Source organism: Streptomyces sp. CNT372 (assembly GCF_000377145.1).
Genome location: NZ_KB897778.1, coordinates 462139 through 577481 on the forward strand (window position 1 = coordinate 462139; position 115343 = coordinate 577481).

The 115343-nt window shown below is 73.3% G+C and carries 95 protein-coding genes and 2 tRNA genes; 70 read left to right on the forward strand and 27 right to left on the reverse strand.

The genetic code is table 11. From position 1 onward, the window contains the following. The first annotated feature begins 103 nt into the window (after positions 1–103). From C593_RS0107325 to rfbC, 14 genes are all read left to right on the forward strand, one after another. Complete coding sequence (locus C593_RS0107325) at positions 104–4201, forward strand: Rne/Rng family ribonuclease (RefSeq protein ID WP_018846646.1); 4098 nt, start codon at positions 104–106, stop codon at positions 4199–4201. Between the two features lie 345 nt (positions 4202–4546). Further along, complete coding sequence (rplU, locus tag C593_RS0107330) at positions 4547–4867, forward strand: 50S ribosomal protein L21 (protein WP_018846647.1); 321 nt, start codon at positions 4547–4549, stop codon at positions 4865–4867. 14 nt (positions 4868–4881) lie between these two features. Further along, complete coding sequence (gene rpmA / locus C593_RS0107335; RefSeq protein WP_018846648.1) at positions 4882–5136, forward strand: 50S ribosomal protein L27; 255 nt, start codon at positions 4882–4884, stop codon at positions 5134–5136. A gap of 163 nt (positions 5137–5299) precedes the next feature. Continuing rightward, complete coding sequence (gene obgE, locus C593_RS0107340) at positions 5300–6736, forward strand: GTPase ObgE (protein WP_018846649.1); 1437 nt, start codon at positions 5300–5302, stop codon at positions 6734–6736. Positions 6737–7093: 357 nt separating this feature from the next. Beyond that, positions 7094–9115, forward strand: coding sequence for a glycosyltransferase family 4 protein (locus C593_RS0107345; protein WP_018846650.1), 2022 nt, complete (start codon positions 7094–7096; stop codon positions 9113–9115). Positions 9116–9407: 292 nt separating this feature from the next. Next, on the forward strand, positions 9408–10907 hold the full coding sequence (locus C593_RS0107350) for a bifunctional cytidylyltransferase/SDR family oxidoreductase (RefSeq protein ID WP_026277445.1): 1500 nt from the start codon (positions 9408–9410) through the stop codon (positions 10905–10907). A 170-nt stretch (positions 10908–11077) separates the two neighbouring features. Then, positions 11078–13129, forward strand: coding sequence for a hypothetical protein (locus C593_RS0107355; RefSeq protein ID WP_486591085.1), 2052 nt, complete (start codon positions 11078–11080; stop codon positions 13127–13129). A gap of 243 nt (positions 13130–13372) precedes the next feature. Continuing rightward, the gene (locus C593_RS0107360) at positions 13373–14614 is read left to right on the forward strand and encodes a glycosyltransferase family 2 protein (RefSeq protein WP_018846653.1); all 1242 of its coding nucleotides are present in this window, start codon (positions 13373–13375) and stop codon (positions 14612–14614) included. A gap of 62 nt (positions 14615–14676) precedes the next feature. Further along, on the forward strand, positions 14677–15744 hold the full coding sequence (locus C593_RS0107365) for a glucose-1-phosphate thymidylyltransferase (RefSeq protein WP_018846654.1): 1068 nt from the start codon (positions 14677–14679) through the stop codon (positions 15742–15744). Continuing rightward, positions 15741–16727, forward strand: coding sequence for a dTDP-glucose 4,6-dehydratase (gene rfbB, locus C593_RS0107370; protein ID WP_018846655.1), 987 nt, complete (start codon positions 15741–15743; stop codon positions 16725–16727). Before C593_RS0107365 ends, rfbB begins: the two co-directional genes overlap by 4 nt. Then, the gene (gene rfbD / locus C593_RS0107375) at positions 16724–17635 is read left to right on the forward strand and encodes a dTDP-4-dehydrorhamnose reductase (RefSeq protein ID WP_018846656.1); all 912 of its coding nucleotides are present in this window, start codon (positions 16724–16726) and stop codon (positions 17633–17635) included. Before rfbB ends, rfbD begins: the two co-directional genes overlap by 4 nt. Positions 17636–17713: 78 nt before the next feature. Next, positions 17714–18505 carry a methyltransferase type 11 gene (locus tag C593_RS0107380; protein WP_026277447.1) on the forward strand — a complete coding sequence of 264 codons (792 nt, stop codon included), beginning with the start codon at positions 17714–17716 and terminating at the stop codon, positions 18503–18505. 175 nt (positions 18506–18680) lie between these two features. Then, the gene (locus C593_RS0107385; RefSeq protein WP_018846658.1) at positions 18681–20678 is read left to right on the forward strand and encodes a glycosyltransferase; all 1998 of its coding nucleotides are present in this window, start codon (positions 18681–18683) and stop codon (positions 20676–20678) included. Between the two features lie 50 nt (positions 20679–20728). Continuing rightward, complete coding sequence (gene rfbC / locus C593_RS0107390) at positions 20729–21325, forward strand: dTDP-4-dehydrorhamnose 3,5-epimerase (RefSeq protein ID WP_018846659.1); 597 nt, start codon at positions 20729–20731, stop codon at positions 21323–21325. Positions 21326–21418: 93 nt separating this feature from the next. Here rfbC and C593_RS0107395 read toward each other — a convergent pair whose 3' ends face one another. Next, positions 21419–23527, reverse strand: a complete 2109-nt coding sequence (locus tag C593_RS0107395) for a glycosyltransferase (RefSeq protein ID WP_026277448.1) — start codon at positions 23525–23527, stop codon at positions 21419–21421. A gap of 262 nt (positions 23528–23789) precedes the next feature. On the opposite strand from C593_RS0107395, the gene proB reads away from it, so the two are divergent. The 5 genes from proB to C593_RS0107420 all read left to right on the forward strand — a co-directional run bounded on the left by proB (position 23790) and on the right by C593_RS0107420 (position 29351). Then, positions 23790–24917, forward strand: coding sequence for a glutamate 5-kinase (gene proB / locus C593_RS0107400; protein ID WP_199790002.1), 1128 nt, complete (start codon positions 23790–23792; stop codon positions 24915–24917). Positions 24918–25361: 444 nt separating this feature from the next. Continuing rightward, complete coding sequence (locus C593_RS33635) at positions 25362–25790, forward strand: hypothetical protein (protein WP_486591086.1); 429 nt, start codon at positions 25362–25364, stop codon at positions 25788–25790. Positions 25791–26097: 307 nt separating this feature from the next. After that, a complete protein-coding gene (locus C593_RS0107410) occupies positions 26098–27390 on the forward strand; it encodes a glutamate-5-semialdehyde dehydrogenase (RefSeq protein WP_018846663.1) in 1293 nt (430 codons plus the stop codon). Between the two features lie 159 nt (positions 27391–27549). Then, complete coding sequence (locus tag C593_RS0107415; protein ID WP_018846664.1) at positions 27550–28155, forward strand: SCO2584 family spore wall biosynthesis protein; 606 nt, start codon at positions 27550–27552, stop codon at positions 28153–28155. A gap of 116 nt (positions 28156–28271) precedes the next feature. Beyond that, entirely contained in the window at positions 28272–29351 is a 1080-nt protein-coding gene (locus tag C593_RS0107420; protein WP_018846665.1) for an SCO2583 family membrane protein, read from the forward strand. A 33-nt stretch (positions 29352–29384) separates the two neighbouring features. On the opposite strand, the gene C593_RS0107425 is transcribed toward C593_RS0107420, so the two are convergent. Beyond that, positions 29385–30518: a M48 family metallopeptidase gene (locus tag C593_RS0107425; protein ID WP_018846666.1), complete on the reverse strand. Its 1134-nt coding sequence runs from the start codon at positions 30516–30518 to the stop codon at positions 29385–29387. 188 nt (positions 30519–30706) lie between these two features. Here C593_RS0107425 and C593_RS33275 point away from each other — a divergent pair, with 188 nt between their 5' ends. From C593_RS33275 to C593_RS0107470, 9 genes are all read left to right on the forward strand, one after another. Continuing rightward, positions 30707–30868, forward strand: a complete 162-nt coding sequence (locus C593_RS33275) for a hypothetical protein (protein ID WP_018846667.1) — start codon at positions 30707–30709, stop codon at positions 30866–30868. Positions 30869–30924: 56 nt separating this feature from the next. Then, positions 30925–31548, forward strand: coding sequence for a nicotinate-nucleotide adenylyltransferase (gene nadD / locus C593_RS0107435; RefSeq protein WP_018846668.1), 624 nt, complete (start codon positions 30925–30927; stop codon positions 31546–31548). A gap of 19 nt (positions 31549–31567) precedes the next feature. Then, positions 31568–33316, forward strand: a complete 1749-nt coding sequence (locus C593_RS0107440) for an LCP family protein (RefSeq protein WP_018846669.1) — start codon at positions 31568–31570, stop codon at positions 33314–33316. 125 nt (positions 33317–33441) lie between these two features. Continuing rightward, positions 33442–33876 carry a ribosome silencing factor gene (gene rsfS / locus C593_RS0107445; RefSeq protein ID WP_018846670.1) on the forward strand — a complete coding sequence of 145 codons (435 nt, stop codon included), beginning with the start codon at positions 33442–33444 and terminating at the stop codon, positions 33874–33876. Between the two features lie 92 nt (positions 33877–33968). Further along, entirely contained in the window at positions 33969–34589 is a 621-nt protein-coding gene (locus C593_RS0107450; protein ID WP_026277449.1) for a histidine phosphatase family protein, read from the forward strand. A gap of 150 nt (positions 34590–34739) precedes the next feature. Next, a tRNA-Ala gene (locus C593_RS0107455) sits at positions 34740–34812 on the forward strand. A 252-nt stretch (positions 34813–35064) separates the two neighbouring features. Continuing rightward, positions 35065–35238 (forward strand): hypothetical protein, encoded by a 174-nt coding sequence (locus tag C593_RS33280; protein ID WP_018846672.1) that lies wholly within the window; start codon positions 35065–35067, stop codon positions 35236–35238. A gap of 3 nt (positions 35239–35241) precedes the next feature. Then, positions 35242–35475, forward strand: coding sequence for a hypothetical protein (locus C593_RS0107465; protein WP_026277450.1), 234 nt, complete (start codon positions 35242–35244; stop codon positions 35473–35475). Between the two features lie 318 nt (positions 35476–35793). Then, positions 35794–35866 (forward strand) — tRNA-Ala (locus C593_RS0107470). A gap of 86 nt (positions 35867–35952) precedes the next feature. On the opposite strand, the gene C593_RS0107475 is transcribed toward C593_RS0107470, so the two are convergent. Further along, positions 35953–37548 carry an NADH-quinone oxidoreductase subunit NuoF family protein gene (locus C593_RS0107475; RefSeq protein WP_018846674.1) on the reverse strand — a complete coding sequence of 532 codons (1596 nt, stop codon included), beginning with the start codon at positions 37546–37548 and terminating at the stop codon, positions 35953–35955. Beyond that, complete coding sequence (locus tag C593_RS0107480; protein ID WP_018846675.1) at positions 37545–39107, reverse strand: hypothetical protein; 1563 nt, start codon at positions 39105–39107, stop codon at positions 37545–37547. Before C593_RS0107480 ends, C593_RS0107475 begins: the two co-directional genes overlap by 4 nt. Before the next feature lie 439 nt (positions 39108–39546). Here C593_RS0107480 and leuS point away from each other — a divergent pair, with 439 nt between their 5' ends. From leuS to C593_RS0107505, 5 genes are all read left to right on the forward strand, one after another. Next, on the forward strand, positions 39547–42399 hold the full coding sequence (leuS, locus tag C593_RS0107485) for a leucine--tRNA ligase (protein ID WP_026277452.1): 2853 nt from the start codon (positions 39547–39549) through the stop codon (positions 42397–42399). A 217-nt stretch (positions 42400–42616) separates the two neighbouring features. Continuing rightward, a complete protein-coding gene (locus C593_RS0107490; protein ID WP_018846677.1) occupies positions 42617–43381 on the forward strand; it encodes a hypothetical protein in 765 nt (254 codons plus the stop codon). A 230-nt stretch (positions 43382–43611) separates the two neighbouring features. Beyond that, positions 43612–44457 carry a DegV family protein gene (locus C593_RS0107495; RefSeq protein WP_018846678.1) on the forward strand — a complete coding sequence of 282 codons (846 nt, stop codon included), beginning with the start codon at positions 43612–43614 and terminating at the stop codon, positions 44455–44457. Positions 44458–45286: 829 nt separating this feature from the next. Then, the gene (locus C593_RS0107500) at positions 45287–45979 is read left to right on the forward strand and encodes a helix-hairpin-helix domain-containing protein (RefSeq protein WP_018846679.1); all 693 of its coding nucleotides are present in this window, start codon (positions 45287–45289) and stop codon (positions 45977–45979) included. Next, on the forward strand, positions 45976–48555 hold the full coding sequence (locus tag C593_RS0107505; protein ID WP_018846680.1) for a ComEC/Rec2 family competence protein: 2580 nt from the start codon (positions 45976–45978) through the stop codon (positions 48553–48555). The genes C593_RS0107500 and C593_RS0107505 overlap by 4 nt, the downstream gene beginning before the upstream one ends. A 78-nt stretch (positions 48556–48633) precedes the next feature. Here the strand turns inward: C593_RS0107505 and C593_RS0107510 are convergent, their stop codons facing one another. Next, positions 48634–49101, reverse strand: coding sequence for a pyridoxamine 5'-phosphate oxidase family protein (locus tag C593_RS0107510; protein WP_026277453.1), 468 nt, complete (start codon positions 49099–49101; stop codon positions 48634–48636). 125 nt (positions 49102–49226) lie between these two features. Here C593_RS0107510 and C593_RS0107515 point away from each other — a divergent pair, with 125 nt between their 5' ends. The 3 genes from C593_RS0107515 to holA all read left to right on the forward strand — a co-directional run bounded on the left by C593_RS0107515 (position 49227) and on the right by holA (position 51430). After that, the gene (locus tag C593_RS0107515) at positions 49227–50075 is read left to right on the forward strand and encodes an arylamine N-acetyltransferase (protein ID WP_018846682.1); all 849 of its coding nucleotides are present in this window, start codon (positions 49227–49229) and stop codon (positions 50073–50075) included. Positions 50076–50097: 22 nt separating this feature from the next. Beyond that, positions 50098–50343, forward strand: a complete 246-nt coding sequence (locus tag C593_RS0107520; RefSeq protein WP_078521245.1) for a hypothetical protein — start codon at positions 50098–50100, stop codon at positions 50341–50343. A gap of 100 nt (positions 50344–50443) precedes the next feature. Further along, the gene (gene holA / locus C593_RS0107525; RefSeq protein ID WP_020610257.1) at positions 50444–51430 is read left to right on the forward strand and encodes a DNA polymerase III subunit delta; all 987 of its coding nucleotides are present in this window, start codon (positions 50444–50446) and stop codon (positions 51428–51430) included. 308 nt (positions 51431–51738) lie between these two features. Here holA and rpsT read toward each other — a convergent pair whose 3' ends face one another. Continuing rightward, positions 51739–52005, reverse strand: coding sequence for a 30S ribosomal protein S20 (rpsT, locus tag C593_RS0107530; protein ID WP_018846685.1), 267 nt, complete (start codon positions 52003–52005; stop codon positions 51739–51741). A 222-nt stretch (positions 52006–52227) separates the two neighbouring features. Between rpsT and lepA the strand changes: the two genes are divergently transcribed. From lepA to hemW, 4 genes are all read left to right on the forward strand, one after another. Beyond that, on the forward strand, positions 52228–54093 hold the full coding sequence (lepA, locus tag C593_RS0107535; protein ID WP_026277456.1) for a translation elongation factor 4: 1866 nt from the start codon (positions 52228–52230) through the stop codon (positions 54091–54093). 369 nt (positions 54094–54462) lie between these two features. Further along, positions 54463–56352 (forward strand): AMP-dependent synthetase/ligase, encoded by a 1890-nt coding sequence (locus C593_RS0107540; RefSeq protein WP_018846687.1) that lies wholly within the window; start codon positions 54463–54465, stop codon positions 56350–56352. Between the two features lie 203 nt (positions 56353–56555). Next, positions 56556–58703 carry a SpoIIE family protein phosphatase gene (locus C593_RS0107545; protein ID WP_026277457.1) on the forward strand — a complete coding sequence of 716 codons (2148 nt, stop codon included), beginning with the start codon at positions 56556–56558 and terminating at the stop codon, positions 58701–58703. Positions 58704–58842: 139 nt separating this feature from the next. Continuing rightward, the gene (gene hemW, locus C593_RS0107550; RefSeq protein WP_018846689.1) at positions 58843–60075 is read left to right on the forward strand and encodes a radical SAM family heme chaperone HemW; all 1233 of its coding nucleotides are present in this window, start codon (positions 58843–58845) and stop codon (positions 60073–60075) included. Between the two features lie 25 nt (positions 60076–60100). Here the strand turns inward: hemW and C593_RS0107555 are convergent, their stop codons facing one another. The 3 genes from C593_RS0107555 to C593_RS0107565 form a co-directional block, all read right to left on the reverse strand. Continuing rightward, a complete protein-coding gene (locus C593_RS0107555) occupies positions 60101–60706 on the reverse strand; it encodes a hypothetical protein (RefSeq protein ID WP_018846690.1) in 606 nt (201 codons plus the stop codon). A gap of 148 nt (positions 60707–60854) precedes the next feature. Beyond that, positions 60855–61670: a DUF3097 domain-containing protein gene (locus C593_RS0107560; protein ID WP_018846691.1), complete on the reverse strand. Its 816-nt coding sequence runs from the start codon at positions 61668–61670 to the stop codon at positions 60855–60857. A 25-nt stretch (positions 61671–61695) separates the two neighbouring features. Beyond that, positions 61696–62466 (reverse strand): MBL fold metallo-hydrolase, encoded by a 771-nt coding sequence (locus tag C593_RS0107565; RefSeq protein ID WP_018846692.1) that lies wholly within the window; start codon positions 62464–62466, stop codon positions 61696–61698. Positions 62467–62718: 252 nt separating this feature from the next. Between C593_RS0107565 and hrcA the strand changes: the two genes are divergently transcribed. The 4 genes from hrcA to C593_RS0107585 all read left to right on the forward strand — a co-directional run bounded on the left by hrcA (position 62719) and on the right by C593_RS0107585 (position 67123). Next, positions 62719–63735: a heat-inducible transcriptional repressor HrcA gene (hrcA, locus tag C593_RS0107570; protein ID WP_018846693.1), complete on the forward strand. Its 1017-nt coding sequence runs from the start codon at positions 62719–62721 to the stop codon at positions 63733–63735. After that, the gene (gene dnaJ, locus C593_RS0107575; RefSeq protein WP_018846694.1) at positions 63736–64872 is read left to right on the forward strand and encodes a molecular chaperone DnaJ; all 1137 of its coding nucleotides are present in this window, start codon (positions 63736–63738) and stop codon (positions 64870–64872) included. 437 nt (positions 64873–65309) lie between these two features. After that, positions 65310–66383, forward strand: a complete 1074-nt coding sequence (locus tag C593_RS0107580) for a nitronate monooxygenase (protein ID WP_018846695.1) — start codon at positions 65310–65312, stop codon at positions 66381–66383. Then, positions 66380–67123, forward strand: coding sequence for a 16S rRNA (uracil(1498)-N(3))-methyltransferase (locus C593_RS0107585; protein WP_018846696.1), 744 nt, complete (start codon positions 66380–66382; stop codon positions 67121–67123). The genes C593_RS0107580 and C593_RS0107585 overlap by 4 nt, the downstream gene beginning before the upstream one ends. A 38-nt stretch (positions 67124–67161) precedes the next feature. Here the strand turns inward: C593_RS0107585 and C593_RS0107590 are convergent, their stop codons facing one another. After that, positions 67162–67614 carry a lamin tail domain-containing protein gene (locus C593_RS0107590; protein ID WP_018846697.1) on the reverse strand — a complete coding sequence of 151 codons (453 nt, stop codon included), beginning with the start codon at positions 67612–67614 and terminating at the stop codon, positions 67162–67164. A 261-nt stretch (positions 67615–67875) separates the two neighbouring features. Between C593_RS0107590 and C593_RS0107595 the strand changes: the two genes are divergently transcribed. The 5 genes from C593_RS0107595 to C593_RS0107615 all read left to right on the forward strand — a co-directional run bounded on the left by C593_RS0107595 (position 67876) and on the right by C593_RS0107615 (position 74200). Beyond that, positions 67876–68418 carry a hypothetical protein gene (locus C593_RS0107595; protein ID WP_020610258.1) on the forward strand — a complete coding sequence of 181 codons (543 nt, stop codon included), beginning with the start codon at positions 67876–67878 and terminating at the stop codon, positions 68416–68418. A 46-nt stretch (positions 68419–68464) separates the two neighbouring features. Beyond that, positions 68465–71668, forward strand: a complete 3204-nt coding sequence (locus C593_RS0107600; protein ID WP_018846699.1) for a S41 family peptidase — start codon at positions 68465–68467, stop codon at positions 71666–71668. A 94-nt stretch (positions 71669–71762) separates the two neighbouring features. Then, positions 71763–72122 (forward strand): histidine triad nucleotide-binding protein, encoded by a 360-nt coding sequence (locus C593_RS0107605; RefSeq protein ID WP_018846700.1) that lies wholly within the window; start codon positions 71763–71765, stop codon positions 72120–72122. Positions 72123–72128: 6 nt separating this feature from the next. Next, positions 72129–73061, forward strand: a complete 933-nt coding sequence (locus tag C593_RS0107610) for a ribonuclease Z (RefSeq protein WP_018846701.1) — start codon at positions 72129–72131, stop codon at positions 73059–73061. Positions 73062–73087: 26 nt separating this feature from the next. Next, positions 73088–74200 carry a PfkB family carbohydrate kinase gene (locus C593_RS0107615; protein WP_018846702.1) on the forward strand — a complete coding sequence of 371 codons (1113 nt, stop codon included), beginning with the start codon at positions 73088–73090 and terminating at the stop codon, positions 74198–74200. Positions 74201–74300: 100 nt separating this feature from the next. Here C593_RS0107615 and C593_RS0107620 read toward each other — a convergent pair whose 3' ends face one another. Together C593_RS0107620 and C593_RS0107625 are read right to left on the reverse strand one after the other, a co-directional pair. Next, the gene (locus C593_RS0107620; RefSeq protein WP_018846703.1) at positions 74301–75782 is read right to left on the reverse strand and encodes a cation:proton antiporter domain-containing protein; all 1482 of its coding nucleotides are present in this window, start codon (positions 75780–75782) and stop codon (positions 74301–74303) included. Positions 75783–75791: 9 nt separating this feature from the next. Next, positions 75792–76019 (reverse strand): cation:proton antiporter regulatory subunit, encoded by a 228-nt coding sequence (locus C593_RS0107625; protein ID WP_018846704.1) that lies wholly within the window; start codon positions 76017–76019, stop codon positions 75792–75794. Between the two features lie 225 nt (positions 76020–76244). Between C593_RS0107625 and C593_RS0107630 the strand changes: the two genes are divergently transcribed. From C593_RS0107630 to era, 7 genes are all read left to right on the forward strand, one after another. Then, positions 76245–77255: a PhoH family protein gene (locus C593_RS0107630; RefSeq protein ID WP_078521251.1), complete on the forward strand. Its 1011-nt coding sequence runs from the start codon at positions 76245–76247 to the stop codon at positions 77253–77255. Between the two features lie 12 nt (positions 77256–77267). Then, positions 77268–77765 carry an rRNA maturation RNase YbeY gene (ybeY, locus tag C593_RS0107635; protein WP_018846706.1) on the forward strand — a complete coding sequence of 166 codons (498 nt, stop codon included), beginning with the start codon at positions 77268–77270 and terminating at the stop codon, positions 77763–77765. After that, positions 77762–79066 (forward strand): hemolysin family protein, encoded by a 1305-nt coding sequence (locus C593_RS0107640; RefSeq protein ID WP_018846707.1) that lies wholly within the window; start codon positions 77762–77764, stop codon positions 79064–79066. The genes ybeY and C593_RS0107640 overlap by 4 nt, the downstream gene beginning before the upstream one ends. Then, complete coding sequence (locus C593_RS0107645) at positions 79063–79419, forward strand: MmcQ/YjbR family DNA-binding protein (protein ID WP_018846708.1); 357 nt, start codon at positions 79063–79065, stop codon at positions 79417–79419. Before C593_RS0107640 ends, C593_RS0107645 begins: the two co-directional genes overlap by 4 nt. 125 nt (positions 79420–79544) lie before the next feature. After that, positions 79545–80279 carry a hypothetical protein gene (locus tag C593_RS0107650; RefSeq protein WP_026277459.1) on the forward strand — a complete coding sequence of 245 codons (735 nt, stop codon included), beginning with the start codon at positions 79545–79547 and terminating at the stop codon, positions 80277–80279. 80 nt (positions 80280–80359) lie between these two features. Beyond that, positions 80360–80713 (forward strand): cytidine deaminase, encoded by a 354-nt coding sequence (locus C593_RS0107655; RefSeq protein WP_026277460.1) that lies wholly within the window; start codon positions 80360–80362, stop codon positions 80711–80713. A 91-nt stretch (positions 80714–80804) separates the two neighbouring features. Continuing rightward, a complete protein-coding gene (gene era, locus C593_RS0107660) occupies positions 80805–81746 on the forward strand; it encodes a GTPase Era (RefSeq protein ID WP_018846711.1) in 942 nt (313 codons plus the stop codon). A gap of 40 nt (positions 81747–81786) precedes the next feature. Here era and C593_RS0107665 read toward each other — a convergent pair whose 3' ends face one another. Together C593_RS0107665 and C593_RS0107670 are read right to left on the reverse strand one after the other, a co-directional pair. After that, a complete protein-coding gene (locus C593_RS0107665) occupies positions 81787–82053 on the reverse strand; it encodes a protealysin inhibitor emfourin (protein ID WP_018846712.1) in 267 nt (88 codons plus the stop codon). A gap of 62 nt (positions 82054–82115) precedes the next feature. After that, complete coding sequence (locus C593_RS0107670) at positions 82116–83198, reverse strand: M4 family metallopeptidase (protein ID WP_018846713.1); 1083 nt, start codon at positions 83196–83198, stop codon at positions 82116–82118. Positions 83199–83494: 296 nt separating this feature from the next. Between C593_RS0107670 and leuA the strand changes: the two genes are divergently transcribed. Further along, positions 83495–85267: a 2-isopropylmalate synthase gene (leuA, locus tag C593_RS0107675; protein ID WP_018846714.1), complete on the forward strand. Its 1773-nt coding sequence runs from the start codon at positions 83495–83497 to the stop codon at positions 85265–85267. Positions 85268–85521: 254 nt separating this feature from the next. After that, positions 85522–86217 carry a TerB family tellurite resistance protein gene (locus C593_RS0107680; protein WP_018846715.1) on the forward strand — a complete coding sequence of 232 codons (696 nt, stop codon included), beginning with the start codon at positions 85522–85524 and terminating at the stop codon, positions 86215–86217. Positions 86218–86669: 452 nt separating this feature from the next. Here the strand turns inward: C593_RS0107680 and C593_RS0107685 are convergent, their stop codons facing one another. Then, positions 86670–88034: an FAD-dependent oxidoreductase gene (locus tag C593_RS0107685; RefSeq protein ID WP_018846716.1), complete on the reverse strand. Its 1365-nt coding sequence runs from the start codon at positions 88032–88034 to the stop codon at positions 86670–86672. Positions 88035–88365: 331 nt separating this feature from the next. On the opposite strand from C593_RS0107685, the gene C593_RS0107690 reads away from it, so the two are divergent. From C593_RS0107690 to C593_RS0107700, 3 genes are all read left to right on the forward strand, one after another. Further along, positions 88366–88581, forward strand: a complete 216-nt coding sequence (locus C593_RS0107690) for a hypothetical protein (RefSeq protein ID WP_018846717.1) — start codon at positions 88366–88368, stop codon at positions 88579–88581. A 113-nt stretch (positions 88582–88694) separates the two neighbouring features. After that, entirely contained in the window at positions 88695–89444 is a 750-nt protein-coding gene (recO, locus tag C593_RS0107695; RefSeq protein WP_018846718.1) for a DNA repair protein RecO, read from the forward strand. 28 nt (positions 89445–89472) lie between these two features. Then, positions 89473–90327, forward strand: a complete 855-nt coding sequence (locus C593_RS0107700; protein WP_018846719.1) for an isoprenyl transferase — start codon at positions 89473–89475, stop codon at positions 90325–90327. Positions 90328–90477: 150 nt separating this feature from the next. Here C593_RS0107700 and C593_RS0107705 read toward each other — a convergent pair whose 3' ends face one another. The 4 genes from C593_RS0107705 to C593_RS0107720 all read right to left on the reverse strand — a co-directional run bounded on the left by C593_RS0107705 (position 90478) and on the right by C593_RS0107720 (position 93978). Continuing rightward, positions 90478–90909 carry a Fur family transcriptional regulator gene (locus C593_RS0107705; protein ID WP_018846720.1) on the reverse strand — a complete coding sequence of 144 codons (432 nt, stop codon included), beginning with the start codon at positions 90907–90909 and terminating at the stop codon, positions 90478–90480. A 167-nt stretch (positions 90910–91076) separates the two neighbouring features. Continuing rightward, entirely contained in the window at positions 91077–91982 is a 906-nt protein-coding gene (locus C593_RS0107710; RefSeq protein WP_018846721.1) for a metal ABC transporter permease, read from the reverse strand. Between the two features lie 2 nt (positions 91983–91984). Further along, entirely contained in the window at positions 91985–92800 is an 816-nt protein-coding gene (locus C593_RS0107715; protein WP_018846722.1) for a metal ABC transporter ATP-binding protein, read from the reverse strand. A 68-nt stretch (positions 92801–92868) separates the two neighbouring features. Further along, positions 92869–93978 carry a metal ABC transporter substrate-binding protein gene (locus tag C593_RS0107720; RefSeq protein ID WP_018846723.1) on the reverse strand — a complete coding sequence of 370 codons (1110 nt, stop codon included), beginning with the start codon at positions 93976–93978 and terminating at the stop codon, positions 92869–92871. Between the two features lie 164 nt (positions 93979–94142). Between C593_RS0107720 and C593_RS0107725 the strand changes: the two genes are divergently transcribed. Then, positions 94143–95525 (forward strand): glycine--tRNA ligase, encoded by a 1383-nt coding sequence (locus tag C593_RS0107725; protein ID WP_018846724.1) that lies wholly within the window; start codon positions 94143–94145, stop codon positions 95523–95525. Between the two features lie 148 nt (positions 95526–95673). Here the strand turns inward: C593_RS0107725 and C593_RS0107730 are convergent, their stop codons facing one another. Together C593_RS0107730 and C593_RS0107735 are read right to left on the reverse strand one after the other, a co-directional pair. Next, a complete protein-coding gene (locus C593_RS0107730) occupies positions 95674–96255 on the reverse strand; it encodes a TetR family transcriptional regulator (RefSeq protein WP_018846725.1) in 582 nt (193 codons plus the stop codon). A 30-nt stretch (positions 96256–96285) separates the two neighbouring features. Continuing rightward, the gene (locus tag C593_RS0107735; protein ID WP_018846726.1) at positions 96286–97362 is read right to left on the reverse strand and encodes an aldo/keto reductase; all 1077 of its coding nucleotides are present in this window, start codon (positions 97360–97362) and stop codon (positions 96286–96288) included. Between the two features lie 311 nt (positions 97363–97673). On the opposite strand from C593_RS0107735, the gene C593_RS0107740 reads away from it, so the two are divergent. The 4 genes from C593_RS0107740 (at position 97674) to C593_RS0107755 (ending at position 105061) form a co-directional block, all read left to right on the forward strand. Continuing rightward, entirely contained in the window at positions 97674–97928 is a 255-nt protein-coding gene (locus C593_RS0107740; protein WP_018846727.1) for a DUF6243 family protein, read from the forward strand. A gap of 570 nt (positions 97929–98498) precedes the next feature. Then, positions 98499–99647, forward strand: coding sequence for a tRNA dihydrouridine synthase DusB (gene dusB, locus C593_RS0107745; protein WP_018846728.1), 1149 nt, complete (start codon positions 98499–98501; stop codon positions 99645–99647). Between the two features lie 526 nt (positions 99648–100173). Next, positions 100174–102882 carry a pyruvate, phosphate dikinase gene (gene ppdK, locus C593_RS0107750; RefSeq protein WP_018846729.1) on the forward strand — a complete coding sequence of 903 codons (2709 nt, stop codon included), beginning with the start codon at positions 100174–100176 and terminating at the stop codon, positions 102880–102882. A 1156-nt stretch (positions 102883–104038) separates the two neighbouring features. Beyond that, a complete protein-coding gene (locus C593_RS0107755) occupies positions 104039–105061 on the forward strand; it encodes a winged helix-turn-helix domain-containing protein (protein ID WP_026277463.1) in 1023 nt (340 codons plus the stop codon). Here the strand turns inward: C593_RS0107755 and C593_RS0107760 are convergent. Beyond that, positions 105031–106191, reverse strand: a complete 1161-nt coding sequence (locus tag C593_RS0107760) for an alkaline phosphatase PhoX (RefSeq protein ID WP_018846731.1) — start codon at positions 106189–106191, stop codon at positions 105031–105033. The genes C593_RS0107755 and C593_RS0107760 overlap by 31 nt on opposite strands. A gap of 233 nt (positions 106192–106424) precedes the next feature. Between C593_RS0107760 and C593_RS0107765 the strand changes: the two genes are divergently transcribed. Further along, positions 106425–106850 carry a VOC family protein gene (locus C593_RS0107765; RefSeq protein WP_018846732.1) on the forward strand — a complete coding sequence of 142 codons (426 nt, stop codon included), beginning with the start codon at positions 106425–106427 and terminating at the stop codon, positions 106848–106850. Positions 106851–107020: 170 nt separating this feature from the next. Here the strand turns inward: C593_RS0107765 and nirD are convergent, their stop codons facing one another. The 3 genes from nirD to C593_RS0107780 form a co-directional block, all read right to left on the reverse strand. Then, positions 107021–107401 (reverse strand): nitrite reductase small subunit NirD, encoded by a 381-nt coding sequence (gene nirD, locus C593_RS0107770; protein ID WP_018846733.1) that lies wholly within the window; start codon positions 107399–107401, stop codon positions 107021–107023. Continuing rightward, positions 107398–109971, reverse strand: a complete 2574-nt coding sequence (gene nirB / locus C593_RS0107775) for a nitrite reductase large subunit NirB (RefSeq protein ID WP_486591088.1) — start codon at positions 109969–109971, stop codon at positions 107398–107400. The genes nirD and nirB overlap by 4 nt, the downstream gene beginning before the upstream one ends. 133 nt (positions 109972–110104) lie before the next feature. Continuing rightward, on the reverse strand, positions 110105–111589 hold the full coding sequence (locus C593_RS0107780; RefSeq protein WP_018846735.1) for an FAD-dependent oxidoreductase: 1485 nt from the start codon (positions 111587–111589) through the stop codon (positions 110105–110107). A 279-nt stretch (positions 111590–111868) separates the two neighbouring features. Here C593_RS0107780 and C593_RS33285 point away from each other — a divergent pair, with 279 nt between their 5' ends. Both C593_RS33285 and C593_RS29065 read left to right on the forward strand, forming a co-directional pair. After that, positions 111869–112327 carry a hypothetical protein gene (locus C593_RS33285; protein WP_037744943.1) on the forward strand — a complete coding sequence of 153 codons (459 nt, stop codon included), beginning with the start codon at positions 111869–111871 and terminating at the stop codon, positions 112325–112327. Between the two features lie 221 nt (positions 112328–112548). Continuing rightward, complete coding sequence (locus C593_RS29065) at positions 112549–113295, forward strand: alpha/beta hydrolase (RefSeq protein WP_051093629.1); 747 nt, start codon at positions 112549–112551, stop codon at positions 113293–113295. 57 nt (positions 113296–113352) lie between these two features. Here C593_RS29065 and C593_RS0107795 read toward each other — a convergent pair whose 3' ends face one another. Together C593_RS0107795 and C593_RS0107800 are read right to left on the reverse strand one after the other, a co-directional pair. After that, the gene (locus C593_RS0107795; protein WP_018846736.1) at positions 113353–113847 is read right to left on the reverse strand and encodes a winged helix DNA-binding protein; all 495 of its coding nucleotides are present in this window, start codon (positions 113845–113847) and stop codon (positions 113353–113355) included. Further along, a complete protein-coding gene (locus C593_RS0107800) occupies positions 113844–114353 on the reverse strand; it encodes a MarR family transcriptional regulator (RefSeq protein WP_051093630.1) in 510 nt (169 codons plus the stop codon). The genes C593_RS0107795 and C593_RS0107800 overlap by 4 nt, the downstream gene beginning before the upstream one ends. A gap of 187 nt (positions 114354–114540) precedes the next feature. Between C593_RS0107800 and C593_RS0107805 the strand changes: the two genes are divergently transcribed. Continuing rightward, positions 114541–115326, forward strand: coding sequence for a TSUP family transporter (locus tag C593_RS0107805; RefSeq protein ID WP_018846738.1), 786 nt, complete (start codon positions 114541–114543; stop codon positions 115324–115326). Positions 115327–115343 lie beyond the last annotated feature (17 nt).

A 115343-nucleotide genomic window follows, 5' to 3' on the forward strand; every position in this document is an offset into this window, starting at 1 on the left:
CGTGCGGCGCCCGCGCCCCGGACGGCGGCATCGCGCTCATCACGCGGCCGCACCGGACCGGATCAGGCGCGGCGCCCGGGAGCGCGACGGGAGAAACGCCCGCATGCTCGAACAGCCGAACGAGTCCGGCACCGCCGGATCGCAGAACGAAGATCACAACAGCCCCAGCGACACGCTGCCGCCGCGCCGCAGGCGCCGGGCGGCCTCGCGTCCCGCGGGCCCGCCGGCCGGGGGCGAGACCGCGGCTCCCGCGGCGGCGACCGCGACGGAGGCGGCCGAGACCGCCGAGCGCGTCGCCGCGGCGGAGGCCACGGCGGACCGCTCCGGTACCGCCGAGGTCGTCGAGGCGTCCGCGCCCCCTGCACGCCGCCGGGCCACCCGTAGGGCGACGGCTCCGGCCGGCGCGCCCGAGGGGGAGGCGGTCGTGGAGACCCCCGTCGCTCCGGCGGAGGCCGAGGCCGTGACCACGGAGGAGGCCCCGGCGCCGCGTACCCGCCGCCGGGCCACCCGTAAGGCGACCGCGCCCGCCGGCGCGCCCGAGGCCGCTGCCCCAGTGGAGGCCGCGGAGGCGGCTGCTCCCGCGCAGGCCGCAGCCGAGACCGAGGCCGCCGAGGAGCCCGCGCCGCGTACACGTCGCCGGGCGACCCGCAAGGCGACGGCTCCGGCCGGCGCGCCGCAGGTCGAGGAGGTCCCCGGGGCGGAGACAGCCGAGGAGGCGCCCGCTGAGGAGGCGCCCGCGCCGCGTACGCGTCGCCGGGCGACCCGTAAGGCGACGGCTCCGGCCGGCGCGCCCGAGGCCGCTGCCCCGGTGGAGGCCGCGGAGGCGGCTGCTCCCGCGCAGGCCGCAGCCGAGGCCGAGGCCGCCGAGGAGCCCGCGCCGCGTACACGTCGCCGGGCGACCCGTCGGGCGACCGCGCCCGCCGGCGCGCCCGAGGTGGCCGCCGAGGAGACCGCCGAGGAGGCGCCCGCTGAGGAGGAGCCCGCGCCGCGTACACGTCGCCGGGCCACCCGCAAGGCGACCGCCCCCGCCGTCGCCGAGGTCAACGTGACGGACGAGGACGTGGACGAGGAGGCCGTCGAGGCGGGCGAGAGCCTGCCCGAGGACGCCGTCGAGCAGATCGCCGCCGAGGAGGCGGAGGTCGCCGCCGCGGAGAAGGCCGCCACCCGGGGCCGCACCCGCCGGCGCGCCGCCTCGCCCGAGTTCACCGCGCCGCCCGCCGAGGAGGCGCCCGCCCGTGGCCGCCGCGCCTCCCGGGCCCCCGTGCCCACCTTCCAGGCCCCGGTCTTCGCCGAGCCCATGTTCCAGACGCCGGAGACGGCCGCCGCGGCTGCCGCCGCCGCGGTCGAGCCCGACGACGCCGAGGACACCGAGGCCGTCGAGGCCCCGGTGCAGGAGCAGTCCGGCCGCCGTCGCCGCCGTCGCCGTGGTGAGGCCGCCGAGCCCGCCGAGGCCCCGGCCGCCGCCGCCCCCGCCTCCGACGAGAGCGCCGGGACCGACGAGGACACCGAGCCGGAGCAGACCGACGCCGAGGCCGGCGAGGACTCCGACGAGCACGAGGACCGCCCGTCGCGCCGCCGCCGCCGGGGTGGCCGCCGCCGTCGCCGGGGCGAGGCCGCCGAGAGCGACGAGTCCGCCGACGAGCAGGGCACCGGTGGCGCCGAGGCGTCCGAGGACGCTGACGACGAGGACGAGGACGAGTCGGAGGGCGGCACCCCGTCCTCCGCCGGGACCTCCAGCAGCCGGCGCCGCCGTCGCCGTCGCCGCCGCAGCGGGGACGGCCCCGCGGACGGCGAGTCCGGCACCGGTGCCGACGACCCGGAGCGCACCGTCGTCAAGGTCCGCGAGCCGCGCAAGAAGGAGGAGCCCTCCGACGAGGTCCAGTCCATCAAGGGCTCGACCCGTCTTGAGGCGAAGAAGCAGCGCCGCCGCGAGGGCCGCGAGCAGGGCCGCCGCCGGGTGCCGATCATCACCGAGGCGGAGTTCCTGGCGCGCCGTGAGGCCGTCGAGCGCGTCATGGTGGTCCGCCAGAGCGGCGAGCGCACCCAGATCGGCGTCCTCGAGGACGACGTGCTCGTGGAGCACTACGTCAACAAGGAGCAGGCCACCAGCTACGTCGGCAACGTCTACCTGGGCAAGGTGCAGAACGTCCTGCCGTCCATGGAGGCCGCCTTCGTCGACATCGGCAAGGGCCGCAACGCCGTCCTGTACGCCGGTGAGGTCAACTTCGAGGCGCTCGGCATGGCCAACGGGCCGCGCCGGATCGAGGCCGCCCTCAAGTCCGGCCAGTCCGTCCTCGTCCAGGTGACCAAGGACCCGATCGGCCACAAGGGCGCCCGTCTCACCAGCCAGGTCTCGCTGCCCGGCCGGTACCTGGTCTATGTGCCCGAGGGCTCGATGACGGGCATCAGCCGCAAGCTGCCGGACACCGAGCGCGCCCGGCTGAAGAGCATCCTCAAGAAGGTCGTCCCCGAGGACGCGGGCGTCATCGTGCGCACCGCGGCCGAGGGCGCGAGCGAGGACGAGCTGCGCCGTGACGTCGAGCGTCTGCAGGCGCAGTGGGAGGACATCAAGAAGAAGGCGAAGAGCGGCAACGCCCCGACCCTTCTCTACGGGGAGCCGGACATGACCGTCCGGGTCGTCCGCGACATCTTCAACGAGGACTTCACCAAGGTCGTGGTCAGCGGCGACGAGGCGTGGGAGACGATCCACGGCTATGTCTCGCACGTGGCGCCCGACCTGGTCGACCGCCTCCAGCGGTGGACCAGCGAGGTGGACGTCTTCGCGGTCCACCGGATCGACGAGCAGCTGATGAAGGCGCTGGACCGCAAGGTCTGGCTGCCGAGCGGCGGTTCGCTGGTGATCGACAAGACCGAGGCGATGGTCGTGGTCGACGTCAACACCGGCAAGTTCACCGGCCAGGGCGGCAACCTGGAGGAGACCGTCACCAGGAACAACCTGGAGGCGGCCGAGGAGATCGTGCGCCAGCTCCGGCTGCGCGACCTGGGCGGCATCGTCGTCGTCGACTTCATCGACATGGTCCTGGAGTCCAACCGGGACCTGGTGATGCGCAGGCTGCTGGAGTGCCTGGGCCGGGACCGGACCAAGCACCAGGTCGCCGAGGTGACCTCGCTGGGTCTGGTGCAGATGACCCGCAAGCGGGTCGGCCAGGGGCTGCTGGAGTCCTTCTCCGAGACCTGCGTCCACTGCAACGGCCGCGGTGTCATCGTCCACATGGAGCAGCCCTCGGGCACCGGGGGCGGAGGCGGCGGCAAGCGCTCCAAGAAGCGCGGCCGCGGCGGTTCCGGTGAGCACACCCACGAGCAGCACACCCATGAGCACGAGGCCCCCGCCCAGGCCGCCCCGGCCGAGGAGCGGGCGGAGACCGAGGCGGAGGTGGCGGCCGAGGCCGCGGCCCCGGCGGCCCTGCCGGAGCCGGAGTTCACCCCGGACGAGGAGCTGTACAGCAGCGCGGCCGAGGCGGAGGCGGCGGCCACGCGCGGCCGGGGCCGCCGGCGGGCGTCCCGCAGGGCGGGCGCGCCCGCGGGCGCGCCGAGGGCGGCGGAGTCCGCGGCGGCCGCCGAGGCCGTCGTGACCGCGCAGCCCGCGCCCGTGGAGCCCGAGGTCGCCGAGCCCGCGCCCGTCGCTGCCCCGGCCGAGCCGGCGCCCGCGGAGGAGCAGGCCCCCAAGGGCCGTACCCGCCGCCGGGCGACCCGCGCGGCCTCGGCCCCGGCCGGACCCCCGGCGGCCGCCGAGCCGACCGTCGTGGAGACGACGGTCGTCGAGTCCGCGCCCGCCGAGGCGCCGGCCGCCCCCGCGGCGCCCGAGCCGGAGCCGGTCGCCGAGGAGACCCCGGTCGCGCCGCCGCGCGCCCGCCGCCGGGTGACCCGCAAGGTCACCGCCCCGGCGGGATCGCCCTCGGGCGCGGAGGAGGCCGCGGTCGTCGTGGTCGCCGCCGCGCAGCCGTCCACCGAGGCGCAGCCGGAGACGGCCGGGGCGGACGAGGGCGACGGGGCGCCCGCGGCCAAGAAGGCGGTCCGCAAGACCGCGAAGAAGGCCGCAGCCAAGAAGACGACGGCCAAGAAGACCGCCGCGAAGAAGACGACGGCCAAGAAGACGACCGCGAAGAAGACGGCCAAGAAGACCTCGGCCGCCGAGCAGTCGCCGGCACCGGAGGTCACGGCGAGCACCTCCGACGCGTAGCACCGTCACGCGTGTGCGGCCCGCCCCCGGTCACCGGGCGTGGGCCGCACACGCGTGTGGCCGGCGTGCCAGGGGGCCGCACGCGCGTGTGGCCGCCGTGCCGGAGGACCGCACGCGTCCGCCCGCCGGCCGGGGTCGCGGGGTCGTGAGGACCCCGGTTTGACCCCCTGAGCAGCGGCCCGTAACCTTGACCCTCGGCGTGTTTCCCTATGCGCGCCCACTCCTGAGCAACTCCCTCCCGGGTTCCCGGGAGAGGCCGCTCGTCCGTTTCCGGATCATCCCGGGCTCCGGCCCGTGTGAGCGGCTGGCATCAGGGGTTCCGTATCGAGCGAGAGAGAGATCCGCGTGTACGCCATCGTGCGCAGCGGTGGTCGCCAGCACAAGGTTGCTGTCGGCGACATCGTCGAAGTTGACAAGATTTCCACCGCCAAGGTCGGCGACACGGTCGAGCTCTCGACCCTGCTCGTTGTCGACGGGGACGCCGTCACCAGCGACCCGTGGGTGCTGGACGGCATCAAGGTCACGGCCGAGGTCGTCGACCACCACAAGGGCGCGAAGATCGACATCCTTCGCTACAAGAACAAGACCGGCTACCGCCGCCGCCAGGGTCACCGTCAGCAGTACACGGCGATCAAGGTCACCGGCATCCCCACGGCTGCGAAGTAAGGGACTGAGGAGACATGGCACACAAGAAGGGCGCATCGTCCACCCGGAACGGTCGCGACTCCAACGCTCAGCGGCTCGGCGTGAAGCGCTTCGGCGGTCAGGTCGTCAACGCCGGTGAGATCCTGGTCCGCCAGCGTGGCACCCACTTCCACCCCGGCGCGGGCGTCGGCCGTGGCGGCGACGACACGCTGTTCGCACTGCAGCCGGGCGCCGTGGAGTTCGGCACCCACCGCGGCCGCAAGGTCGTGAACGTCGTTCCGGTCGCCTGACCGGTTCTTCTCGAGGGGCGGACCTCACTTCCCGGACGGGAAGCGGGTCCGCCCTTCGCGTGTTGAGAGACAGACAGTTCCCCCTGTCGTCCCGTATTCGGCAGTCCCGTCGTCAGCCCCGTAGTCGTTCCGCACCACCCCACCCTTCACTGGAGGCACCCCCATGACCACCTTCGTGGACCGCGTCGAGCTGCATGTCGCCGCGGGTAACGGAGGCCACGGCTGTGCCTCCGTGCACCGGGAGAAGTTCAAGCCGCTCGGCGGACCGGACGGCGGCAACGGCGGGCGGGGCGGCGATGTGATCCTCGTCGTCGACCAGTCCGTGACCACGCTGCTGGACTACCACCACAGCCCGCACCGCAAGGCCACCAACGGCCGGCCCGGCGAGGGCGGCAACCGTTCCGGCAAGGACGGCCAGGACCTGGTCCTGCCGGTGCCGGACGGCACCGTGGTCCTCGACGGCAAGGGCAACGTCCTCGCCGACCTGGTCGGCCACGGCACCACCTACATCGCCGCCGAGGGCGGCCGTGGCGGGCTCGGCAACGCGGCCCTCGCCTCCGCCCGCCGCAAGGCCCCCGGCTTCGCCCTGCTCGGCGAGCCCGGCCGCTCCGGCGACATCGTGCTGGAGCTGAAGACCGTCGCCGACGTCGCGCTGGTCGGCTACCCGAGCGCCGGGAAGTCCTCCCTGATCTCGGTCCTCAGCGCCGCCAAGCCGAAGATCGCGGACTACCCGTTCACCACCCTGGTGCCCAACCTCGGTGTGGTGACCGCCGGCTCCACCGTCTACACGATCGCCGACGTCCCCGGCCTGATCCCCGGCGCAAGCCAGGGCCGCGGGCTGGGCCTGGAGTTCCTGCGCCACGTGGAGCGCTGCTCGGTGCTGGTGCACGTCCTGGACACCGCGACGCCGGAGTCCGAGCGGGACCCGGTCTCCGACCTCGACGTCATCGAGGAGGAGCTGCGGCAGTACGGCGGTCTGGAGGACCGGCCGCGGATCGTGGTCCTCAACAAGATCGACGTCCCCGACGGCCAGGACCTCGCCGATCTGATCCGCCCGGACCTGGAGGCCCGCGGCCACCGCGTCTTCGAGGTCTCCGCGGTCGCCCACAAGGGGCTGAAGGAACTGTCCTTCGCCCTCGCCGAGATCGTGGCCGAGGCCCGTGCCGCGAAGCCGGTCGAGGAGGCGACCCGGATCGTCATCCGTCCCAAGGCGGTGGACGACGCCGGGTTCACCGTCACCCCGGAGGAGGACGGCCTGTACCGCGTTCGGGGGGAGAAGCCGGAGCGCTGGGTGCGTCAGACGGACTTCAACAACGACGAGGCCGTCGGGTACCTCGCGGACCGGCTGGCCCGGCTCGGCGTCGAGGAGGAGCTGATGAAGGCGGGCGCCCGGGCCGGGGACGGCGTCGCCATCGGGCCCGAGGACGACGCCGTGGTCTTCGACTGGGAGCCGACGGTGATGGCGGGCGCCGAGATGCTCGGCCGCCGTGGCGAGGACCACCGCTTCGAGGCCCCGCGACCTGCGGCGCAGCGCCGCCGCGACCGTGAGGCGGAGCGCGACGACGCCCAGCGCGAGTTCGACGGCTTCGAGCCCTTCTGACCGCCGCCCGGCAGCCCGCCGGGCCTGTCCGACGCGCAGCCCGGGGCCCTCGGCCCCGGCCCGCCGTACCCGCCACGGCACCCCCTCCGCACCGGGGGACCGGCCGGATCCGGCCTCCGCGAAGGGGGCGGATCCGGCCGTTTTCCGTACCGGTGGGCAACCGTGGGCCCGGTGCGCCCGTCTCAACCGGATGAAGGCGGGAAGTTCACCTGGTATGCATGCAATCGAGGCCGATCCCTCATGGTCGGCCATATCGTGCCCTGGCGTGCCGACGTCCCGCCTCGTCACGAGTACCAGTGCCGGCGGGTGACGGGTCGCCCGTCCGGTTCCTGGAGCAGCATCGAGCCGGGAGCACCGATGAAGATCTCCTTCCTCATCCACACCGTCTACGGGATCGGGGGGACCATCCGTACGACGCTGAACCTCGCGGAGGAGCTGGCCAACCGCCACGAGGTGGAGATCGTGTCGGTCTTCCGGCACCGCGACGACTTCGCGTTCGCGCTGGACCCGCGGCTGACCGTGGTCCCGCTGGTGGACACCCGCCCGGGCAGCGCCGACCGCCAGGAGCCCCGCTTCTCCGAGCCGGCCACGGCCTTCCCCCGGGCGGAGGCCCGCTACAAGGAGTACAGCCGCCTCGTCGACGACCGCGTCCGGGCGCACTACGCGGAGTCCGACGCGGACGTGGTCATCGGCACCCGGCCCGGCCTCGTCGCGTACGTCGCGCAGTTCGCCCCGGCCACCGCGGTGCGCATCGGCCAGGAGCACATGACGCACAACCACCACAAGGCGGCGCTGCGCGAGCAGATGTACGAGCACCTCGACGCCGTCGACGCGTTCGTGACCGTCTCGGAGGGCGACGCGCGGGTCTGGCGGGAGAAGACGCCCCTGCCCACGACCCGGGTCCTGTCGATCCCCAACAGCGTCCCGGAGCCTTCCGTGCCGCCCTCCGACGGCACCGGGAAGACCGTGGTCGCGGCCGGACGGCTGGCGTCGGAGAAGCAGTACGAGGTGCTGATCGAGGCCTTCGCCAAGGTCGTCGCCGTGCACCCGGACTGGTCGCTGCGCATCTACGGCTCCGGGGACCAGCGCGACCGGCTGCGGTCCCGGATCGAGGCGCTGGGCCTCTACAACGAGATCCATCTGATGGGCCCGCACGCGCCGATCGAGCCCGAGTGGGCCAAGGGCACGATCGCGGCCTCCACCTCCCGCCACGAGTCCTTCGGTATGACCCTGGTCGAGGCGATGCGCTGCGGGGTGCCGATGGTGAGCACCGACTGCGACTACGGGCCCCGGGAGATCATCGAGAACGGCGTCGACGGCCTGCTCGTCCCGGTCGGGGACGCCGACGCGGTCGCCGGGGCACTGCTGCGGCTCATCGAGGACGAGGACCTGCGCCGCTCGATGGCCGCCGCCGCGGTCCGCAGCTCCCGCCGCTTCGACCCGGGCGTGGTCACCAAGCAGTACGAGGCCCTCTTCGACGAGCTGGCCGCGGACGCCGCCCAGCGGGCGCACGTCCCCGGGGTGTCCCCGGTCGCGGACTGCGCGGTCGCCGCGGACGGCTCGGTGTCGGTGACCCTGGTCGCCCCGCTGCCCGCCGGGGTGGAGCGCGGCGCCCGCCTGGTGTGCACCCGCACCGGAGCCCGGACCGAGGTGCGGACGTACGAGGTGGACGAGGCGGGTACCGCCCTGATCCCGGCCGGCGAGTCGCTGCCCGAGGGGGTGTGGAACGTCTTCGTGGAGCTGGCCGCTTCGGGGGTCCGGGGCCGGGTCGCGGCCCGGGTGGTCGACCAGCGCGGGGCGCTGCACGCGGCCGGGCGCCGGGCGCCGGGGGACCCGGTGCGCAACCTGGTGCCGTACGAGGACAAGGCGAAGGGCGGCGCGCTGATGCTGCGCGCCTGGAACCGCGAGGTGCACGCGGAGGCCGCGGACGTCCAGGTCGATGGTGCGCGGGTCACTCTTTCGGGCAGCGTTCTCGGCCCGGCGACGGTGTCCGGTGCCCCGGTGCTCGTGCTGCGCAGACGCGGCCGGCCCACCGACGAGATCACCTTCCGCGGCGAGCGGGCGGGGGAGCGGGGGTTCCGCTTCGGCTTCGTGCAGACCGTGCTCGCCGCCTCCCAGACCACCCCCCACGACGTGTGGGACGCCTTCCTGCGGTACGCGCCCGGCGCCGACCCGGTCAGGATCGGCCGGGTCCTGGACGATGTGGTGGCCAAGCAGCGGATCTTCGTCTTCCCCCACTCGGTGACGCCCAAGCGGCGGCAGGGAACTCTCGCCCGCGCCGTGGCCAAGCGCGTGCTGCGGCGGCCGCGGAAGAAGGTGCGCGTCCGCGTCTACTACACGGTCTCCAACGACGTCGCCCTCAATGTGGTGGACCTGTAGGCGGTGTCCGGCCGGGATCCGGCGGACACCTCCCGGGCGTCCGCGCGGGGCGGGCCGCACCGGGCCGTGACGGCAGCGACACGCCCTTGTCCCGCTCATGAGTGGTTCATGCCACTCAGATGTGTGGTGTCGGTCACTCGCGGATTGCCGTGCGGTTTCTCCAACATCCCTGATCACCCGGTGAACAGCAGGTTTCCGCCCCCCGTGAGCAGGGCGTCACCCGCCTTGCGGTGCGGTAACGGAGAGTGCAACCATCGGTTTCGTCCCCCAGCCCTCGCAAGGTAGGTCGTCCGTGTCTGTGCTGCCCATAGCCAAACCCCGAACCACAGCAGTCGTGCTCGCCGGCGGCACCGGCCAGCGCGTGGGCCTGTCGATCCCCAAGCAGCTGCTGAAGATCGCCGGCAAGGCGGTCATCGAGCACACCCTGGCCATCTTCGAGCAGGCGGACTCCATCGACGACGTCATCGTGCTGATGGCGCCGGGCTATGTGCCGGACGTCGAGAAGATCGTCGCCAAGGCGGGGCTGACCAAGGTCGTCAAGATCATCGAGGGCGGCTCCACCCGCAACGAGACCACCGAGCGTGCCATCGCCGCCCTCGGCGAGGGCCTGGCCGAGGGCGAGGACCGCAACGTCCTCTTCCACGACGCCGTGCGCCCGCTGCTCTCCGCGCGCGTGATCCGCGACTGCGTGGACGCCCTGGAGCGCTACCAGGCGGTGGACGTCGCCATCCCGTCCGCGGACACCATCATCGTGACCCGCACCCACGGCGAGGACGGCGAGTTCATCACCGACGTCCCGGACCGCTCGCGGCTGCGCCGCGGCCAGACCCCGCAGGCGTTCAAGCTCTCCACGATCCGGCGGGCCTACGAGATCGCGGCCGGCGACCCGAACTTCCAGGCGACCGACGACTGCTCGGTGGTCCTGAAGTACCTGCCGGACGTGCCGATCTACGTCGTCGCGGGCGACGAGTACAACATGAAGGTCACGCAGCCGGTCGACGTCTTCATCGCCGACAAGCTCTTCCAGCTCGCCTCCACCGCGGCTCCCGGCCCGGGCGACGAGGCGGCCTACCGCGAGCTGCTCGCCGACAAGACCCTGGTCGTCTTCGGCGGCTCCTACGGCATCGGCGCGGACATCGCGCAGCTCGCCGAGTCCTACGGCGCCAGGGTCTACGCGCTGGGCCGGTCCACCACCGGCACCCACGTGGAGAACCCGGAGCACGTCGACGACGCCCTGTCCAAGGCGTACGCCGAGACGGGCCGCATCGACTACGTGATCAACACCGCGGGCGTGCTGCGGATCGGCAAGCTGGCCGAGACGGACAACACGACGATCCAGGAAGCGCTGAACGTCAACTACCTGGCGCCGGTGCAGATCGCGCGTGCCTCGCACAAGTACCTGGCGGAGACCAAGGGCCAGCTGCTGCTCTACACCTCCAGCAGCTACACCCGCGGCCGCGCCGAGTACAGCCTCTACTCCTCCACCAAGGCCGCCATGGTGAATCTCACCCAGGCCCTGGCGGACGAGTGGGCCGGCGACGGCATCCGCGTCAACTGCGTCAACCCGGAGCGCACCGCCACCCCGATGCGCACCAAGGCGTTCGGCACCGAGCCGGCCGGCTCCCTGCTGTCGTCCGAGGCCGTGGCCCGGACCTCGCTCGACGTACTGCTCTCCGAGCTGACCGGTCATGTGATCGACGTCCGGCAGCAGGACCCGACCCGCGGCGCCTCCGAGGCGTCGGGCTTCGAGCAGGCCCTCGCATCCGTCCTGGACCGTCAGGAAGATGTGTAATACTTCTTGACATTCGAACATTCGGGCCTCTGCAGTCGCTGTTCAGCGCACCGCAGAGGCCCGAGTCTGTGGAGCCGGGTCTTCACGCCTCCTCCGCAGAGCACCTCCGCAAGGCACAAACAGTCGGCACCCCCTGAAGCAGGTTCTTCGTGATTTCGAAAGCCATTCGCATGGCTCGCGTGGGCAGCGGACCCGAGCTGGCCGCGGCCGTCCTCCTGGTGCTCGGGTTCCCGTGCGTCATGCTCGCGGCGATAATCCCCAGCGTCTGGTTCTTCGCGGCGGCCGCCGCGGTGACCTATCTCGCCGACACCTACCTGCACCAGAAGTCCAGCTATCTGGTCAACCGGCTGGCCAAGGTCCGCGCGGGGCTGTCGATCCGCTTCCTGGTGCGCCAGCTGCTCCTGGTGCTGCTGCTGGCCCGCATGGGGTACGCGGAGGAGCCGCTCTTCTATGTGACGGTCGCCTGCCTCCTCGGCTTCTACGGACTCCAGGCGCCGCACGGCGCCATCGTCACCCTGCTGCGCCTGCGGCGCCGGCTGCCCGTGGTCACCCGCAATATCGACCTCTCCCACCTGCGGATTCCCGACGCCCCCCGGCGCGGTCTGATCAACCGCAGCGCCGAGAAGATGCTCCACCTCGACCTCTTCGCCTTCGTCGGGGTGCTGATCGCCCTGCTGACCGAGGTGAACCTCTTCGCCTACGCCGGGCTCGCCCTGACCCTGGTCCTCGCGATCGGGTACCTCGCCGTGCTGCTCCCGAAGCTGCGCCCGGCCGCGCTGCCCGTCCCGCAGCAGAAGGTCCTCGACGGCGTCGACACCTGGCTGCGCGAGTACCGGCCGACCGTGCTGCTGTACTTCTCCGGCTCCAAGGACTCGGCCTACCAGGTCAACATGTGGCTGGACACCATGGCGCAGCTCGGCGGCAGGCCGCTGATCCTGCTGCGCGAGCGCAACATCGTGCCCCAGCTCGGCACCACCTCGGTCCCGGTGCTCTGCGTCCCCGGCGGTGTGCACCTGATGAACCTGGACCTGTCGTCCGTGCGGGTCGCCCTGTACGCGGCGAACGTCGGCAAGAACATCCACCTGCTGCGGGTGCCGACCATGAAGCACGTCTTCATCGGCCACGGCGACAGCGACAAGCTCGCCAGCGTCAACCCGTTCAGCAAGGCGTACGACGAGGTGTGGACCGCCGGCCGGGCGGGCCGGGACCGGTACGCGCTGGCCGACGTCGGCGTGCGCGGCGAGGACATCGTCGAGGTGGGACGCCCGCAGCTCGCCCCCATCAAGACCTGGACCGGCCGCCCGCTGCACCCGGTCCCGACCGTGCTCTACGCCCCCACGTGGGAGGGCTGGGACGACAATCCCGGCAACACCTCCCTGCTGCTGGCCGGCGAGAACATCGTCCGCCGGCTGCTCAACGCCGCCGACCCGGTGCGGGTGATCTACAAGCCGCACCCCTTCACCGGCACCCGCGACCCGCGCGCCAAGGCCGTCCACCTGCGGATCACCGCCATGCTCGAGCAGGCCGCCGCCGAGCGCGCCCGTGAGCCGCGCTGGGTCCGGGAGGCCGCCGCGCACGCCGCGGACCAGGCCGCCGCGCGCGCCGAGCTCCAGCGGATCGAGGCCCGCCTCGCCGAGCTGTCCGGCAGCACCCGCACCGGCCGGGACGAGGCCGAGGAGTCCCGCGACTCGATCGCCGACCCGGTGCGCGAGGCGGAGACCGCGAAGCTCAAGGAGGAGTGGAACGCCGCGTACTGGCGCTCCTTCGGCTGGTGGGAGCACAAGACCGTCACCGGTCCCGAGCCCCGGCTGTACGACTGCTTCAACGAGTCGGACGGCATGGTCTCGGACATCTCCAGCGTGGTCTCGGACTTCATCGCCAGCGGCAAGCCGTACGCGGTGACCGACTCCGCGGCCCTGGGCGAGGCCGAGTTCAAGCGGCAGAACACCGCCGTGCGTGCCGCGGTGATCCTCTCCAACAGCGCGGCGGAGCTGGACGAACTGCTCACCGCCGTGACCGACCGGGCCGCCGACCCGCGTGCCGAGGCCCGCGCCGAACTGAAGGAGTACCTGCTCGGTCCCGACGAGCCGACCTCCATCGAGCAGTTCGAGGCGGCGGTGCAGGCGCTCTCGGCCAAGGCGGAGGCCCGCAACGCCGGGGTGCAGCAGCGCCTCGCGGAGCCGGAGCAGGCACCGGGGCTGGACGACTCGGCCGTCGCCTGACGCCCGGAACGCCTGGCGTCCGGAAGCCCTGACGCTCCGGAACCGCTGACTGCCCGGAACCGCTGACGTCCTGAAGCCCCGGGCCGCAGGACGCGGCACGGCCGGTGGCCCGGCCCCCTCGGCGAGATCCGGGGCGGGCCACCGGCCGTTCGTACGCACGCTGTGGGCGATTCGGGTGGGCTGTGGCCCGTCCGACGGAGCGTCGGAGGCACCCTTTCGGCCACCGGATTGTCTTGTAGGCATATGAAGGACGACGCGGTACCCGACGTGAGCGTGGTCGTCGGCGCCTACGAGGCCATGCCCTATCTGATCCGCTGCCTGGAATCGGTGGAGTCGCAGACCCTGGGCGCCGACCGCATCGAGCTCGTCGCCGTCGACGACGGCGCGACCGACGGCACGGCCGAGTACCTGGACGAGTTCGCCGCCCGGACGAAGGTGCCCACCACCGTCGTCCACCAGCCCAACTCCGGCGGCCCCAGCGGCCCCCGCAACACCGGCCTCGCCCGCGCCCGCGGCCGCTACGTCTTCTTCCTGGACGCGGACGACTACCTCGGCGACGAGGCCCTGGAGCGCATGGTGGCGATGGCCGACCGCGCCGGGACCGATGTCGTCCTCGGCAGGATGGCCGGGCGCGGGCGCGGGGTGCCCCGCTCGATGTTCACCCGGACCCAGGAGCGCGTGGACGTCTTCACCTCGCGGGTCATCTTCTCGCTCAGCGCCCAGAAGCTCTTCCGCCGCGAACTCCTGGTGCGCACCGGCCTCACCTTCGACGAGAGGCTTGCCACCGGGGAGGACTCCCTCTTCACCATGGAGGCGTACCTGCGGGGCGCTGGCGTCTCCGTGGTCGCGGACTACGACTGCTACTACCTGGTGGGGCGGGAGGACGGCAAGCACGCGACCCGGCGGGGCGACCACCGGGACCGCTTCGCCGCGCTGACCGCCCTCACCGATCTGATCGCCCGTCTGGTGCCGCCGGGCCCGCGCCGGGACCAGCTGATGGTGCGTCCGTTCACGGTCGGCCTGCTCCAGCAGTTCGGGCCCGCGCTGCTGGGCCGCCCGGAGGCCGAGCAGCGGGAGAGACTGCGCCTCGCCCGGGCGATGACCGGCCCGCACTGGAACCGCGGCGTCGCCAGGCGCATCAAGGTGGGTGAGCGGCTGGTGCTGGAGTGCGTGGCGCGCGGGCGGCTGGATCTCCTGCGCGACATGCTGGAGTTCACCGCCGCGGGCTCGGTGCCCGAGGTGGTGCGCGGGCGGCTCACCGGCCGTATGCGGCTCGCGTATCCGCACTTCGGCGACCGGGCCTCGGGCCTGCCGCGCTCGGTGTACGAGGTGACCGTCCCGGACTGGTCGGGTGACCGCCGGGTGACACCGGGCGTCCCCGGCCCGTTTCCCGGAAGAGTCTGGCGACGGGCCCGCCGGGAGGCCGGCCGGCTGCGGCGGCGGGTGGCCCGGCGGCCGGTCGGGCGGACCGGGAAGGATAGGTAACATCGGATGTGCTGGAGCGGTAAGGGCTCTGGAAATACTCTCGAAACTTTGGGGCAGGGGCAGTGAAGGCACTCGTACTTTCCGGGGGGGCGGGCACTCGGCTGCGTCCGATCACGCACACGTCCGCCAAGCAGTTGGTGCCCGTTGCCAACAAGCCCGTGCTCTTCTACGGCCTGGAGGCCATCGCCGAGGCCGGGATCACCGAGGTCGGTGTCATCGTCGGTGACACCGCCGACGAGATCCGCGAAGCCGTCGGCGACGGTTCGCAGTTCGGCGTCAAGGTCACCTACATCCCGCAGGACAAGCCGCTCGGCCTCGCCCACGCGGTCATCATCGCCCGTGAGTTCCTGGCCGACGACGACTTCGTGATGTACCTCGGCGACAACTTCATCGTCGGCGGCATCACCGGTCTCGTCGACGAGTTCCGCGCCGAGCGCCCCGACGCGCAGATCCTGCTGACCCAGGTGCCCAACCCCACCTCCTTCGGTGTCGCCGAACTGGACGCCCAGGGACGGGTCGTGGGCCTGGAGGAGAAGCCGAAGGAGCCCAAGAGCGACCTGGCCCTGGTCGGCGTGTACCTGTTCACCTCGGCCATACACGAGGCGGTCCGGTCCATCGAGCCGTCGTGGCGCGGCGAGCTGGAGATCACCCACGCCATCCAGTGGCTGATCGACCGGCAGCGGGACGTCCGCTCGACCACGATCCACGGCTACTGGAAGGACACCGGCAACGTCACCGACATGCTGGAGGTCAACCGGTCCGTCCTGGAGGGCGTCGAGCCGGTCAACGAGGGCACGGTCGACGGGGACAGCGAGATCATCGGGCGCGTCCGGATCGAGCCCGGCGCGCGGATCACGGGCAGCCGGATCGTCGGCCCCGTGATCATCGGCGCGGACTCCGTGATCAGCGACGCGTACGTGGGCCCGTTCACCTCCGTCTCGGAGGGCTGCCGCATCGAGGACAGCGAGATCGAGTACTCGATCGTCCTGCGCGGCGCCTCCGTCACCGGTGTCCGCCGCGTGGAGGCCTCCCTGATCGGGCGGGACGTCGAGGTCACCCCGGCCCCCCGCAACCCGTCCGCCCACCGACTCGTCCTCGGCGACCACAGCAAGGTGCAGATCTCCTCATGACCACCAAGATCCTCGTGACCGGCGGCGCCGGCTTCATCGGCTCGCACTACGTCCGCACGGTCCTCGGCCCCCAGGGCCCCGGCGACGTGTCCGTCACGGTGCTGGACAAGCTCACCTACGCGGGCAACCCGGCCAACCTGGACGAGGTCCGCGACCACGAGGGCTTCGCCTTCGTGCAGGGCGACATCTGCGACCCGGAGCTGGTCGGCAAGCTGATGGCCGACCACGACCAGGTCGTCCACTTCGCCGCCGAGTCCCATGTGGACCGCTCCATCGACGGCGGCGCGGAGTTCGTGCGCACCAACGTCGTGGGCACCCACACCCTGATCGACGCCGCCCACCGGGCCGGCATAAAGACCTTCGTGCACATCTCCACCGACGAGGTCTACGGCTCGATCGACGAGGGCTCCTGGCCCGAGACCCACCCGCTGCAGCCCAACTCGCCGTACTCCTCGGCCAAGGCGTCCAGCGACCTGATCGCGCTGTCGTACCACCGCACGCACGGCCTCGACGTCCGGGTCACCCGGTGCTCCAACAACTACGGGCACCACCACTTCCCGGAGAAGGTCATCCCGCTGTTCATCACCAACCTGCTGGACGGCAAGAAGGTCCCGCTGTACGGCGACGGCGGCAACGTCCGCGACTGGCTGCACATCGACGACCACGTCCAGGGCATCGAGCTGGTGCGCACCAGGGGCCGCGCCGGCGAGGTCTACAACATCGGCGGCGGCACCGAGCTGTCCAACAAGGAGCTCACCGGCCTGCTGCTCAAGGCGTGCGGCGCCGACTGGGACACCAGCGTCGAGTACGTCACCGACCGCAAGGGCCACGACCGCCGCTACTCCGTGGACTGCACCAAGATCCGCGAGGAGCTGGGCTACGAGCCCCGCAAGGACTTTGCGACCGGCCTCGCCGAGACGGTCCAGTGGTACCGCGAGAACCGTGCCTGGTGGGAGCCCCTGAAGGAGCGTGCCGCCCTGTGACCACCTGGCTGGTGACCGGCGGGGACGGCATGCTCGCCCGCGACGTGCGCGCCCGGCTGGCGGCCGACGGGACCGAGGCCGTCGCCCCGGCCCGTGCCGCGCTCGACATCACCGACCCCGAGTCGGTGCGCGCCGCCCTCGCGGAGCACCGCCCGGCCGTGGTGGTCAACTGCGCGGCCTGGACGGACGTGGACGGCGCGGAGACGGCGGAGGAGGCCGCCCACGCGGTCAACGCGGCCGGCCCCCGCCTCCTCGCCGAGGCGTGCAAGGAGGCCGGCGCCGTCCTGGTGCACGTCTCCACCGACTACGTCTTCGCCGGCGACGCGGAGACGCCCTACGCGGAGGACGCGCCGACCGCCCCCCGGAGCGCCTACGGGCGCACCAAGGAGGCGGGGGAGCGGGCGGTGCTGGAGCTGCTGCCCGAGTCCGGTTACGTCGTCCGCACCGCCTGGCTCTACGGCGAGGGCGGCGGCAACTTCGTCCGCACCATGATCCGCCTGGAGTCGCAGCGCGAGACCCTGGACGTGGTGGACGACCAGCGCGGCCAGCCGACCTGGAGCGCGGACCTGGCCGATCTGCTGGTGCGGATCGGCCGGGGCGGCCTCGACGGTTCGGTGCCGCCGGGCGTGCACCACGGCACCAGCTCCGGCGAGACCACCTGGTTCGAGCTGACCCGGGAGATCTTCCGTCTGCTGGGCGCCGACCCGGAGCGGGTCCGTCCGACGACGAGCGAGGCGTTCGTGCGTCCGGCCCCCCGCCCGGCGTACAGCGTCCTCGGGCACGACGGGCTCCGGAGCGCCGGGATCGAACCCCTTCGCGACTGGCGGCAGGCGCTCGCCGAGGCGTTCCCGAAGCTGCTCGCCGCGGAGCGTCCGGCGGGCGACACGCCCGACGCTACCCGCCGGTAGATGTTTACCGACGGGTTGCCGACCCGCTAACTTCGCTGGGAATCAATAAAGTTGATTCCCAGCGAAGGGCCCCACAAGGTGGACCGTCACAGTTTTCTGCGTCACCTGCACAGTGTGTACAAGCCCCGGAACTACCTGGAGATCGGGGTCAACGACGGGCGCAGCCTGACGCTGTCCCGCGTTCCTTCGGTGGCGGTCGATCCCGCCTTCCGGGTCGTGACGGAACTGAGCTGCGACGTACACCTCGTCAGAGCGACCAGTGACGACTTCTTCGCGCGCAAGGATCCACTGCTGCACCTTCGCAACGGACGTAATCCATTCCGGGCGCTCGCCCGCAAGGATCCGATGAATCTGTTCGGATCCGACCCCAAACTCGAACTCGCATTCATCGACGGGATGCATCTCTTCGAGTTCGCGCTGCGCGACTTCATGAATGTCGAGAAGCATTCCCGCTGGTCCAGCGTGATCGTCCTGGACGACATGCTGCCGCGGAACATCGACGAGGCCGCCCGCGACCGTCACACCGACGCCTGGACCGGTGACGTCTACAAGGTCGCCACCGTGCTGCGCCGTCACCGCCCCGACCTCGTCGTGGTCGAGGTGGACACCCAGCCCACCGGTGTGGTGCTGGTCTTCGGCGCCGACCCGCTGAGCACGGTCCTCAAGCGCTCCTACGACGCGATCACCGAGGAATACGTCGTTCCCGATCCGCAGGACGTCCCCGAGGAAGTGCTGGTGCGCAAGAACGCCGTCCAGCCGGAGGCGCTGCTGGGCGCGGACTTCTGGCCCGATCTCGTCCGGGCCCGCAACCTGCGGCGGCCGCGGTCCGCATTCGAGGGTCTGCGCGGCAGAATTCCCCGTTCCGCATAAGCGCTCAGGCGGGATCGCCCGACCGTACGACGCCTCTCGCCGAAGCGGCGGCCACCCGGCACCCGGGGCCGCCGCTCCGGCGAGAAGGCTGCCCGGGGCAACAGGATATTCTTGGGCTCCCGTGCTCCCGCACTCCAGATTGCCGGAGCTGCCTGCGGACATTGGGAGTTGCTGGATGCCGGTCAAGGTGAGCGTCGTCATACCCGTCTACAACCCGGGCGAGTACATAGAGGACTGCATAGCCTCGCTGCTGCGCCAGAGCCTGCCGGACGACGAGTACGAGGCGATCTTCGTCAACGACGGCTCGACCGACGAGACGCCCGCCCGGCTGGACCGGCTGGCGGCCGAGCACCCCCACATGCGCGTGATCCACCAGGAGGCCTCCGGCTGGTCCGGAAAGCCGCGCAACGCGGGTATCGCCGCCGCCCGCGGCGAGTACGTGATGTTCGTCGACAACGACGACTGGCTGGGCGACGAGGCGCTTGAGCGCATGTACGAGTACGGCGTCGCCCACCAGGCCGACATGGTCATCGGGAAGATGGCGGGCAAGGGCCGCCCGGTGCCGCTGGAGCTGTTCCGGGTGAACCGCCCCCGGGCCTCCGTCGAGAACGCGCCGCTGATCGACAGCCTCACCCCGCACAAGATGCTCCGCAAGGAGTTCCTCGACCGGCACGAGCTGCGCTTCATGGAGGGCCGGCGCCGTCTGGAGGACCACGTCTTCGTCGCGGAGGCGTACCTGCTCGCTGAGAACATATCCGTCCTCAGCGACTACCTCTGCTACTACCACGTCAAGCGCGAGGACGCCTCCAACGCCGGCTTCCAGCGCTTCGACCCGGTCGGCTACTTCAAGAACCTGCGCGAGGCCCTGGACGTCGTCGAGCGGCACACCGAGCCCGGCGCCCTGCGCGACAAGCTGTTCCGCCGCTGGCTGCGCAACGAGATGGTGGAGCGGCTGCGCGGCAAGCGCCTGCTCGCCCTCCCCGAGGACTACCGCAAGGAGCTGTTCGCCGAGATCCGGGGCGTCGTCACCGAGCGCTTCGGCCCCGGTGTCGCCGCCGGGATGCAGCCGATCCAGCAGATCGTCGCCGCCCTGATCGTCGCCGACCGCCTCTCCGACGTCGAGGAACTGGCCCGCTGGGAGGCCGGCATCCGGCCCACCGGTGTGCTGGAGAGCCTGGGCTGGGAGGACGGGCGGCTGGAGGTCGCCTTCACCGCCGAGTACGAGGTCGACGGCGAGCCCCTGCGCTACCGGGACGTCAACGGCAAGGACCTGCTGGACTTCCGCCTCGCCGACGCCACCCGCGAGGCGATCGCCGAGACGGGCGTCGAGCCGCTGGCCGCGCTGGAGCGTGCCAAGGTCGACCTCGTGGTCCGCGAGCGCGCCACGGCCGCCGAGTTCTTCCAGACCGTCGAGTTCACCCGCGAGCGCCTGCCCGAGGGCGAGGGCTTCCGCTCGCTCCTCCTCGCCAGGAGCGGTATCGACAGCGAGACCGCCGCCAACGGCGCCCCGCTGGGCAAGGGCATCTGGGACGTCCTCATCCGCATCAGCGCCTCCGGCTGGACCAAGGAGACCCGCCTCGGCGCCGTGCGCGCCGCCGACGCCGAGACCGGCCGCAAGGGCTCCCTGGCCGGTTCGCCGCGACGCCTGGTCCTGCCCTACTGGACCGAGCCGCACAGCAACCTCTCGCTCGACGTCGACCACGCCACCAGCAAGCTCGACCGCGATGTGGCCTCCCTCACAGTCGCGGAAACGGTTCTGTCGGACGGCCGGATCAGCTTCCCGCTGCCTCTCGCGGTGACCGGCGAGGAGCCGGTCGCCCTGCGCTTCAAGCGGCCCGGCGCCGACCGCCCCACCGAGGTCGGGGCCACCCTGACGCCCGGCGACGACGGCCGCGCCGTCCTCTCCGCGGCCCTGCCCGCCGACCCGGCGGCGCCCGCCGAGGGCCGTGTCGAGCTGGGCCTGCCGTCCGCGGACCGGGGCAAGCCGCGCTGGACGGCCCTGCCTCTCGTGCTCACCCCGTCCGCCGACGGTACGGTGCGGGTCCGGCACGCCGCGGAGGTCGCGGCCGAGGCCAAGGCGGCACGGGACCGGGCCGCGGCCGCCCGCACGGCGCCCCGGCCCTCGCTGCTGCGCCGCACGGTGCGCCGCGTCCGCCGCGCCCTGTCGAAGTAGCCACCGCGCCGACGGCGCGTCACCACCGCAAGAACGAGAACGGAAACCGTATGCGACCTCTGTCCATCGAAGGCGCCTGGGTGCACGAGCCCAAGGTGTTCACCGACGATCGCGGCAGCTTCCACGAGTGGTTCCGGGGCAACGACTTCCTGGAGGCCACCGGCCAGCACCTCGCCCTGGCGCAGGCCAACTGCTCCGTCTCCCGCCGGGGCACCCTGCGGGGCATCCACTTCGCGGACGTGCCGCCGAGCCAGGCCAAGTACGTCAAGTGCGTGCGGGGCTCGGTCCTGGACGTCGTCGTGGACATCCGCGTCGGCTCTCCCACGTACCGGCAGTGGGAGATCGTCCGGCTGGACGACGAGTCGCACCACGCGGTCTACCTCTCGGAGGGCCTCGGACACGCCTTCTTCGCGCTGACCGACGACGCCACCGTCGTCTACCTGTGCTCGGAGGGGTACGCGCCCGAGCGGGAGCACGGGATCCACCCGCTCGACCCGGAGCTGGGCATCGAGTGGCCGGCGGACATCCTGCCCCTGCTGTCCGCCAAGGACGAGGAGGCGCCCACCCTGGCGGAGGCGGAGGCGCGGGGCCTGCTGCCCCGGTACGCCGACTGCGTCTCGTTCCGCGAGGAGCTGCGGGGACGCTGAGCGTCGCGCGGCCCGGGGGGCCGGGGCTTCGAGCCCGGGCCCCGGGCCGCCCGCGACCCGGCCCCTGCGACCGGGGGCGGTCGTGGTTCGTCGTCAGCCGAGGAGGCGCGCCGCCAAGCGGCGCGCCTTCTTGCGCCGGCGGGGCGGCAGCCGGCGCACGACGGGGCCCGCGATCGCCTTCGCGGCCCGCCGTACCGCCGCCTTCCGCCGCTGCCGGGTGATACTCCGCAGCGAGGCCGGGTCCGGGACGGGCAGGGCCGGGTCGATCCGGAGGAGCCCGCCGGGGGCGACCTCCGCCGCGCACAGGTCGAGCGGGGCCGCCCGGTCGCCGTCCAGCCGTACGCCGAGCCGCCAGGCGCCGGGCGGGGCCCCCGCGACCCTGCGTTCCACGGTCAGCTGGGCCCGGCCCTGAGCCGGGCGCAGCACACCCGGCCAGGTGTGCACCACCGAGGGCTGCGGGCCGTCCGGCTCTCCCGCCCCCTCCACCGGCTTGCTGAGGACCAGCTCCACCGGGACGGGCCCGGTCGCCGGGGCGGTGACGATGCCGAGCCGCAGCTCGGTGGTGCGTCCCGGCATCCGCAGCACCGTGCGGTCGCGCAGATGCGGCCCGAGGGTCTTGCCCCGGCGGTCGACGTCCAGGGTGAGATTGCTGTGCGGGTGGGTGAAGTAGGGGATCACCGGACGGGCCCCGGAGGTCAGCAGTGCGGGCTCCGGGAGGTCGGGGATGTGCTCCGCCCGGTCGGCACCCAGCCGTGCCTTGCGCACCAGCCCGAAGCCCCGGACGGGGACCCAGGCGTCCCAGAAGCCGCGCCGGAGCCTGCCGTACACCGCGCCGTTGCCGCCCGCCACGCCCTTCCCGCCGGCGGGTGCGAGGCGGGCCGTGCCGCGCACGACGAGCTCGCAGGTCTCCTCGCCCTCCGCGTCGCCCTCGTCCAGGGCCTCCAGCCGGCGTTCCGTCTCGGCCGGGCAGGGCCACTCGACGGCCTTCTCCCGGTCCCGCAGGGAGAGTTCCGCGGTGAAGCCGTCGAGGTCGTCGGTCACGTCGAGGAGGCGGCCCGGGGGGAGGAAGCCCGCGGTGATGTCCGGGTGCACACAGAGCCGGCCGTCGCGGCGCACCAGCTTCAGCGGCCGCTTCTCCTCGCCGTGCACCAGGCGGGCCGTGAAGCGGAGCGAGAGCCGGTCGCTCCCGGCGTCCCAGCTCAGGTCGTCCAGGCGGGCCGCGCCCTTGACGGTGGCGGCGAACCGGGCGAGGCGCACCAGCCCTTCGGCGTCGTCCTCGCGCAGCAGGGCGGCGCGCAGGCGGAGCAGGGGGCCCATGCCGTCCTGCACGGAGTCGCCCATGAAGTCCTCGGCGAGCGGCCGGACCGCGTCCACCATCTCCCGCAGATAGGCGTCGTCGTACTTCAGCACGGCGGGTTCGCTGAGGCGGCCGAGCATCTCGACGCGGTAGAAGCGGCGCAGCACCTTGTCCCGGAAGGGGCCGGGCTCGGTGTTGGCGACCACGACGTCGAGGACCTCGCGGAGGTTGGCGTAGTACCCGGCGGGCACGACCCGGGCCGACCCGGCGTTCTTGCCGTCGTCCCGCTTCGAGTAGTAGTAGCAGGTGTACGAGCCGACGATGGACACGTTCTCGGCGGGGAAGTACGCCCGCATCATGTAGAGCTGGTCCTCCAGCCGGCGCTTCCCCTCGGGGTAGGCGATGCCGTGCTCACGCAGGAAGGCGACCCGGAACATCTTGTGCGGGGTCAGGCTGTCGAACAGCGGCGCGGTGCGCAGGGTGCACTTCTCGCGGTCCCGGCGGAAGACGCCGTGCGGCACCCCGCGGAAGTCGCTGGCGACCTTGCCGAGGACGATGTCCGAGCCGTTGCGGTGCCCCATGTCGTAGAGGCGGCGCAGCGCGTCCGGGCCCAGGTGGTCGTCCTGGTCGAGGAACTGGACGTACTCGCCGCGCGCCTCGGCGACCCCGATGTTGCGCGGCTTGCCCGGCCAGCCGGAGTTCGGGATGCGGACGATCCGGAAGTTCGGGTGCCTCCGGGCCAGTTCGGCGAGCCGCTGCGGGGTGTCGTCCGTGGAGCCGTCGTCGATGAAGACGGCCTCGAACTCCTCCGCCGGGAGGGTCTGCCGGATCAGGGAGTCGATGCAGGGATCGATGTACCGGCCGGGGTTGTAGACCGGGATGACGACGCTCACTTTGACCGACACAGCAGTGTCCCCGTCTCGTGTAGGCAGCGGACGCGAAGGCGTGTCCGCGCTCCTGCCGCGTGTCCGCTTTCGCCTCCTTCGCACCCTAACCACGGTCGGTGCGGGTTTTCCGGGACCGGGACGCATCCGGCACGGGATGTCGCCTCGAAGGGAGCCGCGACCGTCCGTCCGGCGGCGGAACGCGTACCACCGGGGCCGTCCCCGCTGTCCAGCGGCCGGAACACGTGCGCGCCCGCGCCCGGTCCTGGCATAGATTCCTCGTGTGACAGAGGCGAGACAGCAGGTGACAGAGGCCCGGAGGATCGTCGTCAAGGTGGGCTCCTCCTCCTTGACGACCGCCGCGGGCGGGCTCGACGCCGACCGCGTGGACGCGCTGGTCGACGTCCTGGCCAAGGTGCGCAGCGGCGGCGAGAAGGAGATAGTCCTGGTCTCCTCCGGCGCCATCGCGGCCGGCCTCGCCCCGCTCGGCCTCGCCCGCCGCCCCAAGGACCTCGCCCGCCAGCAGGCCGCCGCCAGTGTCGGGCAGGGGCTGCTGGTCGCCCGCTACACCGCCTCCTTCGCCCGGTACGGGGTCCGCGTCGGCCAGGTCCTGCTGACCAGCGACGACACCAGCCGCCGGGCCCACTACCGCAACGCCTACCGCACCCTGGACCAGTTGCTGGAGATGGGCGCGGTGCCGGTCGTCAACGAGAACGACACCGTCGCCACCGACGAGATCCGCTTCGGCGACAACGACCGCCTCGCCGCCCTGGTCGCCCACCTCGTCCGCGCGGACCTGCTGGTCCTCCTCTCCGACGTGGACGGCCTCTACGACGGCGACCCGTCCCGCCCCGGCACGGCCAGGATCGAGGAGGTCCGGGGGCCCGGCGACATCGCGCATGTGCAGATCGGCAGCGCGGGCAAGGCGGGCGTCGGGACCGGCGGCATGGTCACCAAGGTGGAGGCCGCGCGGATCGCCGCCGCTGCCGGGGTGCCCGTCGTCCTCACCTCCGCGAGCCGGGCCGCCGACGCCCTCGCGGGCCGGGACACCGGCACCTTCTTCCACGCGACCGGGCGTCGCTCGGCGGACCGGCTGCTGTGGCTCGCCCACGCCTCCACACCCCAGGGGTCGCTGACCCTCGACGAGGGTGCCGTGCGGGCCGTGGTGCACGGGCGCAAATCACTGCTGCCGGCCGGAATCGCCTCCGTGGACGGGGAGTTCACCGCGGGCGACCCGGTGGAGCTGCGCGACACCGAGGGCCGCCCGGTCGCCCGCGGGCTGGTCAACTTCGACGCCCGGGAGATCCCGCAGCTCCTCGGCCGCTCCACCCGGGAACTGGCGCGCGAGCTCGGCCCGGCGTACGAACGCGAAGTCGTACACCGCGACGATCTCGTCGTCCTGGAGGGCTGACCGGCCCCGAACCGGCCCCGAAAGGGCGGAAAGTCCTGCCCTGGGGCCGAGACCTTTACCAAAACGGCCCCACGCCCTGCCGTGGGCTGGTCAACTTTGTTGCGGACCCGCGGGATCCACGGGTCGCGACGACGCAGCAACAGGAGGCGGCCGGTGAGACGAGCGCGCCCTGGGGACATGCCCCGAGCCAACGGGAGGCCCACCCAGGCCCGCCGGGCGGCGGGCGACGAGCGGACCCTGACGAGTGTCGGCGGAGCGGCCGACGCGGGGGCCGACGCGGGGGAACGGCCGGCCGAGGCACCGGGGCCGGCGGGCGCGCCGGGTTCGCCCGCCGGGGCGGTCGACACCCCTGCCCCTGGGCCTGAGGCCGTGCCGCACGGTCCCGCACGGGTCCACGGACCGGTGGCGTCGGCCCCGGTGGCGCCGGTGAAGGCGGTGGGTCCGTTGGGCCCTGCGGACGCCGCGGACGCCGCGAGCACCGCAGAGGCGCCGACGACGGGCGAGGCGGGCGGCGGTGCGCCGGAGCAGCCGCTGTCCCGGCTGTGGCACATCACCCTCAGCGTCTCGGGCGCGGCGGCGCCGCTCCAGGAGGTGCGGCGCGGCCTCGAACAGCTCGCCCACGACCACCCCTTCCTGCTGACCAGCCGCTACGCCACCGACCACGCGGAGATCCGCTACTGGGAGGAGGCCCGCGACCTCCACGACGCGGCGGCCGTCGCCCTGCGCCTGTGGGGCGAGCACCGCTCCACGGCGAAGCTGCCGCCGTGGGAGATCGTCGGTCTGGAGGTCATCGACCGGCAGACCTACCACCTCCGCGTGGCCGAGGGCTACGGGCCGCCACCGGCCTCCCGGGTGGGCGTCCACCCGTACTGACGCCGACCGGGGCCGGCCCGGTCCGGCCCCGGTCGGCGTCAGTGGCCGGCGGGCCCGGTCCGGGCTTGGCGGACCGGGCCGGCTGAGGGTGCCGCTCCGGGGCGGCTTCACCGGCCCTGCCCCGGCCGGCCCTGCGCCCCGGCCGGGGCCCGCGCGTGCCGGGCCGGGATCGGGGCCGCGCGGGCCGGTCCGGGAGCCGGCCGGTGGCCCGGTCCGGGACGGGTGCTTCCTTCGGTTCTGTCTCGCTTTCGTCTCGTAGTGCGGGATACCCGCCGGTCACGCGCTCGCGGCGCACTACCCTGCCCGTATGACGTCGCTCTCCTCGGTCACGCCCTACGACAACCTCTCGCCGGTCGCCCAGGCCGCCTACCGGGCGCGGGCCGCCTCGGCCGATCTCGCCCCGCTGCCGCGCGCGGCCAAGGACGACGCGCTGCTCGCCATCGCCGACGCGCTCGAAGTCCGCACCAGCGAGATCGTCGAGGCCAACGCCGAGGACGTCGCCCGCGCCCGGGAGGCCGGGACCAGCGAGTCGATCATCGACCGGCTGACCCTCACCCCGGAGCGCGTGCGCGCCATCGCCGCCGATGTGCGGCAGGTGGCGCAGCTCCCCGACCCGGTGGGCGAGGTGGTGCGCGGGTCCACGCTGCCCAACGGCATCGACCTGCGCCAGGTCCGGGTCCCGCTCGGCGTCGTCGGCATCGTCTACGAGGCCCGGCCCAATGTCACCGTCGACGGCGCGGCGCTCTGTCTGAAGTCCGGCAACGCCGTCCTGCTGCGCGGATCGTCCTCCGCGTACTCCTCGAACACGGCCCTGGTGAAGGTCATCCGTGACGCCGTCGGCGGCGCGGGCCTCCCGGCCGACGCGGTGCAGCTCGTCCCGGGTGAGAGCCGCGAGTCCGTGCAGGAGCTGATGCGCGCCCGCGGCATGGTGGACGTCCTCATCCCGCGCGGTGGCGCCTCGCTGATCCGCGCGGTCGTCGAGGGCTCCACCGTCCCCGTCATCGAGACCGGCACGGGCAACTGCCATGTCTACATCGACGCCGAGACCGACATCGACATGGCCGTGGAAATCCTGGTCAACTCCAAGGCGCAGCGCCCCAGCGTCTGCAACGCCGCCGAGACCCTCCTGGTGCACCAGGACGTGGCCGACGCCTTCCTGCCCCGCGCCCTCGACGCCCTCGCCGAGGCCGGGGTCACGGTCCACGCCGACGAGCGGGTCCTCGGGTACGCGGAGGCCACCAAGGCCACCCTGGTGCCGGCGACGACCGACGACTGGGAGACGGAGTACCTCTCCTACGACATCGCCGCTGCCGTGGTCGACTCCCTGGACGCGGCCGTGGCCCACATCCGGCTGTGGTCCTCCGGCCACACCGAGGCCATCGTCACCACCTCCCAGGCGGCGGCGCGCCGCTTCACCCAGCTGGTCGACTCCACCACCGTCGCCGTGAACGCCTCCACCCGGTTCACCGACGGCGGCCAGTTCGGCTTCGGGGCGGAGATCGGCATCTCCACGCAGAAGCTGCACGCCCGGGGCCCGATGGGACTGCCGGAGCTGACGTCCACGAAGTACATCGTGACCGGCGACGGCCACACCAGGTGACCGCGCCCCGCCGCCCCCGCTGACGCCCGCCACGGCAAGCCGAGCCCCGCCCCCCGCGCTGCCCGGAGCCGTCAGCCCGGGCGTGCGGGGCGTCACCCGGGCGGGGAGAGTTCGCGCTCCCGCTGCCGAAACCGGCGCCCCGGCACTACGCTGAAGAGCGTGCCGGACGACGTGGGGGGCAGGCCGTTCCCGGACGGCTGGGAGCCCGACGACGACCGCGGGGGCGCGAACTGGGACTTCGCCTCCGTGGTGTTCGACGAGGACTTCGTCCGGGCCGCCGAGATCCATGAACCGACCGCAGTCGAGCGGCTGCTCGCCGCCGCCGAGGCACGCGCGGAGGCCGACGCCGCCCGCTACGGCCACGGCGGCGCCCCCGGTGACGAGGACCACTACGACGGCTTCCCCGCCCGCCGCCCCGTACGACCGGTGGACGACGACGGCGAGTGCGCCGAGGACGAGCACCGGCCCGGCGGACCCTACGGCCGGCACGGCGGAGCACTGCGCCCCTACCGCGGCACCGGGCGCTGGCACCGGCCCGTCGCCTGGGTCCTCGCCCTGGTGATGGGCATGGGCATGGTCGCCCTGGCCTTCAGCGCGGTCTACCGGGGGGCCTCGGGCAACCGCGAGGAGCAGGTGCCGCAGCCCGCCCGCACCGGAGTGGACGCCCCGCCGACCGGGGCGACCGTCAGCGGCAGCGGCAGCGCCTCCACCGCCGAGGCGGACCGGCCGCCGTCCCGCGTCCCCGCCCTGCCGCATGGCCCCTGAGCAGCCCTGCTGACCCCTGTGGCCGCTGATCCAGGTGGCCGTACGCGGGCGCCCGCGTCGCAACGTGTGGAGCAGCTCCGCGTTTACCTGGCTCGCGACGGACCTAACCTGAACGTATGACCCGGCGCGGAGACCCGCCTGAGGGCACGCCCGACGGACTACCGGGCGACGAGGACGAGTACCGGTCCGTCGTCTTCGACGAATCGTTCGTGCAGGCTGCCCGCGTGCAGGAGTTCTCCGCCGTGGAACGCCTGGAGGACCACGCGCCCGCCGTCCGCAGCCTGCCCTCCCGCCGGCGGGGCGGGGGCCGTCTTCTCGTCCTCCTCGTCCTCGTCGCGGTCACCTTCGGGACCGTCGCCTATCTCGGTGTCCGCCAGCCGCACCGGCCCGTGCCCCCACGGGCCGCCGAGGCCCTGCGCATGACCCTGGTCTCCCTCTCGCCCCGCGGCCCCGTGCCCGGCGGCTCTCCCGCGCAGATCCTCGGCGCAGGACCGGCGGGCACCTATCGGGAGGGCGCCGCCGGAGTGACCATGCCCGCCGTCCGCCGGACCGCCCGCTTCACCGAGGACCAGGTGACGACGGCCCTCGCCACGGTGAAGGACTACCTCGTGGCCTCCGCGCTGGACCCGGCCGTGCTCACCGGCGGCGAGGTGCGCTCCGTGCGGGCGCTTCTGCGGCCCGAGCAGCTTCCCCAGTTCGACCGCAGCGTGGCCGCCCCCGAGGCCGACGGCCGGCACGCCACCACCGGCTGGCTGGTGCGCTTCGATCCGGAGGAGGTGGCCCTGGCCGACACCACGGCCCGGGTCCGGGGCACCCTGCTCGTCACCGAGGGGGAGACCGACGCACTGGAGGTCACCGCCGACCACACCTACGCCTACGCGCTCCGGCCCGCCACCGTGTCCGGGCCCTCCGCGGCCCGGGCCGCGTCGCTGTTCACCGTGCGGCGGGAGCTGCACTTCCGGATGGACCGCGACGATCTGCGCCACCACCGGCTGGAGGTGCTCGTCAGCCACACCCAGGCCGGACCGCAGGACTGCGCCGCCGACGCCTCAGGGACGCTGCGCCCGCTGCTCGCGGGGGAGCGGGCGGGGCCGAGCGGACCGGCGGGCACCGATCCCTACGCGCACGGCCCCGCCACGGCCACCCTGTGCGGCGCCCTCGCGCCGAAGGCGCTGCCGCGGCCGGCCCCGTCCTGACCGGCGCCCCGGCCGGTCAGGACCGAGTACGCCTCAGCCCTCCCCGCGTCCGCCGCCGCTGCCGTTGTTCCCCGCGGAGCCCGAACCCGGCCCCGTGCCCGAATCCGGCCCCGAGCCCGTGCCCGATCCGGACCCCGTCCCCGATCCGGACGCGCCGGTGAACCTGTCGCGCAGCTTGCCGCCCAGGTCGCCCGCGCCGCCGGCTATGTCGCCGACGAGCTTCATCAGCGGATCCTTGCTGCTGCGCACCGAGTCCGCGTAGTGCGAGGCCGAGTCGCGGAAGGAGTCGGTCACCGAGGCGTCCTTGTCCTCCGTGCGCCGCGGGTAGTGGCCGTCCATGATCCGCTGGTAGTCCCGGCTGGACGCCCATTTCTTCAGCTCCGCAGCGCGCACCGTGGTGAACGGGTGGGAGCGTGGCAGGACGTTGAGGATCTTCAGGACGGAGTCGCGCAGATCGCCGCCCGCCTCGTACTCCTCGGCCTGGGCCAGGAAGGCGTCCACGTTCATCTCGTGCAGGTGGTTGCCGCCCGCGATCTTCATCAGACCGCGCATGGACGCCTGGAGGTCCTGGCCGACCAGCAGGCCCGCGCGGTCCGCCGACAGCTCCGACTTGCGGAACCACTCCCGCAGGGAGGTCACGATCGCCATGATCGCCATGTTGCCCAGCGGGATCCAGGCCACCTTGACGGCCAGGCTGGTGAGGAAGAGGAGGATCGTGCGGTAGACCGAGTGGCCGGAGAGGGCGTGGCCCACCTCGTGGCCCACGACGGCCCGCATCTCCTCTTCGTCGAGCAGCTCCACCAGGCCGGTGGTGACCACGATGATCGGCTCGTCGAGGCCGATGCACATGGCGTTCGGCTTCGGGTCCTGCGCCACGTACATCGCGGGGACCTTCTCCAGGTCCAGGATGTAACAGGCGTCCCGCAGCATCGTGTGCAGGTGTGCGAACTGGGCGTCCGAGACCCGCACCGAGTCGGAGAGGAAGAGCAGGCGCAGACTCCGCTCCGGAAGCAGCCCGCTGAGCGCCCGGAACACGGTGTCGAAACCGCTGAGCTTGCGCAGTGCCACCAGCGCCGAGCGGTCCGCCGGATGCTCGTACGCCCGGGAGGAGATCTCCGGGAAGCGGCGGCGCTGCCTGCTCGGTACGTGCTCCTGGCTTTCGGTCATGGTGCCCCCTGTGATGCGAGTCGTGCTCGTCCCCCTGACAGGACCCCAGCGTAGGCGCTGGGGCCGCGACCTGACGGGACCTGTGGATAACCTCAACGACCGAGTCGGCGTGAGCGTGCCCGAGCGGCCCGCATACGATGTGCGCGAAGTCTCCGAGCCCTGATCCCGATCGATAGGTCCTGCTGAAGATGAGCCTCACGAGCGCCGCCGCCAACCTGGTCACTCTCGCCGAGGGCGCCGAGCACGGCGGCAACCACCAGAGCCTCAACCCGTACCTCACCGGCATCGGCGCCTTCGTGGTCCTGATGCTGCTGCTGTGGATCACCACGCGCTTCAACCGCGACCGCTGAGCCGGACGCGTCCGCCGGGGACTGGCCGGACGACCGTGCCAGTAGGCTCTGCACGCATGGGAGAGCAGAACGCGGCCGCGGGGTCCGGTTCCGGCAAGCGCCGACTGGGCGTGATGGGCGGGACCTTCGACCCGATCCACCACGGACACCTGGTGGCCGCCAGCGAGGTGGCGGCCCTGTTCCACCTCGACGAGGTGGTGTTCGTGCCGACCGGACAGCCGTGGCAGAAGAGCCACAAGGCCGTGTCACCGGCCGAGGACCGCTATCTGATGACGGTCATCGCCACGGCGTCCAACCCGCAGTTCTCGGTCAGCCGCATCGACATCGACCGCGGCGGACCGACGTACACCATCGACACCCTGCGCGACCTGCGCGAGCTGAACGACGACGCCGACCTGTTCTTCATCACCGGCGCGGACGCCCTCTCCCAGATCCTCGGCTGGCGCGACGCCGGGGAGCTGTTCTCCCTCGCGCATTTCATCGGTGTGACCAGGCCGGGTCATGACCTGACCGACGACGGGCTTCCCGAGGGCGGTGTCTCCCTGGTGGAGGTCCCCGCGCTCGCCATCTCGTCGACCGACTGCCGGGAGAGGGTCGCCCAGGGCGACCCGGTCTGGTACCTGGTGCCGGACGGTGTGGTGCGCTACATCGACAAGCGCCAGTTGTACCGCGGCGACTGAGCCACGGAGAGGGGCACCGGTGAACGACCAGCAGTATCCGTACGACCCGTACGCTCGCCAGCCGCAGATCATCGGCTACGACGAATACGGGCAGCCGGTCTACCAGCAGCCCCAGCAGTACGACCCTTACGCTCAGCAGCAGCCCCCCTACCCTGAGCAGTACCGGGACGCCGGCTACGCGGGCCAGGGTGAGGCGTACCCCCAGGACCAGGACCCGTACCGGCAGCAGGGCGCGCAGGGGGAGCAGGGCGGGTACGCCCCGTACGACCCCTACGGCACGGGCGGGGGCGGCGGCTACGGCGGCTACTCCTACGACACCGGCACCGAGCCCGCCGCCGTCGACACCGCGCAGCAGTGGAACCTCCCCCAGCAGGGGCAGTACCAGCAGCAGCCCGCCCCCGCGCCCCCGCCGGTCGACGAGCCCGCCGTCCCGGAGCAGCGCAGGGCCGAGGCCGGCCGGGCCGAAGCGGGCGGCGACCGGGGCGGGGCCGCTCCCGGACAGCGGGGCGACGACCGCGACTACCGCACCGAGCAGTTCGCCTTCATCGAGGAGCCCGACGAGGACTCCGAGGACGTCATCGACTGGCTCAAGTTCACCGAGAGCCGCTCCGAGCGCCGTGAGGAGGCCAAGCGCCGCGGCCGGAACCGGATCGTTGCCCTGGCCGTCACCTTCGCCCTCGTCCTGGCCGGTGGCGTCGGCTACCTCTGGTACGCGGGCAAGCTGCCGGGCATGTCCGACGGGAAGAGCGCGGAGACGGCCTCCGGCGGCGCGCAGAAGCGCGATGTGATCGTGGTCCATCTGCACAGCACCAAGAGCGACCGCACCTCCACGGCGCTGCTGGTCGACAACGTCACCACCAAGCACGGCACCACCGTCCTGCTGCCCAACACCCTCTCGGTGGCCAACGACGACGGCACCGCCACCACCCTCGGCAAGTCCGTCGAGGACGACGGGTCGACCGGCACCCGCGAGGCGATCGGCACCCTCCTCGGGGCGGAGGTCTCCGGGACCTGGCGGCTGGACACCCCGTACCTGGAGAACCTCGTCGAACTCGTCGGCACCATCGACCTGACGACGGACACCGGCGTCCCGGGCGCCAAGAAGGGGGAGGAGCCCCTGGTGCGCGAGGGGGAGAACCAGACCCTCGACGGGCGTGCGGCTGTCGCCTACGCCACCCACCTGAACAGCGGCGAGCCCGAGCAGAAGCAGCTCCAGCGCTTCGGCCAGGTGATGCAGGCCGTACTGAAGAAGCTGCCCGACGACCCCGGCTCGGCGACCGTGATCGTCGAGACCCTGGGCCAGATCCTGGAACCGCCCCTCGACGAGCGGGCCCTCGGCACCTCGCTGGCGAAGCTCGCGGAGCACGCCAAGGGCGGCGACTACACGACGGCCGTCCTGCCGGTCCAGCAGGACGGGACGCTCACCGAGCAGGCCGCGAGCAGCGTGGTCAAGGACGTCCTCGGCGGCTCGGTGACCGCGCCCGAGCCCGGTTCGGCGGTGCGCGTCGGCATCCGGAACGCGACCGGCGAGGCCGGGGCGACGGAGCAGGCCCGGATCTCCCTCGTCAACGGCGGCTACACCGTCATCGACGGCGGGAAGGCCTCGTCGGCGGGGACCTCGCAGGTCACCTACGCGGACGAGGCGCAGAAGCCGCAGGCCGAGGAGGTCGCCAAGACGCTGGGCCTGCCGGCGGGTGCCGTGCAGAAGGGGAAGCCCGCGACGAACGCGGATGTCTCCGTGGTCCTTGGCTCCGACTACGAGGGCTGACGCCGGTACGCGTCACCGGCCCGTGCCCGCACCGGGCCGGTGACGCGTACCGAACAATGAAGGCGTGCCCTGTCGGCGGCCCATGAGACCCTTGGAGGGACCCGACCGCCGACGAAAGCCTGCTAGTGACCGCTACGGACCGTTCCATCGAGCTCGTCAACGCCGCCGCCCAGGCGGCCGCCGACCGGCTCGCGCACGACATCATCGCGTACGACGTCAGCGACGTGCTGTCGATCACCGACGCCTTCGTGCTCGCCTCCGCGCCCAACGACCGCCAGGTCAAGTCGATCGTCGACGAGATCGAGGAGCGGCTGAACAAGGATCTCGGCGCCAAGCCCGTACGTCGCGAGGGCGACCGCGACGCCCGCTGGATCCTCCTCGACTACGTCGACATCGTGGTCCACGTCCAGCACAGCGAGGAGCGCGTCTTCTACGCGCTGGAGCGCCTGTGGAAGGACTGCCCCGAACTGCCGCTGCCGGAGGACGCGCGGAAGACGCGCGGCAAGGCCGACGAGCACGCGCGGACGACCGGCAAGGACGCGGAAGGTGAGCTGAGCTGAGCGGCACGAACGAAGGGGCCCCGGCGGCGACGGCCGTCACCGCCGACGCGCCCGTACCCGTACCCGTACCGGAGCGGAAGCCCGGGCGCCGGATCGTTCTGTGGCGGCACGGTCAGACCGCGTGGAACCTGGAGCGCCGTTTCCAGGGCAGCACCGACATCGAGCTGACCGCGGCCGGCCTGGCCCAGGCCCGCCGCGCGGCGCGGCTGCTCGCCTCCCTGCGGCCCGACGCCATCGTGGCCTCGGACCTCAAGCGGGCGGCGGCCACCGCCGCCGAGCTGGGCGCGCTCACCGGTGTCGGCATCGCCTACGACTCGGCGCTGCGCGAGACGTACGCGGGGGTCTGGCAGGGCCTCACCCACGACGAGATCGTCGCCCGGTACGGCGAGGAGTACGCCGCGTGGAAGCGCGGCGAGCCCGTGCGGCGCGGCGGTGGCGAGCTGGAGACCGAGGTCGCGGACCGGGCGGCGCCCGTCGTCCTGCACCACGCCGAGAAGCTGCCGGAGGACGGCACCCTCGTGGTCGTCAGCCACGGCGGCACCATCCGGACGACCATCGGCCGGCTCCTCGGTCTGGAGGCGCGCCACTGGGAGGGCCTGGGCGGACTGTCGAACTGCTGCTGGTCGGTGCTGGGCGAGGGTGCCCGGGGCTGGCGGCTGCTGGAGCACAACGCCGGCACGCTGCCCGAGCCGGTCCTCGGCGACGACACCTGAGGGTCCGCCCGGGGCGCCGGCGGCCTCCGGGGCGGCCGGCGCGTGCCCCGGCGTCCGCGTGCCGGGGCGGCCTCGGAACCGGATTTCACTTTCCGGCAGGTCGCAGGCTAAAGTTCTTCTTGTTCGCAGCGCGGAGCGCGAAGAACACGCGGGGCTATAGCTCAGTTGGTAGAGCGCCTGCATGGCATGCAGGAGGTCAGGAGTTCAATTCTCCTTAGCTCCACAATCGGATCCCGTCCCTCCTCAGGGGCGGGATCCTTTGTGCTGTCCCCGCGCCCGGCTGCTGCGCCCGCTCCCTCCGGGAACGGAGGGCCCCGGTGAGACGTCCCCACTTCTCCCTATTCTCCCGGTGGTTCGCCCCGGACCCGGTGATCAGGGGCCCTTCTCCTTCGGGAACGCCGCTGACCTCCCCGCGCCGCCGTGGCAGAATCGGACGGCCGGAGGGGGACACCGGCGGTACCGGAGGGAGCGCGTGATGTCCGCCAGCGGCGAGGAGGCCGAGAGGGCTGCCGACGAGCTGCTCGTCACGGCGGAGACGCGGGCGAATCTCAGCTGTCCGTCCTGCGGCTCGTCCCATGTCGCACAGGTCCTCGGTGACAACGGAGGCGTTTCCTACGTGTGCACGGCCTGCGGACACTGCTGGAGCTGACTGATGGGTGCACACAGGCGGAAATGCGACTGGTGCGGCAGCGGTACGCCCATCGTCAGGGACATGGATCCCGTCAACCCCGAGTACCAGTACTGGTGCGAGGAGTGCGCGCGGGCGCTGATCATAAAAGGCGACCCGATCGAGACCTACCGCGAGCTGGAGGGCGAGCCGATCTACGGCCGTCTGCTGGACGAGCACTGCACCCTCAAGCGCTTCTACTCCTTCGCCACGGCGTGAACACGGCCGGTTCCGGGCCACGGCGTGAACACGGCCGGTTCCGGGCCACGGCGTGAACACGGCCGGTTCCGGGCCACGGCGTGAACACGGCCGGTCCCGGGCCACGGCGTGAACACGGCCGGTCCCGGGCCTCGGCCACGGCCTGAACGGCCGGTTCCGGGTCTCCCCGCGGGCCCGGCGGAGGCCCTTCGCGGACCGGGCTGGGGCCGGGTGGAGGCCGGGCGGAGGCCCGGCGGGCAAAGGATTTGGAGAAGCGCGGACGGGGGCGTTAGTGTTCTCTACGTCGCCGCGGGGAACATCGGCGGAGGACACAGGCAAGGGGCTATAGCTCAGTTGGTAGAGCGCCTGCATGGCATGCAGGAGGTCAGGAGTTCAATTCTCCTTAGCTCCACAGTACGAGGAAGCGGGCCACCCGGTGAGGGTGGCCCGCTTCCTCGTGTCCGGGGTGCCCGCCGCCCCGGGGCGGCGGGCACGCGCTCAACTCCGGCCGCTGCCCAGGGCCTTGCGGTTGCTGCTCGGCAGCGCCGGACGGGACGACGGCTCCGGCGCCCCCGCGGTCGCCACCTGCTCGATCCGCATCGCCAGCGCCGGGCAGCGGCGCACGGCCCGCTGCGCCCGCCCGCGCATGTGCGTCGGAACCACCGCGTCCGCGACCGACGGGAAGCCGTCCGGGTTCAGCCGGATCAGCTCCGGGACGATGTCCGCGCAGAGACCGTGGCCCTGGCAGAGGGTCCAGTCGATGAAGACCTTCTCCCCGCTGGGGATGGACTCCTCGGCCTCCTCGTAGCCCGGCAGGGGAAGCGGCAGCACACCGGTCGTGGGGCGTCCGCAGCCGCCGTGCAGGACATGCGCGGCGAGGTCGTCCGTGAAGGCCGAGAGGGTCGAGGAGAAGAAGCGGGCGCTGCCGTCCGGGTGCTTGCACGCGCCCCGGCCCTTCACCGCCTGCGTCACCTCCCGCAGGGCCTCCAGGGCCGCGGGACCGCCGCCGTTGATGACGTCGGCCAGCCCGCCCGCGGCGGCCGGCAGGCCCAGTTTGCAGGGGCCGCACTGGCCGGCGGTCTCCGCCGCCAGCCAGTTCGCCACCCGCAGGGACTCGCCGAGCGGACAGGTCTCCGGGCCGATCGGCAGGATCGCCCCGGCCCCCAGGGCGCCCCCCACGGACGCCAGGGACGCCTTGGAAACCACCGCCTCGTGGACGGCCGCGGCGTCGATCCAGTTGCCGTGGTAGCCGCCGGTCAGCACCCCTTGGGGGAGCGGCGGCGCGCCCGCGAGCTGGAGGACGTAGCGCAGTGGGACACCGGTCGGGACCTCGACGACCATCGGCCGCGCGACCGCCCCGGAGATCGTCAGCATCACCGTGCCGGGCTCGGAGTCCAGGCCGGTGTGGGCGTAGCGCCGGGAGCCGACCCGGGCGGCGACCGCGAGCTGGGCGAAGGTCTCGGCGTTCGACAGCAGGGTCGGCGCGCCGCCGACCCCGGACTCGGCGGCGCGCACCCGGCGGCCGGGCGGCAGCGCGGGCCCGCCGTTGACCGCGCGGATCACGGAGGACGCCTCGCCGGAGACCATCCTTTCCGGGGTGCGCACCACACGCGCCCGCAGCTGCTGGCCGCGCCGGTCGGAGAGGCCGCGCTCGGCGAGGGCCGCGCGCATGGAGATCTCCGTGGAGTTCCGCGTCACCGCGACCACCAGGGTGCGCGCGCCGAGGGCCTCGGCGGCCAGCAGCGCGCCGTCCAGGATCAGGTGCGGCGCCCGGTTGAGAAGGACGGTGTCCTTGCGGCAGGCGGGTTCCCCCTCGCTGCCGTTCACCACGACGACCGGCCGGATGCCGCGGCGGATCGCCGACTTGGCGACCGCGCGCAGTTTCTTGCCGAACGGGAAGCCCGCCCCGCCCCGGCCGGTCAGGGATATCTCCTCGGCGAGCTGGGCGAGCCGCTCGCCGCTGACCGGCTCCAGCGGCCCGTGGACCTTCAGATGCATCTGGAGGTCGAGCCGTTCGACCAGGTCGAAACCCTGCGTCAGTTGCGGGAGGCCGACGACGCGGACCTCGGGGACGTCAGGGAGGGGGGCGTTCACGGTCGTTCTCCTGCGGGTGCGTTCCAGGGCTCCCCGGCCGGCGGCTGGTAGAGCGGTCCCGGCATGGCCGCCGTGTCGTCGGCGGCCCCGGCCGTCGGGGCGGCGGGGTACGGGGAGTTCGGGTCGTAGGCGGGGCCGCCGCCGGGCTGGTACGGGGATCCGGGCGGGTACGGGGACGGGGCGCCGGCGGCGGGGTCGTGGGGCGGGTAGCCGCCCGTGTCGCCGAGGTCGCCGGGCGTGCCGTAGGCGGGCTGCGCGTCGTAGGACGGGGGAGGGTCGAACAGCGGCGGGGGCGGGGTGTCGTACAGCGGGGCCTCGGTCCGCTGGGCCTGCGCGGGGGGCGGCGGGGAAGGGGTGGGCCAGGAGCCGGGCGCCGGGCCGGACTCCGTGACCACGGGTATCTCCTCGGTCATCGGAACCCGCTCCGCGAGCGGGGCGGACGGGTCCCCGGCCAGGGACACCGCGCGGTACGCGGCCGCCATCCCCGGCGCGCGGCCGCCGCCGGGCAGCACGGAGGGGTCGGCCTCCGATGGCGGGGGCACCTCGTAGAGCTGCGGCGAGGGCGCGGCGAGCCGTGGGGCCTGCGTGCGGCCGCCGCCCAGCGGAGGGGCATCGTCCGCGTAGGGGCGCTGCTGGGGGATGCCGCCGCCCGGCGGTTCCCCGGCCGGCCGGTCCATACGGTCCATACGGTCCATGCCAGCGGGTACGCGCCCGCGGCGCCCAGCGTTCATTCCGGCAGCGGCGTTCATGCCGGCCGCGGTGTTCATGCCGGCCGCCGTGCCCATGCCGGAGGTGCCGGGGAGCGGGGAGCGGGTCATGTCGCGCTGTGCCTGCTCCTCCGCGGACGGCGGCCGGACGGCGCCGCCGCCGGTCAGGGCGAGGATCCGGCCGGCGATCTGGCGCTGCATCGGCCGGGGCAGCAGCCGTACCGCCACGGCGGCGGCGACACCGGCGAGGGCCAGGCAGTACATGGCGACGACCCAGCCGGCGGCGGGGCGACCCGCGTAGAGTCCGTGCATCAGGGCGAAGCACCAGGCCGGATAGGCCAGCATATGGAGCGGCCGCCAGCGGCCGGCGACCTTGCTGTTGCCGGCGAGCGCGCTGCGCAGGGCGCCCGTCGTGGCCGCGACGACCATCAGCAGGCCGGCCAGCGAGCCGAAGCCGATCAGCGCCGAGGCGCCGGTGACGCCCAGGCTGAAGGGGATCAGCGCGCCGACCAGCGCGACGTGCCCGAGCGAGACCTTCACGGTGGCGTGCAGCAGCAGGAAGCCGAGCGAGGCCACCGCCGTGGTCCGGTGGATGCCCTGGGCGAGCAGCCGGTGCCGCGGGGCGAGCAGCACCCGGTCGGTGGCGAGCAGCCCCCAGGCGACGGAGGCGGTCAGCGACACCAGGGACAGGACCCCGGTGGTGAAGTCGAGCGCGGCGCGGAAGTCGTCGCTGCCGAGGACGGCCAGTAGCGGGATGAGGACGAGTGCGGCCGCGTAGAGGCCGCCCTGGACGGGGCGGCTGAGTCCTGGCCCGGGGCCCGGCGACAGTCGCTGTTTGAGACGAGGGTTCATGGGGCGACTCCGAATGGTGCGGGAAAGCGGTCCCGTTGACGCACTCTAGGTCGACCCATACCGCGTGGTAGCGGGTTTCGGCGTTATCTGAGGTGAAGGAGCGCCAAGTGACCCGGGGGTTGCCCTGGATCCGGCCGATACGCGGAGTAATGCCCTCCGCAGGGTTGGGCCGGGGGCGGGACGGGTGGGGCGCGGCCCCGGCCACCGGGCGCATGCGGCCCGTTCCCCGGCTGCGGTACCCTGACGCCATGCGTGCCGTACGCCTTCTGCTTAGCGAGCCGCGCTGACCACTCCCGACGGATGACGGAAAACGTCGGAACCAGCGCGGCGTCCCCTCCTGTGCGAGGGGATTTTTCATTTCACCGGATCACCGGACGACCGGCCGGAGCGGATGAATCGCGGCAGCCGGCAGAGACGATCGATGGAGCTTTCAAGGATCATGAGCGAGACGAACTCTGCTGCCGAGGCGGCAGCCCCGCATCGTTACACGGCTGCCATGGCGGCCGACATCGAGGCACGCTGGCAGGACTTCTGGGACGCGGACGGCACCTACGAGGCGCCCAACCCGAGCGGTGACCTGGCCGGGGACCCGGCCGTCGCGGCCCGGCCCGCGAAGTTCATCATGGACATGTTCCCGTACCCCTCGGGCGCGGGTCTGCACGTAGGCCATCCCCTGGGCTACATCGCCACCGACGTCTTCGCGCGCCACCAGCGGATGACCGGCCACAACGTCCTGCACACCCTGGGCTTCGACGCCTTCGGCCTGCCCGCCGAGCAGTACGCGGTGCAGACCGGCACCCACCCCCGGGTCTCCACCGAGGCCAACATCGTCAACATGAAGGCGCAGCTGCGCCGGCTGGGCCTGGGCCACGACAAGCGCCGCTCCTTCGCCACGATCGACCCGGACTACTACCGCTGGACCCAGTGGATCTTCCTGCAGATCTTCAACTCCTGGTACGACACGGAGGCGAAGAAGGCCCGCCCGATCGCCGAGCTGGTCGAGCAGTTCGAGAACGGCTCCCGCGAGCTGCCCGGCGGGCGCGCCTGGGCCGAGCTGACCTCCGGTGAGCGCGCCGACGTCCTGGGCGAGTACCGCCTGGCGTACGCCTCCGACGCGCCCGTCAACTGGTGCCCGGGCCTGGGCACCGTGCTGGCGAACGAGGAGGTCACCTCCGACGGCCGCTCCGAGCGCGGCAACTTCCCCGTCTTCAAGGCGAAGCTGCGCCAGTGGAACATGCGCATCACCGCCTACGCGGACCGCCTGCTGGACGATCTGGACGCGCTGGACTGGCCCGAGGCCATCAAGCTGCAGCAGCGCAACTGGATCGGGCGCTCCGAGGGCGCCCGCGTCGACTTCGCCGTCGACGGCCGCCCCGACGCGGCGATCACCGTCTTCACCACCCGCCCCGACACCCTGTTCGGCGCCACCTACATGGTGCTGGCCCCCGAGCACGGCCTGATCGACTCGATCCTGCCCGCCGCGTGGCCCGAGGGCGTCCCCGAGGCGTGGACCGGCGGTGCCGCGACCCCGGCCGAGGCCGTCGCCGCGTACCGCAAGCAGGCGCAGACCAAGTCCGACGTCGAGCGGCAGACCGAGCACAAGGACAAGACCGGCGTCTTCTCCGGCGCCCACGCGGTCAACCCGGTCACCGGCGAGCGCGTGCCCGTCTTCGTCGCCGACTACGTGCTGATGGGCTACGGCACCGGCGCGATCATGGCCGTCCCCGGACAGGACGAGCGGGACTGGGAGTTCGCCGAGGCCTTCGGCCTGCCCGTGGTCCGCACCGTGCAGCCGCCCGAGGGCTGGGAGGGCGAGGCGTACACCGGCCAGGGCCCGGCGATCAACTCCGCCAACGACGAGATCTCGCTGAACGGCCTGGACGTGGCCGAGGCCAAGAGCCGCATCATCGAGTGGCTGGTCGCCCGGGGCGTCGGCGAGGGCACCATCAACTTCCGCCTGCGCGACTGGCTGTTCAGCCGCCAGCGCTACTGGGGCGAGCCCTTCCCGATCGTCTACGACGAGGACGGCATCGCCCACGCGCTGCCCGAGTCCATGCTGCCGCTGGAGCTGCCGGAGGTCGACGACTACTCGCCGCGCACCTTCGAGCCGGACGACGCGGACACCCAGCCGGAGACGCCCCTGTCCCGCAACGAGGACTGGGTCAACGTCACCCTGGACCTGGGCGACGGGCCGAAGAAGTACCGCCGCGAGACCAACACCATGCCCAACTGGGCCGGTTCCTGCTGGTACGAGCTGCGCTACCTGGACCCGCACAACAGCGACAAGCTGGTCGGCCCCGAGATCGAGCACTACTGGATGGGCCCGCGGGACGGCAAGCCGCACGGCGGTGTCGACCTGTACGTCGGCGGCGCCGAGCACGCCGTGCTGCACCTGCTGTACGCGCGCTTCTGGTCCAAGGTCCTGTTCGACCTGGGACATGTCTCCTCCGCCGAGCCGTTCCACAAGCTGTACAACCAGGGCATGATCCAGGCGTACGTGTACCGGGACAGCCGCGGGTTCCCGGTGGCGGCGGCCGAGGTCGAGGAGCGGGACGGCGCGTTCTTCTTCGAGGGCGAGCCGGTCAAGCGCGAGCTGGGCAAGATGGGCAAGTCCCTGAAGAACGCGGTCACGCCCGACGAGATCTGCGCCGAGTACGGCGCCGACACCCTGCGCCTGTACGAGATGGCGATGGGCCCGCTGGACGTCTCCCGCCCGTGGGACACCCGCGCGGTCGTCGGCCAGTACCGGCTGCTGCAGCGGCTGTGGCGCAACATCGTCGACGAGTCGACCGGCGAGGTCACCGTCGTCGACACCGAGCCGGACGAGGACACCCTGCGCGCCCTGCACAAGGCGATCGACGGGGCCGGCCAGGACCTTGCCGCGATGCGGTTCAACACGGCGATCGCGAAGATCACCGAGCTGAACAACCACCTGACCAAGGGCGGTGCCCCGCTGTCCCGGTCGGTCGCCGAGCGCCTGGTGCTGCTGATCGCGCCGCTGGCCCCGCACATCGCGGAGGAGCTGTGGCACCGGCTGGGTCACACCGGCTCCGTGGTGCACGCGGACTTCCCGGTGGCCGACCCGGCGTACGTGGTCGACGAGACCGTGACCTGCGTCGTCCAGATCAAGGGCAAGATCAAGGCCCGCCTGGAGGTGCCGCCGTCGATCACGGACGAGGAGCTGGAGAAGCTGGCACTGGGTGACGAGGCGGTCGTGGCGGCGCTGGGCGGCGCCGGGATCCGCAAGGTGATCGTCAGGGCGCCGAAGCTGGTCAACATCGTGCCGGCGTAGGTTCCGCCGGGGGTTCGAGGCCGGGGGCGCGGGCGGGGCAGTCAACACGGCGCCCGCGCAACGGGCCAGGAGAGTGCCCCGGGACACCCCTTAAGGGCAGGTTGGGGGTTCCGCTGGAACCCTCGGCCTGCCCTTTCCGTTTACCGTGGGAGAAGAACAGCCGCGGGATTCCGTTGCGGGCGCCGCGGCGGGACCGTAGTCGACGCCGGAGGGGTCCATGGAGAGTTTCGTCGTGATTCTGGCGGTGCTCTTCCTCGCCATGGTGGCCCTCGGGGTCTACGCGGGCGTGAAGGCGGTGGGCGCGGCGAAGCGCGGAGTCGAGCGCACGGTGAACCAGGCCCGTCGCACGGTCGAGGACACCACCCTGCGCGCCCGCACCTACGGGCAGCCCGGCCCGGCGGGCGAGCTGGCCCAGTTGCGGCTGTCCCTGCGCACCTCGATGCGCGCCACCCAGGACGCGCTGGAGGCGGGCGTGGCCGAGGACGCCTCGCTGTCGGAGTCGCTGGACCTCTTCCGCCGCCTCAGCGCGCACGGCCACGAACTGGACGCCGACCTCAAGCGCCTGGAGCGCGAGCCCGACCGTGCGAAGGTCGCCTCGCTCCTGCCCGAGCTGCGTGAGCGCACCGAGCGGGTCACCCATTCCTCGGACGCGCTCCGCTGGGCGGCCCGGGACCGGGCGCAGCGCTTCGCCGCCGACGACCTCGACTCGCTGAGCTCGCAGATCGACATGGAGGCGGGGGCGCTGCGCCACTGGTCGCAGGAGGGGGCTGCGCAGGCGGACGCGTCCTCGGCACAGGGCGCCGGCCGCACGGCGTCCTGGCCCGGGGCCGGGGCGGCCGACGGGGCAGCGGGCGGGCCCGCGCGATCCGCGGAGGGCGGTGGGGGGCCCGCCGAGGGGCAGCCCCAGGCGATCACGGCGCCCGACCCGCGGCTGAACACCTACTCCTGGCAGAAGTCCCCGCGTCCCGAGACCACGAACTGAGCCGGGGCTGCGAACCGGGCCCAGGCCGCGACCGAGCCGTGACTGCGAACCGGGCCCAGACCGCGACCGAGCCGTGACTACGAACTGAGCCGAGGCTCCGAACTTGGCGGGACCGCGGCTGAGCCCAGGCCACGAACCGAGCCGCGACCGCGGGCCGAGCGGAGTGCCCGGCGGGGGCGGGAGGGGCCCTGGGCTGCCGTCCGGCGCGCCCGGAGGGTAACCTCCCGCTCATGTCCCGCCATGTCGCGATCGTCACCGATTCCACGGCCTACCTGCCGGCCCCGGCGATGGAGCGGCACGGCATCACCGCGGTGCCGCTGACCGTCGTCCTCGGTGACCAGGCACTGGAGGAGGGCACCGAGATCTCGGCGCGCTCGCTGGCCGCGGCCCTGCAGAAGCGCCGCCCGGTGACCACCTCACGCCCGAGCCCGGAGACCTTCGCCCGCGCGTACCGAGCGAGGGCCGAGGCCGGGGCGAGCGCGATCGTCTCCCTGCACCTGTCGTCGGAGTTCTCCGGCACCTACGACGCCGCCGTCCTCGCGGCGAAGGACGCGCCCGTGCCGGTCCGTGTCGTGGACACCGGCATGGTCGCCATGGCCCTCGGGTTCTGCGCCCTGGCGGCGGCCGAGGTGGCCGAGGCGGGCGGCTCGCTGGACGAGGCGGTCGCGGCGGCGGAGAAGCGTGCCGAGGGCACCTCCGCCTACTTCTACGTCGACACCCTGGACTTCCTGCGGCGCGGCGGCCGGATCGGGGCGGCGCAGGCCCTCCTGGGGTCGGCGCTCGCGGTCAAGCCGCTGCTGACCCTGGAGGACGGCCGGATCGGGCCGCTGGAACGTGTGCGCACCGCCTCCCGGGCCATCGCGCGGCTGGAGGAGATCGCGGCGGAGCGGGCGGGGACCGCGCCCGTGGACATCGCGGTGCATCACCTGGCGGCCCCGGACCGGGCGGCGGTGCTCGCCGACCGGCTGCGGGACCGGGTCATCGGCCTGGCGGACCTGCACGTCAGCGAGGTGGGAGCGGTGATCGGCGCGCACACCGGTCCGGGACTGCTCGCGGTCGTGGTCTCCTCGCGTTGAAGCGTTGAAGCGTTGAAGAGGAAGAGTCGGTGCGCTGAGGCGCTGAGGGTTGAGGCCACAAGGGGTGGGCGGGCGGTTTTGTTCACTTGTGTGAGTGAGCGGGATATCCACAAGGGCCTGGTTATCCACGGGATTTGACGCAGCTCAGCGGGGTTCGGGGGCGCTCCCTAGCGTTCTCGGCATGACCTTTCGCAGCTCTTTCGCAACCAGTGGTCCCGGTCGTCCGCACGCTTCCGACGGCCGTGCCCGGCACCGTCATGGGCGCCTCGCCCCGCTGCGCAGGCCGACCGGCCGCCATCGCGCGGGCGCGGGCGGCGGCGGACCGGGCCCCGCGCCGGACCCGGGGCTGGGCACGTCGTCCGACGAACTCGGCCCGGGCGGGCCTTTCGCGGGCTGGCCGCGCGGGGCCTCCCTGGGCATCGCCAACGACGACCCGGAGGACGACGGGGACGGGGCGCGTGGGCGCGGTGGGCCTGTGCGGAGCACGTCGCAGGTGTCGGCGGGCCCGCGCCCCGGCCGGGGTGCCGCGCCGCCCGTGACCGCCTCGCGCCGCCGTGCCGAGGCGCTGTTCATGCCCCCGGCGGGCGCGTCGGCGCCGGTCCCGGGCGCAGGGCCCTCCGGCCGGCCGCCGTCCGTTCCTCGCCCTGGCGGGGCACAGAGGGCGGAAGGCCGCGCCCCGGTGGACGAGCCACCACGGCCCGGCCCGCCAGGTACGACGCCGGGCGTGGCCGGCCTGCCAGATGGGCCCCCTGCGCCGGCTCTGCCCGACGCAGCGGGCGCGGGGGCCGGCAGCGGGCGGATGGCCCTGGGCACTGCTGCGGAACCGGGCGTGGGCTCGCGGTGGACCGCGTTGCGGGAGCGGCTGCCGCTCTGGGTGCAGCTCCGCTGCGGGCTCGAACCGCGCACTCTCGCGGCTCTGGCCGTCGTCCTCGTGGCCGCCGGGCTCTTCGCCGTCCAGCACTTCTGGTCCGGCCGCCCGCAACCGGTGGCCGCGCCGGAGGTGGTCCGGCAGGGCGAGGTCCGGGCGGCGGACGACGATCGCCCCGCCGGCCCACCCGGCGGGGCCCTCCCGGGGGCCGTCACCGCCGCGCCCTCGGCCCGGATCGTCGTGGACGTGAGCGGCAAGGTGCGCAAGCCGGGTGTGCTGCGGCTGCCCGCCGGCTCACGGGTCGACGACGCCCTGGAGGCCGCCGGGGGAGTGGAGCGCGGCGCGGATCTGACCGGGCTCAACCGGGCCCGCGTCCTGAACGACGGCGAACAGGTGGTGGTCGGACTGCCGATGGCCGTCGCCGCAGGCCCGGTGGCCGGGGCTGCGGGAGACGGGGGCTCCGCTCCGGTCAGTCTGAACACCGCCACCGCCGAGCAGTTGGAGACACTGCCGGGCGTCGGCCCCGTGCTCGCCCAGCACATCATCGACCACCGCACGCGCAACGGCGGCTTCCGCACGGTCGAGGAACTGCGCGACGTGAACGGGATCGGCGAACGGCGGTTCGCCGATCTGCAGGGCAAGGTGCGGCCATGAACCGGGCCGCACCGGGGGCCGTGCTGCGGCCGCCGTCCGCCGCCACGGGCGCTCGCCGCGCGGACGACGGTCCGCACCCGCCCCGGTGGGGCGGGGAGGGCCCGGCCGACCTCCGGCTCGTACCGCTCGCCCTCGCGGCCTGGGGCGCGGCCGCCCTGGCCCTCGGGGTGCCGGGCCGGGCGACCGCGGTGGGGGTGGTCGTCTCCGTGTCGGCGGCCGGTGCGCTGCTGCTCGCCGGGCACACGGGCGGCGGCCACCGGACCGGGCGGGACGCGTCTGCCCGAGCCCTGCGCGACCCCGGTGCCGGACTCCGGCTCCGGGCCACGGCCGTCGCGGGCGCCCTGCTGTGCGCCGCCGCCGGGGCGACCGTCGCGGGCCTGCATGTGGCGGACCTGCGGCGTGGCCCGCTGCCGGAGCTGGCCCGGCAGGGCGTGGTCGTCACCGCCGAGGTGGCGGTGCGTTCCGACCCGCGCCCGCTGCTGCCCAAGGCCGTCGGCGACCGCACGGCACCGGAGGCGATCGTGTTCGACGCGGAGGCGGTTCATGTCCGGGGGCCGCACGGCGAGAGCACCGACCTCCGCACACCGGTGCTGGTCCTGGTCACGGCCGCGGGGCGGGACAGCGACTGGCGGAGTCTGCTGCCCTCGACCCGCCTGGCGCTGTCCGGGAGCCTCGCGCCCCCGCAGCGTCCGGACGACCGCTTCGCCGCCGTGCTGCGGGTCCGGGCGGGATCGGGCCCACGGGTCACCGGCCCGCCGACCACTGCCCAGCGATTCGCCGGGGACCTGCGCGCCGGCCTGCGCGAGGCGACCGGCGAACTGCCGCCGGACGCCAGGGCTTTGCTCCCCGGTCTGGTCGTCGGCGACACCTCCCGGATGCCCGCCGACCTCCAGGAGGCGTTCGAGGCGACGGACCTGACCCACCTCACCGCCGTCAGCGGAAGCAACCTCACGATCGTGCTCCTGCTGCTCATCGGCCCGCCTGGCCGGGCACTGCTCGCCGAACGAGGGGGTCTGGCACCTCGCCTGGGCATCACCCTGCGGAACACGGCGCTCCTCGGCGGCGGCCTGGTGCTGGCGTTCGTCGTGGTCTGCCGTCCCGAGCCGAGTGTTCTGCGGGCGGCCGCCTGCGGCCTCGTCACCCTGCTCGCCATCGCCACCGGGCGCCGCCGGTCCCTGCTGCCCGCCCTGGCGGCGGCCGTCCTGCTGCTGGTGCTCTACGACCCCTGGCTGGCGCGCAGTTACGGCTTTCTGCTGTCCGTGCTGGCGACCGGCGCCCTCCTGACGCTCGCGCCTCGCTGGAGTGCGGCCCTCCAAGGCAGAGGCGTCCCGCCGCGGATCGCCGAGGCCCTGGCCGCTGCCGCCGCCGCGCAGGCGGTCTGCGGACCCGTGGTCGCGGTGTTCGCGGCCCGGGTCAGCCTGGTGGCCATCCCGTGCAACCTGGCCGCGGAGCTCGCCGTCGCACCCGCCACCGTTCTCGGGTTCGCCGCGCTGGGCGCCGCACCCGTGGCCATGCCCGTCGCGGAGGTGATCGCCTGGTGCGCCGGGTGGCCCGCGGGCTGGATCGCCGTCGTCGCGCGGTGCGGGGCGGAGCTGCCCGGTGCGGGGCTGCACTGGCCCGGTGGCTGGTCCGGAGGGCTGCTGCTCGCCGTGGTCACCCTCACGGTCGTCGTCCTCGCCCGGCGGCTGCCACGGCATCCGCTGGCCGGGGCGGTCTGCGTCCTGCTGCTCCTCCTGGTGGTCGCCCGCCCGGCGCCCCTCACCCGGGTGGTCACGGGCTGGCCGCCGCCCGACTGGGACTACGTGATGTGCGATGTCGGGCAAGGAGACAGCACCGTCGTGTCGGTGGGGGAGGGCAGGGCCGTGGTCGTCGACGCGGGGCCGGACCCCGAGCCGGCCGACCGCTGCCTGCGCGAACTGGGCGTGACCAGCGTGCCCCTGCTGGTCGTGACCCACTTCCACGCCGACCATGTCGCCGGTCTTCCCGGGGTGCTCGGCGGGCGGAGTGTGGGCGCGATCCAGACCACGCACCTGGAGGAACCCGCCGCACAGGCCGAGTTCGTCGACCGGACCGCGGCCCGGGCCGGGGTGGAGGTGATCCGGGCAGCCCCCGGTGAGCGCCGGCGGGCCGGGGGCGTCGAGTGGGAGGTCCTGTGGCCGGATCACCGGCCCGGGGCGGTGGCCGGCGGCGCGAACGACGCCAGTGTGACGCTGCTGGTCCGCGTCGAGGGCGGTCCGACGCTGCTGCTCCTGGGCGACCTGGAGCCGCCCGCCCAGCAGGCACTGCTCCGGGCCCGCCCGATGCTGCCCCGGGTGGATGTGCTCAAGGTGGCCCACCACGGCTCGGCCCACCAGCACGCGGCGCTCGCCGCGGAGGTCCGGCCGAGACTGGCGCTCGTGAGCTGCGGCCGGGACAACCCCTACGGGCACCCCTCACCCCGCACGGTCGGGCTGCTGCGATCGCTGGGTGCGCTGGTCCTGCGGACCGACCGCGACGGCTCGATCGCCGTGAGCGGCACGGGATCCCGGCTGCGGGCGGTCACGAGCCGCGGGCCGCCGCGTGGGGAGGGCCCGTGACCGGCCGCGGGTCCGGGCTCGCGCTCCCGCTGGGGCCGGCCCGGGGGCACGCTTCCCGCGAGGGCCGCCGGTCCGGGTTCACGCCTGCGGTGAGGCGAGCCAGTGGCCGTCGCGCATGATCAGGCGGTCGGCCAGCTCGTTGACCTCCCGCCAGGCGCGGACCTGCCGAGGGGTGATCCGCAGGTACACCCACCGCCTCTGCTCCCTCGGGTCCCAGCCCAGCTTCGCCGCGAAGGCGTCGGCCGAGGCGGCGTCCAGGTCACCGCCCTCCACGGTCTCGGCGTCGCCCTCGACGAGGACCACGTCGCGGGTGTGGCCGAGGCTGACCACGCAGCGGCCGCGCGGCGTCACGTTCCGGGCGGTCGGGTTGGTGCGGCGGGTGGACATCAGCAGTGTGCTCCCGTCCCAGTGGAAGGAGAGAGGCACCGAGCACGGCCGGCCGTCGGGGGATGCGGTCGCCACCCAGGCGTCCTCGTCGTCGGCGAGGCGGCGGAGGGCGTCCCGCACGCGCTGTTCCCGGCTTCGCGCCGGCTCCGGGGTCGTCATGATCCCGACGCTAGGCCGCCGGGCTCGCCCGGCGCCCTCGGACGACCGGCCGAGGCGGTCTCCGCCGCACGGCCTAGGACGGACCCGGTTGGCGTCACCCGGGTCCGCCTCGGAAGACTGTCCGCATGGGAACCATCGAGGAACGGCGGGACCGGGCGGGCGGGTTGTCCGCGGAGGCCGTCGACGCCTATCTGCGGCGCATCGGAGCCGCCCGGCCGGAGCGCGCGGACGGCGCGGCCCTGCGGGAGCTCCAGGTACGGCACCTGCTGTCCGTGCCCTTCGAGAACCTGTCGGTGCACCGGCGTGAGGAGGTGGTGCTGGAGGAGGTACGTCTCGTCGCGAAGATCGTCGAGCGTCACCGGGGCGGCTTCTGCTACGAACTCAACGGTGCCTTCGCCGCGTTGCTGCGGGCGCTGGGCTACGGGGTCACCCTCCACCAGGCCCGGGTGTTCGGCGGGGACGGCACTCTCGGCATCCCGTACGACCATCTGGCGCTCCGGGTGGAGCCGGCCGACGGTACGGGGCCGTGGCTGGCGGATGTGGGGTTCGGCGACCACTCCCGGTGGCCGCTGCTGCTGGACGCGCGGTCGGACCAGGAGGACCCGGCCGGGGTGTTCCGGCTGCTGGACGGCCCGGGGCACGGGGACCTCGATCTGCTCCGCGGCGGGGTGCCGCAGTTCCGGCTGGACACCAGGCCGCGGGCGCTCGCCGAGTTCGAGGTCGGCAGCTGGTACCACCGCACCTGTCCCGCCTCGCACTTCACCGCCTCGCTGGTCTGTTCGCGGTTCACCGAGGAGGGCCGGGTCACCCTGTCGGGGCGGAAACTGGTGACGACCGTGCGCGGCGAGCGCTCGGAACGTCTACTGGGGAGCGACCGGGAGGTGCTGGACGCCTACCGGGAGCACTTCGGGCTGGAACCGGGTGAGGTGCCGGAGGTCGCGGTGTTCGCCCCGACCGGGCCGGTGGCCGTCTGAACGGGCGCGGCACAATGCGGGGGTGAGCGAAGTGAGACATGTGCTGGTGCTGCCCGACCGTGACACGGCCGAGGAGGTCGCGGAGTCCCTCGGTGACCGCTTCGGGGTGGCCGAGGAGCCCCAGTTGGTGCGGGACGCCCTCGCGGGGGAGGACGACGCCGAGGACGCGCAGTGGCTGGTGGTCGTCGAGGACCCGGACGGCCGGCTGGACGCGCTCGCCCTGGACGAGTTCGTCGCGGGCTGGGACGGGTGGCGCGAGGAGTCCTGACCGGGAGGTGCCCGCCGGGGCTCGTGGACCGGAGCGGCCGGACGCTGGCCGACAGCCCTGGCGCCCAAGGCTGTCGGTGGTGCGTGGGATGCTTGCCACGATGGCCAGGAACAGTTCGACCGACGACCCGCTCGCCCCCGTGACCCTCGCCGTGGGCCAGGAGGATCTTCTGCTGGACCGCGCGGTCCAGCAGGTGGTCGCCGCCGCCCGCGCGGCGGACGCCGACACGGACGTGCGCGACCTCACCGCCGACCAGGTGCAGCCCGGCACCCTCGACGAGTTGACCAGCCCCTCGCTCTTCGCCGAGCGCAAGGTCGTGATCGTGCGCAACGCGCAGGACCTCTCCGCCGACACGATCAAGGACGTGAAGGCGTATCTCGGCGCCCCGGCCGAGGAGATCACCCTCGTCCTGCTGCACCCGGGCGGCGCGAAGGGCAAGGGCGTCCTGGACGCGGCCCGCAAGGCCGGAGCGCGTGAGGTCGCCTGCCCGAAGACCACCAAGCCCGCCGAGCGGCTGACCTTCGTGCGCCAGGAGTTCAGGTCCCTCGGCCGGTCCGCGACCCCCGAGGCCTGCCAGGCCCTGGTGGACGCGATCGGCAGCGATCTGCGGGAGCTCGCCTCCGCCGTGTCCCAGCTCACGGCGGACGTGGAGGGCACCGTCGACGAGGCCGTGGTCGCGCGCTACTACACGGGCCGCGCCGAGGCGTCGAGCTTCACCATCGCGGACCGGGCGGTGGAGGGCAGGGCGGCGGAGGCGTTGGAGGCGCTGCGCTGGTCCCTCTCCACGGGCGTGGCCCCGGTCCTGATCACCAGCGCGCTGGCGCAGGGCGTCCGGGCGATCGGGAAGCTGCTGACCGCGCGCGGGGGCCGCCCCGCCGACCTCGCCCGTGAGCTGGGTATGCCGCCCTGGAAGATCGACCGTGTCCGCCGGCAGATGCGCGGCTGGACCGCGGACGGCGTCGCCGTCGCCCTGCGGGCGGTCGCCGAGGCCGACGCGGGCGTGAAGGGAGGGGGCGACGACCCGGAGTACGCCCTGGAGAAGGCGGTCGTCGCCGTCGCCCGCGCCGCCCGCACCCGTCGCGCCTGACCCACCGGCCCGGGCGTGGCCGGGGCCTCCCGCCCGCGCCCGGCCCGCCCGCGCGATGACCGGCCGCGCCCGGCCCGCCGCCGGCGCGCCCGTCCCGCGCCCCGCCCGGACCCCGGCGCACGCGAGCGGCCATGACAAGGGCCCCGGTGGCCGTCCTGGGGAAGGACGGCCACCGGGGCCCCTGTCTCATGCTCGGTGCGCCGCACCCGCGTGGCGAACGCAGGCCGCGTGCGGCGCGGAGGGTGCTGTCCGGGAGCGGAAGAGAGGGCCCGCTGGGTCCCCGACAGCGATCAGTTCAGATGCGGTGCTCAGCCCTGGAGGGAGGCGACCTTGGAAGCCAGCGCCGACTTCTTGTTGGCGGCGGCGTTCTTGTGGATGACACCCTTGGAGACGGCCTTGTCGAGCTGACGGGAAGCGGCACGGGCCGCCACGGTCGCCTTCTCGGCGTCGCCGGCGGCGACGGCCTCGCGGGCCTTGCGGATCGCGGTCTTGAGCGACGACTTGACGGCCTTGTTGCGCAGGCGCGCCTTCTCGTTCGTCTTGTTCCGCTTGATCTGGGACTTGATGTTCGCCACGAAAAGAGCCTTCTCAGGTTCGATGATCTGTGATCTTGCAGGGTGCGTCCCGCACATGAGAGGGCACGAGACACAGCTCGTCAGGCTACCAGCAGGCACTCGGGTGGCCCAAACCGGGCGCAGTCCCGCGCGCATGGGACGATAGGAGCCTGCGTATCGATCCGACACCGTCCCGAGGCGAGCCTCACCGACCCGGCGTCTGCCGAAGAATCAGGACCCTGCGTGCCCGCGACTCCTCCCTCCGTGCCCGAGCCGAGCCGTACCGACCCGGCGCTGATCCGCAACTTCTGCATCATCGCGCACATCGACCACGGCAAGTCCACGCTTGCCGACCGGATGCTCCAGCTCACCGGTGTCGTCGAACAGCGGCAGATGCGCGCGCAGTACCTCGACCGGATGGACATCGAGCGCGAGCGCGGCATCACGATCAAGTCCCAGGCCGTCCGCCTGCCGTGGAGCCCCACCGAGGGTGAGGGGCAGGGCCGGACGCACATCCTCAACATGATCGACACCCCCGGCCACGTGGACTTCACCTATGAGGTGTCCCGGTCCCTGGCCGCCTGCGAGGGCACGATCCTGCTGGTCGACGCCGCCCAGGGCATCGAGGCGCAGACGCTCGCCAACCTCTATCTCGCGATGGAGAACGACCTGGCGATCGTCCCCGTCCTCAACAAGATCGACCTGCCGGCCGCCCAGCCGGAGAAGTTCGCCGAGGAGCTGGCGAACCTGGTCGGCTGCGACCCCGACGACGTGCTGCGGGTCTCCGCGAAGACCGGTGTCGGCGTCGAGGCGCTGCTCGACCGGGTCGTCCGGGAGGTCCCGGCCCCCGTGGGCGTGGCCGACGCCCCGGCCCGCGCCATGATCTTCGACTCGGTCTACGACTCGTACCGCGGTGTCGTGACCTACGTCCGCGTCGTCGACGGCAAGCTCAGCAAGCGCGAGCGCATCCGGATGATGTCGACCGGCGCCACCCACGAACTGCTGGAGATCGGCACCAACTCGCCCGAGATGCTCCCGGCCGACGGCCTGGGCGTCGGCGAGGTGGGCTATCTGATCACGGGTGTGAAGGACGTCCGCCAGTCCAAGGTCGGCGACACGATCACCCAGCTCACCAAGGGCGCCACCGAGGCCCTCGGCGGCTACAAGGACCCGAAGCCCATGGTCTTCTCGGGCCTGTACCCGCTGGACGGCTCGGACTACCCGGAGCTGCGCGACGCCCTGGACAAGCTGCTCCTCAACGACGCGGCCCTGGTCTACGAGCCGGAGACCTCCGCGGCCCTCGGCTTCGGCTTCCGCGTCGGCTTCCTCGGCCTGCTCCACCTGGACGTCATCCGGGAGCGCCTGGAGCGGGAGTTCGGCCTCGACCTGATCGCGACCGCCCCGAACGTGGTCTACCGCGTGGTCATGGAGGACGGCACCGAGCACACCGTCACCAATCCGAGCGAGTTCCCCGAGGGCAAGATCGACGAGGTGTACGAGCCGGTCGTGCGCGCCACGATCCTCGCGCCCAGCGAGTTCATCGGTTCGATCATGGAGCTGTGCCAGAACCGGCGCGGCACCCTGCTCGGCATGGACTACCTCTCCGAGGACCGGGTCGAGATCCGCTACACCCTCCCCCTCGCGGAGATCGTCTTCGACTTCTTCGACCAGCTGAAGTCCAAGACCCGCGGCTACGCCTCGCTCGACTACGAGCCCACCGGCGAGCAGTCCTCCAGCCTGGTCAAGGTCGACATCCTGCTGCACGGCGACAAGGTCGACGCCTTCTCCGCGATCACCCACAAGGACCAGGCGTACGCCTACGGTGTGCGGCTCGTCGCCAAGCTGCGCGAGCTGATCCCGCGGCAGGCGTTCGAGGTGCCCGTCCAGGCGGCCATCGGCTCGCGGGTCATCGCCCGCGAGACCATCCGGGCCATCCGCAAGGACGTCCTCGCCAAGTGCTACGGCGGTGACATCTCCCGTAAGCGGAAGCTGCTGGAGAAGCAGAAGGAGGGCAAGAAGCGGATGAAGATGGTCGGCTCCGTGGAGGTCCCCCAGGAGGCGTTCATCGCGGTGCTCTCCAGCGACGAGAGCGGCAAGCCGAAGAAGTAGCGCCCGCCCCCGGCCCGAAGGGCCCGCGGCCCGGCCCGCGACATCTCGGTCCGGCCCGCAACGCCCCGGCCCGGCACCCAGTGCCCCGGCCGGCCGCCGCCCCCGCCGCCCCCGCAGAAGCGCCCGTCCGTCCCGGACGGGCGCTTCTCGGCCATCCGCGCCCCGCCGCTCTCATCAAAAGTGCGCATGACCATGGCAAAGATTCAGTACTCCGAAGGGCGTAGCCGCGCTCCGTTCGTTATGAAGCGGCGCCCCGCAGACACTTACGCGCCGATCGAACGGGCTCTACCCTGATCACGGCTCGATGGTTACTCGCCAGTTAAACAACCAGCCAGTCGTGCAACGCTGCCCGCAGGCCCGGAGGACGTCGTGAGCGAAACCCAGACCCAGATCGAGAACCGGCCGCCCTCGGTGGCGACCCTCTTCGCCGAGCGGGTGGCGGCGACACCCGACAGCGAGGCGTACCGCTACCCGGTACCGCCCGCCTCCGGAACCGGGCCGGACGACTGGAAGTCGCTGAACTGGGCGCAGGCCGCCGGGCGCGTGTACGGCATCGCGGCCGGACTGATCGACCTCGGGATCAGTGCCGAGGACCGGGTCGCCCTCGCCTCCGCCACCCGGGTCGAGTGGATCCTCGCCGACCTCGGCGTGATGTGCGCGGGCGGCGCGACCACCACGGTCTACCCGTCCACCAACGCCGAGGAGTCGGCCTACATCCTCGCCGACTCCGAGAGCCGGGTGCTCATCGCGGAGGACGCCACCCAGCTCGCCAAGGCCCGTGAGCGCCGCGCCGAGCTGCCCGCCCTCGCGCATGTCGTCGTGATCGACGCGGACGGCGTCGAGGCCGACCCCGCCGACCCCGAGGGCTGGGTGCTGAGCCTCGCCGAGCTGGAGGCCCGCGGCGCCGCGTACCTGGAGAAGCACCCCGAGGCGGTCAAGGAGCGCGTCGCGGCCATCACAGCCGACCAGCTCGCGACCCTCATCTACACCTCCGGCACCACCGGCCGCCCCAAGGGTGTGCGCCTGCCGCACGACAACTGGTCCTACATGGCGAAGGCCATCGCCGCCACCGGCCTGGTCACCCGGGACGACGTGCAGTACCTGTGGCTGCCCCTCGCCCATGTCTTCGGCAAGGTGCTGACCTCCGGCCAGATCGAGGTCGGCCATGTCACGGCCGTCGACGGCCGGGTCGACAAGATCATCGAGAACCTGCCGGTCGTCCGGCCGACCTATATGGCCGCCGTGCCCCGCATCTTCGAGAAGGTCTACAACGGCGTCGCCGCCAAGGCCCGCGCGGGCGGCGGCGCGAAGTACAAGATCTTCCAGTGGGCCGCCGGGGTGGCCCGCGAGTACGCCAAGGTCACCCAGGACAACTTCCAGCGCACCGGCAACGCCACCGCGCCCTTCGGCCTGACCGCCAAGCACAAGGTCGCCGACGCCCTCGTCTACTCCAAGCTCCGCGAGGCCTTCGGCGGCCGGCTGCGCGCCGCCGTCTCCGGCTCGGCCGCGCTCGCCCCCGAGATCGGCTTCTTCTTCGCCGGCGCGGGCATCCACATCCTGGAGGGCTACGGTCTCACCGAGTCCAGCGCCGCCTCCTTCGTCAACCCGGGCGAGGCGTACCGCACCGGCACGGTCGGCAAGCCGGTGCCCGGCTGCGAGGTGCGTATCGCGGACGACGGCGAGATCCTGCTCCGCGGCCCCGGGATCATGGAGGGCTACCACAAGCTGCCCGAGAAGACGGCCGAGGTCCTGGAGCCGGACGGCTGGTTCCACACCGGTGACATCGGCGAGCTGTCCGCCGACGGCTACCTGCGCATCACCGACCGCAAGAAGGACCTGATCAAGACCTCCGGCGGCAAGTACATCGCGCCCGCCGAGGTCGAGGGCCAGTTCAAGGCCGTCTGCCCGTTCGTCTCCAACATCCTGGTACACGGCGCGGACCGGAACTTCTGCACCGCTCTGATCGCCCTGGACGAGGCCGCCATCCTCGGCTGGGCCGGGGAGAACGGCCTCGGCGGCAAGAGCTACGCGGAGGTCGTCGCCGATCCCCGGACCGAGCAGCTCATCGACGGCTATGTGCAGCGTCTCAACGAGGGCCTCCAGCGCTGGCAGACCATCAAGAAGTTCCGCCTGCTGCCGCGCGACCTGGACATCGAGCACGGTGAGCTGACGCCGAGCCTCAAGCTGAAGCGCCCGGTCGTGGAGAAGGAGTACAAGCACCTGATCGACGACATGTACGCGGGGGCCCGCGAGGGCTGACCGCGCCGGGACGCCCCCGGGAAGGCCCGACACGCCGCACGCCCCACGACACGGGGCGTGCGGCGTCGTCGTGCACCCGTCGCGCGACCAGCCACAATACGAAAGACCTCGCCCAGTTCGGTGACTCCGCGCACATGTGCGGGCTCGTTCTGTCACCCTGTCGGTGTCATAGCGGCGCACACAGCACCGACCAGGAGCCGCAGGTGGGGTCCATTCCGTTGCAGCGAGAGACCGGCAACCGCACGGCACCCACGGCGCCGGGATGGTCCGATCCCGGCGCCGACGGGGTGCGCGTCAGCCTGCCCGGCAGCCTGCTGGCCCCCGGCGCCGCCCGCCGTCTGGTGCGCGCCGCCGTGGCCGACTGGGTCGACGTCGGGCTCCTCGACGCCTGCGCCTGCCGGGTCGCCGGGGCGGACGGCTGCCCCGCCGGCGTCCCCTGCCCCGAGCGCCTCGCGGACGACGCGGCGCTCGTCGCGGGCGAACTCGTCACCAACGCGGTCGTGCACGCGGGGACCGCCGCCGAGCTGCGGTGCCGCTACGCCGAGGCCCGGGACGAGGAGTGCGCGGCCCTCGTCGTGGAGGTGTCCGACCACCACCCGGACCGGCCCGTGCACAGCCACCCGCACGGATCCGAGCAGTCCGGCACCCCGGACTACGGGCGCGGTCTGCATCTGGTGGCCGCCCTCGCCGACTGCTGGGGGATCAGCTACCGGGCCGCCGTGAAGACGGTCTGGGCCCGGGTGCCGCTCGACGGGCGCGGTATGCGTCCGAGGCCCGACGCCGACCACCCCGCGCACCAGGCCCTCGCCCTCGCCGGGGCCGTCGTCCCCCGCACCCCGCCCGGCCGGGACGAGTGGGACTGGCTGGCGCGCGGCGGGGCGGCCTCCTTCCTGGCGGAGGCGTCCGACCTGCTGGCCGGACAGCTGGACGAGGACCTGGTCGCGGCGCTGGCCGGGCAGATGCTGGTGCCCCGACTCGCGGACTGGTGCGCCGTGTGGCTGGACGCGGAGACGGGCCACCACGGGCCCGCGTCCGGCGGGCGGGCGGCGCCCGCGCCCCGGCTCTCGGGCGTCTGGCACCGGGACGAGGCGGCGGTCCAGCCGCTGCGGGCGGTGCTGGCGGCGCGGCCGCCCCTCGCCCCGGAACCGGGCGGGGCCGGGCCCCTGCCGTTCCCGTGGCCCGCCCCGGCCCTCGATGCGAGGCCCGCCCCCGCCGGCCCGGACGGCTCCCGTGCGGACGCGGCCCACTCCCTCGGCGCGGACGAGCCCGCCCCCGGGGGCTCCCGCCCGGACGTGGCCGCCGCCGGGGCCGGAGGCCCGGACGGTGCCCACGACTCCGGCGCGCCCGAGCACGGCGCCGCGTTCGCCCCCGCCCCCGGGGCCGCCCTCGCGTACCGGCTGGCCGTCGGGACGCGCGGGCTCGGTGTGCTGGTCGTCGGCCGGGAGGGCGGGAGCCGGCTCCCCGACGCGGTCACCGCCCTCGTCGAGGACTTCACGCGCCGGGTCGCCCTCGCGGTCAGCGCCGCCCGGGAGTACACCAGGCAGGCGACCATCAGCCGGGTCCTCCAGCGCGGCCTGCTGCCCAGCAAGGTAGGCCGCATCCCCGGTGTGGAGACCTGCCTCGTCTACGAGCCGAGCGGGGACGGCGTGGTCGGCGGCGACTTCTACGACGTGTTCCAGGCCGGAACCGGCGGGCGCTGGTGCTTCGTCCTCGGCGACGTCCAGGGCAGCGGCCCGGAGGCCGCCGTCGTCACCGGCCTCGCCCGGCCCTGGCTGCGGCTCCTCGCCCGGGAGGGCTACCAGGTCGGGCAGGTCCTCGACCGGCTCAACGGGCTCCTCCTCGACGACGCCGTGGAGGCCGCCGAGGCCGCCGCGCTCTACGCCACCGGCGGCCACGGCGCGGGGCTGGCCGACGACCGGCACTCCTCCCGCTTCCTCTCCCTGTTGCACGGCGAGGTGGTGCCCGCGCCCGACGGGTCCGGTGTGCGCTGCACCCTCGCCAGCGCCGGGCACCCGCTGCCGCTGCTCCTGCGGCCGGACGGGACGGTGACGCCCGTCGGCGAACCGCAGGTGCTGCTCGGGGTCGTGGAGGACGTCGCCTACGAGAGCTCGACCTTCGACCTGCGGCCCGGCGAGACACTGCTGTGCGTGACGGACGGGGTGACCGAGCGCCGCTCGGGGCCCCTGATGTTCGACGACGGCGACGGCCTCGCGGCGGTCCTCGCCCAGTGCGCGGGCCTGCCGGCGCAGGGTGTCGCGGACCGGATCCGCTCGGCGGTCCACGCGTTCGCGCAGACCCCGCCCGGGGACGACCTGGCCCTGCTGGTTCTCCAGGCGGCCGCCCCGGAGTAGCGGGCCCGGGTGCCGGTCCCGGCCGCCCCGGAGTAGCGGCCCCCGGCGTCCGTCGCGGTCACGGCCCCGGAGCGCGGCGCCCGGGAGCGGCCCCCGGCCTCCGTCCCGGTCACCGTCCCGGGTGACGGACAATGGACCAATGCCTTCCGTACTGCCCGACGGCGAGCCCGTGCCCGACGACGGCCGGCTGCCCGCCTCCGCGCTCCACGGCGCGGACGAGCGGCCGCTCGCCTTCTATCTGCACGTGCCCTACTGCGCGACCCGCTGCGGGTACTGCGACTTCAACACCTACACCGCCACCGAGCTGCGCGGCTCCGGTGGTGTCCTCGCCTCCCGGGACAACTACGCGGAGACCCTCGCCGACGAGATCCGCCTCGCCCGCAAGGTGCTGGGCGACGACCCGCGCGCGGTGCGGACCGTGTTCGTCGGCGGCGGCACCCCGACCCTGCTCGCCGCGGACGACCTCGTGCGGATGCTGGACGTGATCCGCCAGGAGTTCTCCCTCGCCGACGACGCCGAGATCACCACCGAGGCCAACCCCGAGTCCGTCGACCCGGCCTATCTGGCCGCGCTGCGGGCGGGCGGCTTCAACCGGATCTCCTTCGGGATGCAGAGCGCCCGGCAGCACGTCCTCAAGGTCCTCGACCGCACCCACACCCCCGGCCGCCCCGAGGCATGCGTCGCCGAGGCCAGGTCGGCGGGCTTCGAGCACGTCAACCTCGACCTGATCTACGGCACCCCCGGCGAGAGCGACGAGGACTGGCGGGCCACCCTGGACGCGGCGACCGGGGCGGGCCCCGACCATGTCTCGGCGTACGCGCTGATCGTGGAGGAGGGCACCGGGCTCGCCCGCCGCATCCGGCGCGGCGAGGTCCCGATGACCGACGACGATGTGCACGCCGACCGCTACCTCATCGCGGACGAGCTCCTCGGCGCGGCCGGCTACGACTGGTACGAGGTCTCCAACTGGGCCCGCTCCGAGGCCGCCCGCTGCCTCCACAACGAGCTGTACTGGCGCGGTGCCGACTGGTGGGGCGCGGGCCCCGGCGCGCACAGCCATGTCGGCGGTGTGCGCTGGTGGAACGTGAAGCACCCCGGCGCGTACGCCGCCGCTCTGGCCGAGGGCCGCTCGCCGGGCGCGGGCCGCGAACTCCTCTCCGACGAGGACCGCAGGGTGGAGCGCGTCCTGCTGGAACTGCGCCTGCGCGAGGGCGTCCCCGTCGACCTGCTGCGCGAGGCGGGCCGGGCCGCCGCCGCCCGCGCCCTCGCGGACGGCCTCCTCGACCCCGCCCCCTACGCCGACGGCCGGGCCGCCCTCACCCTGCGCGGACGCCTCCTCGCGGACGCGGTGGTCCGCGACCTGGTGGACTGACCCTCCCCGGCCGGGGGAGCGCAGCTCAGGGGCGGAGGCCGGTCCGGGCGAGGGTGGCCGCGCTGAGAGCGGCGATGACCTCCGGGTCGCCCCGGCGCCAGGCACCGGCGAAACCACCGGGCGGGACGGGCAGCCCGGCGAGGGCGCCCGGGGGCCCGGTCAGGGCACGCAGGGCCAGCAGGTCGGCGCCGCCCGGCTGGTCGGCGAGACGGCGGACGAGTGCGCTGCGCCGCATCCAGAGCAGGCGCGGCGGGATCCAGAGCAGCAGGAGCAGCAGCACCGGGGCGGCGATCAGCACCGCGGTCGTCACATCGGCGACCTGGGTGACGGTCTCCTGGAACGACACCCCGGCGTCCGCGAACCCGGCACTCGCCTCGGCGGCCGACCGCAGGGGCCGCTCCAGGATTCCGCCGACGAAGGGGAGGTCCGAGGCGGCTTCCCCGGCGCCGGCGAGTTGCTCGGCGAGGCCGTCGCCGGACTCCTCGACTTTCCGTCCCGGCGCGGCCAGCCGCAGGATCGTGTCGCGGACGTGCAGGGCCGCCCACACCGTGACGGCGATCAGGGCCAGCGCGGTCAGGTCCACCAGCAGCTGGCGGTTCCGGCGGGCTGGGGTCTGGGCGTAGAGGCGCAACGGAGGGCTCCCGTTCGGGTCGGCAGGAGCGGGGTCCGCCGCGGTCGCCGTGCCGGGCCCGGTCCGGCCTCGGGCGCGGACCACCACGTTCCGGTACAGCAGAGTAGAGGGTGTGAATCCCCTTTTCCGGTAGGTGGGTGACGGGGCGTCAGGAAAGGGGCTCCTCCGGGGCCGTCACGAAGTCGATGAGTTCCTCGACGCGGCCCAGGAGTTCCGGTTCCAGATCCTTGTAGCTGCGGACGCGGGAGAGGATGTGCTGCCAGGCCGCGCCCGTGTTCTCCGGCCAGCCGAGGGCGCGGCAGACGCCCGTCTTCCAGTCCTGGCCGCGCGGGACGGCGGGCCAGGCGGGGATGCCGACGGAGGCGGGCTTCACCGCCTCCCAGACGTCGACATAGGGGTGGCCCACCACCAGGACGTGCGGGTCGTTCACCGAGGCCGCGATCCGGGACTCCTTGGAGCCCGCCACCAGGTGGTCCACGAGGACGCCCAGTCGGGCGTCCGGCCCGGGGCCGAACCCGGCGACGATCGCGGGGAGGTCGTCGACGCCCTCCAGGTACTCCACGACCACGCCCTCGATGCGCAGGTCGTCGCCCCAGACGCGTTCCACCAGCTCGGCGTCGTGGCGGCCCTCGACGTAGATCCGGCCCGCGCGGGCGACCCGGGCGCGCGCGCCGGGGACCGCGACGGAGCCCGAGGCGGTACGGGTGGGCCGGGCCGGGCCGGCGGCGGGGCGGACCAGGGTGACGGCCTTCCCCTCCAGCAGGAAGCCGCGCGGCTCCATCGGGAAGACCCGGTGCTTGCCGAACCGGTCCTCCAGGGTGACCGTGCCCGCCTCGCAGCGGATCACCGCCCCGCAGAAGCCCGTGGCCACCTCCTCCACGACCAGGTCGGGCTCCGCGGGGACCTCGGGGGCGGGAGCCGAACGCTTCCAGGGCGGCGTCAGATCAGGGCTGTAGCTGCGCATTCGCCCGACAATACGGCCGGTCGCCCTACGACACGCCGAAGCGCGCGGCCAGCTCCTCGCGCTGCCGGCGCACGAACGCGGCGTCCACCACGGCCCCGTGGCCCGGTACGTACAGCGCGTCCTCGCCGCCGAGGGCGAGCAGCCGGTCGAGGGCGGCGGGCCAGCGCGAGGCGATGGCGTCCGGTCCCGCCTGCGGCTCCCCGGACTCCTCGACCAGGTCGCCGCAGAAGACGACCTCCCGCTCACCGGGCACCAGCAGCGCCAGGTCGTGGCCGCTGTGGCCGGGGCCCACGTTGGCGAGCAGCACCTGCCGGCCGCCCAGGTCGAGGGTGCACTCCCCGGTGACGGTGTGCCCGGGCAGCACCAGGGCGCCGGTGGCCTCGGCCGCCTCCTCGGGCGGGACGCCGTGGCGCACCGCGTCCGCGCGGAGCGCGTCCCGGTCCCGGGCCAGCAGGGTGTCCGCGCCCACCGCCGCGTGCACGGCGGCCCCGGGGAAGGCCGGGGTGCCGAGGACATGATCGAAGTGGGGATGGCTCAGTGCGATGTGCGTCACGTGCGGCACGGGCGCGGCGGGGGAGTGACGGGCCTCGCCGAGGAGGGCCGCCACCTGGGCGCGCAGCTCCGCGCCCTCGCGGAGCGAGGAGCCCGTGTCGTAGAGCAGTACCGCGTCCCGCCCGACGACCAGGCCGGCGGTCGCGTCCCAGACCGGGAGTCTGCGCCGCCCCACCCCGTCCGCCAGCCGTTCCCAGCCCGCCGCTTCCCAGGCGATGTCCCGTGCCGCCGTGTCCGTACCCATGCCCCGACGCTATCCGCCCGCCGCGCCGGCGGGTGCGGGGCGGGCGGTGTGACGAGTCGCGCGCCGCCGCCCTTGCTTGGGGTGTACCCGGCAGCCGTACACTGGCCGGGGCACCGCTGGCACTCGGACGCAACGAGTGCCAGACGACCCGGAGGCGCCCAGGAGCCGACCCGGACGGTACGGGGACGCTCCCGGGAAGCACGACCTACGAAGCTCGGCCACGAGGACACGAACCACCGCTGGAGGTGCGCGATGCTCAGCGAACGCAGGCTGGAGGTGCTGCGCGCCATCGTCCAGGACTACGTGGGCACCGAGGAGCCGGTCGGCTCCAAGGCGCTGACCGAGCGGCACCAGCTCGGCGTCTCCCCGGCCACCGTGCGCAACGACATGGCGGTGCTGGAGGAGGAGGGCTTCATCGCCCAGCCCCACACCAGCGCCGGCCGCATCCCCACGGACAAGGGCTACCGGCTCTTCGTGGACAGGCTCGCCGGGGTGAAGCCGCTGTCCGCGCCCGAGCGCCGGGCCATCCAGAACTTCCTCGACGGCGCGGTCGACCTCGACGACGTCGTCGGCCGCACGGTGCGGCTGCTCGCGCAGCTCACCCGGCAGGTGGCCGTCGTCCAGTACCCCTCGCTGACCCGGTCCACGGTCCGGCACGTGGAGCTGCTGTCCCTGGCACCCGCCCGGCTGATGCTGGTGCTGATCACGGACACCGGCCGGGTCGAGCAGCGGATGGTCGACTGCCCGGCGCCGTTCGGCGAGAGCGCGCTCGCGGACCTGCGCGCCCGGCTCAACAGCCGTGTGGTGGGCCGCCGTTTCGCGGATGTGCCGCAGCTCGTGCAGGATCTGCCGGAGTCCTTCGAGGCGGAGGACCGCGGCACGGTCTCCACGGTGCTGGCGACGCTGCTGGAGACCCTGGTCGAGGAGACCGAGGAGCGGCTGATGATCGGCGGCACCGCCAATCTGACCCGCTTCGGACACGATTTCCCCCTGACGATCAGGCCGGTGCTGGAGGCGCTGGAGGAGCACGTGGTGCTGCTCAAGCTCCTCGGCGAGGCCCCGGAATCGGGCGTGACCGTGAGAATCGGGCATGAGAATGCCCACGAGGGACTGAACTCCACGTCCGTCGTCTCGGTCGGTTACGGTTCGGGCGGCGAAGCAGTCGCCAAACTCGGCGTGGTCGGACCGACCCGCATGGACTACCCCGGAACGATGGGAGCGGTACGCGCAGTGGCACGTTACGTCGGACAGATCCTGGCGGAGTCGTAAGTGGCCACGGACTACTACGCCGTACTCGGCGTACGCCGCGACGCATCGCAGGACGAGATCAAGAAGGCGTTCCGCCGTCTCGCCCGTGAGCTCCACCCGGACGTGAACCCGGACCCGAAGACGCAGGAGCGCTTCAAGGAGATCAACGCCGCGTACGAGGTCCTCTCGGACCCGCAGAAGAAGCAGGTCTACGACCTCGGCGGCGACCCGCTCTCCCAGGCCGGGGGCCCCGGTGCGGGCGGCTTCGGCGCGGGCGGTTTCGGGAACTTCTCCGACATCATGGACGCCTTCTTCGGCACGGCCTCGCAGCGCGGCCCGCGCTCGCGCACCCGCCGGGGCCAGGACGCCATGATCCGCCTGGAGGTCGAGCTCAACGAGGCGGCCTTCGGCACCACCAAGGACATCCAGGTCGACACGGCGGTCGTCTGCAACGGCTGCTCCGGCGAGGGCGCCGCCCCCGGCACCTCGGCGCAGACCTGCGACATGTGCCGCGGGCGCGGCGAGGTCTCGCAGGTCACGCGGTCGTTCCTGGGCCAGGTCATGACCTCCCGGCCCTGCCCGCAGTGCCAGGGCTTCGGCACGGTCGTGCCGACCCCGTGCCCGGAGTGCGCGGGTGACGGGCGGGTCCGCTCCCGCCGCACCCTGACGGTGAAGATCCCGGCGGGCGTCGACAACGGCACCCGTATCCAGCTCGCGGGCGAGGGCGAGGTCGGCCCCGGCGGCGGCCCGGCAGGCGACCTGTACGTGGAGATCCACGAGCTGCCCCACCCCGTCTTCCAGCGGCGCGGCGACGACCTGCACTGCACGGTCACCATCCCGATGACGGCGGCGGCCCTGGGCACCAAGTGCCCGCTGGAGACCCTCGACGGCCTGGAGGAGGTCGACATCCGGCCCGGCACCCAGTCCGGCCAGTCGATCCCGCTGCACGGGCGCGGCATCACTCACCTGCGCGGGGGCGGCCGGGGCGACCTGATCGTGCACGTCGAGGTCACGACCCCGTCCAAGCTGGACCCGGAGCAGGAGCGCCTCCTGCGCGACCTGGCCAAGCTCCGCGGCGAGGAACGCCCCCAGGGCCAGTTCCAGCCGGGGCAGCAGGGCCTCTTCTCCCGCCTCAAGGACGCGTTCAACGGACGCTAGCCCGTCCGCCCCGCCGGGCCCCGGTCCGGCCGGTGCCCGTCCCGACGAGCCGCCCCCGCCAACCGGCGGGGGCGGCTCGTCGCTGTGCGGTGGGATGCGGCGGGGGCTGCGGGACAGGCGTTCGCGGCGGGGCGGGCGCCCGCGCCCGCCTTCCCGGCCGGCGGGGCCCGGCGGGGGCCTGGCCGGGCTGTCGCCGGGGCTCCCGTCCCGGGTGCTGCCGTCGCGCCGGCCTCCGGCGGGCCCCGGCGGCGGCACGGGCATGGCCCGGCATACGGCCGATCGCCGTCCTGGATCAGGAACGCCCGCCTCGGCGGCGGCCGGGGCCCCGGGGCTGCCCGGTCGCGGCGGGGCCCGGGGCCGACCCGGCCCCCGCGGGCCCCGGCCCCGTACGGCCGCCCCGTGCGGGCGCGCGGTGCCCGCATGGGACGATGGCACGCATGTCCTCCGCGCTCACCGAACTCTGCCGGTATCCGATCGTGCAGGCCCCGATGGCGGGCGGGGCGTCCTGCCCCGCTCTCGCCGCCGCCGTGTCCGAGGCCGGGGGGCTCGGGTTTCTCGCTGCCGGGTACAAGAGCGCGGACGGGATGCGCCAGGAGATCGCCGGGCTGCGGGAGCTCACCACCCTGCCCTTCGGGGTGAACCTGTTCCTGCCGCAGGCCGGTGCGGCCGACCAGGCCGCGGTCAGTGTGTACCGGCAGCAGCTCGCCGGGGAGTCCGCCTGGTACGAGACCGCGCTCGGCGACCCGGACGCGGGCCGGGACGACGCCTACGCGGCCAAGCTGGCGCTGCTGCTCGAGGACCCGGTGCCCGTGGTCTCGTTCACCTTCGGCTGCCCGTCCGGCGACGACCTCGCCGCCCTCGCCGGGGTGGGCACCACCACCGTCGTCACCGTGACCACGCCCGAGGAGGCCATGGCCGCCCAGTGGGCGGGCGCCGACGCCGTGTGCGTACAGGGCGTCGAGGCGGGCGGCCACCAGGGCACCCACCGCGACGACCCCGACGCGGACGGGCACGGGCTCGGCCTGCTCTCCCTCGTCCAGCTGGTCCGCGAGGCCGTCGACGTGCCGGTCGTCGCCGCCGGCGGCCTGATGCGCGGGGCCCAGATCGCCGCCGTGCTCGCCGCCGGGGCGAGCGCCGCCCAGCTCGGCACCGCCTTCCTGGTGTGCCCGGAGTCCGGCGCCAACGCCCTCCACAAGGAGGCGATGACCAACCCCCTGTTCCACCGGACCGAGTTGACCCGCGCCTTCTCCGGGCGGCCCGCCCGCGGCCTGGTCAACCGGTTCATGCGCGAGCACGGCCGCTACGCCCCGGCCGCGTACCCCGAGGTGCACCACCTCACCAGCCCGCTGCGCAAGGCCGCCGCGGCGGCCGGGGACCCGCAGGGGATGGCCCTGTGGGCCGGGCAGGGCCACCGGCTCGCCCGGGACCTGCCCGCCGGACGTCTGGTAGAGGTCCTCGCCGCCGAACTCGACGCGGCCGGCGCCGCTCTCGTCCCGGGCGGCGCCCGGTGACCGCGGCCGTCTTCGTCACCGACAGCCTCGACGGCGTCGTCCCGGGCTCCGTCGTCACCCTGGACGGGCCGGAGGGCCGGCACGCCGTGTCGGTGCGGCGGCTCGCGCCCGGCGAGGAGGTCGTCCTCACGGACGGCCTGGGCCGGGGCGCCGCCGGCACCGTGCTGGCCACCGAGGGCAAGGACCGGCTTTCCGTGGAGGTCCGCAACTGCCCCGTCGAGCCCGAACCGACGCCCCGGATCACCGTGGTGCAGGCGCTGCCCAAGGGCGACCGCGGCGAACTCGCCGTGGAGACCATGACGGAGACCGGGGCCGACGCCGTGGTGCCGTGGGCGGCGGCGCGGTGCATCACCCAGTGGAAGGGCGAGCGGGGCGTCAAATCCCTGGCCAAATGGCGCTCCACGGCCCGCGAGGCAGGCAAGCAGGCGCGCCGGCTGCGCTTCTTGGAGGTCGCCGAGGCGGCGACCACCAAGCAGGTCGCCGCCCTGCTGGCGGCGGCCGACTTCGCGGCCGTGCTGCACGAGGAGGGCGCGGAACCCCTGGCGACCGCCGAACTCCCCGCGTCCGGCTCGATCGTGCTGGTCGTCGGGCCCGAAGGGGGCGTCGCCCCGCAGGAGTTGGAGCTTTTCGCCGAGGCCGGCGCCCGCCCCTACCGGCTGGGCCGCACCGTGCTGCGCACCTCGACCGCCGGCACGGCGGCGACGGCCCTGCTGCTGGGGCGCACCGGCCGCTGGTCCTGACCAGCCAACCAGCCAACCGGCCGGCGCGCCCGCGGGGGTCAGCACATCGTGTAGTCGACCCGGGTCGAGTTGTACGAGCAGGTGTCCGCCGTGGACCCGTTCGCCTTCTTCAGCGTCGCCGTGTCCTTGTCGTTGTTCCACACGTACGCGGCGCGGTTCTGGTAGCGCGTGGCCGCGGTGTCCCTGCCCTTGCCGGTGCGCACCGTGACGGTCTTGCCCTTGCCCAGGCTGTAGGTGCCGAAGGTGTACTTGTGGTTCGCCTTGTCCACCAGCACCCAGCCCTTGAGGTTCACCGCCCGGGAGGTGGTGTTGCGGATCTGGACGTACTCGGCGTTGAGACTGGCGTTGGTGCGCCGGTCGGTGCCGGGGCTGTCGTAGTAGATCTTGTAGAGGTGGACCGAGCCGGCGGCGTGGGCCGGGGCGGGCAGGGCGACGAGACCGGCGACGGCCGCCACCGTGGCGGCGGCGGCCGTCGTGCGGATACGGAGCATCAACGTTCCTTTGCGATGAGAGAACACCGGGCGCCCCCCAAGGACTTCGGGCCCGGCGTAGCGCAGATAATAGGCAGATATGGCGGCAGGGAAGGTCGTTTACCGAAAACCCGGAAATCCGAAGAACCGGAGATCCTCAGGTCCTTGCGCGCCCGGACCGGCACCCCGTCCCGCGCCCGCCGGGGCGCCCGGGCGCCCCGGCGCGCAAACTGGCCGCAACCGTCCTTCTCCCGCGCGCCCGCCGGTGGGACCCTGCCCTCCATGAACGTGCTCAGAGGCGCGGCGGGGCTCGCCGTGTGCGCACTGGTGGCCGTCGGCGCGACGGCCTGCGAACCCGCGGCAGGCGGACTCAGCGCCTCCGCCGTGGCGTTCACCACCGACCGCACCGCGACCAGCACCCTGGAGCGGCTGACCTTCGAGGTCGCCTGGCTCACCTGCACCGCGGACCTCGACCGGGAGGCCACCGCGTCCCGCGCCGGTTCCGGGGACGCCACGGCCTCGCCCGGCACCGGCCGGGCCCGCGTCGACTGCGAGGGGGAGACCGAATCCGGCCAGGACATCACCCTGGACGGAACGGTCACCGAGGAGCGCGACGGGACCTGCGTGCGCGGGGACATGACCGCCCGGATCGACCGCGAGGTGGTCTTCGAGGCCACCATGCTCGGCGACTGCTCTGCCGCCGCCTCCCCGAGCGCCCGCCCCACCCGGACCGCCCCCGGCGACGCTTCCCGGCCGGGCCCGGGCCCCACCGTGACGGTGACGGTCACCGAGACCGTCACCGTCACCCCCGTTCCGGCCAAGTGATCCAAAGCCCTCCGCGCGGGAGGGCTCCGCACCTAGGGTGAGCAGGGTGACGCACCCTGCCTACCTCCGGTTTCCGCATCTGCACGGCGAGTTGATCGCCTTCACGGCCGAGGACGACGTCTGGGTCGCCCCGCTCGACGGCGGCCGTGCGTGGCGCGTCAGCGCCGACAACATGCCCGTGAACCACCCCCGCTTCTCGCCCGACGGCACCCGCATCGCCTGGACCTCCACCCGCGACGGCGCTCCCGAGGTCCATGCCGCCCCCGTCGACGGCGGCCCGGCCGACCGGCTGACCCACTGGGGCAGTCACCGCACCTCGGTCCGCGGCTGGACGCCCGACGGGCGGGTCCTCGCGCTGACCACCCACGGCCAGGCGTCGCTGCGCCGCTCCTGGGCCCGTGCCGTCCCGCTGGACGGCGGCCCGGCCGAGACCCTGCCGTACGGGCCCGTCGGCCACGTCGCCCCCGGGCCGCGTACCCTGCTGCTCTCCGCGACGATGGGCCGCGAGGCCACCGCCTGGAAGCGCTACCGCGGCGGCACCGCGGGCAAGCTGTGGATCGAGACGGCCGAGGGCACCGGGGAGTTCGCCCGCGTCCACGAGGACCTGGACGGCAACACCGAGTACCCGCTGTGGGTCGGCGAGCGGATCGCCTTCCTCAGCGACCACGAGGGCACCGGCGCCCTCTACTCCTCCCTGCCCGACGGCTCCGGCCTGCGCCGCCACAGCCCCCTGGACGGCTTCTGGGCCCGGCACGCGGCCACCGACGGCACCCGGGTGATCTGGTCCAGCGCCGGTGAGCTGTGGCTCCTGGACGGCCTCGACGAGGGAACCGAACCCCGCCGGCTCGACGTCCGCCTCGGCGGTCAGCGCACCGACCAGCGCCCCCGGCCCGTCTCCGCCGAGCACTGGCTCGGCTCCGCGGCCCCCGACCACACCGGCCGCGGCAGCGCGGCCGAGATCCGCGGCGCGGTCCACTGGATCACCCACCGGGGCGGCCCCGCCCGCGAACTCGCCGCCGAACCGGGCGTCCGCGCCCGCACCCCCCGCACCTTCCGGGCGGACGGCGAGGAGCACGTCGTCTGGGTGACCGACGCGGAGGGCGACGACGCCCTGGAGTTCGCCCCCGCGACCGGCGCCCCCGCCGGTGCCCCGCCGCGCCGGCTCGCCGCCGGACGCCTCGGCCGCGTCGTGGAACTCGCCGTCGCCCCCGACGGCAGCCGGGCCGCGGTCGCCTCCCACGACGGGCGCGTCCTGCTGGTGGAACGTGAGACCGGCGAGGTCCGCGAGGTCGACCGCAGCCCCCACGGGGACGCCGAGGGGCTCGCCTTCTCGCCCGACTCCGCGTGGCTCGCCTGGTCCCACGCGGGGCCCGACCCGCTGCGGCAGATCAAGCTGGCCAACACCGGGGACCTGACCGTCAGCGAGGCCACCCCTCTGCGGTTCGCCGACTACCAGCCCGTGTTCACCCTCGACGGCAAGCACCTGGCCTTCCTCTCCGAGCGCGCCTTCGACCCGGTCTACGACACCCATGTCTTCGACCTCGCCTTCGTCGGCGGCTGCCGTCCGCACCTGATCACCCTGGCCGCCGCCACGCCCTCCCCGTTCGGCCCGCAGCGCCACGGCCGCCCCTTCGACGCGGACGGCGAGGACTCCGAGTCCGACGCCGAGGCCACCGCGCCGCCGACCACCCGGATCGACCTCGACGGCCTGGCCGACCGGATCGTCCCGTTCCCCGTCGAGGCCGCCCGCTACTCGGCCCTGCGCGCCGCCAAGGACGGGCTGCTGTGGCTGCGCCACCCCCTGCACGGCGTCCTCGGCGCCACCCGGGCCACCCCCGAGGACCCCGCCCCGGACACCTCCCTGGAGCGCTACGACCTGGCCCAGCAGCGGGTCGAGGAACTCGTGGGCGACGCCGCCTGGTTCGAGGTCAGCGGCGACGGCAAGCGGGTCCTGCTGCGCACCGACGGCAAGCTCAAGGTCGTCCCCAGCGACCGGCGCGCCTCCCGCGACGAGGACAGCGACGGCAACATCACCGTCGACCTCTCGCGGGTCCGCCGGACCGTCGACCCGGCCGCCGAGTGGCGCCAGATGTACGCCGAGACCGGCCGCCTGATGCGCGACCACTTCTGGCGCGAGGACATGGGCGGGACCGACTGGGACGGCGTCCTGGAGCGCTACCGCCCGGTCCTGGACCGGGTCGCCACCCATGACGACCTGGTCGACCTGCTCTGGGAGGTGCACGGCGAACTGGGCACCTCGCACGCTTATGTGATGCCGTCGGGCTGGGGCGGAACGCGGTCCACCCGGATGGGACTGCTCGGCGCGGACATCTCCCGCGCGGCGGACGGCTCCTGGCGCATCGACCGCATCCTGCCCTCCGAGACCTCCGACCCGCACGCCCGCTCCCCGCTCGCCGCCCCCGGGGTCGCGCTGCGCGCCGGGGACGCCCTGGTCGCCGTCGACGGCCGCCCGGTCGACCCGGTGCGCGGGCCCTGGCCCCTGCTCGCGGGAACGGCCGGCCAGCCCGTCGAACTGACCGTCTCCCCGGCGGGCGGCGGGGAGCAGCGGCACGCCGTGGTGGTGCCGATCGCCGACGAGGAGCCGCTGCGCTACCACGCCTGGGTCGCCGACCGCCGCCGCCATGTCCACGAGCAGTCCGCGGGGCGGCTCGGCTATCTGCACGTCCCCGACATGCAGGCCCCCGGCTGGGCGCAGATCCACCGGGACCTGCGGATCGAGGTGGCCCGCGAGGGCCTGGTGGTGGACGTCCGGGAGAACCGCGGCGGCCACACCTCGCAGCTCGTTGTCGAGAAGCTGGCCCGCCGGATCGTGGGCTGGGACCTGCCGCGCGGCCGGGAACCGTACAGCTACCCGCTGGACGCGCCGCGCGGCCCGGTGGTCGCCGTCGCCAACGAGTTCTCCGGGTCGGACGGCGACATCGTCAACGCGGCCATCAAGGCCCTGGGCATCGGCCCGGTGGTCGGCACCCGCACCTGGGGCGGGGTCGTCGGCATCGACAGCCGCTACTCGCTGGTCGACGGCACCCTGGTCACCCAGCCCAAGTACGCCTTCTGGTTCGAGGGTTACGGCTGGGACGTGGAGAACCGGGGCGTGGAGCCGGACGTGGAGGTCGTCCCCACCCCGCAGGACCACGCCGCCGGGCGGGACCCGCAGCTCGACGAGGCGATCCGGATGGCCCTCGCGGTCCTCGCGGAGAACCCGGCCAAGACCCCGCCGCCACGCCTCTGAACCGCGCCGCCCCGCCGGACACCACCTGGACCCGCCGGCGGGGCGGCTAGCATGACGTCACCTGTGACCGACACCGCGAGGAGGCGGCCCGCGCATGGCCGGAGAACCGCAGGCGGACTGCCTGTTCTGCAAGATCGTCGCCGGGGACGTGCCCGCCATCGTGGTGCGCGAGTCGCAGACCACGGTCGCCTTCCGTGACATCAACCCCCAGGCGCCCACCCATGTCCTGGTGATCCCCAAGGCCCACTACCCGGACGCCGCCTCGCTGGCCGCCGGTGCGCCGGAACTCGCCGCCGACGTGCTGCGCGAGGCCGGAGCGGTCGCGGAGGACGAGAAGGTGACCGGCTCCGGCTACCGGATCGTCCTCAACACCGGCGCGGGCGCGGGCCAGACCGTCTTCCACGCCCACGCCCATGTGCTCGCCGGCCGCGGGCTCGAATGGCCTCCCGGGTAACGAGACGTGTCCGTACGCGAGTTGGTGGTGCTGGGCACCGCGAGCCAGGTGCCGACCCGGCACCGCAACCACAACGGCTACCTGCTGCGCTGGGACGGCGGGGGCATCCTCTTCGACCCCGGTGAGGGCACCCAGCGGCAGATGCTCCGCGCCGGGGTGTCCGCGCACGACATCGACCGGATCTGCGTCACGCACTTCCACGGCGACCACTCGCTGGGCCTGGCCGGGGTGATCCAGCGGATCAACCTCGACCAGGTCCCGCACCCGGTCACCGCGCACTACCCGGCCAGTGGGCAGCGCTTCTTCGACCGGTTGCGCTACGCCACCGCCTACCGCGAGACCGTCGCCCTGCGCGAGGAGCCCGTCTTGGCCGACGGCCCGCTCGCCGAGGCGGCCACGTACACCCTGCACGCCCACCGGCTCTCCCACCCTGTCGAGTCCTACGGCTACCGGCTGGTGGAGCCGGACGGGCGCCGGATGCTGCCCGAACGCCTCGCCGCGCACGGCATCTCCGGGCCGGACGTGGGCCGCCTCCAGCGGGAGGGCGGACTGCGCGGGGTCACCCTGGAGGAGGTCAGCGAGGTGCGGCGCGGCCGGCGGTTCGCGTTCATCATGGACACCCGGCTCTGCGAGGGCGTGCATGTGCTCGCCGAGGGCTGCGACCTGCTGGTCATCGAGTCCACCTTCCTCGACGAGGACGAGCACCTGGCGAAGGACCACGGCCATCTGACCGCCGGGCAGGCGGGCGCCGCCGCCGCCGGGGCCGGGGTGCGGCACCTCGTGCTCACCCACTTCTCCCAGCGCTACACCGACGCGGAGGAGACCTTCGAGGCGCAGGCCCGTGCGGCCGGGTTCACCGGCGAGATCACCGTCGCGCGGGATCTGCAACGGGTCCCGATGCCCACCGGCGGGGAGCGGGGTTCGGGCAGACTGGCCTGAAACGCACCACCCACGGGAGCGCCACGGTGACGACACACGACGGAGAGCCGCAGCACCACCACACGGCCCGCCTGGACCCGCTGGCGGCTCTGCGGACCCCGGCCGATCCGGCCTGCGACGTCTATCTCACCGGCAGTGTGTTCCTGGACATCGTCTTCACCGGCCTGGACAGCGCCCCGGTGCGCGGCACCGAGTCCTGGGCGCGCGGCATGGGCTCCAGCCCGGGCGGGGTCGCCAACATGGCCACCGCGCTGGCCCGGCTCGGCCTGCGCACCTCCCTCGCCGCCGCCTTCGGCGCCGACCACTACGGCGAGTACTGCTGGGACGCCCTCGAACAGGGCGAGGGCATCGACCTCTCGCTCTCCCGGACCGTGGCCGGCTGGCACTCGCCCGTCACGGTCTCCATGGCCTACGAGGGAGAACGCACCATGGTCTCCCACGGCCACGAGGCACCGGTCCACGAGTCCGCGCCGGACAGCCCGCCGCCCGCCCGGGCCGCCGTCGCCTCCCTCACGCAGGGCGTGCACGCCGACTGGATCGCCCGCGCGGCCCGGTCCGGCACCCGGGTCTTCGCCGACGTCGGATGGGACGAGACCGGCCGCTGGGACCCGGCCGACCTCGCGGACCTGGAGCACTGCGAAGCGTTCCTGCCGAACGCCGGGGAGGCCATGCGCTACACCCGCACCGACTGCCCCCGCGCCGCCGCCCACGCCCTCGCCGAACGCGTCCGCCTCGCGGTCGTCACCCTCGGCGCGGAGGGCGCCTACGCGGTGGACGCGGCGACCGGGGAGAGCGCCCGGGTGCCCGCCATCGCGGTGGAGGCCCTGGACCCGACGGGGGCGGGGGACGTGTTCATGGCCGGATTCGTCACCGGCACCCTCGCCGGCTGGCCGCTCGCCGACCGGCTCGCCTTCGCGGGGCTGACCGCCGCCCTCTCCGTGCAGGAGTTCGGCGGCTCGCTCTCAGCGCCCAGCTGGTGGGAGGTGGCCGCCTGGTGGCAGTCGGTGCAGAGCCTGCCCGGCCAGGACCCGGCCGCCCTGCGGCGCTACGCCTTCCTGGAGCGCCTGCTGCCCGCGCCGGTCCGCCCGTGGCCGCTGCGGCGCGCGGTCCCGACGATCGGGTTCCGCCGCACCGGCTGAGGTGCACCGGCTGAGGTGCGCCGGCCGAGGCACCGGGGGCGCACGCGACCGGGGCCGTGCGCGGGCGCCGGGGCCGCGGCCGCTCGCGGCGCGCACGGCGTCACTTCTTGCGCGGCGCCCCCAGCGGAGCACGGACCAGGGTGTCGTCCACGAAGCAGAACCGCCAGTCCTCGCCCGGCTGCGCGGACTGGACGATCGGGTGGCGGGCCCCGGCGGCGTGGCCGCGGGCGTGCCGGTGCGGGGAGTCGTCGCAGCAGCCGACGTATCCGCAGGTCACGCAGAGCCGAAGCTGTACCCAGTCCGACCCCAGGCGCCGGCACTCGGCGCACTCCCGGGTGTCGGTGCCGGTGACCCGGATCTGGTCCAGGTGCGTGCAGGAGGTGCTGATCGTCTCCTCGCGCACATACGTCCAGTTCGACCGCAGCAGCCGGTCCGGCATGATCCGCGCCAGGTGCCGCGACTGCGCCGCCAGGACCGGACTGACCACCGCCAGCACCAGCACGTACAGAGCGACGAACGGGCCGATCCGCCCGTCCAGACCGGCGTCCAGTGCGAGGGTGGCGAGGATCAGCGAGAACTCGCCCCGGCCCAGCACCGTGAGCCCGATGTTCGCCGCCCCGCGCTGGTTGAAGCCGAACAGCCGGGCGGCCACGATCCCCGCCGCGATGTTCCCCACCAGTGTCACCAGCACCGCGAGCACCACCGGGACGATCACCTCGCCCAGCGCGCCGACCTCGATGTTCAGTCCGAAGGCCACGAAGAACACCGTCGCCAGCACGTCCCGCAGCGGCAGCACCAGCCGTTCCAGCCGCTCCTTGTAGGCGGTCCGCGAGATCACCAGGCCGATCATCAGGGCGCCGATCGCGTCCGAGACGCCGACCTCCTCCGAGAGCCCCGCCACCAGCACGACCAGGCCGATCGTCACCACGATCAGCAGTTCGTCCTCCCGGCTGCCGACCAGCCCGGACACGGCCTTAGCGCCGTACCGGGCGATCGCGAAGAGGAGAACCAGGAAGCCGAAGCTGACCCCGATCTCGCGGACCAGCTCCAGCGGGGAGTCCGCGTCGGAGAGCACCGGCGACAGCAGGGCCAGGTAGAAGGCGAGGAACAGGTCCTCGATCACGATGATCCCGAGGATCACCGGGGTCTCCGCGTTCGCCAGTCTGCGCAGCTCGATCAGGAGCTTGGTGACGATCGCGGACGAGGACACCCCGAGCGCGCCCGCGATCACCAGGGCCTCCGCCACGCCCCAGCCCAGCGAGAAGCCGAAGAGCAGCCCCGCGCTGACGTTGATCAGGATGTAGCAGCCGGCGGCCAGGAAGAGGCGCCGTCCGCCCCCGACCACCTGCTCCAGCGGGAACTCCACGCCGAGGTGGAAGAGCAGCAGGACCAGGCCGAGCGCCGCCAGCAGCGACAGGTCCTCCGGATGCGCGACCACCACCGGGCCGGGCGTCCCCGGCCCCAGCAGGATGCCGACGAGCATGTAGCAGGGCACCGACGGCAGTCCCACCCGGCGGGCGAGCCGCGCGACCAGCCCCGCGACCAGGACGGCCAGCCCCAGCCCGATCAGGTCGGCGTGCACCGCGCGGCCTCAGTCCTCGTAGTACGTGGACGACAGCACCGCGCCCACCTTCCGGGCCTGCTCGTCGCTCAGCTCGATCACCGCCGCCGGGTCCGGGGAGCCCTCGGTGAACACGTACAGATCCCGCACGTTCCCCGACCGCACCACGATCGAGATCCGCTGGTCGGCACGGCCGAGGTCGATGTCGTAGCGCTTGCCCACCCCTGGCAGCTCCTGGACGTGCACTCCGTGGCCCATGACTCCTCCTCGCACCGCCAGTGGCTGGGACCGTTCGTCCCCACCCGGACAGAATGTCAGCATCTGCGGCGATATGCGCCCGCTGACGCCGGGCACTCCGGCGGCGGGACCCCGGGAAAAGCCCTCGGCCTCCGCCGGGAGGGAGTCGTACCCTTGGTGGTCCGGAGGCTGTCGATCGGCGACGCCCCTGCAACGGGAGGTATGCGCAGGCCACAGGGCCGGCCCATGAATCGGACATCCACAGCCCAGAACCCGGCGCCGGGGCAGGCGCGAGCCCAGTTCACCGTCCCCGCGAAGCACCCGATGGTGACCGTCCTGGGTTCGGGTGACGCCCTCCTGCGCGTGATCGAAGAGGCCTTCCCGGCGGCCGACATCCATGTCCGGGGCAACGAGGTGAGCGCGGTCGGCGACCCGGCGGAAGTCGCCCTGGTCCAGCGCCTGTTCGACGAGATGATGCTGGTGCTCCGCACCGGGCAGCCGATGACGGAGGACGCAGTGGAACGCTCGATCGCCATGCTCAAGGCGAGCGAGGCCGGCGACGGCCCCGAGGAGACCCCCGCCGAGGTCCTCACCCAGAACATCCTCTCCAGCCGGGGCCGCACCATCCGCCCCAAGACCCTGAACCAGAAGCGCTACGTCGACGCCATCGACAAGCACACGGTCGTCTTCGGTATCGGCCCCGCGGGCACCGGCAAGACGTACCTGGCCATGGCCAAGGCGGTCCAGGCGCTCCAGTCCAAGCAGGTCAACCGCATCATCCTGACCCGCCCCGCGGTCGAGGCGGGGGAGCGGCTCGGCTTCCTGCCGGGCACCCTCTACGAGAAGATCGACCCCTATCTGCGCCCGCTCTACGACGCCCTGCACGACATGCTCGACCCCGACTCGATCCCCCGCCTGATGGCCGCGGGCACCATCGAGGTCGCGCCCCTCGCGTACATGAGGGGCAGGACCCTGAATGACGCGTTCATCATCCTCGACGAGGCGCAGAACACGAACCCCGAGCAGATGAAGATGTTCCTCACCCGGCTCGGCTTCGAGTCGAAGATCGTGATCACGGGTGACGTGACGCAGGTCGACCTGCCGAACGGCACCAAGAGCGGTCTGCGCCAGGTCCAGGAGATCCTGGACGGGGTGGAGGATGTGCACTTCTCCCGGCTCACGAGCCAGGATGTCGTACGGCACAAGCTCGTCGGCCGTATCGTCGACGCCTACGAGAAGTACGACAACGGGAAGTAGTCACAGCGCGCCATGTCGATCGACGTCAACAACGAGTCCGGAACCGAGGTCGACGAGCAGGCGATCCTCGATGTCGCCCGCTACGCGCTCGCGCGCATGCGCATCCACCCGCTCTCCGAGCTGTCGGTGATCGTGGTGGACGCGGAGGCGATGGAGCAGCTCCACATCCAGTGGATGGACCTCCCCGGACCGACCGATGTCATGTCCTTCCCGATGGACGAGCTGCGCCCGCCGGCGAAGGGCGACGAGGAGCCTCCGCAGGGGCTCCTCGGGGACATCGTGCTCTGCCCCGAGGTCGCCGAGAAGCAGGGCGCGGAGGCGCCGACGCAGCACTCCATGGACGAGGAGCTTCAGCTCCTGACCGTCCACGGGGTGCTGCATCTGCTCGGCTACGACCACGAGGAGCCGGACGAGAAGGCGGAGATGTTCGGCCTCCAGGCGGCGATCGTCGACGGCTGGCGTGGTGAGCGGGGCCTGACCGGTCCGTCGCCGGCGCCGACCCTGTCATGAGCGCCACCCTGGTCGCCGGCGCGGTCGCGCTGGTCGTCGTCGCCTGGCTGGCCGCCTGCGCGGAGGCGGGCCTCGCGCGGGTGTCCGCCTTCCGGGCCGCCGAGGCCGTCCGCTCGGGCCGGCGGGGGGCGGCGAAGCTGGAGCAGGTGGCCGCCGATCCCACCCGCTATCTGAACGTGGCTTTGCTGGTGCGGGTCGCCTGCGAGATGGCCGCGGGCGTTCTGGTCACCTACGCCTGCCTGGAGGAGTTCGAGGAGACCTGGGCGGCGCTGCTGGTCGCGATGGCCGTGATGGTGCTGGTCAGTTATGTCGCCGTCGGGGTCTCCCCGCGCACCATCGGTCGCCAGCACCCGCTGAACACGGCGACGGCGGCCGCCTATGTGCTGGTGCCGCTGGCCCGGGTGATGGGCCCCGTCCCGCAGCTCCTGATCCTCATCGGCAACGCCCTCACGCCCGGAAAGGGCTTCCGCAAGGGCCCGTTCGCCTCCGAGGCGGAGCTGCGGGCCATGGTCGACCTGGCCGAGCGGGAGTCACTGATCGAGGACGACGAGCGGCGCATGGTGCACTCGGTCTTCGAGCTGGGGGACACCCTGGTGCGCGAGGTCATGGTGCCGCGTACCGATCTGGTGAGCATCGAGCGCTTCAAGACGGTCCGTCAGGCCCTCACCCTGGCACTGCGGTCCGGCTTCTCCCGTATCCCCGTCACCGGGGAGAACGAGGACGACGTCGTGGGCGTGGTCTACCTCAAGGACCTGGTCCGCAAGACGCACGTCAACCGCGAGGCCGAGTCCGACCTGGTGTCGACGGCGATGCGGCCCGCGGTCTTCGTCCCCGACACCAAGAACGCGGGCGACCTGCTCCGCGAGATGCAGCAGAAGCGCAACCACGTCGCCGTCGTCATCGACGAGTACGGCGGCACGGCCGGCATCGTCACCATCGAGGACATCCTGGAGGAGATCGTCGGCGAGATCACCGACGAGTACGACCGGGAGCTGCCGCCGGTCGAGGAACTGGGCGAGGGCCGCTTCCGGGTCACCGCCCGCCTCGACATCGGCGACCTCGGCGAGTTGTACGGGCTGGGTGCGGACGAGCTGGACGACGAGGACGTGGAGACCGTCGGCGGGCTGCTCGCCAAGGCGCTCGGCCGGGTGCCGATCGCGGGCGCGGGCGCGGTGGTCGACCTCCCGGACGGGCGGTCGCTGCGGCTGACCGCGGAGTCGCCCGCGGGCCGCCGGAACCGGATCGTCACGGTCCTGACCGAGCCGGTGGAGAAGCCCGCGGACGACGAGGCCGGGGGATGAGGGCGGCCGCGCTGCGGGCGCTCTGCCTGGAGTTCGGCGGGGCCGTCGAGGAGTTCCCGTTCGGGCCGGAGACCTCGGTGTTCAAGGTGGGCGGGAAGATGTTCGCGCTGAGCGCGCTGGGCGCCTCGCCGCTGAAGGCCAACCTCAAGTGCGAGCCGGAGAACGCGATCCGGCTGCGCGCCCAGTACCCGGACGTGGTGGTGCCGGGCTGGCACATGAACAAGCGGCACTGGAACACCGTGACGGTCTCCGAACTGCCCGCCCGGGCCGTCCGCGAGCTGGTGGAGGACTCCTACGACCTGGTGGTGGCGGGCCTGCCGAGGGCGGAGCGGCTGCGGCTGGACCGGCCGTAGCACCGGCCCGTCGCCCCCGGCTTCGGGAGTGAACGGGTGTTCGGGTTTCTGTGTATTCTCTGTGATCACCTGAGGGGAGGGGGGGATCTCTCCCCGCGAATCACCGTGTACCGGGAGAACCCTGAATGTCTGTTCGTATGCGCCGTGCCGCCGCGGCCGTGCTCACCGCCTCCGCGCTCTGTCTCACCGCCGCCTGCGGTGGGGGCGGGGACGAGGACAAGAAGCCGGCGGCCGCCGAGAAGGCCGGCGAGAAGTCCTCGGCCCCGGCCGAGGACAAGCCCGCGTCCACCGAGCCGCTGACGGCCGCCCAGATGAAGGCCGCCACGCTGGAGCTCGGCGACCTGCCGTCCGGCTGGAAGGTCAGCAAGGTTCCGGCCGGCGAGGACGCGGCCCCCAAGGCGGACAAGCCCGAGTGCCAGCCGCTGGCCGACATGATGGGCGACAAGGTCGAGGGAGCCGAGAAGGGCGGCGACGTCGACTACCAGGGCCCCGGCACCGAGGTCGAGCTGAGCCAGCAGGTCTTCACCTTCCCCGGCACCGGAGCCGCGGACTACGTGAAGTCCTTCGACACCGCCCTGAACTCCTGCACCACCGTCCCCTTCGACATGGAGGGCGAGAAGATCCCGGTCAAGATCGCCCGGATCGACGCCCCGAAGGCGGCCGAGTCCTCGCACGCCTTCACCATGGCGATCGAGTTCGCGCCGGGCATGGAGATCAAGGTCAACATGCTCGTCGCCCAGCAGGGCACCGGCGCCACCCGGGTCGCCTACGTCAACGACGGCGGCGCCGAGGCGCAGAAGAACTTCGGCGACCTCGTCACCAAGATCGGCGACAAGCTGGCCAAGGGCGCCCAGAGCTGACACCCGCGCCTCCCGGAGGCGTGACGACCGGCCCCGGGGCGGCTCCGTGCCCGCCCCGGGGCCGCTCTATGCTCACCGGTATGACGCAGAGTGCCGACCTCGGCCCCGAGGACCGCAAGATCATCACGCTGGCGCGCAGCGCCCGGGCCCGCAACGGCGTCCCCGAGGGCGCGGCCGTGCGCGACGAGACCGGCCGCACGTATGTCGCCGGGACCGTCGCCCTCCCGTCGCTGGAGCTCAGCGCCCTGCGGACCGCCGTGGCGATGGCGGTCGCCAGCGGTGCGACCTCCCTGGAGGCCGCGGCCGTGGTCTCCGAGGCGGACGCCGCCTCCGACGCGGACCGGGCCGCTGTGCGCGACCTCGGCGGTGCCGGGACGCCGGTTCTCCTGGCAGGCCCGGACGGCCAGCTCAAGTCCTCGGTCGCGGCGGGCTGAGGAGCCCCCGGGCGGCCCGCCCGCCCGGAGCCCCGCCACCCCGGCCCGGCCGCGTACCGGGGGGCGTCCGGGATCAGGGACAATGGGCGCCATGAGCGCTCGTACCCAGTCCTCCGAAGCCCCCCACCGGGCGGGCTTCGCCTGCTTCGTCGGCCGCCCCAACGCGGGGAAGTCCACCCTCACGAACGCTCTGGTCGGCCAGAAGGTGGCGATCACCTCCAACCGGCCGCAGACCACCCGGCACACGGTGCGCGGCATCGTCCACCGGCCCGACGCGCAGCTGATCCTCGTGGACACCCCCGGGCTCCACAAGCCGCGCACGCTGCTCGGCGAGCGGCTCAACGACGTGGTCCGCACCACCTGGGCCGAGGTCGACGTGATCGGCTTCTGCCTGCCCGCCGACCAGAAGCTCGGCCCCGGCGACCGGTACATCGCCAAGGAGCTGGCGGAGATCCGGAAGACACCCAAGGTCGCGATCGTCACCAAGACCGACCTGGTGGACTCCAAGACCCTCGCCGAGCAGCTCATCGCCGTCGACCGGCTCGGCAAGGAGCTGGGCATGGAGTGGGCGGAGATCGTGCCGGTGTCCGCCGTGGGCGACAGCCAGGTGCAGCTCGTCGCCGATCTGCTGATCCCGCTGCTGCCCGAGAGCCCGCCGCTCTACCCGGAGGGCGACCTCACCGACGAGCCCGAGCAGGTCATGGTCGCGGAGCTGATCCGCGAGGCCGCGCTGGAGGGTGTCCGGGACGAACTCCCGCACTCCATCGCGGTGGTGGTCGAGGAGATGATCCCGCGCGAGGACCGCCCGGCGGACCGGCCCCTCCTCGACATCCACGCGAACGTCTACATCGAGCGGCCCAGCCAGAAGGGCATCATCATCGGCCCGAAGGGCAAGCGGCTCAAGGAGGTCGGGATCAAGTCCCGCAAGCACATCGAGGCGCTGCTCGGCACGCCCGTCTACCTCGATCTGCACGTCAAGGTCGCCAAGGACTGGCAGCGCGACCCCAAGCAGCTCCGCAAGCTCGGCTTCTGACGGCTCCGGTCCGCGCCCCCGCCCCGGCGCCGCGGCCGGGTCAGGCGCCTTCCTTCAGCACCAGCGAGATCAGGTCGCGCTGCGCCTCGGTGAGCCGGGGGTCGGCGCAGTGCACCGTCCGTCCGTCGACGGTGATCTGGTAGCCGAAGCCGTCCGGGACCCCGACCGGCGCGATCTCGTGCGCCTCGGCGACGGCGCGTTCGGCGAGGTCCCGGACCTCCCGCGCGTCGGCCCGGGCGGTGGTGTCGACCTCGGAGACCTTCTCGATCCCGGCGAAGCCGCCGGTACGCCTTACCTGGATTCGCATGGTTCCCGTTCTAGTACGGATGCGGCCGGACCGACACCGGACAGCACGGCCTCGGACACCTTCTATTGGCCGGTCGTGTCCACGCCGACCTGGGACCAGGCCTTCAGTACCGCGTCGTGCTCCTCGCCCTCGCCGTACCGCGCGGCGGCCGCGGCGACCGTGAGGCGGGCGAAGCTCGCGAAGTCCGCGTCCACCGCGAGTTCGCCGCCGGTCAGCACGTCGAACCAGATCTGCCCGGCCCGCTCCCAGGCCGGGCCGCCGAGGCGGACGGCCAGCAGGTGGAAGGCGTGGTTGGGGATGCCGGAGTTGATGTGTACACCGCCGTTGTCACGGCCGGTGTGCACATAGTCCGCCATCGTCGCCGGCTGCGGGTCGCTGCCGAGGACGTCGTCGTCGTACGCCGTGCCCGGGGCCTTCATCGAGCGCAGCGCCGAGCCGGTGACCCGGGGCGCGAGGAGGCCGGCGCCGATCAGCCAGTCCGCCTCGTCCGCGTTCTGCCCGAGGGTGTGCTGCTTGACGAGGGAGCCGAGCACGTCCGAGACGGACTCGTTCAGCGCGCCCGGCTGGCCGAAGTAGCCGAGGTTGGCCGTGTACTGGGTGAGGCCGTGGGCGAGTTCGTGCGCGATCACGTCGACGGCGACCGTGAAGTCGAGGAAGATCTCGCCGTCCCCGTCGCCGAACACCATCTGCTCGCCGTTCCAGAAGGCGTTGTTGTACTTCTCGTCGTAGTGGACGGTCGCCTCCAGCGGGAGGCCCGCGCCGTCGACGGACTCGTGCCCGTACGCCTCGCGCAGCAGGGTGAGGGTGGCGCCGAGGCCCGCGTAGGCGCGGTTCACGGTGGCGTCGGCGACCGGCTCCCCGCCCTCGGCGCGGACCGCGGTGCCGGGCAGGGCGGTGCGGTTCCCCGCGTCGTACACCGTGCGGCGAGAGCGGGCTCCCGCGGCGGACCGGGCGCCGGCGGGGCCGGCCACCGTGGTCAGCCGGCGGGCGGTGCGCTGGGCCGCGTCCGCCTGGAGGGTGCGCCGGGCCGGGCCGGCGAGCGCCGGGTCGCCGGAGCGGGCGAGCCGGTCGAGGAGGTGCGGCGGCACGATGCCGCAGCAGACCGGGGCGGCGGACGGGGCGGGCAGCGGGGTGCGGGAGTCCATACCGGCCAATGTGTCAGCGAGCACCCGCTCCGTCACTCCCCGTCAGGGGTGACGGAAGGAAGGGAGGGATTGACCACATCTGCCCGTTGCCGATCGGTCGTCCCGCATACTGAAACAGGGGCCGCGCTCACGCCGAAGCTCGGTTAGGCTGCTCCGCATCATGCGTTTCGGGCTGCTTCTCCTTAGCCGCCGCGGCGAGGGCCTGTAGTCGTAGGCCGACCCCCTCCCCGCGGAGTCTGGTGCTGCTTCGACCCAGTCGGCCCCCATCCCCGCAGGACCCCGAGGAGCCCTACGCCATGACGCAGTCGCAGTGGATCGGCCGCCCCACCCCGATCACCAACACGACGCACACGCAGAAGCCGTCCGGCATGCCGGTCCACAAGTACGGCCGCTACGAAGCCGTCGCCATCCCGGACCGCACCTGGCCCCAGCAGCGCATCACCAAGGCTCCCCGCTGGCTCTCCACGGACCTGCGCGACGGCAACCAGGCCCTGATCGACCCGATGAGCCCCGCCCGCAAGCGGGAGATGTTCGACCTGCTGGTACGCATGGGCTACAAGGAGATCGAGGTCGGCTTCCCCTCCTCCGGCGACACCGACTTCGCCTTCGTCCGCTCCATCATCGAAGAGGGCGCGATCCCGGACGACGTCACCATCTCCGTGCTGACCCAGGCCCGCGAGGACCTGATCGAGCGGACCGTGGAGTCCCTGGCCGGCGCCAGGCGCGCCACCGTCCACCTGTACAACGCCACCGCCCCCGTCTTCCGCCGGGTCGTCTTCCGCGGCTCCAAGGAGGACATCAAGCAGATCGCCGTCGACGGCACCCGGCTGGTCATGGAGTACGCCGAGAAGCTGCTGGGCGACGAGACGGTCTTCGGCTACCAGTACAGCCCCGAGATCTTCACCGACACCGAGCTGGACTTCGCCCTGGAGGTCTGCGAGGCCGTCTGCGACGTCTGGCAGCCCGGCCCCGGCCGCGAGATCATCCTCAACCTGCCGGCCACGGTGGAGCGTTCGACGCCGTCCACGCACGCGGACCGCTTCGAGTGGATGTCCCGGAACCTGACCCGCCGCGAGCACGTCTGCCTGTCCGTCCACCCGCACAACGACCGCGGTACCGCGGTCGCCGCCGCCGAACTGGCGATCATGGCGGGCGCGGACCGTATCGAGGGCTGCCTGTTCGGTCAGGGCGAGCGCACCGGCAACGTCGACCTGGTCACCCTGGGGATGAACCTGTTCTCGCAGGGCGTCGACCCGCAGATCGACTTCTCGCAGATCGACGACATCCGCCGCACCAGCGAGTACTGCAACCAGATGGAGATCCACCCGCGCCACCCGTACGCGGGCGACCTGGTCTACACGGCCTTCTCCGGCTCCCACCAGGACGCCATCAAGAAGGGCTTCGACGCGATGGAGGCGGACGCGGCCGCCGCCGGGAAGACGGTCGACGAGATCGAGTGGGCGGTGCCGTACCTGCCCATCGACCCCAAGGACGTCGGCCGGTCCTACGAGGCGGTCATCCGGGTCAACTCCCAGTCCGGCAAGGGCGGGATCGCGTACGTCCTGAAGAACGAGCACAAGCTGGACCTGCCGCGCCGGATGCAGATCGAGTTCTCCCGGATCATCCAGGCCAAGACCGACACGGAGGGCGGCGAGGTCACGCCGGCCGCGATCTGGTCCGTCTTCCAGGACGAGTACCTGCCCAACCCGCAGGACGGCGCGGAGCGCTGGGGCCGCATCCAGATCCGCTCCGGCCAGACCACCACCGACAAGGACGGGGTTGACACCCTGACCGTCGAGGCGGTCGTGGACGGCGTCGACACCGTCCTGACCGGCACCGGCAACGGTCCGATCTCCGCCTTCTTCGCGGCCCTGAACGCCATCGGGGTGGATGTGCGCCTGCTGGACTACCAGGAGCACACCATGAGCGAGGGCGCGTCCGCGCAGGCCGCCTCGTACATCGAGTGCGCGATCGACGGCAAGGTGCTGTGGGGCATCGGCATCGACGCGAACACCACCCGGGCCTCGCTGAAGGCGGTCGTCTCGGCGGTCAACCGCGCGGCGCGCTGACCACCGGCCCCGGGCCTCCGCTCGCCCCGCCGGTCAAGGCGGCGGGGCGCCGGTCACCCGGGGCGCGTCCGTGCCACCGGGTCCCCGAACCGGGTGGTTTCCTGCGGTTCCGCCCGTCCGGTACCCCCTCGGCGGAGCGCGCGGATCCGGCCATGTGCCCGGCCTCCTGCCGACAGGGTGCTGACGCGGCCCGGCCGGTGTGGCTAACATCACGTCCACGCGGCAATGTTGCCGCAGCATGACGGAGGTGTGACGTGCTGCAGGACCGGGGACTGTTCGGCCGGAATGCGCGGGTCTGCGGCATCCGCACGTCATGGAGCACCGTCGGGGACGGCGAGTTCTTCTGCGCCGGCTGCGGGGGCGACCGCAACTACCGCCGCCGGACCGGGCGCCGCCGTTTCACCCTGCTCGGCGTACCGCTGCTGGGGCGCGGAGTCACCGGCCCGGTCGTCGAATGCGCCGCCTGCCACGCCCACTTCGGCCCCGACGTCCTTGACCACCCCACCACCGCGCGCTTCTCGGCCATGCTCAGGGACGCGGTGCACACCGTCGCGCTCGCGGTCCTCGCCTCGGGCGGCACCTCCTCGGGCGCGGTGCGCGCGACGGCGGTGCAGGCGGTCCGCGCGGGCGGCCTCGCGGACTGCACCGAGGACTCCCTCGTCGCCCTGATCGAGGCCCTCGCCGCCGACACCGGCCGCTACTTGACGGACGACACCACGCCGTACGGCGCCGCCCTCGCCATCGAACTCCACGAGGCACTGGAGCCCCTGGCCCCGCACCTCGCCCCCTCCGGCCGCGAGTCCATCCTCCTCCAGGGCGCCCGCATCGCACTCGCCGACGGCCCCTACACCCAGGCCGAACGCGACGTCCTGACGATCGTGGGCGCGGCGCTGCGGTTGGCCGACGCGGACACGGCCCGTCTGATGGAGACGGCCCGCGCGCCGTTCTGACCCACCCACCGCCCTTCACCTCGGGACAGCCCCCCGCACCCGCCCCGCCCTCCACCGGGCCCGGGCCCGCTCCCGGTAGGGGCTGTGCCCCGGGGCCGTCGCGCTGCTGCGCCCGCTGAGGCCCTACCGGGCCGCGCCCGAGCCACGGCCACGTCCTGTTGCACGGCCGCGCTCTGCCGCGCTCTGCCGCGCCCCCGCCCTCGCCGGGCCCGGGCCCGGGCCCGCCCGACTGGTCATCGTGGCCTGCGAGTCGCGCCTGGTCGTCCCGGGCGGCGACGGCCGCTGACGACCGCTGACGGCCGCCCCGGGCCACGGCCGAGGACCCGGGCGGGCCCCCCACGGCACCGGATCGCGCCCGGGGCATCCGGCCGCACACCCGGTGCCCCGCAAGCCCGAGGGCCCGGTGGCAGCAGCCACCGGGCCCTCGGGAACACTTCCGCGCGCCGCAGGCGTCACGCCCCGCTCTCGCGGAGCATGTCCTCGCGCTCGACGATCTTCACGCGCGCACGCCCCTGGGGCTCGCCCAGCGCCTTCTCGGCGGCGTCGAGCTTGTACCAGCCCTCCCAGGTGGTCCAGCGGACGTTCCGGCCGGACAGGAAGCCCTCGACCGCGTCCGGCTCCGGCGAGGCCGGGGTCTGGAGGCGGCCCCCTGCGAAGTCGGCCAGCAGGTTGGAGATCGTCTCGTTGGCGTCACCCTTGGTGTGGCCGATGAGGCCGACCGGGCCGCGGCGGATCCAGCCCGTGACATACGTGGAGTCCAGGTGCTCGCCGGACTCCTGGATCACCCGGCCGCCCTCGTCCGGGACGGTGCCCGTCTCGACGTCCCAGGGGAGCTTGACCAGCTCGTCGGAGAGGTAGCCGACCGCGCGGTAGACGGCGGTGACGTCCCAGTCCTTGAACTCGCCGGTGCCCTTGACGTTGCCCGTGCCGTCCAGCACGGTGCGCTCGGTGCGCAGGCCGACGACCTTGCCGTCCTCGCCGAGGATCTCGGCGGGGGACTCGAAGAAGTGCAGGAAGAGCTTGTGCGGGCGCTCGCCGATGTCGCGGATCGCCCAGTTCTCCAGGGTCTTGGCGACCATGTCCGCCTGCTTGTTGCCGCGGCGGGTCTCGATCGAGCCCTCGTCGTAGTCGATGTCCTCGGGGTCGACGATGACCTCGATGTTCGGGGAGTGGTCCAGCTCGCGCAGCTCCATCGGGCTGAACTTCGCCTGGGCCGGCCCGCGGCGGCCGAAGACGTGGATCTCCTTGGCCCGGTTGAGCTTCAGCCCCTCGTGGACGTTCGGCGGGATCTCCGTCGGCAGCAGCTCCTCGGCCGTCTTGGCGAGGACGCGCGCGACGTCGAGGGCCACGTTGCCGACGCCGAGGACCGCGACCTTCTCGGCCGTGAGCGGCCAGGTGCGGGGCCAGTCCGGGTGCCCGTCGTACCAGGCGACGAAGTCGGCCGCGCCGTAGGAGCCGTCCAGCTCGATGCCCGGGATGTCGAGCGCGCGGTCGGCCGTCGCGCCGGTGGAGAAGACCACGGCGTCGTAGAAGGTGCGCAGGTCGTCCAGGGAGATGTCGGTCCCGTAGTCGACGTTGCCGAAGAGGCGGATCTGCGGCTTGTCGAGCACCTGGTGCAGGGCGGTGATGATGCCCTTGATCCGGGGGTGGTCGGGGGCGACGCCGTAGCGGATCAGACCGAAGGGTGCGGGCATCCGCTCGAAGAGGTCGATCGAGACGCCGGGGTCGGCGGCGACCTCGGACTTCAGCAGCGCATCGGCGGCGTAGATGCCGGCGGGGCCGGCTCCGACGATGGCTACCCGCAGGGGGCGGGTCATGACAGGGTCCCTTCGGGCGGCGACAACAAGCTCGAAGGGAATCTTAAACTAAGGCAAGCCTAAGTTGGTACGCGCCCCCTGTCTATGACCTCATAAGGCTGACTTATGGCCTCTCAAAGTCCTGCTTGATGAGTCTGGCGGGCCGCCGCGACCCCGGGCGCACGGACCGGCGGACCCGTGCTCCCCGCCCTGCGCCGAAGCGTTTCGCAAGGTGTCGAACCGGCGTCCTACACCCGTGACACGCCGTGTCCCCTCGCCGGATCGGGGCAGCACACGGTGGACACTGTCGGTCTGATCGCCGCAGCTCTGCCAGGGAAGGGGGTCGCACGTCATGACCCTGCCCATCGGTACGTACGTCGTCGACATCCGCACGGGCCGGGTCGGCCGGTTCATGGGGCCGGCCGGACCCTGCCTGTCCCTGAGACCGGTCGGCGGCGGCCGCGAGTGGGAGTGCGCCCCGGACGAGGTGCGCCCCGCGACGGCGGCGGAACGCATCAGCGCGACGACCGCCTACGTCAACGCCCGCAGCCGCGGCGAGGTGACCTGACCGGCTCAGTAGTACCCGGGTCGGCTCCCTTCCCGCCCCGGCGGCCGGAACTCCGGACCCCGGACCTCGGCCCTCGGCCCTCGGGCGGGGGCCGGTGCGGGAGAATGGGGCGCATGAGTCTGTTCCGTGATGACGGGGTCGTGCTGCGCACCCAGAAGCTGGGGGAGGCCGACCGGATCATCACGCTGCTCACGCGGGGGCACGGGCGGGTGCGGGCGGTGGCGCGCGGGGTGCGGCGGACCAAGTCGAAGTTCGGGGCGCGGCTGGAGCCGTTCTCCCACGTCGACGTGCAGTTCTTCGCCCGCGGCAGCGAACTGGTCGGGCGCGGGCTGCCGCTGTGCACCCAGTCGGAGACCATCGCCCCCTACGGCGGCGGCATCGTCACCGACTACGCCCGCTACACCGCCGGCACCGCCATGCTGGAGACCGCCGAGCGGTTCACCGACCACGAGGGGGAGCCCGCAGTGCAGCAGTACCTGCTGCTCGTCGGCGCGCTGCGCACCCTCGCCCGCGGGGAGCACGCGCCCAACCTGGTCCTCGACGCCTTCCTGCTGCGCTCCCTCGCCGTCAACGGCTACGCGCCCAGCTTCGACGACTGCGCGCGCTGCGGCCTCCCCGGCCCCAACCGCTTCTTCTCGGTCGCCGCGGGCGGCGCCATATGCGGTGACTGCCGGGTGCCGGGGAGCGTCGTACCCTCTGCGGAGGCCATCGCCCTGCTCAGTGCGCTGCTCACCGGCGACTGGCCGACCGCGGACGCCTGCGAGGCGCGCCACGTCAGGGAGGGGAGCGGGCTGGTGTCCGCGTATCTGCACTGGCACCTGGAGCGCGGGCTGCGCTCGTTGCGGTACGTCGAGAAGTCGTAGGAAGCAGAAGCTAGGAGTTGTGAGCCGCATGGCAGTACGCGGAATCCTGGGCCGGCCCCGCCGCGAGTACAAGGTCCCCGAGCCGCACCCGTCCGGCGCCCGGCCGCCCCGGATCCCGGCGGAGCTGGTGCCCAACCATGTGGCCTGCGTCATGGACGGCAACGGCCGCTGGGCCAAGGAGCGGGGCCTGCCGCGCACCGAGGGGCACAAGGTCGGCGAGGGCGTCGTCCTCGACGTGCTCAAGGGCTGCCTCGAGATGGGCGTCAAGAACCTCTCCCTCTACGCCTTCTCCACCGAGAACTGGAAGCGCTCGCCCGACGAGGTCCGCTTCCTGATGAACTTCAACCGGGACGTCATCCGCCGCCGCCGGGACGAGATGGACGAACTGGGCATCCGTATCCGCTGGGTGGGCCGGATGCCCAAGATGTGGAAGTCGGTCGTCCAGGAGCTCCAGGTCGCCCAGGAGCAGACCGTCGGCAACGACCGGATGACGCTGTACTTCTGCGTCAACTACGGCGGACGCGCCGAGATCGCGGACGCGGCGCAGGCCGTCGCCCGGGACGTGGCGGCGGGGAAGCTGGATCCGTCGAAGGTCAACGAGAAGACCTTCCAGAAGTACCTGTACTACCCGGACATGCCGGATGTGGACCTCTTCCTGCGCCCCAGCGGCGAGATGCGCACCTCCAACTACCTGCTCTGGCAGTCCAGCTACGCCGAGATGGTCTTCCAGGACGTGCTGTGGCCCGACTTCGACCGCCGTGACCTGTGGCGCGCCTGCCTGGAGTACGCGCAGCGCGACCGGCGCTTCGGCGGGGCGATCCCGAACGAGGAGCTCGCCGCGATGCGGGGCCGCCCGGAGGACGGGGCGGCCGAGGGCGTCTGAGCCGCCCTTCCGGGCCGGGCCGCCTTTTCCGGGGCGGCTCTCCGGGCCGGCTTTCGGGGGCCTTCCGGGGCCTTTTGCTGCGGCGAGGGGCCCGGGCGTATCGCACGATACGCCCGGGCCCCTCGCCGTACGGCGGTGGTGGCGGTGCCGTCAGTCGGACTTGGCCGCGCACTCCGCGCAGGTGCCGAAGATCTCGACCGTGTGGGCCACGTTCACATAGCCGTGCTGGGCCGCCACCGACTCCGCCCACTGCTCGACCGCCGGGCCCTCGACCTCGACCGCCTTGCCGCAGAGGCGGCACACCAGATGGTGGTGGTGGTCGTCGGTGGAGCAGCGCCGGTAGACGGACTCGCCGTCACTGGTGCGCAGGACGTCGACCTCGCCCGCGTCGGCGAGGGACTGGAGCGTGCGGTACACGGTGGTGAGCCCCACGGAATCACCGCGGTGCTTGAGCATGTCGTGCAGCTCCTGAGCACTGCGGAACTCGTCCACCTCGTCGAGAGCCGCCGCCACCGCTGCGCGCTGCCGGGTGGACCGGCCTCGCACCGGGGCGGTGTTCCCGCCGGTTGGCGCCGTGGTCACAGGAGCCTCCTTGCCTCGCCCGCACATACGTCGGGCCATTCTGCCAGGCTCGCGCACGGTCGCGTCCCGTGCGCGGACCCGGTCCTGCCCCCTCCGCGGCCGACTGCCCGTCGACTGCCGGTCCGCTGCCGCTCCGCGCCCGGGTGACGGCGCGCGGGGCGGGGGCGTCAGATCTTCACATCGTCGCCGGACCGGCGTGTCGGGAGCAGCCCGACCGCGCAGTCCGCCGCCTCGGCCGGGGCCGGGACCTCCGCCCGCCGGGCCCGCAGCCGGGACAGCGGCACGGCGGCCGCCGTCGTCAGCACGAAGACACCGATGGCCAGCAGAACAATGGTCGCTCCCGGCGGCACGTCCTGGTAGTAGGAGGTCGCGGTCCCGGTCAGCGCGACCGCCACACCGATCGCCACGGACACCGTGAAGGTGGCCCGGAACGAGCGCGTGAGCTGCTGGGCCGCCGCCACCGGGACCACCATCAGGGCGCTCACCAGCAGCAGGCCGACGACCCGCATCGCTACGCTGACGGTGACCGCCGCCGTGACGGCCACCAGCAGGTTCAGCGCGCGCACCGGCAGGCCGGTGACCCGGGCGAACTCCTCGTCCTGGCTGATGGCGAAGAGCTGACGGCTCAGGCCGAGCGAGACCAGCACCACGAAGCCGGCGAGCAGCGCGATCGCGGTCAGGTCCTCCTGGGACACCGTGGACAGGCTGCCGAAGAGGTACGAGCTGAGGTTGCCGGTCGAGCCGGTCTCCGAGAGGTTCACCAGCAGGACACCGCCGGCCATGCCGCCGTAGAACAGCATCGCCAGGGCGATGTCACCCCGGGTGCGGCCCCAGGCGCGGATCAGCTCCATCAGCAGGGCGCCGACGATCGACACCAGGGTGGCCATCCACACCGGGCTGGTCGACAGCAGGAAGCCGAGGCCGACACCGGTCATCGCGACATGGCCGATGCCGTCGCCCATCAGGGCCTGCCGGCGCTGCACCAGGTGGATGCCGACGGCGGGAGCCGTGATGCCGACCAGCAGGGCGGCGAGGAGCGCCCGCTGCATGAAGGCGGAGTCGAGGATTTCCATGGTCAGGTCAGCAGTCCCGTGCGGAGCGGCTCACCGGCCGCGTGCGGATGTACGTGGTCGTGGCCGGGCAGGGCGTGCTGGCCCACCGCCTCGGGCGGCGGCCCGTCGTGGACCACACAGCCGTCCCGCAGCACCACCGCGCGGTCGATCAGGGGCTCCAGCGGGCCCAGCTCGTGCAGGACCAGCAGCACCGAGGTACCGCCGGCGACCTGCTCGCGCAGGGTCGAGGCGAGGATCTCCTGACTGGCCAGGTCCACGCCGGCCATCGGCTCGTCCATGATCAGGAGTTCGGGCTCGGAGGCGAGCGCGCGGGCGATCAGCACCCGCTGGTGCTGTCCGCCGGAGAGCGCGGCGACGGAGTCCTTCGCCCGGTCCCCGAGGCCGACGAGGTCGATGGCGTCCTCGACGGCGGCCCTGTCGGTGCGGCCGGTGAAGCCGAAGCGCACGCGGGAGAGGCGGCCGGAGGAGACGACCTCCCGGACGGTCGCGGGGACCCCGCTGGCGGCCGTGGTCCGCTGGGGGACGTAGCCGACGCGGGCCCACTGGCGGAAGCGGCGCAGCGGGGTGCCGAACAGCTCGATCGAGCCGTCGGTGAGGGGCACCTGCCCGATCAACGAGCGGACCGCGGTCGACTTGCCGGAGCCGTTGGCTCCGAGCAGGGCGACGACCTCGCCCTGTCCGACGGTGAGGTCGACGCCGTGCAGCACGGGGCGCGAGCCGAGGACGGCCCGGGCGCCGCGGACGGAGACGACCGGCTGCTGCCCCGGTCCGGTGGGCCGGGCGGCGGGCCGCGGGTCGGTGGGGGACTGCGGGTCCATCGGCTGCCCCTTTCGCGGCTCGGTGGTGCGTGGCGCGGTGGTACGTGGCGCGGTGGTACGTGGCGCGGTCACTTGGCGCCGAGTGCCTTCTTCAGCGCGGCGAGGTTGGATTCCATGACCTCGATGTAGTCCCGGCCCTGGGAGGAGTCCGTGATGCCCTCCAGCGGGTCGAGGACGTCGGTCCTGAGGCCGGTGTCCTGCGCGAGGGTCTTGGCGGTGCGGTCGCTGGCGAGGGTCTCGAAGAAGACCGTGGTGACCTTCTCCTGCTTTGCGATCTTCTGGAGTTCCTGGATGCGGGCGGGGGTGGGCTCGGCCTCGGGGTCGATGCCGGCGATGCCCTCCTGGTCCAGGTGGTAGCGGTCCGCGAGGTAGCCGAAGGCGGCGTGGGTGGTGATGAAGGTGCGGGTGTCGGTGTTCTTCAGGCCCTGCGCGAAGGCGGTGTCGAGGTCCTTCAGCTTGCCGACGAGGTCCTCGGTGTTCTTCGCGTAGTCGGCGGCGTGGTCCGGGTCGGCCTTCTCCAGGGCCTTGCCGACGCCCTCGGCGACCTCCGCGTACTTCACCGGGTCCAGCCAGATGTGCGGGTCGGCGCCGCCCTCGGTGGCGTGGTCGTGGCCGTGGTCGTCGGCGCCGGGCTCCCCGGTGTGCTCGCCGGGGGCGCCGGACTCCTCGTGGCCGTGCTCGTCCTTGTGCTCGTCGGCGTGCTCGTCCGGGCCGTGGTCGTGGTCGTGGCTCTCCTCGGCACCGGGGGTGTGGTCGTGGGTCTCCGCCCCGTGCTCGTGGTCGTGGCCGCCCTCGGCACCGTGGCTGACCAGCTTCGTCAGGCTCGCGGCGTCCACCTTGTGCTGGACGGAGGACTCGGCTACCGCCTCGTCCACGGCGGGCTGGATGCCCTTCAGATAGAGGACCAGGCCGGAGTCGTTCAGCTCGGCGGTCTGCCGGGGCTTCAGCTCCAGGTCGTGCGGCTCGACGCCCGGCTTGGTGAGGGTGGTGACGGAGACGTGCTCGCCGCCTATCCGCTCGGCGAGGAACTGCATCGGGTAGAACGACGCCGTGACCTTGAGCCGGCCGTCGTCCGTGCGCTCGGCGGCGTCGGAGGTGGAGCAGGCGGAGACGGCCATGAGGCCGAGCGCGACGGCTCCGGCGGTGGCGGTGGCGGGTATGAGGCGACGTACGTTCATGACTGTCATTTTCAACAAAAACGGAAACGATTGTCAATAAACCTGGGTAGGGGGCTTCTCACCCGATCCGCCGCCGCTTCACAGCCGATCCGATTTGATCCGGGGGGCATGGCCGCCGGTACCCTGAGTCATTCTCCGTTCGTCCTCGTCATGAAGAGAGCACCGTGGCCGCCGACAAGATCGACACCATCGTCAACCTGAGCAAGCGCCGTGGCTTCGTCTACCCGTGCAGTGAGATCTACGGTGGTCAGCGCGCCGCCTGGGACTACGGACCGCTGGGTGTCGAGCTCAAGGAGAACATCAAGCGCCAGTGGTGGCGGTACATGGTCACCTCGCGCGAGGACGTCGTCGGTATCGACTCGTCGGTGATCCTGGCCACCGAGGTGTGGGAGGCGTCGGGGCACGTCGCGACCTTCACCGACCCGCTCACCGAGTGCACCTCCTGTCACAAGCGCTACCGCGCCGACCACCTGGAGGAGGCGTACGAGGAGAAGCACGGCCGCCTCCCCGAGAACGGCCTCGCCGACCTCAACTGCCCCAACTGCGGCAACAAGGGCACCTTCACCGAGCCCAAGCAGTTCTCCGGCCTGCTCTCCACGCACCTCGGCCCGACCCAGGACTCCGGCTCCGTCGCCTACCTGCGTCCCGAGACCGCGCAGGGCATCTTCACCAACTTCGGCCAGGTCCAGCAGAGTTCGCGCAAGAAGCCGCCCTTCGGCATCGCGCAGGTGGGCAAGTCCTTCCGGAACGAGATCACTCCCGGCAACTTCATCTTCCGCACCCGCGAGTTCGAGCAGATGGAGATGGAGTTCTTCGTCAAGCCCGGCGAGGACGAGCAGTGGCACGAGTACTGGATGGAGCAGCGCTGGAACTGGTACACCGGCCTGGGCCTGCGTGAGGAGAACATGCGCTGGTTCGAGCACCCCAAGGAGAAGCTCTCCCACTACTCCAAGCGCACCGCCGACATCGAGTACCGCTTCCAGTTCGGCGGCAGCGAGTGGGGCGAGCTGGAGGGTGTGGCCAACCGCACCGACTACGACCTCACCGCCCACTCCAAGGCCTCCGGCACCGACCTGTCGTACTTCGACCAGGAAGCCGGCGAGCGCTGGACGCCGTACGTCATCGAGCCGGCGGCCGGTGTCGGCCGGACGATGCTCGCCTTCCTCCTCGACGCGTACAACGAGGACGAGGCGCCCAACGCCAAGGGCGTCATGGAGAAGCGCGCCGTGATGCGCCTCGACCCGCGCATCGCGCCGGTCAAGGTCGCGGTCCTGCCGCTGAGCCGCAACGCGCAGCTCTCGCCGAAGGCGAAGGGCCTCGCGGCGGACCTCCGGCAGAACTGGAACATCGAGTTCGACGACGCGGGCGCGATCGGCCGCCGCTACCGTCGCCAGGACGAGATCGGCACGCCGTACTGCGTCACCGTCGACTTCGACACCCTCGACGACAACGCGGTGACCGTGCGCGAGCGCGACTCGATGAAGCAGGAGCGGGTCTCCCTGGACCAGATCCAGGGCTACCTGGGCTCCCGCCTCCTCGGCTGCTGACCCCGGGTGGCGGCGGGCGGGCCGCCCCGCCCGCCGCCACCCGCAGGGCCTTCCGCGAAGCCCCCGGACTCCCCACCGGAGTCCGGGGGCTTCGCGGCGTCCGGGGCCGGGCGGCGCGGGCGGGGTGCGTGGGCGCGTGAGCGCCGGGTCAGGGACGCAGACCGCGCAGGAGGAGGGTGACGACCTCGTCGAACTCGGTGTCCACCGTGGCGGAGCGCCAGGTCGGCGCGTAGGACGGGTCGTGGAAGCGGGCGGTCGCGGCGAAGACGGCACGGGCCGACGCGGACGGGTCCGGTGCCGCGAAGGCGCCCGCCGCCACGCCTTCCTCGACGATCCGGCGGACCTGGTCCTCCAGCACCGTGATGTGCTGGTCGACCACGCCGCTGCTCTCGTCGATCAGGACGTTGTACGTCGCGAACAGCTCCGGGTCGTCGCCCGCCTTGTGCCGCTTGGTCTCGAACAGTGTGGCCAGCCAGTCGCGCAGCTTCTCGGGCGCCTCTCGCGGCGCCGCCGTCAGCTCCTCCAGGGTCTGCTCGGTGCGGCCGAGCCAGCGGTGGGTCACCGCCTCCCGCAGCGCGGCCTTGGTGCGGAAGTGGCGGTAGACACTGCCGTGGCTGACCCCCAGGGCGCGCGCCACGTCCACCACGGTCGCCTTGGCGGGGCCGTAGCGGCGCAGCACCTCCTCGGTGACTTCGAGGATGCGCTCGGCGGTCAGGGTCTCGGTCGGCATGGTGCGACAGTACCGGGCGGGCCGGGCTCGTCAGCGCTCGCTGTCGAGATGCGCCATCTGCGCGGCCGGGTACCGCTCGCCGGCCGCCGCGCCCGCGGGAACCGCCTCCTCGATCGCCGCCAGGTCCTCGTCCGTCAGCTCCACCTCCAGTGCGCCGAGCGCTTCCGCCAGCCGGGCGCGGGTACGTGCGCCGACGAGCGGCACGATGTCCTCGCCGCGGGCGAGGACCCAGGCGATCGCCGTCTGGGCGACGCTGACACCCTTGCCCTCGGCCACCTTCCGCAGGCGCTCGACCAGGTCGAGGTTGCGCGCGAGGTTGTCGCCCTGGAACCGGGGGCTCATCCCGCGGAAGTCGTTCGCCGCCAGCTCGCGGTCCCGCGCGAAGTGCCCGCTGATCAGGCCCCGGGAGAGCACCCCGTACGCCGTGACGCCGATGCCCAGCTCGCGCACGGTGGGGAGGATGGACTCCTCGATGCCCCGGGATATCAGGGAGTACTCGATCTGGAGGTCGGCTATCGGGGCCACCGACGCCGCCCGGCGGATGGTCTCCGCGCCCACCTCCGAGAGGCCTATGTGCCGGACATGGCCCGCCTCGACCAGCTCCGCGATGGCGCCGACGGTCTCCTCGACCGGCACGTCCGGATCCACCCGGGCGATGCGGTAGACGTCGATGTGGTCCGTGCCGAGCCGCTGGAGGCTGTACGCGGCGAAGTTCTTCACGGCGGCCGGGCGGCCGTCATAGCCCGTGAAGGCGCCCTCCACCGTGCGCAGGGCGCCGAACTTCACGCTCACCAGGGCCTGCTCACGGGCTGCGGCAGGTGCGGTGCGCAGGGCCTCGTTGATCAGCAGTTCGTTGTGGCCCATGCCGTAGAAGTCGCCCGTGTCGAGCAGGGTGACGCCGGCGTCCAGCGCCGCGTGGATCGTCGCCACGGACTCGCCGCGGTCGGCGTCCCCGTACAGCGCGGACATCCCCATGCAGCCGAGGCCCAGCGCCGAGACTTGGGGGCCCGTCGCGCCCAGGGTGCGGGTGGTGCGGACGGCCGGGGCGGTGGTGGAAGGGGGAGCGGCGGGCTCGGTGGCAGGGGTGGCGTTCGCGACGGAGGTCATCGGGTCTCCCGGGTGTGTGGTGCGGCGTGGCGCGGCCGTGTGCCGTGCGGTGCCCGTGCGTCAACCATGGCATGTGTGATGACAGATTTCAATGTCTGTCATTTGCCTATCTCTCGATCGAGTGCACGGCGGGCGGGTGGCGGGTCCGGAGGCGGGGTGCCGGCGGGAAAATCGGGTGCCCGGTGCGCCCCGCCCGCGCTACGGTCGGCCCCATGTCCTCGTTCTTCCAGATCTACGAGTGAGAGCGCGGCGGCCCGGCCGCCCCGCCCGACGAATTCCGCAGTCACTTCTCACCCCGACGGGAGAACCCCATGGCCAAGAGCCGCAACAACCTCCTCGGTGTCGGCGGGCAGCGCAGGAAGCTGTCCCGTGCCGACCAGCAGGGCGGCGGCCCGCAGGGCACCGCCGACCGCAAGGCGGCCGCCGACCAGAAGCAGGAACTGCTGCGCCGGATGCGTGAGCGCGCGCAGAGCGGCGCGGAGGCGTCGCCGGACGCGGCGGACGCCGCGGACGGCGCGGCCGCGCCGTCGCAGGCCGGGACGGGCCAGGAGGGCGCGTCCTCCTGACGCCCGCACCGCCCGCGCAGTGCCTCTCGCAGGCCCGGACCGCTCCTCGCGGTCCGGGCCCGCGTCATGTGGGCGCGCGCCGCCGAGTCCGGGGCGGCACGCCGGGCGTGCGCAGCCGCCGCCCGAAGTGCCCCGGGGCGGGCCCTCTTCGCGCGCCCCGTCCCCGGTCGGGCCGGCCCCTGACCGCCCGCGTCCCCCGAAGCGCCCGAGCCCGCCTCGCCCCACCGGCCCTGGCCGGGCGCGCGCCTGCGCCGGTTCGGCGCTCGGGCCGGATATGTGTGCGCCCGTGACCCGGGCGGGGCCAGGCCACGGGCGTCCCGCCGGCCGACGACCCGAGGCGCTTCCGCCTCGCGCAGGTCCGCTCTCCGCGCCCAGTCCGGGGCGGACGCGCGCCAGGCGTGCGCAGCCGCCGCCCGAAGCGCCCGGGGACAGGGCCCTCTTCGCGCGCCCCGTGCGGGCGGGCCCGCCCCCGCCCCCCTGCCCCGCCCCGGAGCGGCGTCCCCCGGTGTGAGCGAGCGCACGTCGGCCAACCGCCCCGGGGTGGTACCCGTGATGCGGGACAATGGGCGGATGACCACGCTCGCTCCCGCCACCTCCAGCCTCGCCATCGGCCCGCACACCGTGCAGCCGCCCGTGGTGCTCGCGCCCATGGCCGGTATCACCAACGCGCCCTTCCGCACCCTGTGCCGCGAGTTCAGCGGCGGCAAGGGGCTGTTCGTGAGCGAGATGATCACCACGCAGGCGCTGGTCGAGCGCAACGAGAAGACGATGCAGCTCATCCACTTCGACGAGACCGAGACCCCGCGCTCGATCCAGCTGTACGGGGTGGACCCGGTCACGGTCGGCAAGGCCGTCCGGATGATCGTGGACGAGGGGCTGGCCGACCACATCGACCTGAACTTCGGCTGTCCCGTCCCCAAGGTCACCCGCAAGGGCGGCGGTTCGGCCCTCCCGTACAAGCGGAACCTGCTGCGGGCGATCCTGCGCGAGGCGGTGGGGAACGCGGGGGACCTGCCGGTCACCATGAAGATGCGCAAGGGCATCGACGACGACCACATCACCTACCTCGACGCGGGCCGGATCGCGGTCGACGAGGGCGTCACGGCGATCGCCCTGCACGGCCGCACCGCCGCCCAGCACTACGGCGGCACGGCCGACTGGGAGGCCATCGCCCGGCTGAAGGAGCACGTCCCGGAGATCCCGGTGCTCGGCAACGGCGACATCTGGTCGGCCGGGGACGCGCTGCGGATGGTGCGGGAGACCGGCTGTGACGGCGTGGTCGTCGGCCGCGGCTGCCTGGGCCGGCCGTGGCTCTTCGCGGACCTGGTGGCGGCCTTCGAGGGGCGTGCGGACTTCCGCCGGCCGTCCCTGCGGGAGGTCGCGGACGTGATGCTCCGGCACGCCACGCTGCTCGGCGAGTGGATCGGCGACGAGGCGCGCGGGGTCATCGACTTCCGTAAGCACGTCGCCTGGTACCTCAAGGGCTTCGCGGTCGGTTCGGAGATGCGGGGGCGGCTGGCGGTCACCTCGTCCCTGGCGGAGCTGGGCGCTCAGTTGAGCGAGCTGGACCTGGACCAGCCGTGGCCGGCGGGTGCGGACGGGCCGCGCGGCCGGACCTCCGGCAACAACCGGGTCGTGCTGCCGGACGGCTGGCTGAGGGACCCGTTCGACTGTGCGGGGGTCGGCGAGGACGCGGAACTGGACACTTCGGGCGGCTGAGGGGCCTCGGAAGCCCGTCGGAGTGTCTGCGGCGGGCCCTGGGCGGGCCCTCGGCGGGCCCGCGACGTGTCTGCGGCAGGGTCGTCAAGCAGCCGTCAAGTGGCCGTCAGAAGGCCGTCGAGGGACCGTCGCCGGGCCGGGCGGAGGGGTCCGGATGATGGAATCCGGTGGCTCCGGGCGGCGTGATCCTCGCCACCCTTGATAGGGGTCGCGCTCAGATGAGCATTTGCGTGTTGGTTGCGACTCTCAAAGGGTGGCACTCAGTGCCACCCTGTTCACCTTCGCTTCCTGGACCGAAACCTCACGACCAGTGACCGATGATCGATCAACGATCACGGAGGGCGCTCCTCCGTTCAGGTGTTGAACGCGGATCGCGGCGTGTCCACCCCCTGTGATCACTTTCGATCTGCTGGCGGACGAGTGGTTAAGGCCGTATGACGCGCAAGTGGACGTACCCAGGAGCCTTCGATCTGGGTATGTTCCTCGCCGTCAGGGCAGCCACCGAGTCCTCGAGGAGTCGAGACCCGTGTCGGAAAACAAAGATCACAAGTTCGTCTACGACTTCACCGAGGGCAACAAGGACCTGAAGGACCTGCTCGGCGGCAAGGGCGCCAACCTCGCCGAGATGACCAACCTCGGTCTGCCGGTCCCGCCCGGGTTCACGATCACCACCGAGGCCTGCAAGGTCTACCTGGAGAGCGGCGACGAGCCCCCGGCCCTCCGCGACGAGGTGAGTGCGCACCTCGACGCCCTGGAGCGGGCCATGGGCAAGAAGCTCGGCCAGGCCGACGACCCGCTGCTCGTCTCCGTCCGCTCCGGCGCCAAGTTCTCGATGCCCGGCATGATGGACACGGTCCTCAACATCGGCCTCTCGGACGAGTCGGTCGGCGGCCTCGCCGCGCAGGCGGGCGACGAGCGCTTCGCGTGGGACTCCTACCGGCGCCTCATCCAGATGTTCGGCAAGACCGTACTCGGCGTGGACGGCGAGCTCTTCGAGGAGGCGCTCGACGAGGCCAAGGCCGCCAAGAAGGTCACCGTCGACACCGACCTCGACGCGGCCGACCTGAAGAAGCTGGTCAAGCACTTCAAGAAGATCGTCAAGTCCGAGGCCGGGCGCGACTTCCCGCAGGACCCGCGCGAGCAGATGGACCTCGCCATCCACGCGGTCTTCGACTCCTGGAACACCGACCGCGCCAAGCTCTACCGCCGCCAGGAGCGCATCCCCGGCGACCTCGGCACCGCGGTCAACGTCTGCTCCATGGTCTTCGGCAACCTCGGCCCGGACTCCGGCACCGGTGTCGCCTTCACCCGTGACCCCGCCTCCGGGCAGCAGGGCGTCTACGGCGACTACCTCCAGAACGCGCAGGGCGAGGACGTCGTCGCCGGTATCCGCAACACGGTGCCGCTGGCGGACCTGGAGTCGATCGACAAGAAGTCGTACGACCAGCTCATGCAGATCATGGAGACCCTGGAGAACCACTACAAGGATCTCTGCGACATCGAGTTCACCATCGAGCGCGGCCAGTTGTGGATGCTCCAGACCCGCGTCGGCAAGCGGACCGCGGGCGCCGCGTTCCGGATCGCCACGCAGCTCGTGGACCAGGGGCTGATCGACGAGGCCGAGGCCCTTCAGCGGGTCAACGGCGCGCAGCTCGCGCAGCTGATGTTCCCGCGCTTCGACGAGAACGCGAACGCCGAACGGCTGGGCCGCGGTATCGCCGCCTCCCCTGGTGCGGCGGTCGGCAAGGCGGTCTTCGACTCCTACACGGCCGTCAAGTGGTCGCGTTCCGGCGAGAAGGTCATCCTGATCCGCCGGGAGACCAACCCGGACGACCTGGACGGCATGATCGCCGCCGAGGGCATCCTGACCTCGCGCGGCGGCAAGACCTCGCACGCGGCCGTCGTGGCGCGCGGCATGGGCAAGACCTGTGTCTGCGGCGCGGAGGAGCTGGAGGTCGACACCAAGCGGCGGCGCATGACGGTCGGCGACACGGTGGTCGAGGAGGGCGACGTCGTGTCCATCGACGGCTCCTCCGGCAAGGTCTACCTCGGCGAGGTGCCGGTCGTGCCCTCCCCGGTCGTGGAGTACTTCGAGGGCCGGATGCACGCGGGCGCCGACGACGCCGACGAGCTGGTCCAGGCGGTCCACCGGATCATGGCCTACGCGGACCGGGTACGCCGGCTGCGCGTACGGGCCAACGCGGACAACGCCGAGGACGCGCTGCGCGCCCGCCGTTTCGGCGCGCAGGGCATCGGTCTGTGCCGCACGGAGCACATGTTCCTCGGCGAGCGCCGCGAGATGGTCGAGAAGCTGATCCTCGCCGACACGGACGAGGAGCGCGAGGAGGCCCTCGCCACCCTGCTGCCGCTCCAGCGCACGGACTTCGTGGAGCTCTTCGAGGCGATGGACGGGCTGCCGGTGACGGTGCGTCTGCTCGACCCGCCGCTGCACGAGTTCCTGCCCGACATCACCGAGCTGTCGGTGCGGGTCGCCCTCGCGGAAGCCCGCAAGGACCACAACGAGAACGACCTGCGCCTGCTCCAGGCGGTGCACCGGCTGCACGAGCAGAACCCGATGCTGGGTCTGCGCGGTGTGCGCCTCGGGCTGGTCATCCCCGGCCTGTTCACCATGCAGGTACGGGCCATCGCGGAGGCCGCGGCGCAGCGCATCGAGGCGAAGGGCGACCCGCGTGCGGAGATCATGATTCCGCTGGTGGGCACCGTCCAGGAGCTGGAGATCGTCCGCGAGGAGGCGGAGCAGGTCATCGCGGAGGTGCAGCAGCGGACCGGCGTCGAACTGAAGCTGGCCCTGGGCACGATGATCGAACTGCCGCGGGCCGCGCTGACGGCCGCGCAGATCGCGGAGGCGGCCGAGTTCTTCTCCTTCGGCACCAACGACCTGACCCAGACGGTGTGGGGCTTCTCCCGGGACGACGTGGAGGCGAGCTTCTTCACGGCGTACCTGGAGAAGGGCATCTTCGGTGTCAGCCCGTTCGAGACGATCGACAAGGACGGCGTGGGCGCGCTGGTGCGCGACGCGGTGGCGGCGGGCCGGCAGGCGCGTCCGGACCTGAAGCTGGGCGTCTGCGGCGAGCACGGCGGCGACCCGGAGTCGGTGCACTTCTTCCACGAGGTGGGCCTGGACTACGTCTCCTGCTCCCCGTTCCGCATCCCGGTGGCCCGCCTGGAGGCGGGGCGCGCGGCGGCGGAGTCCGCGGGCAGCGACTCGCGCTGACGCGGGGGCCGTACGGGGCATGCGCCCCGTACGGCGGCGGACCGCCGGTCCGGCGCGGGTCGGCGCGCCGGACCCGGCAGGCCCCGTGACCACGCCGGACCCGGGGCGGGTCCGTTCCGACGGGCCCGCCGACCCTCACCGGGGCGCGGCGACGGCGTCGTGGGGCCATCACACCCGGAAGGGGCGGGCATCGACGAGGATGCCCGCCCCTTCCGCGTGCGCCGGGAGCCTCGGGACCGCTGAGTTCGGCGGCGGTGAGGGGGACGGTTCCTTCGGTGTGCGCGAGGAGCGTCGGGACCGCTGAGTTCGGCGGCGGTGAGGAGGGCGGCCCCTTCGGTGTGCCGGGGAGCGGCACCGCCTGTCCGGGCCCGGGGGCGTCACCGGTCGGCCCGACGTCGGGCGGGGACGGGCCCCGGCTCGCCGGGTTCGGGCCCTGTGCCCGGGGCGGCCCGCATGAGCGCCCGCGTGGCTCGGCCGGCGGGAGACGGGCAACGGGCCCCGGGGCGGGGCCTGCCCGCGCCTTCGGCGCGCGTTGGGGGCCCGCGGGTCGCACGGCGCCGTTCACCCGCGTCCGGCGCGGCCGGGGGCGGGTGGGCGGGAACGCCCGGCGCCGGTGCCGCCCCGTGTGCGTCCGCGGCCCCCGGGGCAGGCGCACCCCGGAAGCCCCCAGGGGCGGGCGCTTCCTCCGCGGTGCCCCGTGGGCGGGCGTGCCCTTCGCGGCGCCCCAAGGGCGGTGGGCCTCTCGGCGGCGGCCCGGCCCGTGTCTGCGCTGCGGCGGGGCATGCATGCTGACCCGGCGTTCAGTTGAATTCCGGACGTCCAGGGGGAATCGAATTGACGGTCATTCAATACCGACCGGTCGGGAGAAGTGGCGGAGCGCGGCCGGCGGATCCCCACCCGCCGACCGCGCTCCATTACCCGTGCCGGACACGGAGCCGCAACCTCCGTCACCGCCGCCGGACGCACAGGCCCCCCACGGTCCTTGCTGCGTCACATCGGTGAAGTAGGTTTCGTGCCCGACGTCGTACAGCCTTTCGGTTGTCGTGGTGGTCCCGCGAGGCGTTTCAACTGTGGCCGAAACACCGTGGTAACAACCTGTGATTGCATGCATACTCTTCGATGGGGGGCGATTGCGGGTGCAACAGGTGGGGGTTCGGTGCTTCGTATTCATTTCCACGCGGATGACCTGGCGCGGGTAAGGATGGCCGCCGGTCCCGACCCGCTCTGGGAATCGATTCTGAGTTTTCATCGATTGCGGGACCGCAGGGGCGTTCTCCACTTCGGCGAATGGCGATCCGAGGCCCGTGCCCGGTTGAAAGGTGAAGCACGACTGCTGGGGCAACTCGTTCCCCCCAGGGGGTATTTCCCGGACTTTCTCACGCCCGCCGAGGCCCGTTACGGCCTTGAGACGGGCCTGGAGGCGCTCCGGGAGACCCCGGCGGCCCGGCTGCGCACCGAACTGGCCCTCGCGGCCGCGCAGCGCTCCCCGCGCCGCACTTTGCCGAATCGTTTCCTCGCTCTGGCGGACGGCCGCTCCGACGCCGTCGGCGGCCTCGTGGACACCCTGCGCGCCTACTTCCGCGCCGCCCTCGAACCGTACTGGCCCCACGTCCGGGCCCGCGTCGAGGCGGACCGGGCCGTACGCGGGCGGGCGCTGCTCGACGGCGGCGCGGCCGAACTCCTCGACTCCCTGCCCCCGGTGCTGCGCTGGCGCGCCCCCGTGCTGGAGGCGGACTACCCCGTCGACCGCGAACTCCACCTGGGCGGCCGGGGGCTGCTCCTCCAGCCCTCGTTCTTCTGCCGGGGCGCCCCCGTGGTGCTGCGCGACCCGGCCCTGCCGCCGGTCCTCGTCTACCCCGTGCAGCACGGCTCCGAGTCCGCCTTCGCCGACGACGCCGTCGGCCCCTCCCTCGGCCGGCTCGTCGGTCACACCCGCTCCGCCGTCCTCCAGGCCATCCGGCACGGCTGCACCACCAGCGAACTGGCCCGCAGGGCGGGGGTGTCCCTCGCCTCCGCGAGCCAGCACGCCGCGGTCCTGCGCGAGGCCGGGCTCGTCGTCACGCTCCGCCACGGCAACGCGGTCCTGCACACGCTCACCCCGCTGGGCGCCGCCCTGCTGCGCGGCGGCGCCTCACCGGAGCCCCGGAGCTACGCCCGGAACGGGCCCGTCACCTCGTAGGTGATCCCGCCCGAGGAACTGCCCGTCGTACCGCGCTGGCTGGAGAAGTACAGCCGGCGGCCGTCGGGGGAGAAGGCCGGGCCGCAGATCTCCGAGGAGGACTGGCCGGTCACCCGGAGGAAGGGCGCGACCACCCCGCCCGGGGTGATCAGGCAGATCTCCATGTTCCCGCCGTCCTCGGCGATGTACAGGTCCCCGGAGGCGGCCCCCGTCACGTTGTCGACCCCGGTCAGCGGGGCGTTTCCGCCCGTCACCAGCGAGTCGTCGTAGGCCAGTTCGTAGGTGCCCGAGGTCAGGTTCAGCTGCCAGAGCCGGTTGTCGCCCTTGGTGGTGAACCAGACGGTGTCGTTGGCGTAGTGGCAGCCCTCGCCGCCGTTGAAGCGCTTGGCGCCGGAGACCTGGTTGCGGGTCACCGTGGGGGAGCCGTCCGGGTCGGGTACGTCCGCCCAGGTGTACGTGCCCGAGGTGGCCGAGCCGGCCCGCAGCACCTGGAGGCGGCCCGAGGACAGGTCGCCCCAGGTGTCCGGCAGGAAGCGGTAGAGGCAGCCGTCGGACTCGTCCTCGGTCAGGTACACCGCCCGGCGCACCGGGTCGGCCGCCGCCGCCTCGTGCTTGAAGCGGCCCATCGCGGGGCGCTGCACCGCCGCGTTCACCCCGTACGGGTCGGCCTCGTAGACGAAGCCCCTGCTCACCTCCTCGCAGGAGAGCCAGGTGTTCCACGGCGTCCTGCCGCCCGCGCAGTTCTGCCGGGTGCCGGACAGGATGCGGTACGCGCCGGTGATCGCGCCGGAGGCGTTGAAGCGGATGGCGCCCGCGCCGCCCGAGGGGTTGACCTCCGAGTTGGAGACGTAGATCCAGCCGGTGCCGTCCGCGTAGCAGGCGCCGCCGTCCGGCGCCGGGTGCCAGGTGTAGGACGTCGATCCGACTTTCTGGCCGGACCGGGCCACGACCCGGCTGGTGAAACCGGACGGGAGCTGTACGCCGTTCGGGTCGGCGGGGCCCAGCGCCCCGTACGGGCCCGGGCCGGGCTGGGCCGGGGCCGCCGAGGCGGCCCCCTGCCACAGGGTGAAACCGAAGGCCGCGGCCGAGGTGCCGACGACCGCTCCGCGCAGAAGACTGCGACGTTCCACTTGTCACTCCAGGGTGGGGACGACTACCCCACGCGCCGGGCGGCGCCGCGGGGTCGGGCGTCGGGGAACCCTAGGCGCGCTGAGTTGCGCCGTCCTCAACGGAGGGTGACGGTGAGGCGAGATCCGGGTGCGGCGAAATTTCCCCGCCCGGCGCCGATGAGTTGTCGGCGGCCCGCCCGTCTATCCCTTCGAACGCACCGCACCGCGGAGCGCACGACGAGAGAGAGCCCATCATGTCCCAGAGCATCTTCGTGAACCTGCCGGTCAAGGACCTGGAGGCCAGCAAGTCCTTCTGGACCAAGCTCGGATACTCCTTCAACCCGCAGTTCACCGACGAGAACGCGGCCTGTCTCGTCTTCGGCGACACCGTCTACGCGATGCTGCTGACCGAGGCCCGCTTCAAGGACTTCACCAAGAAGGACATCGTCGACGCCACCACCTCCACCGAGGTCATCCTCGCGCTCAGCGCGGAGAGCCGCGAGGCAGTGGACACCCTGGTCGACGGCGCCCTGGCCGCCGGCGGCTCGCCCTCGGGCGAGACCCAGGACTTCGGCTTCATGTACGGCCGCGCCTTCCAGGACGTGGACCACCACAACTGGGAGGTCGTGTGGATGGACGTCGAGGCGATGCAGCAGGCGATGGCCGAAGGCGGCGAGTGACGGCCGGAGGCCGCACCTCCCGTCGGGCCCCCGGAGGCCGCAACCGTCCTGTCGCGCCCGACCGGCTGCCGCACCGTCCCGTCGAGCCCGCCCGGAGGCCGCACCCCCTGCCGCGCCCGCCCCGGACCGGGGCGGGCCGGGCGGCCCGGCGGTCCGGCCGCCGCGGCGGGTCAGTCCAGCCGCACCCGGTACGCCGTCACCGCCACCGCCTCGTCGTCCAGGCAGCGTCCGGTCGCCAGGTCGAAGCGCTGCTTCAGCAGCGGTGAGGCGACGAAGGGGCGGCCGGCCGCCGAGCCGACCAGACCGCGCGACAGCACCTGCGCCCCGGTGAACGGGTCCCGGTTGTCGATCGCGTACGGCAGGCCGTCCCGGTCCAGGAAGAGCGCCACCTGACGGCCGTCCGGCAGCAGGGCGGCGGCGCCGCGCCCGGCGGCGAGCCGGGCCCGGGCGCACACGGGCAGCCAGTCGCCGTCCAGCAGCAGCCGCAGCTCGGGTCCCTCGGCAGCGGTGGGAGCGGGGGCCGGGGCGGGAAGGGCGGGAGAGGTCGTCATCGGGCGGCGGAACCTTCCAGGGCGTCGTCCAGCGGGCGGCCGGACGAAGGGGCGGGCGGACGGAGGGAGAGCAGCGGCAGGTCGGGCTTGACCTGGTCCCGTTCGGGCACGAACCGCACCGTCGGGTCGGGCACATCGGGCGCGTTGACGAAGGACACGAAGCGCAGCAGCCGCTCGGGGTCGTTCAGCGTCTCGGCCCACTCGTCGCGGTAGCCGGCCACATGGTCGGCCATCAGGGCCTCCAGCTCCGCGCAGATACCCAGCGAGTCGTGCACGACCACGTCCCGGACGTGGTCCAGCCCGCCGTCGACGCGCTCCAGCCAGGCCGAGGTCCGCTCCAGCCGGTCCGCGGTGCGGATGTAGAACATCAGGAACCGGTCGATCAGCCGGACCAGTTCCGCGTCCGACAGGTCCTGGGCGAGGAGGTCCGCGTGGCGCGGGGTGGCGCCGCCGTTGCCGCCGACGTACAGGTTCCAGCCGCCCGCCGTGGCGATCACGCCGAAGTCCTTGGACCGGGCCTCCGCGCACTCCCGCTGGCAGCCCGAGACGGCGGACTTCAGCTTGTGCGGGGAGCGCAGCCCCCGGTAGCGCAGCTCCAGGTCGATCGCCATGCGCACCGAGTCCTGCACCCCGTAGCGGCACCAGGTCTGCCCCACACAGGACTTCACCGTGCGCAGCGCCTTGCCGTAGGCGTGGCCCGACTCGAAGCCCGCGTCCACCAGCCGGCCCCAGATCCGCGGGAGCTGGTCCACGCGCGCCCCGAACAGGTCGATCCGCTGGCCTCCGGTGATCTTGGTGTAGAGGCCGAAGTCCCGGGCCACCTCGCCGATCACGATCAGTTTCTCGGGCGTGATCTCGCCGCCCGGGATGCGGGGGACGATCGAGTAGGAGCCGTTGCGCTGGAGGTTGGCGAGAAAGTGGTCATTGGTGTCCTGGAGCGCGGCCTGTTCGCCCTCCAGGACGTAGCCGCTGGCGCCGATCGTCGGGGCGAGCGAGGCGATGATCGACCCCACGGTCGGCCGGCACACCTCGCAGCCCATCCCGCCCCGGGCCTCCTCGCGCCCGTACTCGTCCAGCAGCCGCTGGTAGGAGGTGACGCGCAGGGCGCGCACGATCTCGTAGAGCTCCTGCCGGGTCTGCGCGAAGCAGCCGCACAGGCCCTTGTCGACCTCGACGCCGGACGCCTCCAGCTCCGCGTCGACCAGCTGCCCGAGGACCTTGACGCAACTGCCGCAGCCGGTACCGGCCTTGGTGCACTTCTTCACCTCGGGCACGGTGGTGCAGCGGTGCTCGGTCACGGCCCCGCGGATGGTGCCCTTGGTGACGTTGTGGCAGGAGCAGACGACCGCCTCGTCCGGCAGGGCGGCCGGGCCGATCGCCGTGGGCGCGCCCGCGCCCGCCGGGAGGACCAGTTGCTCGGGGGAGACGGGCGGCTTGGAGCCGGTGAAGGCGCGCAGGGTGCCGTAGCTCTCGGCGTCGCCGACGAGGACCCCGCCGAGGAGCGTGCCGTCCGGGGCGACGACCAGCTTCTTGTAGAGGCCGGCCCGGGAGTCGGAGTACACCACGTCGAGGCAGCCCTCGGCGGTGCCGTGCGCGTCGCCGAAGGAGGCCACGTCCACGCCGAGGAGCTTCAGCTTGGTGGAGAGGTCGGAGCCGGTGAACGAGGAGACCTCGCCCGCGAGCGCGGCGGCGGCCGTCTCGGCCATCTCGTAGCCCGGCGCCACCAGTCCGTACACCCGGCCGTCCGCCGCGAGGGCGCACTCGCCGATCGCGAAGACGGCCGGGTCGGAGGTGCGGCACCGCTCGTCGACGACGATGCCGCCGCGCTCGCCGACCGCGAGGCCCGCGTCCCGGGCCAGCTGGTCGCGGGGCCGGACACCGGCCGAGAAGACCACCAGGTCGGTGGCGAGGGCCGACCCGTCGGAGAGTTTCATGCCGTCCACGGCGCCGTCCGCGCCGGTGGTGATCTCCTGGGTACCGACGCCGGTGTGGACGGCGAGGCCCATCCCCTCGATGGTGCGCAGCAGCGCGGCGCCGCCGCCCTCGTCCACCTGTACGGGCATCAGCCGGGGCGCGAACTCCACGATGTGGGTCTCCAGCCCGAGCCCCTTGAGCGCCCCCGCCGCTTCCAGCCCGAGCAGGCCGCCGCCGACGACCGCGCCGGTGCGGGCGGTCTTCGCGTACGCCTCGATCGCGAGCAGGTCCTCGATGGTGCGGTAGACGAAGCAGCCCTCTGCGTCCTTGCCGGGCACCGGCGGGACGAAGGGGTACGAGCCGGTGGCCAGCACCAGGGTGTCGTAGCGGAGGCTGGCGCCGGAACGGGCGGTGACCGTGCGGGCGGCCGTGTCCAGGGACTCCACCGGGTCGTCCAGGCGCAGTTCGATGCCGTGCCGCTCCAGGAAGCCGTCCTCGACGACGGACAGGTCCTCGGGGGTGCTGCCGGAGAAGTACGAGGTCAGCCGCACCCGGTCGTAGGCGGCCCGGGGCTCCTCGCCGAACACGACGATCCGCGCGGCCCGCCCGGTGATGCCGCGGTCGGCCAGGGCCTCCAGGAAGCGCTGGCCCACCATGCCGTGGCCGACGACCACGATGACGGGGCCTGCGGCGTCGCCGTCCGGACCCGCGGCGGGGCGGGCGTCCGGCGCCCGGCCGGGGGCGGGGGCGGGCGTCGCGGAAACGGACGTCGCGGGGGTCGCAGCCATGTCAGGGGCCTCCATCATCGGTGAGCAGGTGGAGCAGGGGCACGGACGCGGGCAGGGCCTCGTCGCCCTCCCACGCCCGGGCGAGGTCGCCGACCGCGCCGAGGTCGCCGAGGAGCACGCCCCCGACCAGCCGGTCTTCCCGGACGACGACCTTCCGGTACGCGCCGCGGGTGGCGTCGGCGAGTTGCACGACGTCGTCCCCGGGACGGGGGACCGGGTCCCCGAACGCGGCGATGTCGAGTGCGGGTTGCGGGGTGACCGGCCCGGGGGCCGGTGCGGTGGCGAGGTCCGGGGCGGGTGCCCCGGCCCGTCCGGCGGGCGGTCCCGGGGCCGGGCCGGCCGTTCCCGGAACCGGTCCGGCGGCTGCACGGGCCGGTTCCCCGGCCGTTCCCGGCGGCAGTCCGGCGGCGGCCGGTACCGGGGTCGCTTCGGGGGCCGAGCCGGCGGCCGGCCCGGCGGAGGGCGCGGGGGCCCGTCCCGGGACGGGACCGGCGGCCGGTCCAGGGGCCGGGACGGCGCCCGCCAGGGTGAGTCTGGTCAGGGCCCGGGTGCCGGTGTAGCGGGGCGGTGGGGCCGTCCCGCCGTCCACCTCGGCGAGCAGCACCCCCGCCAGGGCGTCCGCCTGGTCGAGGGCCGGGCCCGCGAGGCCGTGGACCACGCCGTCGTGCTCCGCGCAGTCCCCGATCGCGTGGATGCGCGGGTCCGAGGTGCGCAGCTCGTCGTCGACGACGATCCCGCGCCGGACGTCCAGCCCCGCGTCGACCGCCAGGCCCACCCGGGGCCGCACACCGCACGCCAGCACCACGACCTCCGCGTCCAGCGGGAAGCCGTCCGCGAGGACCACGGCCCGGACGGCCCCGTCCCCGCCCGTGCGCAGCCCGCGCGCCCGGCACTCGGTGTGCACCTCCACGCCGAGGCCCTCCAGATGGACCCGCAGCAACGCCGAGGCCACCGGGTCGAGCTGGCGCTCCATCAGGTGCTCGCCCTGCTGGGCCAGGACCACCTTCGCGCCCCGGGACGCCAGGGCCCGCGCCGCCGAGACGCCGAGGAGCCCGCCGCCGACCACCACCGCCCGGGTGCCGGGCACGGCGGTGGCGGCGGCCAGGGCGGCGCAGTCGTCCAGGGTGCGGAACGGGTGGACGCCGTCCGGCAGGCCGGGGCCGAGGCCGCGCAGCGGCGGCAGCACCGGGTTGGAGCCCGTGGCGAGGACCAGCCGGTCGTAGCGGAGGGCGGCCCCGTCCGAGCAGTGCACCAGGCGCCGGTCCCGGTCGACGGCGAGCGCCCGTACGCCCCGCCGCACCGGCACCCCGGGCAGCGCGATCACCTCGGGCCCGTAGCGCCCCGCCAGTACCTCGGCGAGGAGCACGCGGTTGTACGGGGCGTGGCTCTCCTCGCCGACGACGGTGACGCGGGCGGCGTCACCGAGCCGGCGCGCGAGCCGGGCCCCCGCCGGGCCGGCGCCGATCACCACGATCTCCGAAGTCATGCGGACAGCGTGCGTCGCCGGTGTTTCCCGGCCGGATCCCCGTTGTTTCCCGTGGGGAACCTAGACCTCAGCGGCGGGCCGCGCACGGTGTGAGCGCGGCGCGGGTGTACGGGCGCCGACCGGCGCGCCCGCCTTGTTCCCGGGCGCCATCAGGAGCGGAGGCGCCGGTTCCCCGGGGTGGTGGCGTGTTCCGGTCTCCGCCCCGGGTCGTAGGCGGCCGTCGCGGAGTACGTCCCGGGGGCGACGCGCGGCCGGCGCCTTCGCCCGTAGCGTCCGGGCATGATCCGACCGACCCGGGCGGCCGCGGCCGCCACGATCCTGTCCCTCGCCGCCGTCGTCCTACCGGCGGGCTCCGCCGCCGCCTCCACCACCGAGCGGCCACCCGCCGCCACCGTGACCGCGCCCGCCGACCGGCTCGCGCTGCCCGCCCCCACCGGCGCCCACCGCCTGGGGCGGGCCGAACTCCACCTCGTCGACCGGTCCCGGACCGACCCCTGGGTGCCCGGGGCCGACGGGCGGGAACTGATGGTCACCCTGACCTACCCGGCCGCCCGCCACGGCCACGGCCCCGGGCATCCGCGTCCGGTCCGGTACGCCGCCGCGACGGAGGCCCGGCTGCTGCTGGAGGGCGTCGGGGTGACGGACCCGGCCGCTGTCCGCGAGGTGGCGCGCACCCGCACCCATGCCACGGCCGGGGCGCGGCCCGCCCCGGGACGGCACCCGCTGAGGCCTGTCTGACACATCCCGTCTGGGCTGCGGCGCCCTGCACGCACTCCCCCTGGCTTCGCCGGGCGGTGCCCCCATGCCGCGTTGTCGGTCGTCGGCGCAGCCCGCTGCGCTCTCTCCCCCTGCGCCTGGCGGCGCGGGAGGTGCCCCCACCCTCCGCCTTGCGATCGCACGCACCGGACACCGCAGCCCCGCCCTCCGGGCGAACGACGCTATGTGTCAGACAGGCCTCAGTGCTGCTGTCGCCGGGCTTCGGGGTGCCGCGCTTCACCCTGACGACCCTCGCGGAGGACCTCGCCTCGCGCGGCTACGTGGTCGCGTCCGTCGACCACGCGTACGAGTCGTCGGGGACGGTCGTGCCGGACGGGCGGGTCCTCACCTGCGTGGCCTGTGAGGCCCTCGACGAGGACGGGGTGCCCGCGAGCGTCGTGACGGACACCCGGGCGGCGGACATGCGGTTCCTGCTGGACCGGCTGACCGGCACGCGGCCCGCCTGGGCGGGCGCCTCCTCGATCGACCGGTCCCGGATCGGCATGGCCGGGCACTCCATCGGCGGGGCCGCGGCCGCCACCGCCATGGCCCGCGACCGGCGGATCGACGCGGGCGTCAACATGGACGGCGCGTTCTGGGACGCGTCCCCCGCCGCGCTGGACGGGCGGCCGTTCCTGCTGCTCGGCACCGACGACGAGGTGCACCGCCCGGGCGGGACCGACTCGACCTGGGACACGGCCTGGGGGCAACTGGACGGCTGGAAGCGCTGGCTGACGGTGGCCGGATCGGACCACTTCAGCTTCTCCGACGGGCCGTTGCTCCAGAGCCGCTTCGGCCTGCCCGCCGGGGAGATCGAACCGGGCCGGGCGGTCGCGGTCACCCGCGCCTACGTCGGCGCGTTCCTCGACCGGCAACTGCGTGGCGTGCCGCGCCCGCTGCTCGACGGGCCCGGCCCCCGCCACCCGGAAGTGCGTTTCCACCACCGCTGAGCGCGGCTCCGGTGCGTCTCCGGTGCGGGTGCGGGCAGCCCGTACCCGCACCGGGGTTCAGGCGGCGCCCAGTTCGGCGTCGGCGCGCTCCGTGACCAGCGCCAGGACGCGGCCCGCCACGGCCAGGTCCCCCGCCGGGATGTCCGCGTAGAGGCGGGCGGCGATCGCGGCGGACTCGGCGGCGGTGGTCTCGTACCGGGCCCGCCCGGCGTCGGTGAGCCGGACCCGGCCCGCGTGACCGGCCTCCAGCAGCCCCGCGGCCGTCAGCTCCTCGATCACCTCGCGGACGACCGGCTCGCCGGCCTTCAGCGAGCCGTCGACCTCGCCCACGAGCCGGTCGCGGCCGACGCTCCCGCCCGCGACCGCCACGGCCCGGAGGGTCACGCTCTGGTGGAAGGTGGCGCCGTGGCGGGCGAGCGTCCGCTCCAGGAGGGCGCGCGAGGCGTAGTGCGCCAGGGCGACGACCCGGCCGTTCACCGGGGCGCTGACCGGGGCGGAGCCGACGGGGCCGGGGGCGGAACCGGGGGCGGGCGCGGCAGGGGTACTGGTCATGACTGCTCCTTGTCGTTCACGGCGAACGGATCGAGAGGTGCGTCGAGCAGGGCCGCCAGCTCACGGGTGAACTGCCGCGCGCGTGGGCCGTCCTGTCCCCCCAGCGGCTCCACGAGCTGGTCCAGCAGACCCTGGACCAGCGTGATCGCGCGCCGGGTCGTGTCCTCCCCCTGACCGGTGAGGGAGAGCCGCATGGCGCGCGGGTCGTCGGGGTCACGGGTGCGCGCGACGAGCCCGGCGGCCTCCAGGGCGCGGGCGAGCTTGGAGACGTACAGCGCCTCCAGGCCGGTGTGGTCGGCGAGGCGGCGCTGACTGGGCCGCAACCCGGAGCGCGCCATGCCGTACAGCGACGCCATCAGCGCGTACTGGGCGTGCGTCAGGCCCAGTGGGGCGACCGCCCGGTCCACGGCCACCCGCCACTTCGTGGACAGGCGCCAGACCAGGAAGCCGGCCGTGGGCCCCGGGAGACCGTCCTCGGGGTCGTTCCTCGCTTCTGCTGAACTCACTGAAGAAACAGTACATGGCTACTATGTACATGGCTACTGTTTTCGCGCGCCGGTCGGTCGGGGCGGGCCGCGGGGCGAACCCATCGGGCCGTGCGGGCCGGCACCACGGTGCGGCGAAGCTCAGAACGCGCTCAACTCTTCGGAGATCGTTGGACGGGCCACCTATCCCGTTCGTAGGGTTCTGCGAGTGCCCGACATATCGCTGACCACCCTGGTCCTCCTGTGCATCGCGGCCGCGCTGGCCGGCTGGATCGACGCGGTCGTGGGCGGCGGCGGGCTGCTGCTGCTCCCCGCGCTGCTGCTCGGACTCCCGCAGACGGGCGCCGCGCACGTCCTCGGCACCAACAAGGCGGTGGCCATCGTCGGCACCACCGGCGCGGCGGTCACCTATGTGCGCAAGGCGCCGGTCCAGGTGGGCACGGCGGTACGGATCGGCCTCGCCGCCCTCGCGGGCTCGATGGGCGGCGCCTTCTTCGCGGCGGGGATCAGCAGCGAGGTGCTGCGTCCGGTGATCATGGTGGTCCTGCTGGGCGTGGCCGCCTTCGTGATGCTGCGGCCCACGTTCGGCACCGCGGCCCCGGAGGACCGGCGCAAGGTCACCCGGGCGCGGACCGTCGCGGCGATCGTGCTGGTCGGCGGCGGGATCGGCTTCTACGACGGCCTGTTCGGCCCCGGCACGGGCACCTTCCTGGTCCTCGCGCTGACCGCGGTCCTCCATCTGGACCTGGTCACCGCCTCCGCGACCGCCAAGATCGTCAACGTCTGCACCAACGCCGGGGCGCTGGCGATGTTCGCGTACCAGGGCACGGTCCTGTGGCAGCTCGCCGCGCTGATGGCCGTGTTCAACCTGGCGGGCGGCATGTTCGGCGCACGGATGGCCCTGCGCAAGGGCAGCGGGTTCGTCCGGGGGGTGCTGCTGGTGGTGGTCTTCTCGCTGGTGGCCAAGCTCGGCTTCGACCAGTGGAACGCGTGAGTCCGGCCCCCGGCGGG

What these genes read in the sequence shown, in the direction of transcription:
- C593_RS0107625 (WP_018846704.1), bottom strand. Translation starts at nt 76,019, where the DNA reads ATGGGCCACGGAGTGCACGTCCAGGAGCTGCCAGGGGTGGGCAAGCGC.
- C593_RS0107565 (WP_018846692.1), bottom strand. Translation starts at nt 62,466, where the DNA reads ATGGGTACGGACACGGCGGCACGGGACATCGCCTGGGAAGCGGCGGGC.
- C593_RS0107640 (WP_018846707.1), top strand. Translation starts at nt 77,762, where the DNA reads ATGAGCGCCACCCTGGTCGCCGGCGCGGTCGCGCTGGTCGTCGTCGCC.
- C593_RS0107595 (WP_020610258.1), top strand. Translation starts at nt 67,876, where the DNA reads ATGAACGTGCTCAGAGGCGCGGCGGGGCTCGCCGTGTGCGCACTGGTG.
- nirB (WP_486591088.1), bottom strand. Translation starts at nt 109,971, where the DNA reads ATGGTGGGCCAGCGCTTCCTGGAGGCCCTGGCCGACCGCGGCATCACC.
- hrcA (WP_018846693.1), top strand. Translation starts at nt 62,719, where the DNA reads ATGCTCAGCGAACGCAGGCTGGAGGTGCTGCGCGCCATCGTCCAGGAC.
- C593_RS0107580 (WP_018846695.1), top strand. Translation starts at nt 65,310, where the DNA reads ATGTCCTCCGCGCTCACCGAACTCTGCCGGTATCCGATCGTGCAGGCC.
- C593_RS0107560 (WP_018846691.1), bottom strand. Translation starts at nt 61,670, where the DNA reads ATGCGCAGCTACAGCCCTGATCTGACGCCGCCCTGGAAGCGTTCGGCT.
- C593_RS0107515 (WP_018846682.1), top strand. Translation starts at nt 49,227, where the DNA reads ATGGGAACCATCGAGGAACGGCGGGACCGGGCGGGCGGGTTGTCCGCG.
- C593_RS0107740 (WP_018846727.1), top strand. Translation starts at nt 97,674, where the DNA reads ATGGCCAAGAGCCGCAACAACCTCCTCGGTGTCGGCGGGCAGCGCAGG.
- C593_RS0107360 (WP_018846653.1), top strand. Translation starts at nt 13,373, where the DNA reads ATGAAGGACGACGCGGTACCCGACGTGAGCGTGGTCGTCGGCGCCTAC.
- C593_RS33280 (WP_018846672.1), top strand. Translation starts at nt 35,065, where the DNA reads ATGTCCGCCAGCGGCGAGGAGGCCGAGAGGGCTGCCGACGAGCTGCTC.
- C593_RS0107665 (WP_018846712.1), bottom strand. Translation starts at nt 82,053, where the DNA reads ATGCGAATCCAGGTAAGGCGTACCGGCGGCTTCGCCGGGATCGAGAAG.
- holA (WP_020610257.1), top strand. Translation starts at nt 50,444, where the DNA reads ATGGCCAGGAACAGTTCGACCGACGACCCGCTCGCCCCCGTGACCCTC.
- recO (WP_018846718.1), top strand. Translation starts at nt 88,695, where the DNA reads ATGAGTCTGTTCCGTGATGACGGGGTCGTGCTGCGCACCCAGAAGCTG.
- C593_RS0107425 (WP_018846666.1), bottom strand. Translation starts at nt 30,518, where the DNA reads ATGACCGAAAGCCAGGAGCACGTACCGAGCAGGCAGCGCCGCCGCTTC.
- C593_RS0107710 (WP_018846721.1), bottom strand. Translation starts at nt 91,982, where the DNA reads ATGGAAATCCTCGACTCCGCCTTCATGCAGCGGGCGCTCCTCGCCGCC.
- C593_RS0107655 (WP_026277460.1), top strand. Translation starts at nt 80,360, where the DNA reads ATGACGCAGAGTGCCGACCTCGGCCCCGAGGACCGCAAGATCATCACG.
- nadD (WP_018846668.1), top strand. Translation starts at nt 30,925, where the DNA reads ATGGGAGAGCAGAACGCGGCCGCGGGGTCCGGTTCCGGCAAGCGCCGA.
- C593_RS0107420 (WP_018846665.1), top strand. Translation starts at nt 28,272, where the DNA reads ATGACCCGGCGCGGAGACCCGCCTGAGGGCACGCCCGACGGACTACCG.
- C593_RS0107780 (WP_018846735.1), bottom strand. Translation starts at nt 111,589, where the DNA reads ATGACTTCGGAGATCGTGGTGATCGGCGCCGGCCCGGCGGGGGCCCGG.
- C593_RS0107325 (WP_018846646.1), top strand. Translation starts at nt 104, where the DNA reads ATGCTCGAACAGCCGAACGAGTCCGGCACCGCCGGATCGCAGAACGAA.
- leuS (WP_026277452.1), top strand. Translation starts at nt 39,547, where the DNA reads ATGAGCGAGACGAACTCTGCTGCCGAGGCGGCAGCCCCGCATCGTTAC.
- C593_RS0107630 (WP_078521251.1), top strand. Translation starts at nt 76,245, where the DNA reads ATGAATCGGACATCCACAGCCCAGAACCCGGCGCCGGGGCAGGCGCGA.
- C593_RS0107670 (WP_018846713.1), bottom strand. Translation starts at nt 83,198, where the DNA reads ATGGACTCCCGCACCCCGCTGCCCGCCCCGTCCGCCGCCCCGGTCTGC.
- C593_RS0107765 (WP_018846732.1), top strand. Translation starts at nt 106,425, where the DNA reads ATGTCCCAGAGCATCTTCGTGAACCTGCCGGTCAAGGACCTGGAGGCC.
- C593_RS0107650 (WP_026277459.1), top strand. Translation starts at nt 79,545, where the DNA reads ATGTCTGTTCGTATGCGCCGTGCCGCCGCGGCCGTGCTCACCGCCTCC.
- C593_RS0107505 (WP_018846680.1), top strand. Translation starts at nt 45,976, where the DNA reads ATGAACCGGGCCGCACCGGGGGCCGTGCTGCGGCCGCCGTCCGCCGCC.
- nirD (WP_018846733.1), bottom strand. Translation starts at nt 107,401, where the DNA reads ATGACGACCTCTCCCGCCCTTCCCGCCCCGGCCCCCGCTCCCACCGCT.
- C593_RS0107465 (WP_026277450.1), top strand. Translation starts at nt 35,242, where the DNA reads ATGGGTGCACACAGGCGGAAATGCGACTGGTGCGGCAGCGGTACGCCC.
- C593_RS0107385 (WP_018846658.1), top strand. Translation starts at nt 18,681, where the DNA reads ATGCCGGTCAAGGTGAGCGTCGTCATACCCGTCTACAACCCGGGCGAG.
- C593_RS0107490 (WP_018846677.1), top strand. Translation starts at nt 42,617, where the DNA reads ATGGAGAGTTTCGTCGTGATTCTGGCGGTGCTCTTCCTCGCCATGGTG.
- C593_RS0107735 (WP_018846726.1), bottom strand. Translation starts at nt 97,362, where the DNA reads ATGACCTCCGTCGCGAACGCCACCCCTGCCACCGAGCCCGCCGCTCCC.
- rfbB (WP_018846655.1), top strand. Translation starts at nt 15,741, where the DNA reads ATGACCACCAAGATCCTCGTGACCGGCGGCGCCGGCTTCATCGGCTCG.
- C593_RS0107685 (WP_018846716.1), bottom strand. Translation starts at nt 88,034, where the DNA reads ATGACCCGCCCCCTGCGGGTAGCCATCGTCGGAGCCGGCCCCGCCGGC.
- C593_RS0107730 (WP_018846725.1), bottom strand. Translation starts at nt 96,255, where the DNA reads ATGCCGACCGAGACCCTGACCGCCGAGCGCATCCTCGAAGTCACCGAG.
- ybeY (WP_018846706.1), top strand. Translation starts at nt 77,268, where the DNA reads ATGTCGATCGACGTCAACAACGAGTCCGGAACCGAGGTCGACGAGCAG.
- C593_RS0107645 (WP_018846708.1), top strand. Translation starts at nt 79,063, where the DNA reads ATGAGGGCGGCCGCGCTGCGGGCGCTCTGCCTGGAGTTCGGCGGGGCC.
- C593_RS0107495 (WP_018846678.1), top strand. Translation starts at nt 43,612, where the DNA reads ATGTCCCGCCATGTCGCGATCGTCACCGATTCCACGGCCTACCTGCCG.
- C593_RS0107690 (WP_018846717.1), top strand. Translation starts at nt 88,366, where the DNA reads ATGACCCTGCCCATCGGTACGTACGTCGTCGACATCCGCACGGGCCGG.
- rfbC (WP_018846659.1), top strand. Translation starts at nt 20,729, where the DNA reads ATGCGACCTCTGTCCATCGAAGGCGCCTGGGTGCACGAGCCCAAGGTG.
- C593_RS0107480 (WP_018846675.1), bottom strand. Translation starts at nt 39,107, where the DNA reads ATGAACCCTCGTCTCAAACAGCGACTGTCGCCGGGCCCCGGGCCAGGA.
- leuA (WP_018846714.1), top strand. Translation starts at nt 83,495, where the DNA reads ATGACGCAGTCGCAGTGGATCGGCCGCCCCACCCCGATCACCAACACG.
- era (WP_018846711.1), top strand. Translation starts at nt 80,805, where the DNA reads ATGAGCGCTCGTACCCAGTCCTCCGAAGCCCCCCACCGGGCGGGCTTC.
- C593_RS0107605 (WP_018846700.1), top strand. Translation starts at nt 71,763, where the DNA reads ATGGCCGGAGAACCGCAGGCGGACTGCCTGTTCTGCAAGATCGTCGCC.
- C593_RS0107590 (WP_018846697.1), bottom strand. Translation starts at nt 67,614, where the DNA reads ATGCTCCGTATCCGCACGACGGCCGCCGCCGCCACGGTGGCGGCCGTC.
- C593_RS0107345 (WP_018846650.1), top strand. Translation starts at nt 7,094, where the DNA reads ATGAAGATCTCCTTCCTCATCCACACCGTCTACGGGATCGGGGGGACC.
- C593_RS0107410 (WP_018846663.1), top strand. Translation starts at nt 26,098, where the DNA reads ATGACGTCGCTCTCCTCGGTCACGCCCTACGACAACCTCTCGCCGGTC.
- C593_RS0107720 (WP_018846723.1), bottom strand. Translation starts at nt 93,978, where the DNA reads ATGAACGTACGTCGCCTCATACCCGCCACCGCCACCGCCGGAGCCGTC.
- C593_RS33275 (WP_018846667.1), top strand. Translation starts at nt 30,707, where the DNA reads ATGAGCCTCACGAGCGCCGCCGCCAACCTGGTCACTCTCGCCGAGGGC.
- dusB (WP_018846728.1), top strand. Translation starts at nt 98,499, where the DNA reads ATGACCACGCTCGCTCCCGCCACCTCCAGCCTCGCCATCGGCCCGCAC.
- hemW (WP_018846689.1), top strand. Translation starts at nt 58,843, where the DNA reads ATGCCTTCCGTACTGCCCGACGGCGAGCCCGTGCCCGACGACGGCCGG.
- obgE (WP_018846649.1), top strand. Translation starts at nt 5,300, where the DNA reads ATGACCACCTTCGTGGACCGCGTCGAGCTGCATGTCGCCGCGGGTAAC.
- C593_RS0107700 (WP_018846719.1), top strand. Translation starts at nt 89,473, where the DNA reads ATGGCAGTACGCGGAATCCTGGGCCGGCCCCGCCGCGAGTACAAGGTC.
- C593_RS33285 (WP_037744943.1), top strand. Translation starts at nt 111,869, where the DNA reads ATGATCCGACCGACCCGGGCGGCCGCGGCCGCCACGATCCTGTCCCTC.
- C593_RS0107795 (WP_018846736.1), bottom strand. Translation starts at nt 113,847, where the DNA reads ATGACCAGTACCCCTGCCGCGCCCGCCCCCGGTTCCGCCCCCGGCCCC.
- rpmA (WP_018846648.1), top strand. Translation starts at nt 4,882, where the DNA reads ATGGCACACAAGAAGGGCGCATCGTCCACCCGGAACGGTCGCGACTCC.
- C593_RS0107355 (WP_486591085.1), top strand. Translation starts at nt 11,078, where the DNA reads ATGGCTCGCGTGGGCAGCGGACCCGAGCTGGCCGCGGCCGTCCTCCTG.
- C593_RS0107510 (WP_026277453.1), bottom strand. Translation starts at nt 49,101, where the DNA reads ATGACGACCCCGGAGCCGGCGCGAAGCCGGGAACAGCGCGTGCGGGAC.
- C593_RS0107715 (WP_018846722.1), bottom strand. Translation starts at nt 92,800, where the DNA reads ATGGACCCGCAGTCCCCCACCGACCCGCGGCCCGCCGCCCGGCCCACC.